This window comes from Sphingomonas sp. PEI4 (assembly GCF_056679955.1).
In genome coordinates, this window is record NZ_CM155258.1 from 1791256 (window position 1) to 1906598 (window position 115343).

The following is a 115343-nucleotide window of genomic DNA, read 5'->3' on the forward strand; positions in this document are numbered from 1 at the left end:
CAGGCGGCAGCGCGCGTGCGATCGGCGGCTCGGTCGAACTGGGGTGGATGCCGACGCGCACGCTCGCGATCGGCGGCCTCGCCCGAACCGGCGGCGGCGTCACCGTTACCGACCTGCCCGCGATCGCCACCGGCAGCGTCGCCGCGGTAGACCTGTTGGTCGGCGCGGACCTGCTCGCCGGGCACGCGCTCGACATCGATTACGCCGCGCACCGTTTCCGCCTGCTCCCGTCGGGACGCCTCCCGTTCAAGGGCGAGACCGCCCCCTTGCGCCTGTCCACCGAGCGCAGCGTCTACGAAAGCGCGGCCATGCTCGGCAACCGCCGGCTGGCGCCGATGATCGTCGATACCGGCGACGGGTCTTCGATCACGGTGACCAAGGACGGCTGGAAGGCGGCGGCGCTGACCGTGCGGTCGACGACGGCGATCTCGTTCGGGCTCGCAGGCCCCGCCGTCAGCGGTCTCGCGATCGCCCCCGATCTCCACGTCGGCGAATTGACAGCGCACGCCGTCGAAGTCCGCATCGAACCGGCAGGCGGCTTTTCGCAATCGATCGGCACCGCGGGTCGGATCGGCTCCGGCTTTCTCCAGAATTACCGCGTCCTGCTCGATCCCGGCGCCCGCCGCATGGTCCTCAAGCCCGGACCCAAGGCCCATACGCCGCCGCTCCGCTCGACCAGCGGCTTGCTCGTCGGCGTCGAGAAGACGCAGCTGAAGGTTCTCCACGTCATGCGCGGCGGCCCCGCCGCCGCGTCCGGCTGGAAGGACGGCGACACGATCTGTACGATCGACGGCACACCCATACCTCCCGATTATGCGACGAGTCCGGTCGCATCATGGTCGGCTGGAGCCCCCGGCCGCATCGTCGCGCTCGGTCTCTGCGACGGCACGACACGCAAGCTCGAACTGACGCATTTTTATTAGGACGATCCATGTTTAGCCTGCGTCACCGATCGGGGCAGGTCATCATCCTGCTTCTCGTTGCCTTCGCACTCCGCAGCCCGTTCTTCGGCAATCCGGTGATCCATAGCGACGAGCAATTCTATCTGCTGGTCGGCGACCGGGTCCTCGACGGGGCATGGCCTTATGTCGATATCTTCGATCGCAAGCCCGTTGGACTGTTCCTCGTCTTCGCGGCAATCCGCGCGGTCGGTGGGGACGGCGTGCTGATGTATCAGCTTGCCGCGACGCTCGTCGCGGCGGCCACGGCGTTCCTGGTCACCCGGATCGTCCGCCGCCTCTCTCCTGACGGCTCAGTCACCGGGGCCAGCCTGGGTGCAGGACTCATCTATCTCGTCTGGATCATCGTGTTCGACGGCGCGGGCGGGCAGTCGGCGATATGGGGCAACGCCTTAATGGCCACCGCGGCGCTGCTCGTGCTCGATACGACGCGTGGCCACCGCCACATCAGCCTGCGCGGCGCCGGTGCGATGCTGCTGATCGGCACGGCGATGCAGATCAAGTACACCGCCATGTTTGAGGGAATGTTCTTCGGCCTGACGCTTTTGTGGGCCGCGCATCATGATGGCCGGTCGATCGGCCGCCTGATGGCCGACGCCGGCCTGTGGATCGGTGCAGCGTTGCTCCCGACCGCGCTCGCCTGGGCCGTCTATGCCGCGGCTGGCCACGGCGACGCCTTCGTCTTCGCCAATTTCATTTCGATCTTCGGACAGCAGGACGACGACACGCTGCGGTCCAACCTTTTGAAACTGATGGGCGGCGTTGGCCTGAGCTTGCCGCTCGCCTGGCTTGCGTGGCGGGGGCGACGGGCGGGAAGCTTCGCGCTCGGCTGGGTCGCGGCTGCGGTGATCGCGATCTTCATCATGCACACGTTCGAACTGCTCTACATGCTGCCCCTCGCGCTACCGCTATCGGTCGCCGCCGGCACGGGACTGAGTGGCACGGGACGGGTGGGCACGACCAGCCGAACCACGGTAATTCGACTGCTCGCCGTGCTGGTCTTCGGCGCGCTTGCAGCGACCATTCTGACGAGTGTCCGCGTCGGACGGCGCGGCAATGCCCACCAGATCGCGCAACTCGTCCAGATGATCGGCCAGCACCCCCGCGGCTGCATGTTCGCCTATGGCAGCGAGCCGATCCTCTACTTCCTCACCCGATCCTGCCTGCCGACACCCTATATCTTCCGTAGCCATCTCGGCCAGACGACCGAATTGCACGGCACGGGGACCGATCCGGTCGTGGAGGTCGCGCGGCTACTCGCGGCACGTCCCGGCGTGATCGTCCTGCGTGCGCCCAAGCCAAGTACGAACCTCGCGACACAGGCGTTGGTACTGCGTGCGATCGCCGCGCGGTATCGGCTGGTCGGCTCGGTCAGGATCGGCGAGTTGCCCCAGAGCGTCTATCGCCTGCGTACCGACGCCCCCCGCTGACGAGGCCCCGTTACCTCAGGTCTTGAACGCCAGCCCAGCCGTCACCGCAAGTCCGATCAACGCCAGCATCTGGACGGTCGGCCGGTCGACCCATCCCACCGAGTCCGGATCGCGCCGTCGTCGCCTGCGCCGCTCACCGAACCCGGCGATGACTGCCAGTGCGACCAGTCCGCCGCTCGCACTCCACAACACCGGCGCCACCATCAGTCCAATCGCTCAGCCAAGCTTCTCGACCTTTTCCTGCAACTGCGCGAGTTCGCTGCGCAGCGCCGCGATCTCGTCGTCCTTGCTGGCGGCGGGGGCGGGCGCGGGCGTGGCCGGCGTCATCGCCTGCGCTGCAACATCGAACATCGCCAGATTGCGCTTTGCGATATCGGCGAACGGCGAATTGGCGAACGCCCCCTCGACCGCGGACTTGAACTGATCGTGATTGCGGCGGAAGCTGTCCATCGAGGCTTCGAGATACCCCGGCACCATCGTCTGCATCGAATCGCCGTACATCGAGATCAGCTGGCGCAGGAAGTTCACCGGCATCATCGTCTCGCCGCGGCTCTCCTCCTCCATGATGATCTGCGTGAGGACGTTGTGTGTGATGTCCTCGTCGGTCTTCGCATCGACCACCTTGAAGTCGCGGCCCTCGCGGGTCATCGTCGCGAGATGATCCAGCGTGATGTAGGATGACGACTCGGTGTTATAGAGCCGCCGATTGGCGTATTTCTTGATGATGACGATTCCGTCGGCAGCCGGTTGCTTCTTCATGGATCCCCCGTCTTATGTTTGAAACAGAGGCTACAGTCTTTGATGACGCACCGCAACACGGCCTGAGCCGGGGGGCGCAGCATGGTCCCCGGCCCTTGCCCCTGTTCCTCAACGTGCTGCGCGGCGAGACCGCAGCATTTCCTGAACGGACAGCCCGCGCGCTAGCGGGATTGCGTGCGTATCAGGAGGCACCGCGAGAGAAACGCCCCGATCCGAAACCAGCGACCCACCGTGCGGGCCGGGTCTCGTTGCGCGATTACGGGGGCGAGGGCCGTCCCGTCGTGTTCGTCCCGTCGCTGATAAATCCGCCCGACATCCTCGATCATTCGCCCGCGTCTTCGCTGGTGCAATGGACCGCCGCGCAGGGGTTTCATGCATGGTTGGTCGACTGGGGATCGCCCGGCAGCGAGGACCGCGACCTGGATCTGGCGGCGCATGTCGAGCGGTTGCTCGTGCCGCTACTCGAGGCGCTGCCCGAGCCGCCGGTGCTGGTCGGCTACTGCCTCGGCGGCACGCTCGCACTCGGCGCCGCTGCGATCACGCCTATAGCCGGAGTCGCGACAATCGCTGCACCGTGGCAGTTCGCGGGTTATGGCGAAGGCCGCCCCGCGCTCGCCGCAACATGGGGTGCCGTGAAACCCGCGGCAGCGATGCTCGGCCTGCTGCCGATGGAAGTGCTCCAGGCCGGCTTCTGGCAACTCGACCCTGCGCGTACGATCGCCAAATATGAAGCGTTTGCCGACCTCGCCCCCGACAGCGATGGGGCGCGCGCGTTCGTCCGGCTCGAGGATTGGGCAAACGCCGGCGCCCCCCTGCCCTACGCCGCCGCCGCGTCGCTGTTCGAGGACTGCATTGCCAACGACCTCCCCGGCAAAGGCCAGTGGACGATCGCCGGCACCCCGGTCGATCCGCTCGCGCTCGCCTGCCCCACCGTAGAGTTCGTATCGCTGAGCGACCGCATCGTCCCTGCCGCTACCGCGATCGGGCTCGCCGACCGCCGCGATCTCGGCGCAGGCCATGTCGGCATGGTCATCGGGCGTTCCGCCCGCGCGCGCCTCTGGGAACCGCTTGCCAACTGGATCGCCGCACTCGGCTGACCTACATGGGGTCCAAACAGAAGAGGATCCCGACATGACCGACCTGAACCCCAACGACGTCGTCATCACCGCCGCCAAGCGCACCCCCGTCGGCAGCTTCCTCGGCGCATTCGCCGCCACCCCGGCGCATGAACTCGGCCGCATCGCGATCGAAGCCGCGCTCGAACAGGCTGGCGTCGCGGGCGAAGACGTCTCCGAAGTCATCCTCGGCCAGGTCCTCACCGCCGCGCAGGGCCAGAACCCCGCCCGCCAGGCCTCGATGGCTGCTGGCGTCCCGAAGGAAATCCCCGCCTGGGGCGTCAACCAAGTCTGCGGCTCGGGCCTGCGCGCAGTCGCACTCGGGTGCCAAGCGATCCAGACCGGCGACGCGACCATCGTCGTCGCGGGCGGCCAGGAGTCAATGTCGCTGTCGGCGCATGCACAATCGATTCGCGGCGGCCAGAAGATGGGCAATCTCAGCCTCGTCGACACGATGGTCAGCGACGGCCTGACCGACGTCTTCAACGGCTATCATATGGGCATCACGGCAGAGAACCTCGCCGAGCAATACCAGGTCACGCGCGGCGAACAGGACGCCTTCTCGGTGGCCTCGCAGAACAAGGCCGAGGCCGCGCGGGGCTCAGGACGCTTCAAGGACGAGATCGCACCGGTCACCATCAAGGGCCGCAAGGGCGACACGGTCGTGGCCGACGACGAATATATCCGCGCCGGCGCGACGATCGAGAGCGTCTCCAGCGTGAAGCCCGCGTTCAAAAAGGACGGTACGGTGACGGCCGCGAACGCCAGTGGCCTCAACGACGGCGCCGCCGCGCTCGTCATGATGCGCCGCGACGAAGCCGAACGCCGCGGCTCGACGATCCTCGCGACGATCAAGAGCTGGGCCTCGGCGGGCGTCGACCCGTCGATCATGGGCATCGGCCCCGTCCCCGCCACCAGGCGCGCGCTGGAGAAAGCCGGCTGGACGCTCGCCGACCTCGACCTGATCGAAGCCAACGAAGCCTTCGCCGCTCAAGCCCTATCAGTCGGCAAGGAACTTGGCTGGGACGCGAGCAAGGTCAACGTCAACGGCGGCGCCATCGCGATCGGCCACCCGATCGGCGCTAGCGGCGCACGCGTCCTGACGACGCTGATCTACGAAATGCAGAAGCGCGATGCGAAGCGCGGATTGGCGACGCTCTGCATCGGCGGCGGCATGGGCATCGCCATGTGCCTAGAACGGTGAAACCGCTGTGTTAGACAATGTGACGGTAATGTCACATTGTCTAACAAAACAGCACGTTAAGGTCGGTTTAGCTGAACCTAAACTTGCACAATCCCTCCATACCCGTTTGTATTCGGCATCAAAGTTACAAACAGGGCAACTTCAACGATGAACATCCATCGCCTTCTGGGCGCCACCGCGCTCGTCAGCGCACTGGCCGGTCTACCTTCCTATGCCACTGCACAGACTGCACAGGATCCTGCAGCGCAGACATCGACCGACGATGCTGCTGCTTCGCGTGATCTCGCTCAGGCTGCGCCCGCTGCGGACACGTCCGCACAGGAAATCACGGTTACCGGTTCGCGCATTTCGAACCCGAACGGCCAGTCGACCGCGCCGATCACGTCGATCAGCGCAGTGGAACTGCAGCAGACCGGCAATATCTCGGTCGGCGATGTCCTGAACAATCTGCCCGCACTCGCCAACACCTTCAGCCAACAGAATTCGACTCGCTTTCTCGGCACCTCCGGCCTGAGCCTGGTCGATCTCTACGGCTTGGGTACGCAGCGTACGCTGGTGCTCGTCAACGGCCGTCGTCACGTCGGCGCAGACATCCTGAACAATGCCGTCTCGCCTGACGTCAACACCTTCCCGACCGACCTCATCGAAAGCGTCGACGTCATCACCGGCGGCAGCTCGGCGATCTACGGGTCGGACGCGATCGCAGGCGTGGTCAACTTCAAGCTGAAGCAGAACTACGAAGGTCTGGCCGCACATGCCCAGGGCGGCATCAGCCAGAAGGGCGACGCCGGCTCCTATTACGGCAGCATCCTGGCCGGTAAGAACTTTGCCGACGGTCGTGGCAACGTAGCGGTCAATCTGGAATATGCCCGGCAGAACAGCTTGTACGCGTCGCAGCGCAAGGATCTGCGGACGGCGAATGGCTTCGTCGTCGTCGACACCGATCCTGCCGGTACGCCGAACGGCAGCGACGGTATCCCCGATCGCGTTTTCTACCGCGACATCCGTCCGGTCACGATTTCGAACTCGGGCACCATCCTGTTCAACGGTCGTGGCGGCACGGGCGCAGGTCGCTGCGGTCGCGATTCGACCAATGCGGCATTCGACTGCCCGTATTTCTTCCAGCCCGATGGCACGCTTATCCAGCAAACCGGTGCACGCGCCGGTCTGGCCCCGAATGGTTCGTTGATCGGCGGCAACGGCGATACGCTGCGTGAAGGCCGGCTCGTCCAGATCCTGCCGCAGCTCGATCGCTACTCGGCAAACCTTATCGCACATTTCGACGTTTCGGATTCATTTGTTCCGTTCATCGAAGCCAAGTACGTTCGGACGAACTCGGTCGGTTCGGGCAGCAGCGGTCCAGCGTTCTTCCAGGGATCGACGCTTGACGCGCTGTACGAGCGTCCACGCTACGACAACCCCTATCTGACCGATCAGGCACGAGGCGTCATTGCCCAGCAATATGCCGCAGCCGGTTTGCCGCTGACTGACGCAACGCGTATCCCACTTCGGCGCAACCTGCTCGACCTCGGCGTACGCACTGAGGAAGCGAAGCGCGAGACCTATCGAATCGTCGGTGGCGTGCGCGGCACGTTTAATGATGACTGGAAGTACGAGCTGTCGGGCAACTATGGTGAGTTCAAGGAGCGCACCAAGGTTCTCGGCAACCTCAACGTCCAGCGCTTCCTGCTGGGCATGGATGCAGTCCGCAACCCCGCCGGCCAGATCGTCTGCGGTTCGCAGCTCGACCCGAGCCGCGCCAATCTTGGCCTGACGGGTGGTCCTGATGCCGGGGGCAATCCTGCTATCCTCGCAGCAGACATCGCCGCTTGCCAGCCGGTCAATCCGTTCGGCCAGGGCAACATCTCGCAGGCTGCCAAGAACTACGTCCTTCAGGATACGGTATCGGTCGGCAAGATCACGCAGCTCGATCTTATCGGCTTCATGTCCGGCGACACCAGCCAGTTCCTGACTCTGCCGGGCGGCCCTGTGCAGTTCTCGGTTGGCGGCGAGTATCGTCGTGACACCGCGTCCTTCGAGGCCGATCCGCTCGTAGCATCGGGCTACACCTTCTATAACGCGATCGCGAACTTCAACCCGACGTCGTTCACCGTGAAGGAAGCCTATGGCGAGCTTCGCGTGCCGTTGCTCAGCGACATCACGCTGATCAAGGAACTGACGCTCAGCGGTGCAGGTCGCGTTTCCGACTATAAGGGCGCAGCCGGCACGAACTACACGTACAATGCCGGTATCGACTACTCGCCGGTTGCCGACCTTCGCTTCCGTGCACAATATGCACGTGCCGTGCGTGCACCCAACCTTCAGGATTTGTACTCGCCACTGGGTCAGAACTTCGCACCAGGGTTCGTCGATCCCTGCGCAGCACGTCAGATCGGTACCGGCTCGTCGACCCGCGCGGCAAATTGTGCTGCTGCCGGGATCCCCACCACGGGCGCTGCAGCATACGACTACATCTATCAGCAGTCGTTGGAGATCCAGAGCGGCGGCAACCCGACCCTGCAAGTCGAGAAGTCCGACTCGTACACCTACGGCGGCGTGTACCAGCCGAGCTACGTACCGGGGCTGACGCTGTCGGTCGATTACTACAACATCCAGGTCAACGACGTGATCACGGCGCCAAGCGCGCAGGCGATCGCCAATGGCTGCTACGACGCAGCAAGCCTCGACAACCAGTTCTGCGGCCTCTTCCAGCGCGTCGCAGCGGGCGCAACCGGCCCGGGTGGTGAAGAAGCTTACCGGATCATCGAGGGTAGCCTGCAGCAGACGACGCTGAACTACGCCAAGCTGAAGGTTCGTGGCCTTAACACCGACATCAACTACACACGTCGTTTCGGCGAGAACAAAAGGGTGACCGCGCACTTCATCTGGACGCATGCGCTTCAGAACGACTCGTTCCTGAACCCGACCGATCCGAATCGTGCAAATCGTTTGCTTGGTGAAGCCGGGCAGCCGAAGGATGCGTTCAACGTCAACTTGAACGCCAGCGCAGGGTCGATCTACGTCGGATATCAGTTCCGGTATCTGTCGCGGATGAACCTCAACACGTATGAGGACGTCAATTCGCTGCAGGGTCGCCCGGCTGAGAACGCGGACTATGCCGACATCCTGTATTACAAGTCGGTCACCTATCACGATCTGCGCCTGGGCCTGAACGTCGAGGGTGGTTCGAACTTCTACTTCGGCGTCGACAACGTCACCAACACGCGTCCACCGCTCAGCTCGACGGGCATCGGTGCCGGCACCGGCATCTACGAGCCGGTCGGTCGTCGCTTCTATGCGGGTTTCACCGCGAAGTTCTGATCGTCCTTCACGATGATCGTCTCGGGGGTCGGCGTTTTCGCCGGCCCCTTTTTTTGGGATGGCACGCATCTATTCCGATAGGATCGCTGCATGAATGGCGAAATGCTCTTGATCGAAGCCGACCGGTTGATTGCCGCCGAGCAGGCGCCGCGCGCGGTGTCGATCGTAACCCACGCTGCAGACCAGGGTGATGTCGACGCGCTGTTCCGACTTGCCAGTTGGAACCTGACCGGAGGTCCGCTGCCCCGCAACCTGACGACCGCGCGCGCCATCCTCCGTCGCGCGGTCGAAATCGGCCATGTCGATGCGGCATTGCTGGAAATCGCGCTGATCGCGAACGGGTCGGGCGCGCCGCCGTCGTGGGAGACGGCAAGAGAACTCCTGGCGATCGCGGCGCGCAACGATCCCGTCGCCGCACAGCACTCGGCATTGCTCGACGCGATGACCTTGACCGCCAATGGCCACCCGGCGTCCCAACCGGCGTCGGTGATGCTCGCCGCCCAGCCTGATATCCGTCATTACCCCGCGCTTCTGACGATCGACGAATGCGCCCATCTCGCCAACGCCGCGAACGATCTGCTTTTGCCCGCGGTCGTCGTCGACCCGCGTACGGGACGCAACGTCCCTCATCCGGTCCGGACGTCCGATGGCGCGGTGATCGGACCGATGCGCGAGAGTCTGGTCGTGCGCGCGATCAATCAGCGGCTCGCTACGATCACCGCGACGGATATCGCCCAGGGTGAGGCGTTGACGATCCTGCGCTACCGTCCCGGGCAACAGTTCCGTCCCCACTTCGACTCGATCGGGCATGCGCGCAACCAGCGCATGAAAACCGTGCTGATCTACCTCAACGAAGGTTTCTCCGGTGGTGAAACGCACTTTCCGAAACTCGGCGTCACGATCCGCCCGAAGGCCGGCGATGCGGTGTCCTTCACCAACACGCTGGCGGACGATACGACCGACCCGCGATCGTTGCACGCCGGACTTCCCGTGGTGCAGGGCGTCAAATGGCTGGCGACGCGGTGGATCCGCAAACGGTCATTCGATGCCTGGGCTGGACCGGAAACACCGGCTTGATCAAGCGTCCGACCATAGCCGATCGAGCCGTCGACCGAGCGCGGTAAGCAGTTCGTACTGCGACATGCCCGAGCGCGCGGCGGCCTTCGGCAAATCGCGATCGAACGCGACCCAGTCGCCCTCGCGAACGTCTGCGCCGTCCTCGACCCGCACCGCTACCAGGTCCATCGAGACTCGACCGATGACCGTGAGTTCGGTCGTGTCGGCAGATGCCGTCCCACGATCCGAAAACCCGCGAAAATAGCCGTCAGCATAGCCCAGGTTGACGATCGCGACTTGGGTGTCGGTGGTCGCGGTCCACGTCGCATTGTACCCTACTGTTTCCCCTATGGAGACGCGACGACGTTGCAGGATTTGAGCTTCGATCAACACGACCGGTCGAATTGCTTCGGTAAGATCGTGCCGGGGGACGCCGCCATACAACGCCAGCCCCGGACGGGTCAGGTCGAACGCATAGCCGTCGAGCGCGATGCCGGCGGAGTTGGCGAGACTCATGCGCTTTGCCGCAGTCCTGCCTGCCAGCGCGGCGAACCGGTCGCGCTGGACCGCGTTCATCGGCACGTCCTCGTCGGCGCATGCCAGATGGCTCATCAGCGTTTCGATCTGGAGACCCTCGAGCAAGCCGCCCGCAATGTCGTCCGCCGAGATGCCGAGGCGGTTCATGCCGGTGTCGACCATGACGTCGCACGCACCGCCGCCTGCGGCTTTCCAGCGCGCGACTTGGCGGGGAGTGTTGAGGACCGGGCGGGCGAAGCCGGCGGCTGCGGCGGGCATGTCCTCTTCGCGGACGCCGTGGAGGACGGACACGGTAAGGCCCAGCGGCGCAAGTTCGGCGGCTTCCTGCCAGTTCGATACGAAGAAATCGCGGCAGCCAACCCCTGCTAAACGGCGCGTGACCTCTACCGCGCCCAGCCCATAGCCGTTCGCCTTGACCGCGGCGCCGCATGCCGCGGTGCCGCTCATGCGGTCGAGCGTGCGCCAGTTCTGGACGAGGGCGTCGCCGTCGAGGCGCAGGCGGAGGGGAGCGGGAATGTCGATCACCCGGCGCGGGATAGTGTGCCCGGCCCGGCGCGTCGACCGTCTATGCCGCGTCGCCACTGAATGAGTCGGCGCGCCCGACCGGCACGAGTAGGCGGCGGTCTCCGTCTTCGAGCGGCGCGACACGGACGCCGAATACGCGGCCAAGCGTGTCGGCGGTCATCACCTCGGCGACGGAGCCGAATGCGACGACCCGGCCATCTGCGATCAGCAGCGCGTCGTCCGCCGCGCGCTGCGCCTGGACGAGGTCGTGGAGCACGATCGCCACCCCTGCCCCGCCGAGCGCATAGCTGCGCAGGCGGGCGAGCAGGTCGATCTGGTGCGAGGGATCGAGGCTCGCGAGCGGCTCGTCGGCAAGCAGCCAGCGCGGTTCGCCCGCCAGCACGCGCGCGAGCAGGACACGCGCCCGCTCGCCGCCGGAGAGTTCGCCGACCGGTCGGTCTGCGAGATGAAGCGTCTCGGTATCGTGCATCGCGCGTTCCACCGCCGTGTGATCGGCGGGCGATGGAGCGGCATGCGCCCCGAGATGCGGGAGGCGGCCGAGCGCGACGACATCGCGGGCGACGATGTTCCAGTGGACCGTCGCGTCCTGCGGGAGATAGCCGATCGCGCGGGCTCGGGCGCGCGGGTCCATCATGGCGACGTCCTGCGTGTCGAGCCGAACGCTGCCGGCGCTGCGGTCGACGAGGGCGGCGGCGGCCTTGACGAGCGTGCTCTTGCCGGCGCCGTTGGGGCCTAGGATCGCAGTGATGCGACCGGGGCGAAGGTGCGCGGACACGTCATCGAGGACGGTCCGCTTGCCGAGCTTCACGCTCAACGCGTCGATAATCAGATCCATGCGCGACCTCGTTCCCTGACCAGCAATCCCAGGAAGAACGGCGCGCCGATCATCGCCATCGCGACGCCGAGCCGGACTTCGCCTGCGCCGGGTGCGAGGCGGACGAGGCTGTCGGCGGCGAGTACGAGCGCGGCTCCTCCGAGCGCCGAAGGGAGCAACAAGGCGCTCGGGCGGTGGCCGAAGATCGGTCGGAGGAGATGCGGTACGACGAGGCCGACGAAGCCGATCACGCCGGTCACCGCGACACCTGCGCCGACCACGAGCCCCGTGCCGACCACCACCAGCAACCGGACGCGGCCCATCCGCGTCCCGAGCGACCGCGCCGCGACCTCGCCCAGCGACAGCGCGTCGAGCGAGCGGCCAGTGAGCAACAGCAACACGCCGCCCACCACCATCGGCGGCAGCGCGAGCGTCACGTCGTCCCAGCCGCGATCGGTCAGCGCGCCCATGATCCAGTCGATCACCTCGGCGACCGCATAGGGATTCGGTGCGATCGAGATCAGGAATGCGGTCAATGCGCCCGCGAGGCTCGACAGCACCGTGCCCGCAAGGATGAAGCTGATCGCGCTCGGCGACCGCCATGTCAGCGCGGCGAGCAACGCGACGGCGCCGCCTGCACCCAGCATCGCGGCGGCGAAGATCGCGGGTCCGGAGCCGAGCCCGAACACGATCGCCGCGACCGCAGCGAGTGCTGCGACCGACGACACGCCCACCACCGCAGGGTCGGCGAGCGGGTTGCGGAGATAGCCCTGCAACACCGCACCCGACAGCCCGAGCGTGGCGCCGAGCGCGAGGCCGAGCACCGCACGCGGTAGGCGCAGTTCGAGGATGATCCACCAGCGCGGGTCGGTCGAGAACCAGGCGTCGAGCGGTACCCAGACTTTCCCGCAGCCGAGCGACAGGCCGAACAGGAGGATCACGAGTAGGCCGAGGACGATGAGTTTGAGCGTCCGGGTCATCACAGGTCCACCGCAAGTATACCGACCACCGCCGCCACCCCGGCGAAGGCCGGGGCCCAATTGGGGGACGATCTCGACGGCGCACGGCCCTCAGTTACTTCGGCCATTCCAATTGGGCCCCGGCCTCCGCCGGGGTGGTGTAGGTGCCGCATCACAGCCCCGCCCTTATCGCGGCGAGCCGTTCCAGCACCGGTGGGATCGTAGGCCCGCCGCAATTGATCAGGACGCGCGGGAAGAGGGCTTGGGGCGTATGCGGCAACAGGCGGTGGCGCAGCGCTGTCCCACGGCTTCCTCGCTCGGAGGCGATCACGACGGCGGGCGGCTGCGTCACGATCGTCTCCGCGGACAGCGTGCCGGTATGCGTCAGGCCGTAGGTCGCGGCAGCGTTGCGGAAGCCGACGCGCGTCATCATGTCGTTCAGCAACGTGCTCCCCCCGGTCGCGAGATCGCCGCTGATATAGAGCAAAGCGCCAGGGGAAGCGCCGTCCTTGCGGCTCCAGCGCGCCACCGCCCGGTCGATCTCGGCATTGATCCGCGCGCCGCCCATCGGTGCTCCGGCGGCGCCGGCGATCTGCGTGACCTGCGCCTGGCTCTCGGCGATCGAATCGGGGATGCCGACCAGCAGCGTTTTCAGTCCGGCCCGCGCATAGGCCGCCTGCGTCGCGGGCGGCGTATAGGTGCTGGCGATGACCAGATCGGGGTGCAGCGCGATCACCTCCTCCGCAGTCCCCGCGATCCCGCGAAACCGGCGCGCGACGGCGATCGGGATCGAGGTCGCGGAGGGATCTTGCGAATAATGGCTGATCGCGGCGATCCGTGCGGGCGGCAGGATGCGAACCAGCACCGAATCCGCACACGGGTTGGTCGAGACGATCCCCCCGCCGCCACTCGCAACCACACCCGGGGGCTTGGCGCAGCCCCCGAGCAGGAGCGCGATAAGGATCGCCGCGCGCTTCACTTCAGGCGCAACCGCACGCCGCCATAGGCCGCACGGCCGTAATTGCCGTAGCCCGCGATCGTCTCGTACCGTGCGTCGGTCAGGTTATCGACCCGCCCATAAACCACGAACCGCTCGCCGATCGGCAGTTCCGCACGCACGCCAGCCAGCGCATAGCCGTCGAGACGCGTGGTGTTGCCGACGTCGTCGAAGCTGTCGCCAACCATCGTCACGGTGCCGCCGACCGACAGGCCGAACGCGAACCGGTAATCGGCGTCGACGCTCGCGGTCTGCTTGGGACGCCGTGCAAGAGCATTGCCGAAATTGTCCCCGACCGAGCGATTCTCGGTATCGATATAGCTGTAGTTGGCGGTCAGCGTCAGCGCGTCGACCGGGCGCAGCGCGAGCGTGAATTCGACGCCGTCCACTTCGGCACGTGCGACGTTGTCGTAGACGCCGAACGGGCGGTTGGCGCAGATCGAACCCGGTGTCGTCAGCTCGGCCGGGCTGCAATCGCGGAAGTCGATCTGGTTGCGCGTGCGGCGATTGAAATAGGTCACGCCAACGCGGCCACGATTGCCGAGGAACGCCTGCTCGACACCGACGTCGAAGTTGCGCGCGGTTTCCGGATCGAGGTCGCGGTTCCCGTAGTCCGAGAAGAGCTGGTACAAGGTCGGCGCCTTGAAGCCCTCGCCGTAGCTCGCGCGGATCGTCGTGCCGGTCCGCAACGCCAGCGCAGCGTTCGCACCGAATGTCGTGTGGCTGCCGAAATCGTCGTGATCGTCGTTGCGGATGCCGCCGGTGATCGTGAGGATGTCGAGCGGCTTGACGATCAACTGGCCGTATACGCTGGTGATGCCGGTATCGGCGAAGGTGAAGCCGTCGTTGAAGCGGCTGTTTTCGCGCTCGACGCCCGCGACGACGCGGACCTGGTCGAGCGGGCGGAAGTCGCCTTGGTATTCATAGCGTTCGCTGCGGCCGCGACCGATGAATGACGGATCATTGCCGAAGCTCGGATCATAGTTGTCGCGGTTGATGTCGGCGATCGTGAACGCCACGCGATTGTTGAACCGACCATCGGCAAAGTTCGCATGCAAGCCGGCATAACCGTATGCCTCGCGCGTCTTCGAATATTCGGGGGTGTCGGCGAACACGTAATCCGGTGCCGGGAAGCCGTCGATCTCGACCTTGCTGTCCGCGAAATAGCCGCGCAGGTCGAGGCCGATCCCCGGCGCGAACTCGACCCCCACTCGCCCGGTCGCACCATATTGGCGATAGCCGTCGCGCTCGGTGCCGCTGGCCGCCGACGAGATACCGTCGGTGCGCAAATATCCGCCGGTCAGCGATCCCGACACCGGACCCGATTTGCCCGAGACGCCCGCGCTCGCGAACACGCTGTCGGCATAGCCATATTCGGCGTTGGCGCGGGCTTGCACGCCTTCGGCCGGCGCGGCGGTGATGATATTGACGACCCCGCCGATCGCCTGGCTGCCCCAGGGCACCGAGTTCGGCCCGCGCAGAATCTCGATCCGCTCGACCGAGCTCGACAGGAGGTTTCCGAAGTTGAAGCCGCCGCCGGTCGACGAGGGATCGTTGACGCGCACGCCGTCGATCACCACCAGCGTCTGGTCCGCCTCGGCGCCGCGGATGCGGACGCTGGTCAGCGCGCCGACCGTGCCGTTGCGCGTCACCGTCACGCCGGGCGTGGTCGCGAGCAGGTCGGATACGACGGTGGTCTGCCGACGCTCGATCTCGGCGCGGTCGATCACGGTCACCGCTTGCCCGATCTCGCTCAGCGGTTGCGCGGCGCGAGTCGCGGTGACGACGACTTCGGGGGCGTCGGAGTCGGGAATGTCCTGCGCATAGGCCGGCAACGCGATCGTTGCGGCGCTCAGGAGGAAGAAGAATTTCGTCATGGGGCACGTCCTGGCAGAACCGCCCGCGACCATTCGCGGGAACGGCAGACGTCTCTCGCTCGAGGAAACCCGGCTGGACCGGAGCACTCGTCCGCGCCGGACACCCGCCCGCGCAGTGGATCGACCGTGAGAGGCAGGTCTCCTGGCTTCCGGGTCGCCGCGCCCACCCCGCCTTCCCAGGTCAAAACCCAGTGGCATATCGGGGTGGCCGCTATCCGGTCACAGTTGCGGGTACAGCGCCGGCTTTGCGGATGGGGTCATGACGACCGGCCCGCGCACCGACTTCCCTTTTTGATCCCGTCGCCGGGAACCCTTCACGAGCGTGCCACTAGTCGCGTGTCCTGCACGGGTCAACGTGGGGACTTATCCTCCCCCGCAAGAGGGAGGTCGCGCCGCTGGGGTAGGCCGGCTGACTAGCCATCGTGCCACCCCGGCGGAGGCCGGGGCTCAAGTGGGGAACGGCAATAACGGAGCGCGGTGCCTCGTTATCTCCACCTTTCCAATTGGGCCCCGGCATTCGCCGGGGTGGTGGTTCTCACGGAACGGCAGCGCCCGCCCAGATTGTTCTCCCGCGAAGGCGGGAGCCCAGACTGGGTCCCCGCCTTCGCGGGGAAACACGCTGTCTTCGTTTCCCAGGCGGGGCAGCGGATTGAATATCAGCGCCCCCCGTAGCGCAGCCCCACCCAGATCGTCCGCGGCGTAGCGCGCTCGACGATGTTCGCCCCGCTGATTCCAGCCTCGACCCGCTCGTCGAACAGGTTCTCCCCGCGCACTTCAGCGACCAGCGAGCGCATGATCGGCAACGCCGCATACGCATCCAGCGTCGTTGCGGCCCCAAGCACACGCGTGTTCTGGTCGTCGTCATACTGCCGCCCGATATGCCGCACCGTCAGCGACACCGCCGCCGCATCGCGCCGCCAGTCGACCGTCCCCGACACCTGATCGCGCGGCGTCTGCGCCGGCCGCAAGCCATCGAGCGCGGCCGTGATCCCCGATCCCTCGACCTTCGAATTGGTGTGCGACCACGACGCCTGCACGCCGAACGGTCCCGGTCGGTACGATGCATCCAGCTCGAACCCATGCGCGCGGATCGCGTCGAGGTTCTGGCGGACGCGGTAGGTTGCGACACCCGGCAACATCTGCGGCGGGTTGGTCGTCGTTACGTTGGCGATCGCGTCTTTCAGCCGGTTATAAAAATACGTCGCAGCGATACTCACCCCCGGCGCCGGCGTCAGCGTCACCCCGCCCTCGACCCCGGTCAGCCGCTCCGGCGATAGGAGCGCGTTCGCCGCGGTCGCGTCGTTGCCGACACGGAACGGCCGGTACAGTTCGTTGAGCGTCGGCAACCGCCACCCGCGATACCCGGCCGCCCGCAGCGTGATCGCCTCGACCGGCTGATACGCCACGCCCGCGCGCCCGGTCGCCTCGCTGCCGTCGCGATCCGCGTACCGAAGATTGGTCAACGCCGCGCCACCCGCCAGCGGCCGCTCCGACAGATAGCCGCCATCGATCGACCACCAGTCCACCCGTCCCCCGAGACTGAACGTAAAGTCCCCCGCGACCACGCTCCCATCGGCGAACACACCAGTCGTCGTCGTGCTCCCCCCAGCCTCGCGCCGCCGCGTTGGCACCGCAGACACGAACGTATAAAGCTCCTGCGTCTTCCCGCTCACATCGCGAACATCCGCCCCCAGTCTCAGCGTGATGCTCTCCCCCAGCGGCGGCAGGATCTCGATCCGCCCGCCTAGCCCGGTCGCTGGCGTATTATACTGGTTCAGCGACTGGATCGCCGTCGTCCGCGCGGCGTTGATGCTGCTGAAGCTGCTCGCGAACGCCCGCGTCTGCAGATACGCCAGCGCCGAATACCCCCAGCGCCCGCGCCCGATCAACCGGACGCTTGCATCCGCCCCCTCGCTCTTGTTGTCGGTAAAGTCGCTGCCCCGGTCGCGCCGATCGGTGAACGCACTGGCATTCATCTGCAATTCGGTCTTCGCGTCGATGCCGACCACCGTCCGCAGCGCGCCCGATGCCTGCTCGTACGGTGCAGGGCGATCGACGATCCCGCGGCTCTCCTCGACCGTCGGCGTAAAGCCATCGCCCCGCGCGTAAGCTCCGGACACAGTTGCAAACCCCGATCCGCGTACCAGCGCCGCTGACCCCTGCGCATCGACCGAATCCCGGCTGCCATACGCAACGCTGCCCTGGAACGGCGCCGCCCGATCCGGCGTCGCACTCTCCAGCTCGACCGTCCCGGCCAGCGCACCCGGCCCCTGATACCCGCTGCCGCCACCGCGCGTCACGCGGATGCGCCCGAGCCGCCCCGTCGCATAGGCCGGAAACGCGACCCACCCGCCGAACGGATCCGCCTGCGGCACGCCATCGAAGATCAGCAGCGCGCGGCTCGACGCGTTGCCACCGATCCCGCGCAGTGAAATGCCCTGGCTGGTCGGGTTGGCACTGCGCGAGTCCGATCGACGAAACTGCTGGAGCCCCGCGACGTCCGCCAGCACGCTCTCCAGCCGATTGCTCGCATTAGCCTGGATCCGGGCGCGATCGATCGTGACGATGTCGTACGCACGATCGCCGGGCGCATCGGCAAGCCCGCGCCCGGTGACGACGATTTCGGCCGGTTGGCCGGCCGGCGCGACGGTCGTTTGTGCGACCGCGCTGCCGGACGAAAGCAACACGAAGACGAGCGTAGAGAGCGAGATACGGATCATTGCCGCCGCATGGCAGCTTTTTCGCTCGCCCGGAATACGCCTCCGACGTCAGGCCGCGCCAAGCTTCGCGGCGTTGCGCGTAATCGCCGCCGCACCCGCCAGAACGGCCGCATCCTCGACGAACCCCGTCGGCGTCTGGCCGTATTTCGACATCGCCGCCATCCGCGCACGCCAGCCGGGATAGGAGGCCGCCACTGCGGTCAGTCCGCCGATCGCGGCACCAATCCATCGCTGCCGTCGCGGGACGAGCGATGCACCCGCGATCGCCGAGGTGACGAACCGCGCGGCAAGGCCGATCGCGACGATCCGGTCGGGCGCGGTCTTCTGCTTGTCCCCCGCCATCTCGCCGATCGCCAGCGCCAGCGCCCCCGCCGCGACGACGGGATGCGCCAGCAGCTTCGGTGCACCATTGTCGGCGGGCAATTCGTCGCGGGCGGCGGCGATGGCGACCGCGGCGAGCGGCGTCATCGCGCGCTGGCCACCGACGAGGCCCATCAGGAAGGATGCGAGCATGATGATCTCCGAAAAAAGTTTCGTGCCATCAACGCGCGCCGAGCCAGACGGGGTCCGCCGTTGGAGCCACGCACAGCCGGAGGACATCGCCGGCGCCATCGCGTTTTTGGCTAGCGCCGACGCGCACTATATAATCGGGGTCAACCTGCCGGTCGACGGCGGCCTGTCCGCCTCGAACGGCCAACCGGCGCTCTCCTGAGCGCGAGAGGATCACCATGACCGACTACAAGAAAACCGACGAGGCGATCGCCAAGCTCACCCCCGAGCAGTTCCACGTCACGCAGCAAAGCGGCACCGAGCGGCCGGGCACCGGCGAGTATCTCAACACGCGCGAGCCCGGTCTGTACGTCGACATCGTCTCGGGCGAGCCGCTGTTCGCGTCCGCCGACAAGTTCGATTCGCATTGCGGCTGGCCGAGCTTCACCAAGCCGATCACGCCCGAGCACGTCGCCGAACTCCACGATCGCAGCCACGGCATGCTCCGTACCGAAATCCGTTCGGCGGGTGCCGACAGCCATCTCGGCCACGTGTTCGAGGATGGCCCGCAGGACAAGGGCGGCCTGCGCTACTGCATCAACTCCGCGTCGCTGCGGTTCGTCCCCCGCGCCGAAATGGAAGCCAACGGCTATGCCGCCTACCTGCCACAGGTAGACGCGGCAGGCTGAATTTATCGCGTGACGGTGTGTCGCACAGGCACGCCGTCACGTCTTGAATGACACGTCCCTTCAACGCCGGGGCGCGAGCTGCGCGCCCAGCGCCGTGACCAACCCGAACACCGCATGGTTCACGCTGTGCATGCCGATCGTCTTCGCATCGACCCGCCATCCGGGGGCTTCACGCCGAGCAACGACCCCGTGATCCAGTGCATCGCCGCATAGAACGCCGCGCCGAACACGAGGCCTGAGCCGATGATCGAAGCGTCCTCCTCGACGGTCGCAGCATAGACCGCACCCGCGCCGCAGACGGCAACAGGTGACCGCCTGCTCGCGCGATGACGGCAGCGCATCCGCAGCCGGCGTGTCGATGCCGCGTTTCTCTGCCGTCTTGCGTTCGAGCGTCACGATCTCAGACGGTTCGCCGCTCTTGCGCCCGCTCGCCATCAACAGCGCAGTGATGCCCAACCCCACACGGTCCGACCGTCCGATCATCTTTTCAAATCATCGGCTTAGCCGCTGGAACAGCAGCCTCCCGAGACTGTTTCGGTACCAGGATCCTTCGCGTCGGCCCCCTCCACCGTTAGCTTCCACCACGGGCCGACGCCCGATCCGACAAGGACCATCATGGCGATCCAAACCACGGACGATCTCGAACTCGCTTATGCCGATACCGGGCCACGCGACGGCCAGCCGGTGCTGTTGATCCACGGCTGGCCCGACGACGCATCGACGTGGGACGACGTCGTTCCCGCGCTCAACGCGGCCGGGTTGCGGACCATCGTGCCCATGTTGCGCGGCTTCGGCGCAACGCGGTTCGTGCGCGATGCACCGCGCACCGGCAACACCGCGATCCTGGCCATGGACATGATCGCGCTGATGGACGGGCTCGGGATCGAGCGGTTCATGGTGGCCGGGCATGACTGGGGATCGGGCACCGCCGAGGCCATGGCGGTCGGCTGGCCCGATCGCGTCGAGCGCATGGCAATGATCGCGTCGCCACCCCGACTGGGCGGCATGGCGACGCCACCCTTCGAACAAGCGCAACTCGACTGGTATCACTGGTTCATGGCGACCGCGCGCGGCGCCGAAGCCGTGCGCAACGACCATAAGGGCTTCGCGCACATCCACTGGGTCAACTGGTCGCCCCCCGGCTGGTTCGACGAAGCGACCTTCGCCCGCGTCGCACGATCGTTCGAGAACCCGGATTGGGCGGACGTCACGCTGCACAGCTACCGCGCGCGCTGGAACGAGGCCGAGCCCGACCCGCGCAGCCGATGGCTTGAAGACAAGGTCAAGGCGACGGAGACCCTCTCGCTGCCAACGATGTATTTCCAGGGCACGGTCGACGGCGTGAACCCGCCGTCCGCGAGCAAGGACGTGCCGAGCAAGTTCACCGGCCCGTTCGCGTTCGTCGGACTCTCGGGCGTCGGCCATTTCATCCAGCGCGAAGCCCCCGATGCGGTCGCGCGCCATCTCATCCAGCTTTTCACCGGCAATCCTGCCGACCTGTCCGACATCACCGACCGGAGCCTCATCATGTCCAAGACCAAGCCTTTCCTTGCCGGTGCCGCCGCCATCGCCGTCGTCGCCGCTGCGATCGGCGTTGCCAGTGCGCGGACCGCCGCCAGCCCCCTCACCCAAGTCGCGCAGTTCGATCATCAGGTGACCGGCGTCGCGGTGACCGCGGATGGCCGCCGCTTCGTCAACTTCCCGCGCTGGACCGACGACGCGCCGATCTCGGTCGCCGAAGTGATGAAGGACGGTTCGCTCAAGGCCTATCCGGACGCCAAGTGGAACAGCTGGCGCAACGCGAAGTCGAACGAGATGCCGGTCGGCGATTACTTCGTCTGCGTGCAGTCGATCGTCCCCGACGGCCACGGCAACCTCTGGGTGCTCGATCCCGGCGCGCCCGGCAACGAGAAGATCCTCGAAGGCGCGCCCAAGCTGGTCAAGGTCGACCTCGCCACCAACCGCGTGACCAAGGTCATCAAGGTCCCGCTCGACGTCGCGTTGCAGGGCACCTACCTCAACGACGTCCGCTTCTCGCCCGACGGCAAGACCGGCTACATCACCGATTCCGGGACACGCGGCGCGATCATCGTCATCGATCTCGAAACCGGCAAGGGCTTCCGCGCGCTCGACGGCCACGGCTCGACGCAGATCGACAAGACCGTGAAGGTGATGACCGACGGCAAGCCGCTCGTCCGCTCCGACGGTCGCCAGCCTGCCTTCGCCGCAGACGGCATCGCGATCTCGAACGACGGCAAGACGCTTTATTACCAGGCACTTACCGGCAAGACGCTCTATTCGATCGACACGGTATTGCTGCGCGAAAGCGTCAGCGAGGCAACGCGGGCCGAGGGCGTAAAGACGGTAGCGCAGACGCACGTCGCCGATGGCCTGTGGATGAGCAGGGCGGGCACGCTGTACCTGACGTCGCCGGTGAACAATGGCATAACCCGGCTGGTCGGCGATCATGTCGAGCCCGTGCTGACCGACGCCCGCCTGCGCTGGCCCGACACGTTCTCGGAAGGCGCGGACGGCCGCATCTACGTCACCGCCAGCCACATCCAAGACACCAACTGGTTCAAGCCCGGCGCGCCGGCTTCGCTGAAGACCGAGCTGTTCTCGTTCGCACCCGTGAACTGAGGCTAGTAACCGGCCGATCGGTTCGGTCATGTGTCCGGTGGCAGATCTATCGGACGCAGTCGAACAAACTGAAGTCCAAGACCGCATCGGCGCCGAATACCGCTGGGATCGACGAGAGACCTGCGGGTCCCGAACAGGGCACCGCTTGCGCTCCAGGCAAATAAAAACCCCGCTAGCCCATGGGACTAGCGGGGTTTTCAATGGTGGGCGTGGCAAGGATTGAACTTGCGACCCCTGCGATGTCAACACAGTGCTCTACCACTGAGCTACACGCCCGCCGGAGGGCTCCACTAGCCGCGGTCTTCGCGGCGTGCAAGCCCTCAATGCATGCCCGTCACATTATCCATCTCGAACAGCCGATCGACTTCGGCGACCAGGTCGCGCAGGTGGAACGGCTTGGACAGGACGCGCGCCTGCGGCATCGCCCGCCCGGCCTTCAACGTCACCGCTGCAAAGCCCGTGATGAACATCACGCGCAGGTCCGCGCACATCTCGCCAGCCTTCTGCGCCAGCTCGATGCCGTCCATCTCGGGCATGACGATATCGGTCAGCAACAGGTCGAACGTCTCGGTTTCGAGCAACGGAATCGCCGCCGTCCCCCGATCGACCGCGGTCACGGCATAGCCCGAGCGTTCGAGCGCCCGAGTCAGATACTCGCGCATGACCTGATCGTCCTCGGCCAGCAGAATTCGCAGCATCGATCTAAAGTCCCGTTTTCACACGCACATCCTGGTCCCGCTCCTAGCCACAAAGTGGTTAACATTTCCAGGTCGATTGCCCGCACCGAACAGGCGCTCTAGCGTGTCGTCATGCATGCATCCCCGTTCGAGCGCCTGGGCGCAATGCCGCCCGTGAGCCCGGTGGTGATGTCCGTGCCGCATGCGGGGCGAGACTATCCGCTAGCGCTGAAGACGGCGTTGCGCGTGCCGCTGTCGGGGTTGCTGCCGCTCGAGGACCGGTTGGTCGATGCCGTCGCGCGCGCGGCGCGTACCGACCAGACGACGATCGTGCAGTCGCGTGCCCGTGCCTGGATCGATCTCAACCGCAGCGAGGACGAGCGTGACCCCCTGCTCGACGAAGGCGCGCGGTCGCTTCCGCCCGCGCAACAATCCGCCAAGCTGCGAAGCGGTCTCGGGCTCGTGCCGCGACGCGCGTCGGGTGCGGGCGATCTCTGGGCACGGCGGTTCACCGACGCCGAGGTCACCGCCCGGATCGCCAACGATCATCGCCCCTATCACGCCGCGCTCGCAGCGGCGCTGGCAGCAGCACAAGCGCGATTTGGCATAGCGGTGCTGCTCGATGTCCATTCGATGCCGCAGCTCGGCCCCGGCGGCACCCGCATCGTGCTCGGCGACCGGTTCGGCCATGCCGCCGCCCCGCGGTTCGTCTCGCGGGTCGAGGACGAATGCATCGCGCGCGGTTTCTCGACCGCGATCAATACGCCCTATGCAGGCGGGCATATCCTCGAACGCCATGCGCGCCCCACTACCGGTATCCATGCGATCCAGCTCGAACTCGACCGCACGCTCTATCTCGACCGCAAGCTGCATGCGCCGGGCGCCGGCTTTCCGCGGGTCGTCGATCTGGTACGATCGATACTGGCCGCGCTCGCCGACGAAGCGCTCTCCACCCCACTTGCAGCCGCCGCAGAATAACCAAGGCCGATCAGCCGCCGCTTACCCGATCACCGCATCCAGCAATTCCTCGATCCGACCCGCGCGTTCGATCGGGTCGGTAATGCCCTCCGCCGCAATCCATCGACCGTTCTTCTCGACGAGATCGCCGAGCGGTTTCACCGCCCCGCGAACCTGCGGCGTAAACGCGATTGCCGCAGGGCCGGCGTCGATCCGTCGAATGCCCGCCGAACGTGCAAGCATGCGTATCCGCGCGGCCTGCAACAGGTTGCGCGCCGCGTCGGGCGTCTTGCCGAACCGGTCGTCGAGTTCGGCCTCGAACAGATCGAGTGCCGCGATATCCTCCAGCCGCGCCAGCCGCCCATACAAGGACAGTCGCATCTCCATTTCCGGAATCCACGTCTCCGGCAGTATCCCGCCCATTTCGAGATGCAACTCGGGCACCCAATGGTCGACGATCTCGCCCCCGTCGCGTTCGACGCGCGCGAGGCGCAGGGCGCGACCGAACAGATGCTGGTACAGGTCGATACCGATCAGCTTCATGTGCCCGGCCTGCGCCTCGCCGACCAGATCGCCCGCCCCCCGCAGGTCGAGATCGCGCGCACTGATCGCAAACCCTGCCCCAAGCCGGTCGAACGCCTGGAGCGTGCGCAACCGCTTCAACGTGGCCTCGGCGATCGTCGCCTCGCCGTCGGTCAGCAGCATCACCTGCCCGCGCCGTCCGCTCCGTCCCACGCGGCCGCGCAACTGGTGAAGCTGCGACAGGCCGAAACGGTCCGCGTGATGCACGATCATCGTGTTCGCGCGCGGCACGTCGAGTCCCGCCTCGATGATGTTGGTCGCGAGCAGCACGTCGCCGTCGCCCGCGGCAAACGCCACCATCGCCTCGTCGATATCGCCCGCGGGCATCTTTCCATGCGCCTGGACGAGACCGAGTTCAGGCACCAGCTTTGCAAGCTTGGCGGCAAGCGGCGCCATGTCGTCGATCCGCGGCACCACGACGAAGCTCTGTCCGCCCCGCGCCCGCTCGCGCCGCAACGCTGCACGCACGGTCGCGTCGTCGAACAGCGCCACCGACGTACGGATCGGCTGGCGGCGAGCAGGCGGCGTCGCGATCACCGACAGCCCCTGCAACCCGATCATCGCGGATTGCAGCGTGCGCGGAATAGGTGTCGCGCTCAGTGTCAGCACGTGACCCACGCCAAGCGCATGCAGCTTTGCCTTGTCGGCCGCACCGAAGCGCTGCTCCTCGTCGACAACGACCAGCGCGAGGTCCTTGTACGCGACCCCCTTCCCGGCGATCGCGCCGGTGCCGATCACGACTCCGATCGAGCCATCCGCGAGCCCCGCCTTCACACGCGTTTTCTCAGCCGCGCTCGACAGTCGGGAGAGTCCGGCAACGACGATACCGGTGCCTTCGAACCGCTTGGCGAACGTTGCGATGTGCTGGCGGACAAGCACCGTGGTCGGCGCGGCGATCGCGACCTGCCGCCCGGCCAGCGCAACGGCGGCGGCTGCGCGCAACGCGACCTCGGTCTTCCCGTAACCGACGTCGCCGATCACGAGCCGGTCCATCGGCTTGCCGCTCGCAAGGTCCGCCAACGTCGCCGCGATCGCTCGCGCCTGATCGGGCGTCTCGGTGAAGGCGAAACCGGCGGTAAAGCGTTCGTAGCGCGCGCGATCCGGCTCGATCGGGTCGGTTTTGCGCGCATCCCGTTCAGCCGCGATTGCAGCCAGGTCTCGCGCGCTCTCGGCGATTGCGGCATCGATCGCGCCGCGGCGCTTCTGCCAGGACGAACCATCGAGCGCATCGAGCGTCACCGCGTCGGCATCCGCACCATAGCGCCAAATGCGATCGGCTTCGAGGACCGGAACGAGGCGACGGCCTTCCTTGGCATATTCGAGGACGATCGCATCGCCTCCCGAGTTCGGCAGCGCTTCCAGGCCACGAACCACGCCGATCCCGAACTCCTCATGGACGACCACGTCGCCGCATTGCAGTTCGCTCGCCAGCCCCGACAAGGCATTCGCGCCACTGCCGGCGATCTCGTCGCCTCGCGCCCGGCCGCCAAGCAGATCCGCGCCCGCAACGACCGTCGTACCGGCCGCGACGAAGCCACGATCGACCGGCGCCACGAGCAGCAGTGCGGTGCCCGGTTTCGCCGCGACCACCTCCGTCCAGCGATCGACCACCGTGAACGCGATCCTGGCAGCGCGCTCCAGCCGCGGTTGCAGGAACCGCAGGTCGCGCGGCGAACCGACGATCAGCAGGCGCCCGTCGGCCAGAACATCCTTGGCAAAGCGGGCGAAGGCGCGGGCGGGATCGCGACGCTCGACAAAGCGCGGTGGCATGTCGTCGAGAATCTCGAACGCCAGCGTCTCCCGTTTCGCCGCTTCGCCATTCCAGGCCTTCTCCTCCACCAGATCGGCAGCGGCCTTGCGACGGGGCAATCCATCCGTGGCGATGGCTAGGAAGCGATTGCGCCGCTTCTCGGCATCGCGGTCGAAGGCGATCGCGGCATCGGGCAGATGCGTCAGGATCGATACGCCCTTCTCGACGACCGGCTCCGTCGCGCGTCCGAGCTCGATCACCTCGACATCGTCGCAGCCAAGCTGTGAAACCGGGTCGTACTCGCGCAACGCGGTGATGCGATCCTCGGCAAACTCGATCCGGACGGGGTTTTCGCGATCGGCGGGAAATACGTCGATGACGCCGCCACGAACCGCGATCTCGCCCGGCTCGTCGACGCGGTCGTCATTCTGATAGCCGATACCCGTCGTGAGGGCCGCAAACGCGTCGACGTCCATCGTATCGCCGACCGCCAGCCGAGGCGGCGCCGCATCGAACATCGCGGGCGGCGGATAGCGTACCGCAGTCGCCTCGGCAGTGGTCACCAGCAGGATCGGGCCGGTGTCATCATCGGACCCGGCCCGCAACCGGCGCAACGCCGCAACCCTGCGCCCGACATTGGCGGGGGACGCCGGCGCATCGTCACCCGGCAACGCATCGCTCGACGGCAGATGCACCACCAACGCGTCCGGCGCGAGCGCGGTCACGACGGCGGCGATCTCAGTCGCGCGCTGGTCGTCGGCCGCGACATAGACAAGATTTCCCTGGGACATCGCCTCGACGATCGCCACCGCGATCGGTGCCGCCGCCACGACCGGCGTCGCGCTGTCATTCTCTACCCGTCGACCGACCTGAAGCACCAATACACATCCTTATTTTTGGGATGAACGTGATCCGGGTGCGGCCGTTCCAGCAATCCTATCCTTAATCAGCTAGTTTGTTGAAGCATCAAGCGTTCGAGAACGCGCTACACCAGCCGATGAGGCAGTACGTTCGCCATTGGTCGACCGGAGCCGTACGAACCGCTCGAAGATCGCCCGACACCGGTAATGGCCGGGCGGGGCTTGCCCCGTAGCTGTCCAGGCAGTCATCAGCGGCTGTTATATTGTCCGACTAATTGTAAGGCATCGGTGCGGCGTATCCGGGGCTGTCGATGCGCTATACGGCTGTGCAATCGATGGCGCGCTTCTCCGCGATCGCCCTATTCTTCACCAATCAGTGTCAGCACGTCGCCGATGATCCGCGTCATCGCGACCTTGGCGGCCGCCGGATCGCGCGCGATGATCGCATCGGCCACTGCGGCATGATCGGCGATATTGGCTGAGCGTCCCTTGATCCGGTTGGTGAAGCGGATCGAGGTGCGCAGCGCAGTCGACACCACCGACTGGAACTGCGCATAGAACGGATTCTTCGACGCACGCATGATCGCCACGTGAAAAGCGATATCGGCCTCCAGCGGATCGGTCAGCCCTGCCTCGCCCGCTTCCATCTGCGCAAGCCCGCTGCGGATCGCCTGGATATCGTCCGCATCGCCGTACCGTGCCGCCAACGCTGCCGCCTCTGGCTCGATGCCCACACGCAACTGGTTGAAATGGCGCAGCAATTCGACCGAGAATTTGCGCTCCAGCGTCCACCGCAGCACATCGGTATCGAACAGGTTCCATGCGCTCGCCGGCTGCACCACGGTTCCCTGTCGAGGACGCGCGCTGACCAAGCCCTTGGCGGTCAGCATCTTGACCGCCTCGCGCGTGACGGAACGGCTGACGCCATGCGTCTTGGCGATCTCCGCCTCGGTCGGAAACGGGCGGCTCTCGTATCGCCCGGTCACGATCGCGCGGCCGAGCGTATCGAGCATCCCGTGCGTCAGGTTACGGCCCACTACGGTCACGACGGGCGCATTGTCACTGTCTGTCATATCGGTCGCCATCGTTCGAAGTTCTGACGCAACATTGCGAGCCTGTCACGCATCTAACAAACTATCGCTACGATCCGTTTACTGGACTTTCGATATTTGTCGTATAAATATCGTAGCGCCGGTCAATGGGAACGATGCGAACCGGGTGGAAGAGGAACGCGCATGAGCCTGTCCGGCATCGATCTGACCGTCGTCATCGTCTACGCGATCGGCATATTCGGCCTCGCGCAATGGGTATCGCGCGACAAGGGCGGCAAGGCGAAGGACAGCGCCGACTATTTCCTCGCGTCCAAATCGCTGCCCTGGTGGGCGATCGGTGCATCGCTGATCGCTGCCAACATCTCTGCCGAACAGATCGTCGGCATGGCCGGCTCGGGCTATGCGATCGGCCTTGCGATCGCGTCGTACGAATGGATGGCGGCGCTCACGCTGCTGATCGTCGGCAAATTCTTCCTGCCGATCTTCCTGCGCAACGAGATCTACACGATGCCGCAGTTCCTCGAACAGCGCTACGGCCCGTCGATCCGCACGCTGATGGCGGTGTTCTGGCTGGGCTTGTACGTCTTCGTGAACCTCACTTCGATCATCTGGCTCGGCTCGATCGCAGTCAATCAGGTCGCCGGGATCAACCAGGATGTCGCACTGATCGGCCTCGGCCTGTTCGCGCTCCTGTATCAGTTGAAGGGCGGGCTGAAGGCGGTCGCGCTCACCGACATCGTCCAGGTGACGCTGCTGGTCGTCGGCGGGCTGATCGTGTCGGCTCTGGCGCTACGCGAACTCGGTGGCGACACCGGGATGATCGGCGGCTTCTACCGTCTGACGAGCCAGGCGCCCGAGCATTTCCACATGATCCTGTCGAAGGATAACGCGTTCTACAAGGATCTGCCGGGCATATCGGTGCTGGTCGGCGGGATGTGGATCGCGAACCTCAGCTACTGGGGCTTCAATCAGTATATCATCCAGCGCGCGCTCGCCGCCAAGTCGCTCGGCGAGGCACAGAAGGGCATCGTGTTCGCCGCGTTCCTGAAGCTGCTGATGCCGCTGGTGATCGTCCTGCCCGGCATCGCCGCGGTGATCCTCGCGCCCGATCTCGCCAAGCCAGACCAAGCCTATCCGACGATGATGCGCCTGCTACCCCCCGGCCTGCTCGGACTGGTGTTTGCAGCACTGATCGCCGCGATCGTCGCGTCGACCGCATCGAAGATCAATTCGATCGCAACGATCTTCACGCTCGATCTCTACGCCAAGCGCCGCGGTGCGACCTCGATCGCCGAGGATGGTTCGACAAAGGTCGCGGATCCCGCGGTCGAGCGCAATCTCGTCAAGGTCGGGCGGATCGCCGCCGCCGTCGCGATTGTGCTGGCGATGGTCACCGCACGACCATTGCTCGGAAAGTCGGACCAGGCGTTCCAGTATATCCAGGAATATACCGGCTTCTTTACGCCCGGCATCGTCGTGATCTTCATGCTCGGCCTGTTCTGGAAGCGTGCGACCGAGGCGGGCGCGCTGATCGCTGCGGTCGCGTCATTCGCGATCTCGCTGCTGCTGAAATACGCCGCGCCGGAAATCCCGTTCCTGAACCGGATGCTGATCGCGTTCGTGATCGCGCTGGTGTTGGCGGTGGTCGCCTCGCTGGTCCGCCCGCAATCGAGCGCGGCCAACCGCATCGTCACGGCCGACGTCGACTATGCCACGACGCGCGGGTTCGATATCGCAGCGGTCGGCGTGGTGATGATCCTCGTCGCGCTGTATGCAACATGGTGGTGAATATGGGTACGTTTATCGCGGTAGACTGGGGCACGACCAACCGACGCGCGTTCCGGATCGAGGACGGCGAGGTCGTTGCGACCGAGCGTGACGATCGCGGCGCGGCCAACGTCGCGGCGGGCGAGTATGAGGCAGACGTCGCCGGCATCCGCGACCGGCTCGGCGACCTGCCGATGCTGCTCGCAGGAATGGTCGGCTCGAACATCGGCTGGCGCAGCGTACCTTATGTCGCCGCCCCGGCGGGTCTTGCCGAAGTTGCCGCCGCGCTCGCCCGGATCGACGACCGTACCGCGATCGTCCCCGGCCTGTCGTACCGCGACGGACTGCACGCGGATGTGATGCGCGGCGAGGAAGTCCAGTTGCTCGGCGCGGTGGCCGCCGACCTGGTGCCGCCCGACGCTTTGCTCTGCCAACCCGGCACGCATTGCAAATGGGCGACCGTCGAGGGCGGCAGGATCGCCCGGTTCACCACCGCGATGACCGGCGAACTCTTCGCCCTGCTCCGCGCGCACGGCGTGCTGTCGCGCCAGCTTGGCCATCCGGTCGAGCCGGGCGCAGCGTTCCTCGAGGGCGTCGCGGAGGGTGCGCGGCGCGATCTCGCCGCCAGCCTCTTCGCGATCAGGGCGCGCGGCGTGCTCGGGATCGCCGACGACGCGCACGCCGCCTCGTTCGCGAGCGGCCTGCTGATCGGCGCGGATACCGCCGCCCGGATCGAACCCGGCGCAACCGTCCACATCCTCGCCGACCCCGCGCTCGGCGCACTCTATGCCAGCGCGATCGATGCGCTCGGCGGCACGTCGCACCATATAGACAGTCAGGCCGCGTTCGTGGCCGGCATCACCCGCATCCAGGATCTCGCCGCATGACCGATCACCGCCAAGCCTTTGACGACGCCTTCGCGAAATGCCCGCTGATCGCGATCCTGCGCGGGGTGAAGCCCGACGAGGTCGAGGCGATCGGCGAAGCGCTGGTCGATGCCGGCTTCACGATCCTCGAAGTGCCGATGAACTCGCCTGACCCGCTCGACAGCATCGCGCGGTTATCCCGCACGCTGAAGGGCCGTGCGGTGGTCGGCGCAGGCACGGTCTTGCGGGTCGAGGACGTCGAGGCAGTCGGCGCGGCCGGCGGCACGCTGATCATCGCCCCCAACGCCAACGTGCGCGTGATCGCCGCGGCGGTGGAGAAGGGCTATGTCGCACTCCCCGGCATCGCGACCCCGACCGAGGCGTTCGCGGCACTCGACGCAGGCGCAGCCGCGCTGAAGCTCTTCCCCGCCGAAGCCGCCGGCCCCACGGTGCTGAAGGCGATGCGTGCGATCCTCCCAAAGGATACGCGCGTGCTGCCGGTCGGCGGGATCGTGCCGGAGGTCATGGCGGACTGGCGCAAGGCAGGGGCAACCGGGTTCGGCCTTGGCTCGGCACTGTACGCGCCAGGGATGACTGCGGCGGATGTCGGCGCACGGGCGCGCGGGTTCATCGCGGCGTTGCAGGCGGGGTAACGCCTCGGTCCATCCGCGCTATCGTCTTCGCCGCGCGTTGCGGTTAGGGCGTCGCGATGATGTTCGCCGATCAGCAACGAGACCTTGCCAAGCTTGCGACGGCGGACCGGTACCGATCGCTCCGGCCGCGCGCGGGTGTGGACTTCGCCTCGAACGATTATCTCGGCCTCGCCTCTTCGCCCCGCCTGCGAACGGCGATGGTCGACGCACTTGGGCGCGGCGTCTCCGTCGGATCGGGCGGCTCTCGACTGCTTCGCGGCAATGCGCCCGAGCATGAGGCGCTGGAGGCGGATGCCGCACGGTTCTTCGGCACCGAAGCTGCGTTGTTCTTTGCCAGCGGGTACATCGCCAACACGATCCTGTTCGCGACATTACCGCAGCGGGGCGACCTGATCGTCCACGATGCACTGATCCACGCTAGCGCCCATGAGGGCATGCGCCTCACGCGGGCGACGTTTACGCGCGCGGCCCATAACGATGCGGGCGCCTTCGAAGACACGATCGTCGCATGGCGCGCAGGCGGTGGCACCGGCCGCGCGTGGATCGCGGTCGAGAGCCTCTACAGCATGGACGGCGACCGCGCACCGCTGACCGCGTTGGCGGAGATCGCCGACCGGCACGACGCGATCCTGCTGATCGACGAGGCGCACGCAACCGGCGTGTTCGGCACCGATGGCTGCGGGTTGGCCGAAGGTCTCGATGGCCGCGAGAACGTCATCAGCTTGCGGACCTGCGGCAAGGCCTTGGGATGCGAGGGTGCGCTGTTGTGCGGACCAGCGGTCATGCGCGAATTCATCGTCAACCGCGGCCGGGGCTTCATCTTCTCGACGGCACCGTCGCCGCTGATGGCGCTTGCGGTCGGTGAGGCATTGCGGATCATCGCCGAAGAATCGGCACGGCGCGACCGGCTGTGGGGCCTGATCGCAGCGGCGGAGCGCGTGCTTGCGCCATTCGGCGTCGCCGCGACGGGATCGCAGATCCTGCCGCTGCTGCTCGGCGATGCGGCACGGACGATGCGCGTCGCCGGCGCGATCCAGGCGGCCGGGTTCGACGTGCGCGGCATACGGCCACCGACCGTACCCGAAGGCGGGTCGCGGTTGCGGATCTCGTTGACGCTGAACGCAACGGTCGCGGATATCGAAGCTTTGGGCAGGGTGATGGAAGAGGCACTGCAATGACCGGAACGATCGTCGTTACCGGGACGGACACCGATATCGGCAAGACGGTGTTCGCCGCCGGACTGACCGCGGCGCTGGGCGCGCGATACTGGAAACCGGTGCAGGCGGGGCTCGCGGACGGCAGCGACGCAACGTCGGTCGTGGCGCTCGGCGTGGCCGCGGACCTCGTCCTGCCCGAAGCATACCGGCTGACGACCCCGTGCTCGCCGCATCTCGCCGCCGAGATCGACGGGGTCACGATCGATCCGGTCCTGCTCGCGCTCCCCATCGTCGAAGGACCGCTGGTGGTCGAGGGTGCAGGCGGGGTGATGGTACCCGTCACGCGCAAACTGATCTTCGCGGACCTCTTTGCACGCTGGGGCAAACCGGTCGTGCTCGTCGCGCGCACCGGGCTCGGCACGATCAACCACAGCCTGCTCTCGATCGAGGCGCTGCGCAGCCGCGGTGTCCCGATCCTCGGTATCGCGTTCGTCGGCGATGCGGTCGAGGACAGCGAGGCGACGATCGCCACGCTCGGCAAGGTCCGCCGACTCGGTCGCCTGCCCCGCCTCGATCCGCTGAACGCCAAGACCCTCGTCGAGGCGTTCGCCGCGAACTTCGACCTGACGTCGTTCCGGTGAGCGACTCCCCCGTCTGGCATCCCTTCACGCAGCACGGCCTGCGCGAACCGATCCCGCTCGTCACGCACGCCGACGGCGCCGCGCTCTACACGTCCGATGGCCGGCGGATCGTCGATGCGATCTCGTCCTGGTGGGTGACGACGCATGGCCACGCCAACCCAAGGATCATGGCGGCGATCGCCGAACAGGCGGGCAAGCTCGACCAGATCATCTTCGCCGGCTGGACGCATCAACCCGCCGAAGACCTCGCGCGCGGCCTCACCGCGATCATGCCGGCCGAACTCACCCGGGTCTTCTTCTCGGACTCAGGCTCGACCAGCGTCGAGTGCGCGCTGAAGATGGCGCTCGGCTATTGGCTCGACCGCGGCGAGGATCGCCACCGCATCCTGGTGCTTGAGCACGGCTATCACGGCGACACGATCGGCGCGATGTCGGTCGGCGCGCGCGGCGTCTTCAACCGCGCCTACGAGCCTTTGCTGTTCGACGTCGGCACGATCCCGTTCCCCGCCGCGGGCCAGGAACAGGTCACACTCGACGCACTGGAGAGGGCCTGCGCCGCGCACCCGGCCGCGTTCATCGTCGAGCCGCTGCTGCTCGGCGCGGGCGGGATGCATATCTATCCGGCGCACATCCTTGCCGAGATGCGGCGGATCTGCGCAACGCACGGCGTCCTGTTCATCGCCGACGAGGTGATGACCGGCTGGGGCCGCACCGGCACGTTGCTCGCGTGCGAACAGGCCGGCGTGGTCCCCGACATCCTGTGCCTGTCGAAGGGGCTTACCGGCGGCGCGATCCCGCTGGCGGTGACGATGGCGACCGAGGCTGTCTACCAGGCGCATTACGGCACCGACCGTGCGCGGATGTTCTTCCACTCGTCGAGCTACACCGCCAACCCGATCGCCTGCGCCGCCGCCAACGCGAACCTGGCCCTATGGCGCGACGAGCCGGTTCGCGATCGGATCGCCGATCTCGCCGCGCGTCAGGCGGCTCGGCTGGAGGCCCTCGCCCGGCATCCGCGTATCGCCAACGCCCGCGCGATCGGCACCATAACGGCGGTCGAACTGCGAGGCGAGGATGGCTATCTATCGCAGATCGGCCCGCGCCTGCTCGCGTTCTTCGGCGACCGCGATCTGTTGCTCCGCCCACTCGGCAACACCGTGTACGTCATGCCGCCCTATTGCATCGACGATACCGATCTCGACCAGATTTATGCGGCGATCGGCGAAGCCTGCGACACGATCCGGCACTGACCCTGACGTTCTTGCTGCACTGCAGCAACAAATAATGTACATGCGGCGTTGAGATAAGATCGCGGCCGAGTACGCTTGCGACGAAAAGGTCCGATTTACGTGAGAAACATCGCCGATACCATTGCTCGCATGGCGCGTGCCGGGACCCCGACACCGCGCGACGCCGCGCCGAGCCGCCTGACGCCGCTGACCGAGTTCGGGACCAATCCGGGCGCGTTGCTCGGCTACAGCTACGTCCCCGCCAACCTGCCGCCGGGCGCGCCACTGGTCGTCGTCCTGCACGGCTGCACGCAGACCGCAGCCGGATATGACCACGGATCAGGCTGGTCGAAGCTTGCGGATCGCGCCGGCTTTGCGCTGGTCTTCCCAGAGCAGACACGCGCGAACAACCCCAATCTCTGCTTCAACTGGTTCGCGTCGGAGGACACCGCGCAGGCGGGCGGCGAGGCGGAATCGATCGCGCAGATGACCGAGACGATGATCGCGCGCCACGCTCTCGACCGCAGCCGCGTGTACGTCACCGGGCTGTCGGCAGGGGGCGCGATGACGATGGCGATGCTCGCAACCCGGCCGGACCTGTTCGCGGGCGGCGCGGTGATCGGCGGGCTGGCCTACGGGACGGCGACCGGCGTGTCGCAGGCGCTCGACCGGATGCGCGGGCACGGCGACACCAGCGATACCGCGCTGGTCGACGCGGTCCGCAGCGGTTCGCGCGGGCATGACGGGCGCTGGCCGACGCTCGCGATCTGGCACGGCGGCGCGGATGCGACGGTGAGCGTGGCGAACGCGGACACGATCGCGCGACAGTGGCGCGGCGTCCACGGCGTCGATGCCAAGTCGATGCGTACGGAGCGGGTAGGAACCGCCGTCCACCGGATCTGGTCGAATGCGGAAGGACGCGACGTTGTCGAGGACTGGACCGTGCCGGGCATGGGTCATGGAACGCCGATCGATCCATTGCGTGGCGAACGACTGGGTGCGGCTGGGCCGTTCATGCTCGACGTCGGTATTTCGAGCACGGCGGTGATCGCCAAGTCCTGGGGCCTGGTTGCGACGGCAAAGGCGGAGACTGCGGCTAAGCCGGCACCGGTCGAACGCGTCGCCAAGATCGCGATCCCGGTCTCGTCGAAACCCGCGCCGAAGCCTCGCGCCGAGGCACCCGCCGGGATCCAGGCCACGATCGAGAACGCCCTCCGCGCTGCCGGGCTGATGCGGTAGCGTTCCGTCGGAGAACTCCGGCTCGTTCAATACAGAACGCTGGATACAGGGTCGCCTCGCCTGCGCCACCGCGCGTATATAGTCGTCGTCCCAGCGAAAGCTGGGGTATCCTACGAGGCAGATGACGCACGCCCCATGATAATATCCCAGCTTTCGCTGGGATGACGGAGTTTGGGAGCAGCGCGCGCATCGAGGATGCGATCGTTCGCCCCGTGAACCAGCGCCCACGAACTAACAAAGTCCCTCTGCCTCGATCCTTCCCTGGCAGGGAGGAATCGACGCAAGTAATCGACTTGGCCGTGAACCCGGCTAAAGCCGACGCATGACGTCCACCCCGTCCCGCCCCTGGCGCACCGAATTCGCCGCCACGCTGAAACTCGCCTGGCCGCTGGTCGCGACGAACCTCGCCCAGGCGCTGGTCGGTGCGACCGACGTCGCGATGCTGGGGCGGCTCGGCTCGGACACGTTGGCGGCGGCGACGCTGGGGCTGAACCTCTACCTCGTGTTCCTCGTCTTCGGCATGGGCCTCACCACCGCCGCTGTCCCGATGATCGCGCGCGAACGCGGTGCGCGGCCGCATGCGGTGCGCGATATCCGGCGGACCGTGCGCCAGACGATCTGGGTCGCCGCCACGCTCTGCCTCCCGTCCTGGATCATCCTCTGGAACGCCGAGGCCATCCTCGTACACCTGCTCGACCAGGACCCGCTGCTCGCGCACGAAGCGGCGCGGTTCGCGCGCGCGGTGATGTGGGGAATGCTGCCGAGTCTCTGCTTCCTCGTGCTGCGCGCGTTCGTCGCCGCGCTCGAGAAACCCGCCTGGTCGCTGGTGGTGATGGTCGGGCTGCTGGTGGTCAACGCCGCGCTCAACTGGCTGCTGATCTTCGGCCATGCCGGCCTCCCCGCGCTCGGCCTGCTCGGCTCGGGCATGGCGAGCAGCATCGCCAACGGTCTCAGCTTCGTCGCGATGGCCGCCGTCATCGTCTACGCCAAGCCGTTCCGCCGCTATCGCCTGCTCGGCCGGTTCTGGCGCGCAGACTGGCCGCGATACCGCGCGGTGTGGACGCTCGGCCTGCCGATCGCGATCACGCTCGGGTTCGAATCCACAGTGTTCATCGCCGCGGTATTCCTGATGGGCCTGCTCGGCACCGTCCCGCTTGCCGCCCACGCAATCGCGATCCAGATCGCCAGCGTCACCTTCATGGTCCCGCTCGGCATCGCACAAGCCGCCACCGTCCGCGTCGGCCTCGCCTCCGGACGCGGCGATCGCGCGGGAATCGGGCGCGCAGGCTGGGCGGCATTCGCGATCGGCGAAGGCTTCATGGTGATCACCGCCGCGTTGCTGATCCTCGCACCGCAGATGCTGATCGGTATCATCCTCGATGTCGACGCGCCCGCGAACGCACCGGTCGTCGCGCTGGCGATCTCGCTACTTGCGGTGGCCGCGGTGTTCCAGGTGGTCGACGGCGCGCAGGTGATCGGCGCGGGCATGTTGCGCGGGTCGGGCGATACGAAGGTGCCGATGATCTTCGCCGCGATCGGCTATTGGGGGATCGGCATCGGCGTCGGCGCATGGCTCGCGTTCGGCCGCGGCTGGGGCGGAGTCGGCATCTGGACTGGCCTCGCGACCGGACTGGCGGTGGTATCCGTGCTGATGATCGCCCGTTGGCAAGCGCGCGAACGAATTGGGCTCGGCTAAGGCTCGCTTGGGCTCTTTATCCGATATTACTGATACATAGACGGTCCAGTGTGTTAACGTAAGTTACACCAACGGAGCCTGACATATGCCTGATCAAGACCGCATCGTCGCGATCGGGTTGCTCACGCAGCGCGACGTTTTCGCGCTCGGCCATGACCTGTCGCGCGTCTATCCGATCGACGAGGTGCCGTGCTTCGGCAGCCTGCTTGGCGCGATCGACGACGCCGACCGCGCGTTCCACCGCGCGCACGATGCACGGCAGCTTGCCATTCCTCCGCAACGTGGCGCAACCTCGCTCGCATAGCGGCGTCGAGACCCGCTGCGCTGCGGAGACCGATCATGACGTTGTCTACCGAACTGCTGCTGCTTGGCTGGTCGACGGTCCTGCTGTTCGCATACATCATGATCCAGGGGCAGACCGCGACGCGCGACCGCGGGCTCGACTGGAACGCCGGCCCGCGCGATGGCGATCAAAAGCCGCTTGGCGAGATGGCCGGCCGCGCCGAGCGGGCACTGAAGAATTGTTCGGCATCCGCTACGTGCGCAGCTTCTGCTGGACGGTGTCGATCCTCGGGCTGCTGCTGATGCTGATCCTCTTCCTCTGAGACTTAGTCGCGAAGGGTGCGAATGATCGCCGAGAAGTCGAGCCCACCCTGCCCGGCCTCGGCGAACGCCTCGTACCGCTCGGCAGCCTTCGCGCCCATCGGCGTATCCGCGCCGGTATCCTTCGCCGCCGCCATTGCGAGCCGCAGATCCTTCAGCATCAACGCCGCCGCGAAGCCGCCCTGATAGTCGTGATCGGCGGGCGTGTCCGGGCCGATCCCAGGTAGCGGCGCGTAGGTCGTCATCGACCAGCTCTGCCCCGACGACACACTGGCGATGTCGTAGAACGCCTGCGCGTCGAGGCCGAGCTTCTCCGCCAGCACGAACGCCTCGCAAGTAGCGATCATCGTTGCGCCGAGGATCATGTTGTTGCAGATCTTCGCCGCCTGTCCCGCGCCGTTCACGCCCGCGTGGATGACCGCCTTGCCCATGTCGGCGAGGATGACCTGAGCCCGGTCGAACGCCTCGGCTGAACCGCCGACCATGAACGTCAGCGTTCCCGCATTCGCCGCGACGATCCCGCCGGAGACGGGTGCGTCGACCGCGACGAGCCCCTTGGCCTGTGCGGCCTCGGCGACCTGCTTTGCGGTGGCGACGTCGATCGTCGAACAGTCGATGAGGATCGCGGAGGGCGACGCGACGCCGAACAGCGCGTCATAGACCTCGGCGACATGCTTGCCGGCGGGGAGCATCGTGACGATCGCCTCGGCGCCGTCTGCGGCTTCGGCAGCAGACGCGACCGGCAGGCATCCCGCGGCCTTCGCCTTGTCCAGCGCATCGGCGTTCAGATCGAACGCGCGGACGTCATGACCCTTCTTGGCGAGGTTCGCCGCCATCCCGCCGCCCATGTTGCCAAGCCCGATGAAACCGATCCGTGCCATTGCCTGCTCCTGTCTCCCCTCCCGTATGCGGGAGGGGCCGGGGGTGGGCGCCCGGCCAATGATGTTGCACCACGTTGCCGACCGGGAGCCCACCCCCCAGCCCCCTCCCGCGCGCGGGAGGGGGAGCAGATTATTTCCCCGTCCAGTTCCCCGGACGCTTCTCCACGAACGCGGCCATGCCTTCGCTCTGGTCCGCCGTCCCGAACAGCCCGTGGAACAGCCGCCGCTCGAACTGGACGCCCATCGCAAGTCCCGTCTCGAACGCCGCGTTGACCATTTCCTTGTTCGCCAGCACCGCCAGCGGTGCCATCGCGGCGATCGTCACGGCGGTCTTCACAGCCTCCTCGACCAAATCCGCGGCGGCCACGATCCGCGACACGAGCCCTGCGCGCTCGGCTTCCTCGGCATCCATCATCCGCCCGGTCAGGCACATCTCCATCGCCTTGGCCTTGCCGACCGCACGCGTGAGGCGCTGCGATCCGCCCATGCCGGGGGACACGGCCAGCTTGATCTCGGGCTGGCCGAACTTGGCGGTATCGGCGGCGAGGATGAAGTCGCACATCATCGCCAACTCGCACCCGCCGCCCAGCGCATAGCCCGCGACCGCCGCGATGACAGGCTTGCGCGTCCGCGTGAAATTCTCCCATCCTGCGAAGAAGTTGCTCGCGTACATGTCCGCGAACCCCTGGCTCTGCATCTCCTTGATGTCAGCCCCCGCCGCGAACGCCTTGGCCGAGCCGGTCAGCACCGCGCAGCCCTGCGACGCATCCGCATCGAACGCGGCAAACGCGGCGATCAGGTCGGCGAGCACCTGCGAATTGAGCGCATTCAGCGCCTGAGGCCGGTTCAGCGTGACGAGTGTCACGCCGCCGCGCTGCTCGACGAGGATCGTTTCGTAGGTCATTCACTTACTCCTTGTATCCCCGCGAAGGCGGGGACCCAGACTGGGCTCCCGCCTTCGCGGGAGAGCAGATAGACGGATTAACCCGGCGTCCACGCCTCATGCTCCGCCAACGGCGCGAAGATCTGGTCGATCACGTGATCGGTCACATCCTCGGGCGTCGCGGGACTCCAGCGCGGCGCGTTGTCCTTGTCGACGATCACCGCGCGTACGCCCTCGATAAAATCATGCCGCTGCACGACATGCGCGCCGACTGCATATTCCTGCCGCATCTCATCCGCGAAACTCGCCATCGCCGCACCCTCGTGGAGCAGCCGGAGCGACACCTTCATCGTCTGCGGCGACTTCGTCTTAAGCGTGGCCAGCGTCTGCGCAGCCCACTCACCACCATCCGCCTCAAGCGCAGCGTAGATATCTTCCAGCACGTCCGACGCGAACAGGCGGTCGATGTCGTCCTTCCGCGCGAGGATCTTCGCTCCGGGCGGCGACGTCGCCAACGAATCCAGCACGCCGGCAATATCCCGCGGCGTCTCCGCAATCCGCGCCTTGGCGATATCAAGCGTATCGCTCGCCAGGAAATGCGTCGCCAACCCGAGCGCCAGACACTCCGCCCCATCGAGCCGGTGGCCGGTCAGCGCGAGATACTGCCCGATCCGCCCCGGTAACCGCGACAGGTACCAGCCGCCGCCGACATCCGGGAACAACCCGATCCCTGTCTCCGGCATAGCGAACTTGGTGTTCTCCGTCGCGATCCGGAACCGGCACGGCAAGGCCAGCCCTACGCCGCCGCCCATCGTGATCCCATCCATGAAGGCGACGATCGGCTTGGCATAGGTGAACAGCCGGTGGTTCATCCGATACTCGGCATGAAAGAACGCCCGCGCCTCGACGCCATCGGTCGCGCCGGACGCGGCGAGCATGCGGATATCCCCGCCCGCGCAGAACCCACGCCCTTCGACATGATCGACAACGATTGCCTCAACCGAAAGATCGCTTCGCCATGTTTTGAGCGCTTCTAGCACGCCTTCGCACATGCCGAGATTGAGCGCGTGCAGCGACTTCGGGCGGTTCAACCGAATACGGCCGACAGGCCCTTCACTCTCGACGATCAGATCATCGGTCACGCGTTCACCTCCCGAATACCATCTCCGCGCCTCTGCGCCTCTGCGCGAACGATATTCTTTTTCGCGCAGAGGCGCGGAGGCGCGGAGCAGAAGAAAGACTTGTAGCTGCGCGGACTCACTGCCGCGTCAGCTCGCGCCCGACGATCATCCGCATCACCTGGTTGGTCCCCTCGAGGATCGAATGCACGCGCAGGTCGCGCCAGAAGCGTTCGATCGGATAGTCCTGCAGATACCCGTACCCGCCGTGCAACTGCAACGCGCGGTCGACCACCGAAGACCCCGTATCCGTCGCGAGCCGCTTCGCCATTGCCGCGAACTTGGTCTTGTCGGGCGCGTTCGCCGTCACCTTGGCCGCCGCAATATAGAGCAGCGCGCGCGCCGCCTCCAACTCGGTCGCCATGTCCGCCAGCATGAACTGCGTATTCTGGAAATCCGCGATGGCCTTGCCGAACTGCTTCCGGTCCTTCGTGTACGCGATCGCCTCGTCGAGACACCGCTGCGCACCGCCGAGCGAACACGCGCCGATGTTCAGCCGCCCGCCGTCGAGCCCCATCATCGCGATCCGGAAACCCTCACCCTCGCCGCCGACCATGTTCGCGCCCGGCACCCGGACGCCGTCGAAGATCACCTGCCGCGTCGGCTGCGAATGCCAACCCAGCTTCTTCTCGTTCGCGCCGAACGACACGCCCGGCATGTCCTTCTCGATCACCAGGCACGAGATACCCTTGGCCCCCTCCTCACCGGTGCGGACCATGGTCACGTACACCTCGTTCTCGCCCGCACCCGAGATGAACTGCTTCGACCCCGTCACGATCCAGTCGTCGCCGTCCCGAACCGCCCGCGTCTTCAAAGCCGCCGCGTCGGACCCCGAGCCCGGCTCGGTCAGGCAATAGCTCGCCAGCCGGTCCATCGTCACCAGATCGGGGAGGTACTTGTCCTTCACCGCGGACGACCCAAACCGGTCGATCATCCACGCCGCCATGTTGTGAATGCTGATGAACGCGCTGGTCGACGGACACCCATACGACATCGCCTCCATGATCAGCGCCGCCTCAAGCCGCCCAAGCGCGATCCCGCCGCTCTCCTCGCTGACATAGATTGCCGCGAAGCCGAGCTCGGCCGCCGCCTTTATCGTTTCGCGCGGAAAAATGTGCTTCTCGTCCCACTCGGCTGCATGCGGCGTGATGCGGTCCGCGGTGAAGCGGCGCGCCAGTTCCTGGATCTCGCGCTGGTCATTGGTGAGGTCGAACTGGTTGGTCACGAAGAAGCTCCATTAGCCTTGGCGTCTGCGGTCAATCCGACCAGATCCCATTTATTGCCATATAGGTCGGCGAACACGACGACCCATCCATAGGGCTCGTCGCGCGGCTCTTCGACGAAATCAACGCCGTTGGCTTTCAGCACTGCGTAAGATGCCCAGAAATCGTCGGTGTTCAGGAAATGGCAAACGCGCCCGCCACCGGCTTTGCCGACCGCCGCGATCTGCTCATCGCCGACCGCCTTCGCGAGCAGCAGCTCCGAACCGCCGCCCGGAGCAGCGACACGCACCCAACGCTTCCCCCCGCCCAGATCCGTATCCTCGACAAGCACGAAGCCCAGCATGCCGACGAAATACGCGATCGCTTCATCATAGTCGCGAACGACGAGCGCGACTGTTCCAAGGCGCACCCGGCTCACCCCATCGTCGGGATGACGAACGCGTCGTTATTCCGCGCCGGGCCGCCATCCTCGGCCATAGCCGGCAATGCAGACCCATCCGGCCAGCGCTGCGTGATCGTCTTGACCTTGGTCCAGAACTTCACGCCCTCCATGCCGTGCTGGTTGGTGTCCCCGAACGCCGAGCGCTTCCAGCCGCCGAACGTATGATACGCCACCGGCACCGGAATCGGCACGTTGATACCAACCATACCGACGTTCACCCGCGCCGCGAACTCGCGCGCCGCGTGGCCGTTGCGCGTGAAGATCGCGACGCCGTTGCCGTATTGATGCTCGCTTGGCAGCCGAACCGCCTCCTCGAAATCGGCAGCGCGAACGATCTGGAGTACCGGGCCGAAGATCTCCTCCTTGTACGCCGACATGTCGGTCGTCACATGATCGAACAGCGACGGGCCGATGAAAAAGCCCTTCTCATGCCCCTGCAACGCAAACCCGCGCCCATCGACGACCAGTTCCGCGCCCTCGTGGACCCCGGTCTGGATCCAGTTCTCGATCCGCGTGCGGTGCGCCGCATTCACGACCGGGCCGTAATGCGCGTCGTTGTCGGTCGACACGCCAACCCGCAAAGCAGCGATCGCCGGGATCAGCTTCTCGCGTAACGCGACCGCCGTCTTCTCGCCGACCGGCACCACCACCGGCAGCGCCATGCACCGCTCGCCCGCGCTCCCGAACGCCGCGCCCGACAGGTCGGCAACGACCTGGTCGAGATCCGCGTCGGGCATAACGATACCGTGGTTCTTCGCGCCGCCCATCGCCTGGACGCGCTTGCCCGCCTCCACGCCCCGGCGGTACACATAGTGCGCGATGTCGGACGATCCGACGAAGCTCACCGCCGAGATCGCCGGATGATCGAGGATCGCGTCGACCATCTCCTTGTCGCCGTGGACGACCTGGAAGATCCCCTCGGGCAACCCTGCCTCGACGAACAATTCGCCCAACCGCACCGGCACCGACGGATCGCGCTCGGACGGCTTGAGGATGAACGCGTTGCCCGTGGCGATCGCGACGCCCGACATCCACAACGGGATCATCGCTGGGAAGTTGAACGGCGTGATCCCCGCGCCGATGCCGAGCGGCTGGCGCATCGAATACACGTCGATCCCCGGCCCGGCGCCCTGCGTGTATTCGCCCTTGAGGATGTGCGGAATGCCGCAGCAGAACTCGATCACCTCAAGCCCGCGCTGGATATCGCCCTTCGAATCCGCGATGACCTTGCCGTGCTCGGACGACAGCAGCCGCGCGAGTTCGTCCATGTTCGCCTCGACGAGCCGCTTGAACTCGAACATCACGCGCGCACGACGCTGCGGGTTAGTGGCGGCCCAGCCCGGTTGCGCCTTCTGTGCAGCGGCGACCGCGCGTTCCAGATCGGCGGCGCCCGACAGCCGAACCCGGGCCTGCACTTCGCCCGAATTCGGGTCGAACACGTCGCCGAAGCGCTCTGCTTTGCTTGCCGCACCGCTCACGAAATTCTCGATCGTCCGCATGGCATCCTCTTCTCGTTAGCCGCACCGTCGGCCATAAGCGTTTCGCAGCCAAGTGGGGCTGTTTGCAGATACACTCTGCAGATGTGCAGCATAGGGCGAGCTGTTCAGGGGCCAAGTTCAATGGATTGGGATGACGTCCGGTATTTCCTGGCTTTGGCGCGTACGCACCGGCTCGGCCCCGCCGCCAAACTGCTCGGGCAGGACGCAACCACCGTGTCGCGACGCCTCCAACGCCTTGAACGCAGACTCCAGACGACATTGTTCGAACAGACCGTCGCCGGATACGCGCTAACCGAACGGGGCGCCGCTCTGCTCGGCCATGCCGAGACGATGGAAGCCTCCGCGCTCGGCATCCAGGAAGCGGTAGGCACGGATGCAGGCGTGCTGGCAGGTCCGATCAGGCTGAGCGTCTCGGAAGGGTTCGGCAGCCGCATTCTTGCACCAAGGCTCGCCGCATTCACCAACCAGCATCCGCGAATAGCCGTGGACCTGATCGCGTCGACCGGTTTCCTCAATCCGTCACGCCGCGAGGCGGACATCGCGGTGATGCTCGCACGCCCAAAGAGCGGACCTCTGGTGACGCGCAAGCTCACCGATTATCACCTCGGGCTATACGCGCACCCCGATCACCTCGCCCGTACAGCTCCGATCGCGACTACCGCAGACCTGATGCGACACCGGCTTATCGGGTACGTCCCGGACATGATCTACGCGCCCGAACTCCGCTATCTGGCGGAGATCGACGGGCGGCTCGATGCATCGATCCGCAGTTCGAGCATCGTCGCACAAGCCGAACTAATCGCGGCGGGCGCAGGGTGCGGGATACTGCCCTGCTTCATCGGCGACCGTGCACCTGGGCTGGTCCGCGTGCTGCCCGAAGCCGTCGATATCCAGCGCTCATTCTGGCTCGTCGTCCACCGCGACGTCCGCCGGATCGCGCGGATCGACCGGTTCATCGCCTGGCTGGACACGACCATCGCCGAACTCAAACCGCTGATGCTGGGTACGATTGGCGCTTCCGGCTGAGGCTCGTATAGGCTCGCACTGCTGCGGCCCTGCCGTTTCCCCTGGAGTAAAGCGTGATCCCCCAATTGTACCATGATGCCATCATCTGGATCGGCGACGGCACGGGACTGCCCGATGCCATCCTGCACATCCATGCCGGCATGGCGTTGTTGATGATCGCGAGACTGGTGACGCGCCGATCGTTCGGGACGTTCATCCCGTGGTGGGTCGTCGTCGCGGGTGAAGCCTTCAACGAGATCATGGACCGGTTGAGCTTCGGCTCATGGCGCTGGGGGGATACCTCGCTGGACACCCTCAATACGCTGTTGTGGCCGACGGTGATCTGTCTCGGCGTGCGGCTTCGACCGATGATCGGGAAGCGCACGCGGTAGTCCATACCGTCTAGCAGCCCCCGTCATCCGGCCCTGCCATCTGGCCGCGTCATCCTGACGAAAGTCAGGATCCAGGGTAACAGGTGCTGTCCTTCGTGACTCTGTATCCTGACTTTCGTCAGGATGACGGGCACTCAGCCCAGCGCGATGTAGCGTTGGAGGTGATGGTCCTCGTCGCCGAGCTGGTGGTCGATCATCACCAGCCGCTTGGCGTAGTGCGACACGGCGTATTCCCACGTCATGCCGATGCCGCCGTGCAACTGGATCGACTCCTCGGCCACCAGAGCCCCCGTCCGCCCGATGGTGTATTTCGCCGCCGCCAGCGCCCGCGCGCGCGCCTTCACGTCGGCGCCGTCGAATGCCGACGCGGCGTTGATCACTGCGGACTGCGCCTGCTCGATCTCGAGCAACACCGTCGCCATGCGGTGCTGCAGCGCCTGGAACTTGCCGATCGGCACGCCGAACTGTTTCCGGTCGCGAAGGTAGCCGAGCGTCGCCTCCTTGACGAACTCCATCGCGCCCACCGCTTCGGCCGACAGCGCGAGCAGCCCTGCACCGACCGCCGCATCGACGATCGCCTGCCCCTGCCCGTCACCACCGACCCGCGCATCCGCACCCAGCGTTACGCCGTCGAACGTCACGTCCCCAGCACCGCCGCCCTCGACGACGTTGTAGCTCCGCACCGAAACCCCGGCCGTATCCGCGGGCACGAGCAACACGAGCGGGTCGTCCTGTTCGACCACCACCACGAACACCGACGCCGCGCCCGCCTGCGGCACGACCGCCTTCGTCCCGCTGAGCGTCCAGCCATCGCCGCTCTTCGTCGCGGTCACCGGCGTCGCACCATCCTCATGCGCAAATGCGGCGATCGTTTCGCCGGAAACGATCCCGGCGAGCGTCTCGTCATGCCCGCCAGCCTTTGCCAGCGCACGCCCCGCCATCAGCGCGCCGAGGAACGGTTCGACCACCAGCGCGCGGCCGAGTGCCTCGAACACCACCATGATGTCGAACCCGCTGCCGCCGAAGCCGCCTGCCGCCTCGTCGAACAGCGCGGAGACGATGCCGAGTTCGGTCAATTGCTGCCAGACCGCCGGGTCGTACCCCGCCTCGCTGTACGCCCCCGCATTGCGCGTATCGATCGCATAGCCGTCACGCAGCGCCCGAACGAGCGTGTCGGCGAGCATGCGGCGGTCGTCGGTGTGTTCGAAGTTCATGTGATCACAGACCCAGGATGGCTTTGGAGATGATGTTCTTCTGGATCTCGTTCGACCCGCCGAAGATCGACAGCTTCCGGTTGTTGAAATAGCTCGGCGCCGCCATCGCCGCGTCCTCCGGGCCGACATCCTCGCCGTTCCACCCGGCCTCCAGAGCTTCGGGTATGTAGGGCGCTGCATACGAGCCATAGGCGCGACGCGTCAGCGAGGTGATCTCCTGGCGGATCTCGGTGCCCTTGATCTTGAGCATCGAGCTTTCCGCCCCCGGCGCACCCCCACCCGCGACCGCCGCGAGCACGCGAAGGTTGGTGGTCTGCATGTTGGCGAGATCGATCTCGACCCGCGCCATCCGTGCCGCGAACAACGGATCGTCCGCCAAGGCCCGCCCGCCCTTCTTCTGCATCTGCGCAACTTCCTTCAGCCGCTCGAACGACGCGATCGAGAAGCCGACGCCGGCGATGTTGGTGCGCTCATAGGTCAGCAGGTATTTGGCGAAGGTCCAGCCGAGGTTTTCCTCGCCGACGAGGTTGGCCACCGGCACCTCGACATCGGTGAAGAACACCTCGTTCACCTCCTGCTCGCCGTCGATCAGCGTGATCGGGCGGACTTCGATGCCGGGCGACTTCATGTCGATCAGCAGGAACGAGATGCCCTCCTGCTTCTTCGCCCCCGGGTCGGTGCGGACGAGGCAGAAGATCATGTCGGCATGCTGGCCAAGCGTCGTCCAGGTCTTCTGGCCGTTGACGACATAGACGTCGGCCCCATCGCGATTGGCGCGGACGGCGGTGGTCTTGAGGCCCGCAAGATCGGAACCCGCGCCCGGTTCCGAATAGCCCTGGCACCACCAGTCGGAACCATCGAGGATCCGCGGCAGCCACTGCGTCTTCTGCTCCTCGGACCCGTATTTGATCAGCACCGGCCCGAGCATGTTGACGCCGAACGGCACCACGCGAGGCGCATGCGCGAGCGCAGACTCGTTGTCGAAGATGAACCGCTGGATCACGCTCCAGCCCGGACCGCCCCACTCCTCGGGCCAATGGTTCGCCAGCCAGCCGCGTTCGTTGAGGATCGCGTGCCATTCCTCCATGTCCGATTTGCGGAGGCGCTTACCTTCGCGGACCAGTGTCGAGAGCCGCGCGGGAAGTTTGTCGCGGAAGAACGCGCGGACTTCGTCGCGGAACGATTCTTCCTCGGGCGTGAAGCTGAGATCCATGGCCATGTGCTCCTGATGTTGGAACCCATGTGCCACAGTCGATCGCAGAATTGAAGGACCGGTATGGTCGAAAGCGGAGAAAACGCTGCGCCGAGCGACGCAGGTTAATCCAGCCGGTATCGCCGCTCGGCTCTATCAGAACCGGTAGTTGATCCACCCCGCAAGGAAGTCGGAGTTCTTATACCCGGCATTGGTCAACGCAGGCCCCGCAATCAGGTGCTCGTACCGCCCGGTGAACGACAGTCGCGAACTGATCGGGTACACCGCCTGAAAGCGCAGCGTATCGGCGATCTTCTTGCCCCCGAAGTTCTGCGTGCCGGCAAAGGCGGACCCGTTCGCACGGTACACCGCATCGCTCGTCGTATCGCGCCACGAACGCTGATATTCCGCGGTCAGTCGCAGCTTGTCGAACACGCTGAACGACACGTTCGGCGCCAGCGCAACCAGGTTGGTCGGCGTCGCGAACAGCTGATAGCTGTAATAGATGTTGTTGCCGAACGGGGCGAGCGAGTTGCGCAACGTACCGGTCCCATAGGCACCACCGCCACTGGCATAATCCGCATGGAAACCGACCCGCGGCGCGGACTTGCCCGCGCCGAGCTTGTAGGTCTGCGCCAACAATATCAGCCACGCCTTGATCGAACGGTTGTCGTACGACCCGCCCTGATAGTTGATCGTCCAATCGAGGTTCACCGGCCCCGCATCGCCCCACACGTGCAGCCCGTAGAAATTGCGGACCTCGCGCGCGTTCTCGGTGCCCCATACCGCCGCACGGTTGCGCAGGCGCCAGAGGAACGGATCGACATACAGCTTCGACCCGCCGAACAGCGTTTCCGGCACGACGATGCCGGTCGAAATGCCCGAGAAGCGCCGACCACCCTCAATGCCTTCGTCGCCGGTGCCGTCATTGCCGTACCGGGTCGGTTTGAAATCGAACACGTCGGCACGGACACCCGCAGCACGTGCCCACGCGCGGAAGCCGTTGAAGCCAAAGAACAGCGTGTTGTTGTCGCGCGGCACGACCAGCAGGTTCGGACCATCGGCGAAGGTCTGGCGCCCATAGCGCACGCCGACATCGACGTCTGCGACCGTGCCGGTCAGATCGACGAACGCCTGCTGCACCGCGAGCTTGTTACGCAGGTTCGGCAGCGCGGTCCCGAGATTTTGCCCTTCCAGCGTGCCGTGCGCCAGTTCGCCGTAGAAGCGGAGATGCTTGCCGACATGCAGGTCGGCGCCACCGAACAGACGGAGTATGTCCTGCCGCTGCGCTTCGGCATCGCGCAAATTGGGGTTGGTGGTCTGGTTGACGCGCAACCGCGCCTCGCCCGACAGCGTCAGATAGACGTCGCCGTCACCGGCGATCGAGATGAACTTCAACTGGTCGACAATGTCCTTGCGCTTGGCCGGGTCACGCAGCTTCGACCAGTCCTCCGCCCAGCGCGACTGGTTGTAGCCACCCGCCGTCGTACCGTCGCCGATCGCGGCATTGGGGTAGCTTTCGGCGATCGGCGAGGCTTCGGCGGTGCTCGACACGTCCTTGGCGCCGGGATTGGCCTGTCGCGACGGCGGCGCCTCGGTCTGAGCAGTGGCGACGTTCGCGAAAGCGAAGATCGAGAGCGCGGACGTGGCAAGTCCGGCCACGTGCCGCAAGCGGCGCATCGTCATCGAGGTCCTATCAAATATCCGGTACAGGACGTGGGACCGGCGAACCGGCCCCGTACGCGTCAGTGGGCGGTAGCAGCGGCGGGGATCGCCGCTGGCACGAACTCGGGAAGCCTGCCCGACAGCGCCGCGTCAAGCTTGTCGCGGTCGAGTGCGCCTTCCCAGCGGGCCACGACGATCGTCGCGACCGCGTTGCCGATGAAGTTGGTGAGACTCCGGCACTCGCTCATGAAGCGATCGACGCCGAGAATCAGCGCCATGCCCGCGATCGGCACCGTCGGCACGATCGACAACGTCGCGGCCAACGTGATGAAGCCCGCGCCGGTAACGCCCGCTGCGCCCTTGGACGAGATCATAGCCACGACCAGCAGCAGCAATTCCTGCCCAAGCGTCAAATGCGTGTTGGTCGCCTGCGCGATGAACAGCGCCGCCAGCGTCATGTAGATGTTGGTACCGTCGAGGTTGAACGAATAGCCGGTCGGCACGACCAGCCCGACGACCGACTTCTCGCAGCCTGCCGCCTCCATCTTCTGGATCAGGTTCGGCAGGGCTGCTTCCGACGACGACGTACCGAGCACCAGCAGCAGTTCGGCCTTCAGATACTTGATAAGCTTGAAGATCGAGAAACCGGTCAGTCGCGCGACCGTGCCGAGGATGACCACCACGAACAGCGCCGCGGTCAGGTAGAAGGTCGCGACCAGCGCGCCGAGATTGGCAAGACTGCCGATCCCGTACTTGCCGATCGTGAACGCGATCGCACCGAACGCGCCGAGCGGGGCCGCACGCATCAGGATGCCGACCAGCTTGAAGACGATCAGGCTGAGCCGCTCGAGGAAGTTCAGCACCGGCTTGGCAGGCTCACCGACCAGGCTCAGCGAGATGCCGAACAGGATCGCGATCAGCAGGATCTGGAGGATGTTACCGTCGGTGAACGCGCTGACCATCGTGTCCGGGATGATGCTCATCAGGAACCCGGTGATCGTCGTCTCGTGCGCCTTCACGGTATAATCCGCGATGCCCTTGGTATCGAGCGTGGCAGCGTCGATGTTCATCCCCGCGCCCGGCTGGACGACGTTGGCGACGATCAGGCCGACGATCAGCGCCAGCGTCGAGAAGAACAGGAAGTACGCGAACGCCTTGCCCGCGACGCGGCCGACCGAGCCCAGTTCCTTCATGCCCGCGATACCGGTGACGAGCGTCAGGAAGATCACCGGTGCGATGATCATCTTCACCAGCTTGATGAATGCGTCGCCGAGCGGCTTCAACGCCGCGCCATAGGTCGGATAGAAATGCCCGAGCGCCGCGCCGAGCGCGATCGCGACCAGCACCTGGATATAGAGCTGGCCGCTCCAGCGCTTCCGCGTCGGCGTTTCCGCGACACCGTATGTCTGGGATGGTAGGGTCAACATCGCCTCCTGAAAACTTTCGTCCACTGCCACGGGACGTTATGGGGACGGTAATGCCGAGCCGAACCCGAGACTACAAGGGCCCGTCATCACACGCATAAGACGTTGTTTTTGCGTCGTTTGCGACCATACCGGGTTTTCAGATGTGTGGGAAATGCCGAATTTGGGCGATAGCGGAGCGCTTCCGTGTGTGATAATCCGCACAAATGGCACGGCTTCGATCCTCTCTTTTCATAATCGCGCTGGCCGTGCTGCTGGCGTTTGCCGCGCTCGGCGTGATCGTGGCAGGAGTCGCTTCGATCTATGGCCCGCGCGCGGTAGCGGACGCTACGGCGTCGGTGCGGATGCGCGCGATCCAGCAGACTCGCAGCAATCTCCGCCTGCTCGAAGCGGAGTTGCAGACGTACCGACTGCTGCCGGTCATGCTCGGTGAATATCCCGATGTCCGTGCGGCGCTCGCTTCGGGCACGGTCGACTCCGCGCTCAACACCAAACTCGCGATGCTGGCCGAGCGCACCGGCGCCCCCGTGATCTATGCGCTTGATACCGGGGGGATGACGATCGCCGCGTCGAACGCCGGGCAGCCCGACAGCTTTCTCGGCCACGACTATCGGTACCGCGAGTATTTCACCAAGGCGATGGCGTCGGGCGCGACCGAGTTCTTCGCGCTCGGCAGCGTCAGCGGGCGACCCGGCCTGTATCTGTCGCGGCGGATCGATCGCGCCGGCCGCCCGCTGGGCGTGGTCGTCGTGAAGGTCGAGTTCGAAAAGATCGCGCGCGCGTGGATCCAGGATCGGATGGCGACCTTCGTCACCGATCCCGACGGCATCATCCTGATCTCCAGCGATCCCCGTCTGCAGTTCCGCACGACGCGCCCGCTTTCGCCGACGCGCCGCGCCGAGCTGATCGCGACCCGACAGTTCGGCGCCTCCCCGCTTGGGCCCGCGCCATTGATACTCGACGCCGATCGCGCGCGCCTTGCGGACGGGACGCCGGCGGTAGAAGTCTCGTTGCCCGTGCCGATCGCGAAATGGCGGCTGGTGCATATGGAGCCGCTCGACGCCGCGCTGCGCACCGCCGCCGCCAGGACCCGCTGGGCGACGGCGATCGCGGCGCTAGTAACGATCGCGGCGATGCTGGCCGCGTGGTGGCTCTACGAACGGCGCAAGCGCAACGCCGGTGCGCGGGCGGAACTGGAAGCGGAAGTCGCCCGCCGCACCGCCGAGCTTCGGGCGACCGCCGACCGCCTCCAGATCGAAGTCGAGCAGCGCGAGGCCTCCGACCAGCGCTTCCGTCAGGCGCGCGAGGAACTGGCGCACGCCAACCGCGTCGGCTCGATCGGCACGATCACCGCCAGCGTCGCGCACGAGATCAACCAGCCGGTCGCCGCGATCCGTACCTTCGCCGACAATGCCGCCGCCTTCCTCGAACGCGGCGAACCGGCGCGCGCGGCGACCAATCTCCAGTCGATCGTCGACCTCACCAGTCGGATCGGCACGATCACCGCGGGGTTGCGGCGCTATGCGCGGCGCGGCGCAGGCTCGATCGGCCCGGTCGCGCTTGACGAAGCGATCGACGGCGTCCGCCTGCTGATCGGCGACCGCTTCCGCGCGAAAAGCGTGACGCTCGACCTCCCCACCGGCGCCGAGGCACGACTGACCGTCATCGCCGGCCGCGTCCGCCTGGAGCAGGTCCTGGTCAACCTCCTCCAGAACGCCCTCGACGCGGTCGCCGACCGGCACGATGCCCGAGTCAGCGTCACCGTCGGCAGGAAAGGCCGCGACGTCGTGCTGACCGTCGCCGACAACGGCCCCGGTATCGATACCGAGATCGCCGACCATCTCTTCACCCCGTTCGCGACGAGCAAGAAGGACGGCCTCGGCCTCGGCCTCGGCATCGCGCGCGACATCATGACCGAGTTCGGCGGCACGCTCGATCTCGTCCCAGCACCTGAAGGCGCCATTTTCAGCATGATCCTGGTGAAGGCATGAGCGAGCAAGCGGTATTGCTCGTCGACGACGACGACGTGTTGCGCGGGGCGCTGGAGCAATCGTTCGAACTCGCCGGTATCGCGGTGATCGCGGAGCGCGATCCGACCGTGGCGCTGGCCCGCGTGACCGCCGGGTTCGAGGGCGCGGTAGTGTCCGACATCCGCATGCCGAAGATGGACGGATTGGAACTCTTCCGCCGGATCGCCGCGATCGACCATGAGATCCCCGTGCTGCTGATGACCGGCCACGGCGATGTCGCGATGGCGGTCGCCGCGCTCAAGAACGGCGCGTTCGACTTCATCCCGAAACCGTTCGCGACGGACCACCTCATCGCCGGGGCGAGGCGTGCGCTCGAAATGCGCCGCCTGGTCCTCGACAACCGCCGCCTCCGCGCCGCTGCCGAGGAAACGATCGGCGCAGAACCCCTGATCGGCGAAACCCCGGTGATGGTCCGCCTGCGCGAGACGATGCGCCAGATTGCGCAGGCCGATATCGACGTGCTGGTCGAAGGCGAGACCGGCACCGGCAAGGAACTTGTCGCTATACTCCTCCACCGCTGGAGCAACCGCCGCTCCCGCCCGTTCGTCGCGGTCAACTGCGCCGCGCTGCCCGAGGCGGTCGCGGAGATCGAGCTGTTCGGCCACGACGGCGACTCCCGCCTGCCCCGCACCGGCCGGATCGAGGCGTCGAACCGCGGCACGCTGTTCCTCGACGAGATCGAGAGCACGCTGCCCGCGTTTCAGGCCAAACTCCTCCGGGTACTGGAGGAGCGCGAGGTCATGCCGGTCGGCGGCGACCTCCCACGCGCGCTCGACCTGCGCGTGATCGCCGCCGCCAAACCCGGCCTGGACCACGCGGTCGAGGAAGGCCGCTTCCGCGCCGACCTCCTGTTCCGCCTCGACGCGGTACGCTTGCGCATCCCGCCCTTACGAGAACGCCGCGACGACATACCGCTGCTGTTCGGCCACCTGCTCCACCAGGCGGCGGAGCGGTTTGGTCGCGAAGTGCCGACAATTGACACCGCGACGCTCGCCTATCTCGCCCAGCACGACTGGCCCGGCAACGTCCGCGAACTCGACAACCTCGCCAAGCGCCTCGTCCTCCGCGTCGAGGCCGAAGACCCCGCCGACGAAGACAGCGACATCCCCCTCCCCGCCCGCGTCGACAAGTTCGAGGAAGCCACGATCCGCGCGACCCTGCAACAGGTCAACGGCGATGTCCGCTCCGCGCTGACCGCACTCGGCATCCCGCGAAAGACGTTCTACGACAAGCTCAAGCGCCACGAGATCGACGTCGAGGCGTATCGCCCGACGAAGGGGTAACGCCCACATCCCCGCTCGACCTAAGGGCGCCACGCCCCACCCGTTCGCTCTGAGGGCAGGTCGCACCCACACCCGTTCATGCTGAGCGAAGTCGAAGCACCTGCGCGCGATACCCACCCTTCGACTTCGCTCAGGGCGAACGGGGGTTGGGGTCGGGCCGTCTGGGATTGTCCTAGGTTGGGATAACCGGCGGCGGCACCCCGCCCTGCCGCGTCGCCACGAACTTCGCGAGCGGCGGCCCGATCGCCAGCACCCCCAGAAACCGCATCACCTGAAGCGCCATCACGAACGGCACATCCACCGGGCTCGACGCCGCAAAAATCGCGACCGAATCCATCCCGCCAGGACTCGTCGCCAGATACGCGGTAACCGGATCGATCCCCCACCAACGCGCCAACGCCGCCGCGATTCCACCGCAGAACGCGATCAGCAGCGCCACCGACAGCAGTATCCGCGGCATCGCCTTTCCCGCCACCCGCAGCGTATCGCGCGTGAACGACAGCCCGATCCGCCACCCGACCACCGCATAGCTGATCGCGAGCAACCACTGCGGCAACACCGGCTGCGCAACGCCGGTAACATTGAGCGCCGCCCCCGCGACCAGCGACCCGAGCAGCGCCCCGGCCGGCAGTTTCAGCACGACGCCAACGCTCGCGCCGATACCGGCGATCGCGATCGTCCGCAGCACTGCAACCGGATCGACCGCCGCGAACCACGTGGCCGCAACGTGATGCCCGCTCCCGCCGCCGACCATCACCGCCGCCAGCACCGACGCGACCACCGCCACGCTCACGACCCGCGTGTAGGTCATCACCGCGACCAGCCGCGAGTCAGCGCCGTACGCCTGCGCCATCAACACCATCGCGCTCGCCGCGCCGGGCGTCGATCCCCACACCGCGACGGTGCCCGGCAACACCTGCCACCGGCTGAGCAGGTATCCGAGCACGCTGCTCGCCGCGAGCGTGACGAAATTGACCATCAGGAACACCGGCCAGTGATCCGCCACCGTCGCGACGATCCCCGTAGTGATCGACCCCGCGATCAGCGTACCCACCGCCGCCTGCGCCCCACGAAAGGCTGACGTGGGCACGGTCAGCGACCATCCCCGCACCGCCAGCATCACTGCGGCAATCATCGGCCCCAGCAGCAATCCCGCCGGCAGCCCGACCAGCTCCAGCACCCCCGCGATCACCGCCGACAGCGCGATCAATACGGCCCACCGCCAGATCATGCCCTGGTAGCGAACCAGATCGTGTGCCGCGCTCCGCCCTTCCGCGTCGCCCGTGCGATCACTTCGTCGACCGCGAAACCCGCTCCGGCAAGTCGGGTAGCGAACGGCTTGCTCGGTGCCGACGACCACACCGCCAGCACGCCACCCGGTCGCAACGCCGCATGTGCCAAAGACAGTCCCCGTGCGCCGTAAAGCCGATCATTACCCGGCCGTGAAATCCCGTCCGGACCATTATCGACGTCGAGCAGGATCGCATCCCACTCGCCCTCGGCAATCGCCGCGGCGACGTCGCCCTCGACGATCCGGGTGCGCGGATCGGTCAGACTGTCACCGTGCAGCGCCGCCATCGACCCGCGCGCCCATTCGATCACCGCCGGCACGATTTCCGCGACGGCGACCTCCGCGTCGGGGCCAAGCCGGGCCAGCGCCGCGCGAAGGGTAAAGCCCATCCCGAGCCCACCGATCAACATCCGAACGCCCGGACGCCCGCCGATCCGGTCGCAAGCCTGCTCCGCCAGCGCCTCTTCCGATCCGCTCAAGCGGCTGTTCATCAACTCGTTCGCGCCGAGCATGATCGAGAACTCCGCGCCCCGCTGAGCAACCGAAGCTCCCCCCCGCCCGGCACCTGCGCCGTCCCCAGCAGAACCCGCGGCACCATCAGGCGGACCACGCCGCGATATCGTCCTGCTCGCCGATCAAGGCCAGCCCATGCGCGATCGAGGTCAGTTCGCCGCCGCTCATGATCGCCGCCTCGCCGAACCGCTCGACGAAGATCCGGCGGATGCGCGGGATCAGCGACGATCCGCCGGTCAGGAACACCCGGTCGATATCCCCGCCGCCGACGTTCGCGACCGCCAGGGCGCGGTCGACCGCCGCCTCGATCCGCACCACGTCGTCGGTGATCCAGCCCTCGAACTGCGCCCGCGTTACGTCCGCCTCGATCTCGAGCCCCGCCCCTGCAAAGTGGAAATGCGCGTCCTCGCCGCTCGACAGCGCCCGCTTCAACGACCCGACCGCATCGTACAGCGGATAGCCGAGTTCATTCTCGATCACCGCGATCATCCGCCCGATCGCGTCGGGGTCGACCGCGGTCTTCTGCAACCGCTCCAACTCGGTCATCGTCTTGCGGTTGCGCATCAGCGCCAGCCGCGACCAGTCCGCGAAATCGGCGAAATACGCGCGCGGAATCTCCAGTTCCTTGCCGAACGACTTGTACGCACCGCCCTTGCCCAGCATCGGCAACACTAGCCGGTCAAGGATCCGGTAATCGAACCGATCCCCCGCGATCCCGACGCCCGCATGCCCGAGCGGCGTACACCGTCGCGCCGCCCCCGGCTCGGCCACGCGCACCACCGAAAAGTCGCTCGTCCCGCCGCCGAAATCCGCCACCAGGATCGTCGCCGGCTCGGTCAGCCGCGTCGCATAGCTGTAGGCGGCGCCAAGCGGTTCGTAGACATAATGGATCTCCGCGCCGAAGCCCTTGAACATCGCGTCATAGCGCGTGCGGGCGAGCGCCTCGTCGGGTCGCGCGCCGGCATATTCGACCGGCCGCCCGACGACGATCCGGTGCGGTCGTGTGTCGAGCTTGCCGCCTGCATGGGAAATCAGCTTTTCGAGGAACAGCTGGCCCATCTCCTCGAAGCGATAGCGCTTGTCGAACACCGAAGCCTGCTCGAACGTCTTCATCGCCGCGACCGATTTGAACGACTGAATGAACCGGCTGTCGAGCGGATATTCCATATATTCCGCGATCGCCCACGGCCCCGCATCCGACGCGAGACCCTTGCCGTCGTCGTCCTGCCAGAAACACAGTGCCGAGCGGAACACCGGGCTAGTCTCGGCAGGCGCCGCGAAGGTCACGAGTTCGGGCGTCCCGCCGCGCGTTCCCAGCGCCACGACGCTGTTGGTCGTGCCGAAATCCAGCCCCAAGGCGGGGCCGCCAGCGTCCATCTGCATCGGCTCGTCCTTGTATGAACGCGCGCCTATGGCGATGCGGGGTGCGGGATGGCAACCCCGTGCGTGCCCTGGCGGCGGTAAAATGCGCCGTGACGCGACCTCAGAGGCGCTTCAGCCGCACCAACGCCGCATCGAGCGCGGAGAGGAAGCTCGACCGGTCGGCCTTCGAAAACGGCGCCGGGCCGCCGATGATGTCGCCGCCCGCGCGCAGGTCCGCCATGATCGCGCGCGTCGCGATCGCGCCGCCGATCGAGCTGGTGGTGAACGGCTTGCCAGTGTTGGCCAGCACCGTCGCACCGGCCTTCACGCAGCGGTCGGCGAGGAGGATGTCGGCGGTGATCACCACCGATTTCGCATCGGCCTGTTCGGCGATCCAGTCGTCGGCCGCGTCGAACCCGTCGCTGACGACGACCCGAGAGATCAGCGGATGGACGGGGATCCGGAAATGGCTGTTCGCGACGATCGTGACGGGGACTTCGTGGCGCCATGCGACCTTGTAGATCTCGTCCTTCACCGGGCACGCATCGGCGTCGACGAGGATGCGGATCGTGCTGGAAGATACGTTCGTCATCGTACACCTCCCGAACCGCCCCACTCACTCCCGTCATCCTGACGAAAGTCAGGATCCAGGATCAAGCAGGGCGGCGTTCGTTACGCTGGATCCGGACTTTCGTCAGGATGACGGAGGTCTTGCGGGCCACGCGCCATTCCCTGACGAGAATGGCGCAAAGGCCCTCAGCTACGCTCGCGATTGCCGCGATACGGCGGCTTGCGCGCAGGCGCCGGACCGCCACGCGGGGCCGCGCGGTGCAGCGTCGAGCGCGGACCGCTCGCATTGCTGCGACCGCCGCCACCGCCATCATGCCGCGCACCGCTCTCCGGCGCGCCCTGCATCGCCTCGATCGCCACGCCGCTCTCTTCCTCACCAGATTGAGCAGTCCGCTGGATCGCCGCCGAAAAGCGCGACGCCACAGCGCGCGGAATCTCGAACGCGGTCTCGTTCGGCCCGATCCGGATCGCACCGATTTCCGACTTGGTGATATGCCCGCGACGGCAGATCAGCGGCAGGATCCAGCGCGGATCGGCATTCTGGCGACGACCGATGTCCATCCGGAACCACACGGTGTCCTCGAAACCCGCCCGCGGCCCCTGCGAACGATCGTCCTGCGTCGGCTGCTTGCTCTGGTCGATCAGGTCCTCGGCCTGCGGCATCGTCGCGCGGTGCATGTGCACCAGCGCCGCGGCGATATCCTCAGGAGTCTTCTCGGCCATCAGGCGGACGGCGAGTGCGCGATCCTCCTCCTCGACCTCGACCGGCTGCAACAGCATGCCGATCAGCCGCTCGTGATCGTTCTTGCGGATGTCCTCCGCGGTCGGGGCGTTGACCCACTCCGCGTTGATCTTCGCACCGCGGAGCATCATCTCGACGCGACGGCGACGCGGGAACGGCACGATCAGGACGGCGGTGCCCTTCTTGCCCGCACGACCGGTACGACCCGAGCGATGCTGGAGCGTCTCGGCATCGCGCGGCAGTTCGACGTGCACGACGAGGCTGAGCGTCGGCAGATCGATACCGCGTGCAGCAACGTCGGTCGCCACGCAGACGCGGGCACGACGGTCGCGCAGAGCCTGCAACGCTGCGTTACGCTCGTTCTGCGAATGCTCGCCGGACAAAGCGACGGCGGCAAAGCCACGCTCGACCAGGCTGGCGTGCAGATGACGCACGTTGTCGCGAGTCGCGCAGAACAGCATCGCCGTCTCCGCCTCGTGAAAGCGCAGCAGGTTGATCACCGCATGCTCGATCTCGGACGGCGAGACCGTGACGGCCTGATACGAGATATCGCCATGACCGCGATCCTCGCCGACGGTCGAAATCCGCAGCGCGTCCTTCTGGTAACGCTTGGCGAGCGCGACGATCGGCCGCGGCATCGTCGCGGAGAACAGCAGCGTGCGGCGGCTCTCTGGCGACGCGTCGAGAATCTGCTCGAGATCCTCGCGGAAGCCCATGTCGAGCATCTCGTCGGCCTCATCGAGCACCGCGACCTTCAGGGCCGACAGGTCGAGCGCGCCACGCTCGAGATGATCGCGCAGACGGCCCGGCGTGCCGACGACGATATGCGCGCCGTGTGCGAGCGAACGACGCTCCTTGGACGCGTCCATCCCGCCGACGCAGGTCGAGATCCGCGCACCGGCCTTGGCATAAAGCCACATCAGCTCGCGGCTGACCTGGAGCGCGAGCTCGCGAGTCGGTGCGATGCACAAGACGAGCGGCTTGTGCGGTGCGGGCAGGCGCTGGACGCCGTCCTCGCCGGCTTCACCGAGCAGTTCGCCGGCCATCGCCAGGCCGAACGCGACGGTCTTGCCCGAGCCGGTCTGCGCCGACACGACGAGATCGCGACCGATCGCATTGTCCTCGATGACGTGCGATTGAACGGGGGTGAGCGCGGTATAGCCGCGCGCTTCGAGCGCTTCGGAAAGAAGCGACGGAATATTTGTAAAAGGCATGTACGTCCTAGTTGGTGGCCGGCTTACGCTACGGCAAGGCGCTGGCGAGGTTGTCCCTACAGGACTTGACCCGCGGCCCACCCGCTCGACCATGCCCATTGGAAGTTGTAGCCGCCGAGCCACCCTGTGACATCGACCGCTTCGCCGACTGCATACAGCATTGGTACGCGTTTGGCTTGCATTGTTTGCGAAGAGAGTTCCGCAGTGCTGATTCCGCCAGCCGTCACCTCGGCCTTGGCATAGCCTTCTGAGCCATTTGGCGTGAATTTCCAATGACTTAGCGCTCGTTCGGCGTCTTGGAGCTTGCGGTCGGTAAGCGTCGAAATCTCGCCGCCCATGCCCAATCGCTCGCTTAAAGTCTCCGCGAGTCGGTCAGGAAGCGTGCCGCCGAGCAGTTTTCGCAGAGTCGCGCGCGGCGTGGTACGCTTGGCGGCGGGAAGCCAGCCGGACTCGCGATCGGGCAAGAAATCGATCCCGACGGGCTGGCCGTGGCGCCAATAGGACGACACCTGCAGGATCGCCGGGCCGGACAGGCCGCGGTGCGTGAACAGCGCGGCTTCACGGAACGCAGTCTTGCCGGCGGTCGCGACAACTTCTGCGGCGACTCCCGACAGTTCACGGAACAGTGTTTCATCGCCGCCCAGCGTCAGCGGGACTAGTGCGGGGCGCGGCTCGACGACCTTCAGCCCGAACTGCCGCGCGAGATCATAGGCAAACCCGGTGGCCCCCATCTTCGGGATCGATGGGCCTCCGGTTGCGATGACCAGCGCGGGCGCGGTGACGGTGCGGCCGTCGAGCGATACCCGGTAGCGGCCATCGGCATGTTCGACCGATGTGACTGCACGGCCGAGTGACAGGTCGACACGGCCTTTGTCGCATTCGTCGAGCAGCATATCGACGATCTGTCGTGCAGAGCCGTCGCAGAAGAGTTGCCCGAGCGTCTTCTCGTGCCACGCAATCCCGTAGGATCCGACGAGCGCGAGGAAGTCCTGCGCGGTGTAGCGGCCGAGCGCGGACTTGGCGAAATGCGGGTTGGCGGAGATGTAGCGATCCGCCGCAGTGTGGACGTTGGTGAAGTTGCACCGCCCGCCCCCGGAGATCAGGATCTTCTTCCCCGCCTGCTCCGCATGATCGACAAGCAGGATCTTCCGCCCACGTTGCCCCGCAACCGCGGCGCACATGAGGCCGGCGGCGCCTGCCCCGAGAATGATGGCGTCGTAGTCGGACAAGTGTAGCTCCGTGCGGCATGCGAGCCACTAATCAAGAATGTTTCCCCGCGAAGGCGGGGACCCAGACTGGGCTCCCGCCTTCGCGGGAGAACAAGTTGGGGTGCGGGCTGTAGCGCGTTCGGGATCGGTCACATAGGTGGTGCCCCACATATCTGCCCGGCCCCTCCAGCACGCCAAGAACAACACCACCCCGGCGAAGGCCGGGCCCAATCTGGGGACAGCAATGACGCAGGTCGCGCGTTGTTACTTGGACCTTTCCAATTGGACCCCGGCTTTCGCCGGGTTGGTGACATAAGGAAGGGCGTGGAGGAGCGGAAGTTTCCGACGGTACAGCGGCCCCAACGCGAGCCCCCTACTGCTCCCTCTCCCCTCCGGGGAGAGGGCCGGGGTGAGGGGCAGCCAAGCAGTGCGCGCCCGGTACAGCCCCTCACCCAACCCTCTCCCCGGAGGGGAGAGGGCTCCTCGCTCCCAAACTACCGCAGCTTAGCGATATTCAGCGAGTCTTCCTTCGCCCGAACCTTCACCGACTCCTCACTCCGAGTCAGCGCCTTGGCGATCGCCTTCAGCGCCATGCCCTTCTTGGCAAGCGTATGCAGCTTCTGGATCTCGTCTTGGGTCCAGGGTTGGCGATGCCTTTCGAATTTCTCAGCAGCCATCAGCCGTCATCCTTGTCGATCGCCAAAACCTCGATCGCATCCGCCTTACCCGCAAACGCAACCTTCTCGCCAACCGCCGCGCCCATCAGCGCGCGCGCCAACGGAGCAGAGAACGCCAGCCGATCCGCACTGGGCTCGGCCTCGTCGCCACCGACGATCGCTATAACCCGTTCTGCACCGTTCATCCGCACGCGAACACGCGAGCCGATCCCGACCTCGTCCTCCTCGGGCGAAGGCGCGATCTCGGCGGTTGTCTGGCGCGTGTGCCAATAGCGCAGGTCGCGCAAAAGCAGTTTGCGCGCCTCCTCGTCGGTCTCCGCCGCAACCGCAGCCTCGATCGCGACGACCCGCTCGCCAATCAACCGCAACCCTCGCGCAGTGACCAAATTCAGCCCCGGCGCGATCGGCTGTTCGAACTTCGGTTCGAGGTGTTCCTCATCGCTCTCACGGCGAAACGCAACGCTCATGCTCTTACTTCAGGCACGCGACGATCCCGGCGATCGCCGCCAGCGTGCCATCGACATTCTTCACCTTCACGACGTCCAGCCCAAGCTGTTCCGCCGGATAATCATTCCCGCCCGGAAAAATCGCGTCGCCGATGAACATCATCTTGTCGAGCGCGATGCCGCTCGCATCGCTGAGCTTCTTCAAGCCATACGCCTTGTCGACACCCTCGCGCGTGATGTCGATCGAGGTCGCACCACCCATGTTGATCGACAGCCCCGGCAGGCGCTGGCGCAGGTCGGCCTGGATCACTTTCCGCTTGGCGAAATCCGGATCCCAGCTGTGCTTGGCATCGATCGGCGCTTCCTGACCCAAGGCAGAGAACGTGATCTGGCTGCCACGATCCTCGATCCGCTCGCCCCAGGTCTGCTCGGGCACGAAGCCGGTCGCTTCCAAGGACTCGTCGAATGCGGTCAAAATCTTCTGCTTCTCGTCCTCCTCGAACAGCTCGGCATACACCGCGCGCCATTCGTCATCGAACCGGTACAGCTTCGTCCCCGTCGTCGGCATCAGCCAAAGCTTCGTCCGATCCGCACGCTCGGGCAGGCGCGAAGCAACCTGCTTTTCGAACTGCGGCCAGTCGCCCCCAGAGATCACGGCGACATGCGCGACGTCGAGCAGGTTCGCCAACGCCTCGCCCATCGGCTCCTGCAAGGGCTGTTTGCTTTCGGCCAGCGTTCCGTCGAGGTCGAAGGCAACGAGGTCTTTCATGCGGAAACTCCGGTAAGGATAAACGTGTCGATCGCGTGGGCTACGCCGTCCGCATCGTTCGCGCTGGTAATCTGGTGGACGACGTCGCGGACATTCTGCGGTGCGTTGCCCATCGCGATCGCGAGCTTCACGCGCTTGAGCATCGCGATGTCGTTGGCCTGATCGCCGATCGCCGCGGTCTCGGTCAGCGAGATACCGAACGCGTCCGCCAGTTCCTCGATGCCGCTACCCTTGTTGCCGGCGACGGGCGTGATGTCGAGATAATAGGTCTGGGATTGAACGATCGTCGCCTGCGCATCGAACTTCGCCGCCACCTTGGCGTGCAGGTCCCGCAACAGGTCTTCGTCGTCGCTGACGAACGTCACCTTGTCCGCCTTGGCGAGCAGGTCGGAAAAGTCGGAGACGATCACCGGATCCTGCGCGGAGGCTTTCCGCTCGCTGCCGACATGCCCGCCCTGATCGGTGCTGGCGTACCAGACGTCGTCCGCGAAGAACCACGTATCGACCGGCGCGTCTCCAATGATCTCCATCGCGCCGCGCACGACATCGACGTCGATCATGTGATGCTCGATCACGGTGCCGTCGCGCTTGAACACGATCCCACCGTTAAAGGCGCCCATCGGCTCGTCGATGCCCAGCAGATCCGCGATCGGCATCATCCCCGACCGCGGCCGTGCGCTGATGATCGTGAAGCCGAGACCCGCCGCCTTCAGCCGCATGACCGCGTCGACGGTCGCGGGCGTGACCTTCTTCTCCTTGTCGACGAGCGTGCCGTCGACATCGGAGACGAGCAGCTTGATACCACTCACTGTGGCATCTCGACGTGACCGCCAAAGCCGAAGCGCATCGCCGACAACAGCTTGTCGCCGAACGTGTGGTCCACCCGGCTGCGATACCGCGCATACAAAGCGGCGGTCAGCACGTTGGCGGGGACCTTCTCCTCCATCGCCGCATCGATCGTCCACTGGCCCTCGCCCGAATCCGCGACGCTGCCGCTATACCCTTCGAGGTTGCCGTCCTTCGCCAGCGCGATCGCCGACAGGTCGAGCAGCCACGACGAGATCACGCTGCCACGCCGCCAGACTTCGGCGACGTCCACCAGGTTGATGTCGAACCGCTGGTCCTCCGCGACATGCTCACCGGACTTGCCCTTGAGGATGTCGAAGCCCTCGGCATAGGCCTGCATCAGGCCATATTCGATGCCGTTATGCACCATCTTGACGAAGTGTCCGGCGCCCGGCGGGCCTGCGTGGATATAGCCCTTCTCCGCTCGCGGATCGGCGACGCCTTCGACGCGGCCCGGCGTGCGGACGATATCGCCCGTGCCCGGTGCCAGCGTGTCGAAGATCGGATCGAGCAGGTCGACGGTGTCCTTGTCGCCGCCGATCATCATGCAATATCCGCGCTCCAGGCCCCACACGCCACCCGACGTACCGACGTCGACATAATGGATGCCCTTCTCGGCGAGCAGCTTCGCGCGGCGGACGTCGTCCTTGTAGAAGCTGTTGCCGCCGTCGATGACGATATCGCCCTCGGACGCCTTGTCGGCGATCGCGGTGATGGTATCCTCGGTCGGGCCGCCGGCGGGGAGCATCACCCACCAGATCGCCGGGCTGTCGAGCTTGCCGCGCATGTCGTCGATAGAATCCGCGGCCGTAGCTCCGTCGGCAGCGAGTTTCTTCACGGCCTCCGCATCGCGGTCGAACGCGACGACCTCATGGCCGTTCCTCATCAACCGGCGCGCGATATTGCCGCCCATCCGGCCGAGGCCGATCAGTCCGATCTTCATGGGGAATTCCTTGCTTACCCCCTCTCCCCGCCGGGGAGAGGGTTGGGGTGAGAGGCAGTTGGGGAGGGCAGCGCTCGCGGCACCCCTCACCCCCCCCTCTCCCCGACGGGGAGAGGGAGCAGAAGGTCAGGCCGTCGCCGGCTGCTTCTTCGCGATCGAGCCGAGCAAATCGTCGAACGCCTTCACGAACGAAGCGACGCCCTCTTCGACCAGCTTGCCGGTCACGCCGTTGAGGTCGAGCCCGAGTCGTTCCGCTTCTGCCAGCACGTGCTTCGCCGCATCGACATCCGCCGTGATCGTCTCCGCCGCGGTACCATGATCGCGGAACGCATCCATCGTCTTCGGCGGCATGGTATTGACCGTATCCTTGCCGATCAGCGTGTCGATATAGAGCGTGTCGGGGTAGCTCGGGTCCTTCACGCCGGTCGACGCCCACAGCAGGCGCTGCGGCTGCGCACCCTTGGCGGCGAGCGCCTGCCAGCGATCCGACTTCAGGAACTCCAGATACCATTGATATGCCATCTTCGCGTTGGCGATTGCGACCTTGCCGCGCACTGCCTTCAGCGCCTCGGCATCGGCATCGCCCTTCTCGACGCGCGCATCGATCTCCTTGTCGATCGACGCATCGATCCGGCTGACGAAGAAGCTGGCGACGCTGGCGATCTTGTCGATCGGCTGCCCCTGGCGAACGCGCTCCTCGAGCCCCATGGCATAAGCCTCGGCGACGCGGATATACGCGTCGAGCGCGAACAGCAGCGTGACGTTGACGTTGATCCCGCTCGCGATCGTCGACGCAATCGCCGGACCGCCCGCAAGCGTCCCCGGAATCTTGATCATCAGGTTCGGCCGGTCGACCATCCCCCAAAGCTTCTTGGCTTCGTCGATCGTCTCGTCGGTATCGTCCGAGATATAGGGCGACACTTCGAGGCTGACATAGCCATCCTTCGCGTCGAGCCTGTCGTACACCGGCTTCAACGTCTCCGCCGCCGCCTTGATGTCCTGGATCGCCAGATGCTCGTAGCGGTCGATCGTCGCCGCGCCGGGATGCTGCTTGTCATATTCGGCCAGCGTCGAGTCATAAGCAACGCCGTGACCCATCGCCTTTTCGAAAATCGACGGATTCGACGTGACGCCGGTCAGGCCATCCTCATCGACCAGCTTCTGGAGACCACCGGCCTCCAGGAACTTCCGATCGACGAAATCGAGCCATACTGCCTGGCCGAAGCCTTCGAGATCGTTGAGCGCGCCCATCACTTTGTCTCCATAACCTGGCGGGCCACCTTGACGACATTGTCGACGGTGAACCCGAACTTGTCCTGCAGCTTGGCGAGCGGTGCCGAAGCCCCGAAGGTCGACATCGTCACAGTCGCGCCGTCGAGCCCGACATAGCGGTCCCAACCGATCGACCCGGCCATCTCGACCGCAACGCGCGCCCGCACTTCGCGCGGCAGCACGCTTTCCTTGTAAGCGGCATCCTGCAGTTCGTAGCGATACCAGCTCGGCATCGACACGACCCGGCTCTTCACGCCGTCCGCCAGCAGCTTTTCATGCGCCTCGATCACTAGCGACAATTCGCTGCCGGTCGCGATCAGGATCACGTCGGGCGTGCCGTCGCTGTCGGCGAGGACGTAGCCGCCCTGCTCGACACCGTCCGCGCTGGCATACTTCGTCCGGTCCAGCGTCGGCAGAGCCTGGCGCGAGAGGATCAGCGCGGCCGGCGTGCTGGCATCCTTCAACACCGCCTTGTACGCAGCGGCGACTTCGTTCGCATCGCCCGGACGGATCGTATCGAGCCCCGGAATGGCGCGCAGCGTGGCGAGATGCTCGATCGGCTGGTGCGTCGGGCCGTCCTCACCGACGCCGATGGAATCATGCGTGAACACCCAGATCGCACCGACTTCCATAATCGCCGACAGGCGCACCGGCGCGCGCATGTAATCGACGAACACCAGGAAGGTGGAGCCGTAGGAGCGCAGGTGCGACAGCGCCATGCCGTTGACGACCGCGCCCATGCCGTGTTCGCGGACGCCGAAGTGGAAGTTCTGGCCGCCATAATTATTGGCTTCGAACGATCCGGCACCCTTGATGTCGGTCTTGGTCGATGGCGCGAGATCGGCGGATCCACCGATCAGCCAGGGAACCTTGCCCGCGATCGCATTCAGCACCTTGCCGCCGGAATCACGGCTGGCGATACCCTTGGGATCTGCGTCGAACACCGGGATATCGGCATCCCAGCCCTCGGGCAGCTTGTCCTTGAGCATCAAGTCGAGCTCGCCCGACAGCTCCGGGTAAGCGTCACGGTACTTGTCGGTCATCGCGACCCACTCGTCGCGCAGCTTGGCGCCACGCTCGGCGATCGCACCGTTGAAATGCTCGACCACGCCGTCCGGCACGTAGAACGACTTGTCCTCGGGCCAGCCATACGCCTTCTTCGTCAGGCGGATATTCTCTTCGCCGAGCGGCTCGCCGTGGGCCTTCTCGCTGCCCGCCTTGGGGCTGCCATAACCGATCACAGAATGCACGACGATGAAGGTCGGCTTGTCATTGGTCGCCTTAAACGTCTCGATCGCCCGCGACAGTGCCGCAGTGTCGTTCGCGTCGTCGATGTGGATGACGTTCCAGCCATACGCATCGAAACGAAGCCCGACATCCTCGTCGAACGCGAGATCGGTCGCGCCTTCGATCGAGATGTGGTTGCTGTCGTAGATCCAGCAGAGGTTCGAGAGCTTGAGGTGACCGGCAAGGCTCGCAGCCTCGGCTGAGACGCCCTCCATCATGTCGCCGTCGCCGCACAGCGTGTAGATGTCGTGGTCGAACAGCGGAAAGCCGTCCTTGTTATAGCGTGCCGCAAGCCAACGCTCGGCGATCGCCATGCCGACGGAGTTGCCGCAACCCTGGCCGAGCGGGCCCGTGGTGGTCTCGACGCCGGTGGTGTGGCGATATTCGGGGTGGCCGGGGGTCTTCGAGGAGAGCTGGCGGAACTGCTCGATATCCTTGAGGCTGACGGCTTCCTTGCCAGTCTTGTTGCCCTCGGCGTCGATCTCTTCGATCTTGGCGAGGTGGATCAGCGAATACAGCAGCATCGACGCATGCCCGACCGACAGCACGAAGCGATCACGGTTGGGCCAGTCGGCGTGCTTGGGATCATAGCGCAGGAACTTCGACCAGAGCGTGTAGCCGACCGGCGCCAGCGCCATCGGCGTACCGGGGTGACCGGAATTGGCTTTCTGCACCGCGTCCATCGACAACGTGCGAATGGTGTCGATCGCGAGGCGTTCGGGCGAACCATCCTCGTGCAGCATGGGGTCCGCCTTGGCGGCGGTGGCGGTTGCGGTATCGGACATGGGAGTAAAAGCCTCGCTCTAGACTGTGACCGAACGCCGCGCATCCGATCTGGTTGCCAAGATAGGGAGCCTTTAGGCCGATGCACCCGCCCGTTCCAGTCGCGTAACGATGCCGTTGGTTGCAATATACGCGGCATCCACCTCGTCAAGGAACAGGCCGTGGCCGAGAATGCCAGGGATCGCGGAAAGGGCGGCAGCGGTTGCTCGGGGGTCTTCGAGCGAAGGACAATGGCAGTCGACGACTAGATTGCCTTGGTCGGTCCGATACTTGTCGCGGATGATGGGGGCAGCACCCATGTCGGTCAGCACGCGCATTACATAGCCACCGGCGAAGGGTATCACCTCGACCGGCAGCTTGGCGGCACCGATCCGCTCGACCCGCTTCGAGCCATCCGCGATCACGACCATCCGTGCCGAGGCTGCGGCGACGATCTTCTCACGCAGCATCGCCCCGCCTGCGCCCTTGATGGCAAAGCAGCGCGAGTCGATCTCGTCTGCGCCGTCTATCGTGAGGTCGACATCGGCAATCTTAGCGAAATCGAGGATTTCGATGCCGAGTTCGCGGGCGAGTTTGCCGGAGGCTTCTGAGGTGACGACCGCTCGGATCGCCAAACCCTCCGCGACACGCTCGCCAAGCGCCTGGATCGCGAACGCCGCGGTGGAGCCGGTGCCAAGGCCAACCAGCATCCCGTCCCGAACTTCCGCCACGGCAGCAACCGCCGCGGCCTTCTTGTCGTCGTCGATCGAAGCCATCAGCGCATCCTTCCGTCATGCCGGGCTCGTTCCGGCAACCACTGCTCAACGCGCCCGCGAGATTTTGGTTTGGAGGTCTCGCGCAACAAGCACCACCCCGGCGAAGGCCGGAGCCCAGTTGGGGGACGTTACTAACGAAGCGCAGTCCCTCGTTACCACGACCTCTCCAATTGGGCCCCGGCCTTCGCCGGGGTGGTGCCGTGGCTTAGGGAACGTGCTGTGGCTGCATGGTGGCTCGTGTGAATGCGGAGCGCACTCTTCCTTGTTCTCCCGCGAAGGCGGGAGCCCAGTCTGGATCCCCGCCTTCGCGGGGAAACACTCTAGTCCACGTTGGCGGACGTCCCCCGCAAAATACCCCAACCGATCAACCAGGTTACTCTTTCTACCCTATTTCTCGCCCCCGCTTTTCAACTGACACACTTCTGGTACATCCGCGTGGTTTAGCCTGGGGCAACACCCGATCGCGAGCGGATACCAAACTTGATAGCCACACGATTTTCTGCGCGGCCGTACACCATCCTGCTGGTGCCCGCACTGGCGCTTGCGGCCTGCTCCGGCGGCGGCGACAAGGCGCAAGGCAAGGCCGGCCGTGGTGGTCAGCCCGGCCAGGGCACCCCGACCGTTGGCTATGTCGTCGTCCAGCCGACCAGCGTCGCGATGACCACCGAACTGAGCGGCCGCACCACCGCGTTCGAAAGCTCGGACGTGCGGCCCCAGGTCACCGGGATCATCCGCCGCCGCTTCTTCACCGAAGGTACGCTCGTCAAGAAGGGCCAGCCGCTCTACGAGATCGACCCGCGCCTCTATCGCGCTGCCGCCAACGAAGCGCAGGCCAACCTGCAGAGCGCGCGCGCCAACCAGCAGGCACAAAACATTCTCGCGCAGCGCTACAAGCCGCTCGCCGAGATGGAGGCGATCAGCCAACAGGACTATACCAACGCGGTCGCCACCTCGCGGCAGGCCACCGCCTCGGTCGCGCAAACGCGTGCAGCGCTCGAAACCGCGCAGATCAACCTCAAGTTCACCACCGTCCCCGCGCCGATTACCGGGCGCATCGGGCGTTCGCTGTTCACCGTCGGCGCGCTCGTCTCCGCGACGCAGACCGATCCACTCGCGCAGATTCAGCGACTCGATCCGATGTTCGTCGACATCCAGCAATCCTCTGGCGACCTGCTCGCGCTCAGGCGTTCGCTCGGCCAGAACGGCATCGTCGCGACCGAGGCACGGGTTCGCCTGACGCTGGAAGACGGCAGCGAATATGGCGCGACCGGCTCCGTCCAGTTCGCCGAGGCGCTGGTCAACACCGAGACCGGCACGGTGACGCTCCGTGCCCGCTTCCCCAATCCGCAGGGCCTGCTGCTCCCCGGCATGTTCGTCCAGGCCAAGTTCGCGCAGGCGATTAACCAGCGCGCGTTCCTCGTGCCGCAGGCGGGCGTCTCGCGCGACGCGAAGGGCAATGCGACGGTCTATGTCGTCGATGCGAACAACAAGGCGGTGCAGAAGAAGATCAAGGCGGACCGCACGCAGGGCGCGTTCTGGGTGGTCACCGGCGGACTGAACCCCGGCGACCGGATCATCACGCAGGGCCTGTCGAAGATTGCGCCGAACCAGGGCGTGAAGCCGGTGCCCGAAAACGCCGCGCAGAAGATCGAAGCGCCCAAGGATGACTCTTCAGGCGGCCAGTCCAGCCAGAAAAAGGCCGGCTAAGCCCTTATGTTGTCCCGTGTCTTCATCGATCGCCCGATCTTCGCCTGGGTGCTCGCGATCATCGTGATGCTCGGCGGCATCGGCGCGATCATGGCGCTGCCGATCGCGCAGTACCCCGACGTTGCGCCGCCACAGGTGACCGTGCGCGCGTCCTTCCCGGGTGCCAACGCGCAGACCATCCAGAACAGCGTCACGCAGGTCGTCGAGCAATCGCTGACGGGCATCGACGGCCTGATCTATTTCAGCTCGTCGTCGTCGTCTCGTGGGTCGGTGAATATAACGGTGACTTTCGAGAAGGGCACCGATCCGGATATCGCGCAGGTCCAGGTCCAGAACCAGGTCCAGCAGACGCTGTCCCGCCTGCCGCAACAGGTGCAGCAGCAGGGCCTCGTGGTGCGCAAGTCGAACCCCGACAACCTGCTGATCGTCGGCGTCTATGACGAGACCGACAAGCTGACCAACCAGGACGTCTCCGACTATCTCGTCTCGAACCTGCAGGACCCGCTCGGCCGTATTCCGGGCATCGGCGACAGCAACGTGTTCGGCGCGCAGTACGCCATGCGGATCTGGCTGAACCCGAACAAGCTCGCCAGCTACCAGCTGATCCCGAGCGACGTGACGACCGCGATCCAGGCGCAGAACACCGAAGTCGCCGCCGGCGAACTCGGCGGCCAGCCCCAGCCCGATACGCAGATGCTCAACGCGACCGTCACCGCACAGTCGCGCCTCCAGACGCCCGAGCAGTTCGCCAACATCATCCTGAAGACCACCAACGACAGTGCCGTGGTCAAGCTGCGCGACGTCGCGCGGATCGAGCTGGGCGCGGAGAACTACAACGCGCGCAGCCGCGTCAACGCGCATCCCGGCGCCGGTATCGCCGTGCTGCTCGCACCGGGCGCCGATGCGCTCAAGACCGCCGAGCTGGTCAAGGCGTTCGTCGAAAAGTCCGCCAAGAGCTTCCCGCCAGGCCTGAAATTCGCCTACGCGAACGACACCACCGACTTCATCAAGCTGTCGATCGACGAGGTCGTCAAGACGCTGATCGAGGCGGTCATCCTCGTCGTCATCGTCATGTTCGTGTTCCTGCAAAGCTGGCGCGCGACGCTGATCCCGACGATCGCGGTGCCGGTCGTACTGCTCGGCACGTTCGGCGTGTTCTATCTCGCCGGCTTCTCGATCAACACGTTGACGCTGTTCGGGCTCGTGCTCGCGATCGGCCTGCTGGTCGACGACGCGATCGTCGTCGTCGAGAACGTCGAGCGCCTGATGGAAGAGAATCCCGAGATGACGCCTCGGGAGGCGACGATCGAGTCGATGAACGAGATCACCGTCGCGCTGGTCGCGATCGCGCTGGTGCTGTCCGCCGTGTTCCTGCCGATGGCGTTCTTCGGCGGCTCGACCGGCGTGATCTATCGCCAGTTCTCGCTGACGATGGTGTCGGCGATGGTCCTGTCGGTGCTGGTCGCGCTGATCCTCTCCCCCGCCCTCACCGCGACGCTGCTCAAGCAGAAGAAGAAGGACGCCGAAGGCAACCAGGAGAAGAGCTGGGGCGAACGCAAATTCCCGAAGGTCGCGCATTTCTTCACGCGGGCGGGCGACAAGTTCAACAGCGGGTTCGAGAAGGGCACGCAGAAATACACCAGTGCGGTCCAGTCGGTGATCGACCGGAAATGGCTGTTCCTGCTGATCTACGCCGGGACCGTGGCGTTGCTGGCCGTGCTGTTCCTGCGGCTGCCGACGGGCTTCCTGCCGACCGAGGATCAGGGATCGGGCATCGTCCAGTTCCAGCTTCCCGCCGGCGCTACGCAGGGCCGCACGTTCGCGCTGCAGAAGCAGATCGAGCACTATTACTTCACGCAGGAAAAGGCGAACGTCCGCACGATGTTCACCGTCAGCGGCGGCGGTGGCGGCGGCGCGAGCGGCCAGAACACGGGCCAGGGCTTCGTTTCGTTCGCGCCGTGGGAAGACCGCCACGGCAAGGAGAACACCGCCGAGGCGATCACCGGTCGCGCCTCGAAGGCGTTTGCCGGCTTCCGTGATGCGCAGGTCTATTCGCTGGTGCCCCCGGCGGTGCGCGGTCTCGGCTCGTCGAACGGCTTCACGATGCAGTTGCAGAACGCCGGTGGCCTGACCCAGACCGAGTTCAACGCCGCGCGTGACAAGTTGCTCGCGCTCGCCCGCGCCGATTCGTCGCTGACCGCGATCCGCCTGACCGAACTGCCCGATGTCGCCACGTTGCGCGTCGACGCCGACCAGCAGAAACTGTCCACGCTCGGCCTGACTCAGGCGAACGTGAACTCGACGTTGTCGACCGCCTGGGGTGGGCAATATGTGAACGACTTCATCGACCGCGGCCGCGTGAAGCGGGTCTATGTCCAGGGCGACGCGCAGTATCGCGCGCAGCCGTCCGACCTGAGCCAGTGGTTCGTGCGCGGATCGAACGGCCAGATGGCGCCGTTCTCGTCGTTTGCGAAGACCAGCTGGGGGCAGGCACCAACGACGCTGTCGCGCTTCAACGGCATCGCCTCGTACGAGATCCAGGGCTCGGGCGCGCCGGGCGTCAGTTCGGGCGACGCGATGAACCGGATCGCCGAGCTTGCGGGCCAAATCCCCGGCACGTCGGTCGCATGGTCGGGCCTGTCGTATCAGGAACGCCTGTCATCGGGTCAGGCACCCTTCCTCTACGGCCTGTCGCTGCTGGTCGTCTTCCTGTGCCTCGCGGCGCTGTACGAGAGCTGGACGATCCCGATCGCGGTGCTGCTCGTCATTCCGCTCGGCCTGGTCGGCGCGATCCTCGCGGTGACTCTGCGCGGGCTGATCAACGACGTCTATCTCCAGATCGGCCTGCTGACGACGATGGGCCTCGCGGCGAAGAACGCGATCCTGATGATCGAGTTCGCCGAGCAGGAGGAGCGCAAGGGCAAGCGAGTCATCGAGGCGGCGCTGTCCGCGGCGAAGATCCGGTTGCGCCCGATCCTGATGACGTCGTTCGCGTTCATCCTCGGCGTGTTGCCGCTGGCGATCTCGACCGGCGCGGGCGCGAACAGCCGCATTGCGATCGGGACCGCGGTGGTCGGCGGCATGCTGACTGCGACGATCCTGGCGATCTTCTACATCCCGTTGTTCTTCGTCCTCGTCCGCCGTGGCGCGCGCGACGGCATCGCCAAGCTGCGGGGGCGCCCGACCGGTCATCAGGGCGGGCATCACGATACCGATGGCGATCACAACGAACATTTGGGCCCGCCCGAACCACAGGGCCCTCACCGGCCGGAGCCCGCATGATGCGCTCGCTAGTCCTGATCCTTGCCGCGTCGACCGCGCTCGCCGGCTGCTCGCTCGCGCCGAAATACGCGCGCACCGAACTCCCGGTGCCGCCGTCGCTGCCGGTCGGCGACGCGTATCTGCGCCAGTCCGAGGCGACGCTGCCCGCGATCACCTACCGCGACGTGTTCCGCGATCCGCGGCTCCAGCAGATCATCGTCCAGGCGCTGGCGAACAACCGCGATCTCCGCGTCGCCGCCGCCAACATCGCCGCGACCCGCGCGCAATACCGCATCCAACGCGCCGACCTGTTGCCGCAGGTCGATGCCAGCGGACGCTACAGCTATTCGGGTGGCGGCAACGGCAGCCGTAACACCGTCACGAGTGGCGGAACTGGCGGTAATACCGGCACCGGCAATACTGGAACTGGAACTGGAACTGGTACCGGCACGGGTGGCGCTGGTACGGGCGGCGTCGGCACCGGCACCGGCACCGGCACCGGGTCGGTCGTCAGTTCGTCCAGCTCGAACAGCGCCTTTTCGGTCGACCTGGGGACCACTGCGTTCGAGCTCGACCTGTTCGGCCGCATCCGCTCGCTCACCAGCGCCGCGCTCGATCGCTATTTCGCGACCGAAGCCGCCGCGCGCGCCACCCGCCTGACGCTCGTCGGCGACATCGCCGATGCGTGGCTGACCTACGCGTCGGACCAGAGCCTCCTCAAGATCGCACAGGACACCGTCGCCAGTTCGCAGCGCAGCGTCACGCTGACCAACGCGCGTCTGCGCGGCGGCGTCGCGCCGCGCACCGATCTCCGCCAGGCGCAGCAGATCCTGTTCACCGCGCAATCCGACCTCGCACAACAGCGCACCGCGCTCGCGCAGGACGTCAACGCGCTGCAATTGCTCGTCGGTGCGCCGGTCGACGCCAGCCTGTTGCCCGCGTCGATCGAGCAGGCTTTGCCGACCGTCGCCACGCTACCGGCCGGGCTCGACAGCAGCATTCTCCTGCGCCGCCCCGACGTCGTCGAGTCGGAATACCAGCTCCGCGCCACCAACGCCGAGATCGGTGCGGCGCGTGCGGAACTGTTCCCGCGTATCTCGCTCACCGGGATCCTGGGGTTCGCCAGCACGTCTCTGACCTCGCTGTTCAGCGGCGGCGCGTTCAATTATTCGGTCGCGCCATCGGTCAGCTACCCGATCTTCCGTGCGGGAGCCGGGATCGCCGGGGTCGCCTATTCCAAGGCGCAACGCGACGCTGCGCTCGCGACCTATGAGCGGACGATCCAGACCGCGTTCCAGGAAACCGCCGACGCGCTGGCCCGGCAAGGCACGATCGCCGACCAGTTGCAGGCGAACCAGAACTTCTCCGAAGCGGCTTTGGATACGTACCGCCTGTCGGACGCGCGCTATCGCGGCGGGATCGACACGTTCCTCAACTCGCTCGACGCTCAGCGGTCGCTCTACACCGCACAACGCAACCTCGTCGCGACGCAACTCGTCGGCGCGAGCAACCGCGTGACGCTGTACCGCGTGCTGGGCGGGGATTCCACGCTCGAAGCAACCGCAGGAGGGCCAAAACCCGTAACCATGAGCGGCGCACCGCGGGCAGAAACGGACTGACGCGTCGCGGGGGACGGATGCGCCAGACGCAAAGTCCGTTCCCTGCGCCGAATAACATACTGGGCGGACGACAAGATCAAGATCGACCAGTCGTTCGTGCGCGGTGCCGCCGAGCCGGGCAACCGCAACGCCGCGATCATCAAGGCGATCGTTACGCTCGCCGACACGCTCGGGATGGAGACGACCGCCGAAGGGGTCGAGGTGCAGGACGAGATCGACCTGATCCGCAACCTCGGGTGCAGCCATATCCAGGGCTATGTCTATGGCCGCCCGGTGCGCGCGGACGAGGCATTGCGGCAATTGGGGGTCGAGAACGGCACCGCCGCCGCCAGTGGCTTCAAGGTGAGCCGCGCGCCGCGTACCAAGATGTTGCGCTCCGCCCGGATTGCGATCGACGGCGTCCGCGGTGACGTGCGCATTCGCGACATCTCGACGTCGGGCGCGATGCTCGACGGGCTCCGGATCGACGGCAATCCCGACGGTGTCGAGATGCAGATCGAACTGGTCGAGGACCAGATGTTCGGCGCCCGCGTCCGCTGGGCCCGCGCCGGCAAGGCGGGCATCGAGTTCCACGAGGCGTTCAACCTGGAGCGGCTGAACCAGGGCCATTCCGCGCGCCTCCGCCGGGCTGGGTGAGTCAGGGCGAAATGACATCACTGCCTCGGCCACGTCTCCTTTCCAGTTCCCCCGCGAAAGCGGGGGCCCAGGACCAAGCCGCGCCACCGCCCGAGACTCCTGGACTCCCGCCTTCGCGGGAGAACGGTAAAGATTCGCCACCTCGGCGAAGGCCAAGGTGGCTGAACGATTGCCGAATCCCCTCGTCTACAACGGCGTGTGCAATGGCCTCGAAGTCCCCCACCGCCGGGAACCAACCGCCGCCTCCCGCCGTCTTTCCCCCCATGGTACATCGTGCCCAGATCAAAGCCCTCGCCTTCGACGTGTTCGGCACCGTGGTCGACTGGCGCTCGGGGATCGCGCGCGATGCCGCGCCGATCCTCGCGCGGCTCGACCGCACCGATATCGACCCACACGCGTTCGCCGATGGCTGGCGCAAACGCTATCAGCCTGCGCTGGAGGAGGTACGCAACGGCCAGCGCCCGTTCGTGATCCTCGACACGCTTCACCGCGAAGCGCTCGAAGACCTGCTCCGCCACCATGGCATCGACTCGGCAGGGCTGGACGAAGCGACGCTCACCGACCTGACGCACGCCTGGCATCGCCTGGACCCGTGGCCCGACTCGGTCGAAGGTCTCACCCGCCTCAAGACCCGCTACCCGATCGTGACGCTGAGCAACGGCAACATCGCGCTCATGCTGGAGATGGCGCGCCGCGCCGGCCTCCCCTGGGACGCGATCCTCGGGGCGGAAGTCAGCCGGGTCTACAAGCCGCTCCCCGAAGCCTACCTCGCCACCGCGCGTTTCCTCGGCATTGCCCCCGACGAGCTTTGTCTCGTCGCTGCGCATCACAGCGACCTCGCCGCCGCACGCGCCGCCGGTCTCCAGACCGCCTATGTCGATCGCCCGCACGAATATGGCGGCCGCCTCGCACCCGATGCGGACGCCGCACAGGACTGGGAGTATAGCGTCGACAGCCTGACGCGGTTGGCCGACGAACTGTGCCGATGACCCGCCGATCTGCCGCTCGCACCGATGGTAACGCGCGGCCGCGCCCCGTATCCACCAATCTCGGACGTGGAATTCGACCCGGCAGGATCTTGAGATGACCACACAGACGGCCGAGGCCGATTTCCTGACCGGCGGCGGCGAGATGGCCGCGATGATCCGCACGCATGACTGGTCGGCCTCGCCGCTGGGGCCGGTCGAGCATTGGCCGCAATCGCTTCGCTCGATCGTCTCGCTGATGCTCGCATCGAAATTCGCGATGTGCATCGCCTGGGGTCCGGAACTCGGCTTCCTGTACAACGATCATTACGCGCGGATCCTGCACGACAAGCATCCCGCGGCACTCGGCGACCGGCTGCCCGACATCTGGGCCGAACTCTGGCCCGACGTCAGTCCGCTCGTGGACAAGGCACTGGCCGGCGAAGCCTCGTTCTTCGAGAATCTTCCGCTCGTCACCAACCGCAAGGGCTATGACGAGCATACCTGGTTCACCTTCTCCTACTCGCCGGTCCGCGACGAGAGCGGCGCGATCGCGGGCATGTTCTGCTCGACCTATGAAAGCACCGGGCAGGTCCAGACCGGACGTGCGCTGCGCGACGAACGCGAACGGATGGGCCAGATGTTTGCGCAGGCGCCGACCTTCATGGCGATGCTGCGGGGACCCGAGCACCGGTTCGAGCTGGCCAACCCTGGTTACAACAAGCTCGTCGGCCACCGGGAGGTACTCGGCCGCACCGTCGCCGAGGCGTTGCCCGACGCGGTCGAACAGGGGTTTCTCGACCTGCTCGACGGCGTGTTCGAGAGCGGCGAGGCGTTCACCGCGAGCGGGATGCTCTTCGCGGTCCAGGCGGAACCCGGCGGCGCGGTCGACGATCGCTACGTCGATTTCGTCTACCAGCCCATTCGCGACGCGACCGGTGCCGTCGTCGGCATCTTCGTCGAGGGTGCAGACGTCACCGATCGCAAGCGGCTCGAACACGACCTGCAATTGCTCAACGCCGACCTCGAACGGCGCGTCCGCGATCGCACGGAAGAACTGATCGAAGCGCAGGAGGCGTTGCGACAGGCGCAGAAGATGGAGGCGGTCGGCCAACTCACCGGCGGCATCGCACATGACTTCAACAACCTGTTGCAGGGCATCACCGGCAGCCTGGAGATCGTCCAGCGGCGCGTGGCGCAGGGCCGTGTCGGCGAACTCGACCGCTTCATTTCGGGCGCTACCGCTGCCGCCAATCGCGCTGCGGCACTCACCCACCGGCTGCTCGCCTTCTCGCGCCGCCAGCCGCTCGACCCGCGCCCGGTGAAGGTCAATCCGCTGGTCGCATCGCTGGAGGACCTGCTTCGGCGCACGACCGGCGAGCAGATCGAACTGGAGATGGTGCTCGCGGCGGGGCTCTGGACGACGCTGTGCGATCCCAACCAGCTCGAGAATTCGCTGCTCAACCTCGCCATCAACGCACGCGACGCGATGCCGCACGGTGGCACGCTGACGATCGAGACCTGCAACGCACAACTCGACGACCATTTCGCCGCGAGCCGGCGCGATGTCCGGCCCGGCCATTACGTCTGCATCTGCATATCCGATACCGGCACGGGCATGTCCGCCGATACGATCGCCAAGGCGTTCGAGCCGTTCTTCACGACCAAGCCGCTGGGTCAGGGCACCGGGCTCGGCCTGTCGATGGTCTATGGCTTCGCGCGCCAGTCCGAAGGCTATGCGAGGATCTACAGCGAGGTCGGCAAGGGCACGACGATCAAGCTGTATCTGCCGCGCCACTACGGCATGGCGGAACAGGACGACGCGCTGCCCGGCCTGACCCAGGAGCACGTCACCGACGCGGGCGAGATCGTGCTGGTGGTCGAGGACGACGTGGTGGTCCGGTCACTGATCGTCGAGGTGCTGGGCGAACTCGGCTATCAGGCGGTCGAGGCGCATGACGGCCCGGCGGGGCTGGAACGGCTGCGCACGATGGAGCGAGTCGACCTGCTCGTCACCGACATCGGCCTGCCGGGCTTGAACGGACGGCAAGTCGCGGACGCGGGGCGCGCGTTGCGTCCCGACCTGCGCGTGCTGTTCATGACGGGATATGCGGAGAATGCCGCGCTGGCGTCGGGATTCCTGGAACCGGGGATGTCGATGATCACCAAGCCGTTCGCGATGGACGCGCTGGCGACGCAGATCCGGGCGATGATCGAGGGCTGAGACACGCGCCGATTCCCACCACCCCGGCGAAGGCCGGGGCCCAGTTGGAAAGGTCGCAGTAACAACACGCCGCGCTCGGTTAGCAACGTCCCCCAACTGGGCCCCGGCCTCCGCCGGGGTGGTGCTCGGATAGGTAAGTAGGAGATGGAGCCGCCCCATCCTGTTCCCCCGCGAAGGCGGGGGTCCAGGAATCAAGCAGGACAACGATCATGGTTCCTGGGCCCCCGCCTTCGCGGGGGAACTAGAAGGGACGGAGGCTCAACGGAAAGTCGAGCCCCGCGCGCCCATACCGTCTCCTCCACAAAGCAACATTTGCCATCTTCCGCCCCGAAATAATTTTTCGTTCCCGCTTCGCCCCCTTGCGCTTCGTGAACCCCGCAGAAGTCCACGCGTCGCGAATCCCCGCTCGTCCAACCCCGCGACGAACGCGACGAACCGAGCCCCGATCCACCTCCACACCCCCTTGCGTCTCTTCGCGCTTTGGCACAATCTCTTGGGGTTGCGTTCGGGGGCGGACCCAATCGCTGGTAGAACAACCCTCGCATGGCTCTGTGCGAACCGATCATATGCGCGCCTTCCACCGCCGCGATGGTCACTTTTTGTTCTCCCGTTAGGGGCCGTCCAATGGTAGCATGGTGACATGACGCCGATTCGAACGAATACGGAACAACAGGAGCGGTTTCGATGGATTTCAGAGACAGCAGCCGGGATAGCGACATGACGACAGACACGATCGACCAGACCATCGAGACCCCGGCCGCCGAGGCCCCCAAGGCCCCGCGCCAGGCGCAGGACAGCCATTCCGTGCGCGCGCAGATCTACCCGGTCGAGGTCGATCACAGCCGCGACGCGCTCCTGACCGAATTCGGCAAGGACACGCTCAAGGATCGCTACCTGCTCCCGGGCGAGAGCTATCAGGACCTGTTCGTCCGCGTCGCCTCCGCCTATGCCGACGACGCCGGCCACGCGCAGCGCCTGTACGATGCGATCTCGAAGCTCTGGTTCATGCCCGCCACGCCCGTTCTGTCGAACGGCGGCACCGGTCGTGGCCTGCCGATCTCGTGCTACCTCAACTCGGTCCCCGACAGCCTCGGCGGCATCGTCGACACCTGGAACGAGAATGTCTGGCTCGCCTCGCGCGGCGGCGGCATCGGCACCTATTGGGGCAACGTCCGCGGCATCGGCGAGCCGGTCGGCCTCAACGGCAAGACCAGCGGCATCATCCCGTTCGTCCGCGTCATGGATTCGCTGACGCTCGCGATCTCGCAGGGCTCGCTGCGCCGCGGGTCGGCGGCGGTGTATCTCGACGTCTCGCACCCCGAGATCGAGGAATTCCTCGAAATCCGCAAACCCTCGGGCGATTTTAACCGCAAGGCGCTGAACCTCCACCACGGCGTGCTGATCACCGACGCGTTCATGGAGGCCGTGCGCAACGGCGAGGAATGGCATCTTCGCTCGCCGAAGGACCAGGCGATCCGCGCCACCGTCGACGCGCGCTCGCTGTTCCAGAAGCTCGTCGAGACCCGCCTCCAGACTGGCGAGCCGTACATCGTCTTCGCCGATCACGTGAACAAGGCGATGCCGAAGCATCACCGCGAACTCGGCCTCAAGGTCTCGACCTCGAACCTCTGCTCGGAGATCACGCTGCCGACCGGCAAGGATCACCTCGGCAACGAGCGTACTGCGGTGTGCTGCCTGTCGTCGCTGAACCTCGAAACCTGGGATCAGTGGAAGGACGAGAAGGGCCTGATCGAGGACGTCATGCGCTTCCTCGACAACGTGCTGCAGGATTACATCGACCGCCACGAACCCGGCATGGAGCGCGCTGCCTATTCCGCGGGCCGTGAGCGCTCGGTGGGCCTCGGCGTGATGGGCTTCCACTCGTTCCTCCAGGCACGCGGCCTGGCGTTCGAGGGCGCGATGGCGAAGTCGTGGAACCTGCGCATGTTCAAGCACATCAGTGCCCAGGCCAACGAAGCCTCGATGCAGCTCGCGATCGAGCGTGGCCCCTGCCCCGACGCCGCCGACGTCGGCGCGATGGAGCGATTCAGCTGCAAGATGGCGATCGCACCGACCGCGTCGATCAGCATCATCTGCGGCGGCACCAGCGCCTGCATCGAGCCGATCCCGGCGAACATCTACACGCACAAGACGCTGTCGGGCAGCTTCTCGGTCAAGAACCCGTATCTCGAAAAGATGCTGAGCGAGAAGTCGAAGAACTCCGACGCGGTGTGGAACTCGATCCTCGAACAGGGCGGCAGCGTCCAGCATCTCGACTTCCTCTCGGTCGAGGAAAAGGACTGCTACAAGACCAGCTTCGAGATCGACCAGCGCTGGCTGCTCGAACTCGCCGCCGATCGCACGCCCTACATCGACCAGGCGCAGTCGCTGAACCTGTTCATCCCCGCCGACGTCGAGAAGTGGGACCTGCTGATGCTCCACTTCCGTGCGTGGGAGCTGGGGATCAAGTCGCTCTATTACCTACGCTCGAAGTCGGTGCAGCGCGCGGGCTTCGCCGGCGGGGTCGAGGCGGACAACACCATCGACCTGCGCCAGATCGACGTCGAGTCGAAGGATTACGATGAGTGCCTTGCCTGCCAGTAAGGCGCCTCGATCGCCCGGCGTGACCCCGGCCCGTGAATCACGGATCGGAGATCACCCGACGCGAAAAACCCCGGCCCGCGCGAAGCGGACCGGGGTTCGAGCAGGCGTGGCGGCGCGTTCGATACGCACCGCAGAGGGTTTATTCCTCTTCTTCGAACGTCACCGCCACGTCGGCGTTGGCGGAAAGCCGGACCTTGCCGTCCTCGATATCCGCAACCAACCCGAGCGAGATGAAGTGATGATGCCCTTCATGGCTGCCCGTGCCCTCGACGACCTGCGGGCCCGAGTCCTTCTTGGTCAGCTTGATGCGGTTGCCTTCGACCTTGTCGACGGTGCCGACATGGACGCCGTCAGCGCCGATGACTTCGGCATGTTCCTGGATCTTGGTTGCATCGACCATGGTCGTTCTCCTGTATTGAGTTCCGGGCTTGAACGCACGCCGTGCGAGTTGGTCGCATGACGTACGGCAGCGCTATCATGTTTGCCGTCGCAGGCGTGCTCGGTCTTGTCGGAATCGCACTTCTTCTGCGCCTCCGCTCGCCCGCCATCACCGAACCGCAGACCTATGCGTTCCGGATGATCGGGATCATGCTGGTCTCGGGCGCGATCGTCCTGGCAATGTCCGCCGCCGCGATGTGGCAATGGAGCACCGAGACATGACGCTGACCATGCCATGAGCCTGAACACACTGGTCCTGATCCTGGCGGTGTTCGCCATCTGCGTGGCGAACGTCATGCTCGGCCGCCACTGGAGCCGCCTCGATCACAATCCCTGGTCGAGATCGTCGTCGGATCGCATGCTCGATATCGATCCCGACGTCGACAGCGAGCCCGTCCCCGGCTGGAACCCCGGCACGATGGACGTGGCCAAGATCCGCCAGCGCGGCCGCCAGTTGATGATCGCCGCACCGATCGCCTCGATCGTCTTCGTGGTCGTCGTCATGATCAGTTCCAGCCGCTTCTAGTTTCCCGTTTTCCCAGTTTCACCCAGTTTTCCCTAATTCCTTCCGGAGCTTCCCGATGTCCCTCCTTCACGCCTCCAAGCAGTATAAGCCCTTCGAATACCCCTGGGCGTTCGAGTTCTGGAAGCGCCAGCAGCAGCTCCACTGGCTCCCCGAGGAAGTGCCCTTGGGCGAGGATTGCCGCGATTGGGCGCAGAAGCTCAGCGATCACGAGCGCAACCTGCTGACCCAGATCTTCCGCTTCTTCACGCAGGCCGACGTCGAGGTGCAGGATTGCTACCACGAGAAATACGGCCGCGTGTTCAAGCCGACCGAGATCAAGATGATGCTGACCTCGTTCAGCAACATGGAAACGGTCCACATCGCCGCCTACAGCCATCTGCTCGACACCATCGGCATGCCCGAGAGCGAATATGGCGCCTTCCTCGACTATGCCGAGATGAAGGAAAAGCATGATTACATGCAGACCTTCGGCGTCGACAACGACGAGGATATCGCCCGCACGCTCGCCATGTTCGGCGGCTTCACCGAGGGCGTCCAGCTGTTCGCGTCGTTCGCGATGCTGATGAACTTCCCGCGCTTCAACAAGATGAAGGGCATGGGCCAGATCGTCACCTGGTCGATCCGCGACGAGAGCCTCCACTGCGAGGGCATCATCAAGATGTTCCACACCTTCTGTCAGGAGCGCCAGTGCCTGACCAAGGCGGTCAAGGACGACATCGCCGACGTCTGCCAGACGACGATCCGCCTCGAGGACAATTTCATCGACCTCGCGTTCGAGATGGGTCCGGTCAACGGCATGACGCCCAAGGAGATCAAGAAGTACATCCGCTTCATCGCCGACTGGCGCATGACTCAGCTCGGCCTGAAGCCGATCTACATGATCGACGAGCACCCGCTGCCCTGGCTCGCCCCGATGCTCAACGGCGTCGAGCACGCCAACTTCTTCGAACAGCGCGCAACGGAATATTCGAAGGCCGCAACCAAGGGCCAGTGGAACGACGTCTGGGACTCGTTCGACAAGCGCCAGACCGCGAAGAAGGGTCCGATCGCGAATGTGGACCTGAGCGAGGTTCGGGATATGTTTTCGCTCGATGGCGTGGCGGCTGAGTAATAATAATGTCGTCATTAAAAGCCTCAGGCCGCTACTCCCCTTATATCAAGAACGTTAAACTTCTTGATGGCGAAGTAATACCTCTAATACCGTCCATTACCTTTGTTGTTGGTCCAAATAACGGGGGAAAGTCGACGTTTCTTGGGGAGCTTATGCTTGACTACAAAGCAAGCAGTGAAGCGAACACAAAGTGGATTTTCGAATCATCCTGGGAATTAGGAGAAAAAGAGGATTTTGATAAGTTTATATCAATCCACTTTAAAGAACATAGCAGCAGCTTTGTAACAAGCCTTAAAACTGGCAACAATGTTCTAAAGGTTTTTACAACAGGTTTTTACCAATCCAACCGGTTAGGTTATTCGGATTATCTGATTAAGATATTAGATGCTCGTGACCGAATAGGCCTCTCGGATAGAGTATCAGCGCCAGACGTAATAGATCGACAAGTTTCTCATCCGTACCATACTTTCTTCTTTGAACCGGACAAAGAACTAGCTTTCTCCGACAAAGTCGAAGAACCCTTCGGAAAGGGACTACGAATTAATCGGACGGGCGCGAATACAATAGCCCATCTCGGCGAACTAACCGACTCGGAGCGATTATCCAGCGATTACGAGGAGCATATATTAAAGAATATGTCTCCAATCGATTTGCTAGGCGACGGGATAAGGTCATACGTTGGGATTTTATTAAATTTTTACGCGGATGCTCGACCTGTCACATTAATCGATGAACCGGAAGCTTTTCTTCACCCTCCTCAAGCCCATCGGCTTGGCAGAGAGCTTGCTACACTTGCGAACGACGAAGGTAGGCAAGCGGTAATTGCAACTCATAGCGCAGATATCATTCGAGGAGCAATTTCGACTGGCGCAGATGTGCAACTGCTATACCTTGATCATCACCGAAGTGAACGACCGTGGCATGTTGTAAACATGGAGCAAGTAAGAAGTTTTAGCACAGAGCCATTTCTCGTACACACAAATGCACTTGACGCCCTTTTTTATGGACAGGCTGTTGTCTGTGAAGCCGAAGCTGATATTATGTTTTTTAAGTGGGCTTTGGAAAGAGCGGGTGAGTCAAGTAAAATCGAAGAGACATTCTGGATACCCAGTTATGGGAAATCAGCAGTACCTTCCATCATAGATAGCTTGAGCCAACTTGGTGTAGAAGCGAAATGTATATTTGACATCGATGTCTTGCTTAATATCAATATTATTGAATCGATTTCAAAGTCGCTAAACATCGAAATATCTCCATACCTCGCAGCTCTTAAAAGACTTCCTTTTGAGATAAAGGTTCCACCCGCCGCGCAAGCCCTCAAAGAAATAGAGGACACTCTTCGCCATACGTCGGATAATGATACTGACGATATTAGGATGAGAGCGATAAGATCGATAAAAAAATCTGCGGAAGGATTAAGTAGATCGTGGTCATTGAAGGCTGCCGGTTTACGCTTGCTACCTAAAGGTGAATCCCAGAAGGTTATTCGCGATTTTATAAACCACATGAATGATCACGGCGTTATGATTTTACAGGAAGGCGAACTAGAGAACTATGTTCCCGACGTCGGGGGCCACGGTAAAGGTTGGGTACGGCAAGCCATAGAAGAGAACAATTTTAACACAGGATTGGAATCATCTCTGCTGGAGCAACTTAAGAAACTTATTGATTAAGTTTTATCTGCACCAGGGCGAGCGCTTGCCCCCACCGTACCGCCGCGCGAGTCCGTGGCGGACCAGGACCGCGCCCAGCGACTCCCCGCCCCTCTCGACGATCCGCAGCTTCCGGCCGTAGCGGTCGACGTCGCGCTTGATCGGGGTCAGCGTAAAGGGGCCGGCGTTGAGCAGCGCCTGCATCTTCAGCGTTGCCGCCTGCCCCAGCCGTGCTTCGCGGGCGCAGCGGGGCGGGTGGGTTTCGGGGGTGTCGATGTCGGCGATGCGGATCTTGGTGCCGGCCATCCAGAAGGTGTCGCCGTCGACCATGCAGTCGATCCGCTTGGCGTGGCCGCAGATCGTGAAGCGCGCGGATACGGGCTTGCCGCCCGATAGCGCGGATGCGGCGGCAGCGGCGGTCGACGCCGCGCTGGCGACACCCACTGCGGTGGCCAAGGCCCCTGTGGCGGCGGCGGCGCCGGTGGTGGCGGCGGCGGTGGTGGCGGCGGCGGTGGTAGCGGCGGCGGTGGTAGCGGCGGCGGTGGTAGCGGCGGCACCACCCCCATTCGTCGCGGTTCCGGCGACGGCCGGTGCAGCGGACGGCGCTTCCGGCTTGGCCGCGTCCGCACCCCAGCCCCAGCCTCCCGGCACGCGCAGATGCCCGGCGGGCCAGGCGATGCCGAACCCGGTCGGCCATTCGATCTTCAATCCGGGCGGCACCAGCTCCGACCAGTCGATCTGGCGGATCACCGGCATCATCAGCCCGAGCAGCACGCCGTAGAACACCAGGCGGAGTTGCAGCAGGACTCCCGGCTTGGCGCCGCGCCCAGCACCTCCGCGCGGAGTACCCCCGCGCCCACGCGCGGCGCCAGCGCGATTGCCGCCCAGCAACCGCATGAAATCAAACACATACTCCATCGTCCCTCGCGCGTACGCGCGCGCGCGAGGATGTCACCCTTGTCGGCACCGGCCTTGCGGCGAGCGGAGTCGGAAACGAGGCGAACGCATCGTGAACATTGTTCACCCGACCCAAGCTGGCCAAAGTCGGTTCCGTATTATCGATCCGATGCCGCTGTTCGCCCTGTGTCGGATGGGAGGACGACCATGAGACGACTAGTGCGTAGGTCCCAAAAACATCAGAGACGCACACCGACGCGGCAGTCATACCGGTCGGGTAGTCCGCCCACGTGTCCACACACCGGGCAATATGATCTCGATCGGACCGCCAAACCAACGCTTGCGAGCCTGCCGCAGGTCGCTGCCCGACAGGATCGGCACGGCTGGAGACGGCGCCGTCCTACACGCGTCGGCCGTGCCCGGATCGGCGCATGTCATCGTTCCCGCACGTCCCCGTCGACACCGCGCTTGAAATCGCGCCTGCCATCGAACCCGCCATGACGCCCACCGATGCTCGGGATCGCGCGATCGTTACCTTGCTCGCTCGTGACGCCCCGAACCCCAGACGCACGAAGGGCGGGAAATGGCTTTAGCCACTCCCCGCCCCCGTTACGCGTCCAGCTTTTCCCTCTTGCGAGGCAAAGGCTTAGAAGTGCGTGATGATGCCGAGCATCGGGCGGAAGCTCTGCGCGTCGCCGAAGGTGTTGACCTCGGCGCGGATGCGGAAGCCTGCGTTGCCGGTGATGCCCTTCAGGCCGATGCTCTGCGGACCGACTTCTGCGCCGATGCCGTAGGTGATCGCGCTGTAGTCACGACCGGTGTCGCCGCCGTTGGTCGAGCGTGCCGAGAAATGGTCGAAGTTGACCCACTGGTAGCCGACCTTGCCGTAGATCAGGCCGCTGTCGCCAGCGCGGAAGCCGAAGCGGCCTGCTGCGCCGTATTCCCAATCGATGTTGCCATCGATGCCCTTGATCACGTTGCCTTCTGCGCCGACGAAGACCGGGCCGAGCGGCACGTTCACGCCGATGACGCCCTGGACCAGCGAGCCCGATGGCTTGTAGCCGCGACGGGTCGTGCCGTCAGCGTTCAGCGCCTGCGGGATGCCGTGGCCGCGCTCGTTGTCGAACTGCTCCCAACCGCCCATGATGCCGACATACGGCTCGATACCGAATGCCTTCGAACCGTCTGGTGCCGACGCTTCGCCGAGCTGTGCGCTGTTGTCGGTGGGAGCCGGTGCCGACATGTCCTGCGCGAAGGCGGGAACTGCGACCGTTGCGGCGGCGAGGGCGATTGCCAGGGAAAGCTTACGCATGAGTTTGACCTTATACCGATGTTGCGTGGATCCCCGACTGCACGGTGCGTCGGTTCGGTCCAGGCAAGCCAAACCGGCCGGCGCGCACATGGTTGCACAAAAAACGTCACATTCAGGGAACACTTCCGCTGTGTTGCGTTACAGCAACGGTTCCTGTCATTTACATGAACGAAGTGTGGCGTCGGCGGCATGGTATAGGCAGAAATACAGCCGAAAAGCGGCAGAAAGCAGTCGGCTGGCATAGTGGCGCCGTCTGTTTACCGGCTGGTGACCATCGGTGTGCGATGCAGCATCGATGGGGTTCTCACGCTTGTTCCGCAGCCGCTGGGCGGCTCTATTCTGGTCGGCGGGGATCCTGTGGACGGCCTATGACGTGGCCAGCGACGCACCGGAACCAGCTACGAAGCCGCATCGGGCAACGTCGTGGAGCAGCCTGTGGACGCCACCGGCGCTACGTTCGATGCGGACGATCTTGCAATTCTGGCCAACGCCGCGGGCTGAAGGCGACGCGCCCGATACAGGCGCGTCGCGGATCGTTCAGGGCTTCAAAGCGACGTCGTCGGCGTCCTTGAGGTCTTCATCGTCGTCGATCGTGTCGTCGTCGAGTTCGTCCTGGACGTCGTCCTCGTCCATGTCGGCCTCGTCCATCGTGACGGACGCATCCGTCTCGCCGACCTCTTCGGAGTCCATCTTGGTCTCGTCGATCGACTCGTCGTCGGTGTCGTCCTCGCCCAGGTCGGGATCGAGATCAGTCAGGATGATGCCGTCGGACGGGCCGTTGCGCGTGGCCTCGAGGATTTCGGCGCGCTGGCTCTCGTCATAGCCCTCTTCGTCATAGCCGTCGTCGCCCGAACCGGCACTCGGCACCTGATGTCCGCCCATGTCACACTCCCTCGTTCCAGGATGCCCGCACGTTGCGGGCCTACCGGATGCGAACGGTGGACGTGCGCGGTGGTTCCTTCAAGCGCGCGTGGGTGCGGTGGATGCAGGCCGGAACAAGCGACCCCGCTCGGTGACCAGGATGGAAACGAGCGCGGCGAGACCCGCCAACAGGAACCCGGCGACCAGCGGCACGGTGGTGCCATTGAAAGCCTGCCCGATCAGCGCACCGAACACTGCGCCGACGGTGACGCTCAGGAACCCCTGCACGCTCGACGCGGTGCCGGCGATCCGCCCCATATTCTCCATCGCCATCGCCGAGAAGTTCGACGTCGCCAGCCCGAAACAGCCGAGCGTCAGCGCCTGGAATATCGCGAAGCTAACCAGCGTCTCGAACCCGATCTCGATCGCGAACAAATGGACCAGCGACACCAGGATCAACACCGACAACGCGCCGTGGCTGATAAGCCGAGTCCCCAGCCGCATGACGATCCGCGAGTTGAGCAGATTGCACGCCGCCATCGTCACCGCCGTCGTCGCAAAGACCAGCGCGAGCAGGGTGGGCTTGTGGAACACGTCCGCCATGATCTGCTGGATCGAATTGAGATAACCGTACAGCGCGCCCATCAACGCGGTCGAGGCGAGCGTGTAGCCGAGCGAATTGCGGTCGGCGAGCGTCTGGCGCCAGTCGCCGAGGATCCGCCCCGGCGTGATCGGCAGGACGTTCTCGGGCGCGAGCGTCTCGGGCATCCGCAGGTAGAACCAGATCAGCACGCCGAGCGTCAGCACCGCGACCGTCCAGAAGATCGCGCGCCAGTCGCCGAACTGGAGCACCGTCCAACCGAACGTCGGCGCCAGGATCGGCACGATCATGAACACCATGAACGCGATCGACATGACCCGAGCCATCGCGCGCCCGTGATAGCAGTCTCGGACCAGCGCGATCGTCGCTACCCGAGCCGCGGCGATCACCGCGCCGCCGAACGCGCGCGCGGCCAGCAGCAGCGTGAAGCTGCCCGCGGTGGCGCAGGCGACGTTGGCGATGATGTACAGGACGAGCGACCAGAGCAGCACCGTCCGCCGCCCGAACCGATCGGCAAGCGGCCCGTGGACGAGCTGCGCGACGCCAAACCCGATGACGAACGCAGTCACCACGAACTGCCGCCCGTTCTCAGTCGCGACGCCGAGCGAGTCGCCGATCGCCGGCAGCGCGGGCAGCATCGAATCGATGCCGAGCGCGGTCAGCGACATCAACGAGGCAACAAGTGCGACGAACTCGACGAAGCCGATCGGCGCGCCGCGCATCGCCGGCGCGTCGGACTGGGGATCCTGGGTCTGCATGATGCAAGCGCCTTTACCCGCTCGGCTGGTCTTGCGAAACCCGCTAACCGGCGCGGGTTCAAGATGATTGCGCGATACGCCGTTGCGCCCTATCTGTGTTGTAGAAACAATACACTCCGGAGACAGCCATGATCCGCCCGCTCCTGCTCACCGCCGTCGGTCTTGCGTGCGTGTCGACCCTCTCAGCCTGCGACCGCTCGAACGAGGGCACATCGATCTCGATCAACGCCGATGGCGGTAACGTCCTCGGCGCGATCAACGGTGAGACCGGCGAGATGAAGATCGACGTCCCGGGATTCCAGGGATCGGTGAAGCTGCCGAAGATCAAGATCGACACGAGCAACTTCGATCTCAACGGCGTGCGCCTGTATCCGGGGTCGTCGATCAAGACGCTGAACATCGTCGGCGACGACAAGGCGGGCGGGTTGCGTGTCGCCTTCGCCAGCCCGGCAACGCCCGCGATCGTCCGCGACTGGTTTGCACAGCGGCTCGGCAAGGTGGGCTATCAGGTCCATCCCGAAGGTGCGAACCTGATCGGGACGACGGACGAGAACAAACCCTTCCGCCTGGAACTGGCTCCTGATGGCAAGGACAAGGCGACCGGCACGATCGTCATAAGCGGGTAAGGCTCCCCTTCCGTCATGCCGGGCTTGTTCCGGCATCCACCGTTCCGCAAACCCGAAAGACGTGATGGCGCGGAACCGTGGACCCCGGAACAAGTCCGGGGTGACGGAGTGGCGGCCCTAGTATCCTCCCCCGCCAGGGGGAGGTGGCTGGCGCTTGCCAGACGGAGGGGGGGAAACAGCGACGCCTGTTTCGCGTCCTCCCCCTCCGTTACCTTCGGCGCCCACCCGCAGAGGGAGGGTCGTCCAAAATGTGAACGCAGCCTAACCCAGGCATTTGGCACCGCCCCCCCGATCCCCTATATCGGGCGTCCCCCAATCCGGACACGCAACCCATGCTCGATACCCCCGCCGCCCAGGTCCCGACCCTCAGCCTCGCCACGCAGGACACCGATCCCGACGGTTTCGCCGCCGCGTTCGGCGAATCGTTCGAGCGGTACGGCTTCGCGATCGTCGCCGATCACGGCATCCCCGCCGACCTGATCGAGCGCGCCTGGGCAGAGACCAAGCTCCTGTTCGACCTGCCCGAGGACGAGAAGCGCGGCTATCACATCCCCGGCGGCGGCGGCGCGCGCGGCTACACGCCGTTCAAGACCGAGATCGCCAAGGACGCCAAGGTCGTCGACCTCAAGGAATTCTGGCACGTCGGCCGCGAACTGCCCGAGGGTCATCGCTATGCGGACACGATGGCCCCGAACGTCTGGCCGACCCGGCCCGAAGGCTTCAAGCCCGTCTTCCTCGAACTCTTCGCCGCGTTCGACCGCGCCGGCGACAAGCTCCTGTCCGCGATCGCGCGCCACCTGAAGCTCAAGCCCGACTGGTTCGATCCTGCGGTGAAGGACGGTAACAGCATCCTTCGTCTGCTGCATTACCCCCCGATCCCTGCCGATGCCGAAGGCGTCCGCGCCGGCGCGCATGAGGACATCAACCTCATCACCCTACTGCTCGGTGCCGAGGAAGCGGGTCTAGAGTTGCTCGACCGCGCCAACGGCCGCTGGCTGTCGATCAAGCCGCCCGAGGGCGCGATGGTCGTCAACGTTGGCGACATGCTCCAGCGCCTGACCAACAACGTGCTGCCTTCCACCACGCACCGCGTCGTAAACCCGCCGCCCGAGCGTCGCGGCCACTCGCGTTATTCGATGCCGTTCTTCCTGCATCCGGCGCCGGACTTCCTGATCGAGACGCTGCCGGGGACGATCACGCCGGACAATGCGAACCGCTATCCGAACCCGATCACTGCGCATGATTATCTGTACGAGCGGCTGGTCGAGATCGGGCTGATCAAGAAGTAAGGGCGCCCTTCCTCGGGGCGCCCCATTTAAGCGCCACCCCGGCGAAGGCCGGGGCCCAGTTGGAAAGGTTCCGGTAACGACGCACACCGCTTCGTTATCGCCGTCCCCCAACTGGGCCCCGGCCTCCGCCGGGGTGGCGTTGGCGGGTGGCGCAGAGGGGCCAGGTGCTCCCCCAACACTTTTCCCCGCACCTGATACCCAACAACCACGCTTCCGCCATTGGTCCCCGCGCCCGCATCCGCTAGACCGCGCGCGATGCCCCATCTCTATCTCGTCGACGGCTCCGGCTATATCTTCCGCGCCTATCATCGGCTGCCGCCGCTCACCAACAAGCATGGCGAGCCGGTCGGCGCGGTGTACGGCTACACCACGATGCTGTGGAAGCTCGCGGACGAGGTTCACGCAGCCGACGGCCCAACCCACATGGCCGTGATCCTAGACAAATCATCGAAGACCTTCCGCAACGATCTCTACGACAAGTACAAGGCGCAGCGTCCCCCTCCGCCCGAGGACCTCGTCCCGCAGTTCCCGATGATCCGCGACGCCACGCGCGCCTTCTCGCTGCCGTGCATCGAGACCGAGGGACTCGAGGCGGACGACATCATCGCGTGTTACTCGAAGGCAGCACTCGCGCAGGGCTGGGAAGTCACGATCGTGTCGTCCGACAAGGATCTGATGCAGCTGATCGAGCCCGGCCTCGACATGTACGACACGATGAACAACCGCCGGCTCGGCGCGGAGCACGTCGCGGAGAAGTTCCACGGCGTCTCCCCCGCGCAACTCGGCGACGTGCTCGCGCTGATGGGCGACAGCGTCGACAACGTCCCCGGCGTGCCCGGCGTCGGCCCCAAGACCGCGGCAAAGCTGATCCTCGAACACGGCGATCTCGAATCCGTGCTCGCCGCCGCCGACGGCATGAAGACGGGCAAGCTGCGCGACAATCTGATCGAGCATGCCGAGATGGCGCGGCTGTCGAAGGTGCTCGTCACGCTGAAATGCGACGTCGTGCTGCCCGAGCCGCTGGAAGACCTCGAACTCAAGGGCATCCCCGACGCGCCGCTGCGTGCGTTCCTGGAGCATCACGGCTTCAAGTCGCTGATCGCCAAGCTCTCCGCGGTCGCCGAAGCGCCCGTCGAGACACCCACGAGCACGGCCGATCTCGACGAGGACGAGCCCTGCAAGCACGACGATTACGAAACCGTCGTCGACGAGGCCGCACTGGATCGCTGGATCATGATCGCCAAGCATCAGGGCTGGATCGCGATCGACACCGAGACGACCGGCATCGACGCCACGCGCGCCGATCTGGTCGGCGTGAGCATGGCGCTGCATCCGAACCTCGCCTGCTACGTCCCGATCGCGCATGGCGGCACCGATTTGCTCGCGGAAAACCCGGTCCAGCTCGACCGCGCGCTCGTGCTCGCAAAACTGAAGCCGTTGCTGGAGGATCCGAGCGTCCTCAAGATCGGGCACAACCTCAAATACGACATGATCGTCCTCGGCCGCGCCTATGCCGCGACCGGTGGGGTGCAGATCGCGCCGTTCGACGACACGATCGTGATGAGCTTCGATCTCGACGCCGGCCTGCACGGCCACGGCATGGACGAACTCGCCGCCACGCATCTCTCGCACACCTGCATCGCGTTCAAGGACGTCGTCGGCACCGGCAAGACACAGCGGACCTTCAACGAAATCGACCTCAAGACGGCGACCCGTTACGCAGCCGAGGACGCCGACGTGACGCTCCGCCTCTGGCGCCGGTTCAAGCGCCGCCTCCCCGCAGAAGGCTCGACGCGGGTATATGAGATGGTCGACCGCCCACTTGTCCCTGTCATCGCGCAGATGGAGATGCACGGCATCAAGGTCGACGCGGCGAAACTGTCGAAACTCTCGACCGAGTTCGCCGGCCAGATGGCAAGCCTCGAAACCGAAATCCACGCGCTCGCCGGCGGACCATTCACGATCGGCAGCCCCAAGCAATTGGGCGACGTGCTGTTCGAGAAGATGGGCATCAAGGGCGGCCGTAAGGGCAAGTCGGGCGTCTATTCGACCGACGTCACCGAACTGGAGCGGATCGCTGCCGACAAGGACTCGCCGGGTGCAGTGATCGCGCGGAAGGTGCTCGACTGGCGCCAGTTGTCGAAGCTGAAATCCACCTACACCGACGCGTTGCAGGCGCAGATCAACCCGGCGACGGGCCGCGTCCACACCTCGTACAGCCTGACCGGTGCGCAGACCGGCCGCCTGTCGTCGACGGATCCCAACCTCCAGAACATCCCGATCCGCACGGAGATCGGCCGCCAGATCCGCGACGCGTTCGTGGCCGAGCCCGGCAACGTCATCCTCGCCGCCGATTATTCACAGATCGAGCTGCGGCTGGCCGCGCACATGGCCAACGTCCCCGCGCTGAAGGCCGCGTTCGCGAACGGTGACGACATCCACAGCCTCACCGCGCAGGAACTGTTCGGCGAGGTCAACCGCGACACCCGCGGCCGTGCGAAGACGATCAACTTCGCGATCCTCTACGGCATCTCGCGCTGGGGTCTCGCCGGTCGGCTCGACGTGAGCGCGGACGAGGCGCAGGCGATGATCGAACGCTATTTCGATCGCTTCCCCGGCATCTCGACCTACATCGTCGAGACCACCGAAAGCGTCCGTGCGAGCGGCTTCACGACCACCCTGTTCGGCCGAAAGACGCACTTCCCGCGCATTCGCTCGAAGATCCAGCACGAACGCCAGGGTGCCGAGCGCGCCGCGATCAACGCCCCGATCCAGGGCACCAGCGCCGACATCATCAAGCGCGCCATGGTCCGCATGGGGCCGGCGTTGCTCGAAGCGGGGCTGCCGAACGTCCGCATGCTCCTCCAGGTCCACGACGAACTCGTGTTCGAATTGCCGGAGGGTGACGTGGAAGCAGCCAAGCCCGTGATCGAGCGTGTCATGGCAACGGCGGCGCAACCCGCGGTGACGCTGGACGTGCCGCTCGGCATCGAGATCGGAACCGGCCTGAGCTGGGGCGCGGCGCATTGAGCCAGTCTTCTCCGTCATGCCGGGCCCTTCGGCTACGCTCAGGAGAGCCTCGTTCCGGCATCCACCGTTCCGCGTACTCGTCGATCGTTGGCTGTGCGGAACCGTGGACCCCGGAACAAGCCCGGGGTGACGGAGGCTGTTGGCAGTGACCGAGGCCACGCAGGATATCGACACGCTCGCGAAGGGCGGTCGCACCAACATCGCCGGCTTCGTCCTCCGCCTTGCCGCGCGGATCCCGTTCCTGTTCATCGCCGGCCGCATCTACGGCCCCGACCTCGTCGGACGGTTCGCGATCGCGGTCGTGGTCGTCGAACTCGCCGCGCTCCTCGCCACGCTCGGCCTGAAGCGCGGTCTCGCCCAAGCGCTCAGCAGCACGGATCGCCCGCACGCGTGCGTCGTGTGGGACGCGATGGCGGTCGCGTTCGTCGCATCGCTCATCGCCAGTGTGGTGCTCTGCACCTTCCCACAGATCATGTACCCGAACAGCGCGATCACCGGGCTCGACCGGTTCCTGCCGCTGATCATCGTCGCGATCGCCTGGTCCGACGTCAGCCTCGCCGCGCTCGCCTATCGCCTAAACGTCAAGGCTGCGGTGACTGCTCGCGCGGTCGTCGAGCCGTGGACGATCTCGATCGCCGCCTGGGCATTCTCGTATTTCACGATTCGCGACGGCCTCGTGCTCAGCTACGTCGCGTCGATGACCGCGGCGCTGATCGCGAGCCTCGTGCCGTTCCTGCGCAGCTACGGCGTGCCGCGCGGCTGGTCGCCGCACCTCCGCCCGCTCTACGCGCTCGCCCGCGCCAACGTGCCGCTCGCCGGCGCCGACATCCTCGAATGGGGCAGCCGCAACGTCGACCGCTTCATCCTCGGCGTGATGTTCGAACCCAAAATTGTCGGTATCTATTACATGGCGCAACAGGTCGCGAGCCTGCCGCAGAAGCTCAAGACCAGCTTCGACCCGATCCTCGGCCCCGTCATCACGCACAGCCTCGCGATCAACGACCGCGCGGCGATCGCCAACCAGGTGCGGCAGGTCGCGTTCTGGATCATGGCGGCACAAGGCGGCCTCGCGCTGATGGGCTCGATCCCCGGCGAAGCGGTGATGGGCGTGGTCGGGCCGCAATTCGTCGCCGGCACCGCCGCGCTCGCGTTCCTGCTGACCGCCGAAGTGCTCGCCTCGACCGGCGCCGTCAGCGAATCGGCGCTGGTCTACATCGCGCGCCACCGCAATCTGATGATCTCCGCGGCGATGCTCGCGTTCCAGGTCGGCCTGAGCTTCACGTTGATCTTCACGATTCGAGCGATGGGCTATCCCGTCAATTACCAGGCGGCCGGCCCGGCGATCGCGCTCATGCTGTCGGTAGGGCTGACCTCGATCATCAAGTCGAAGCTGCTCGGCCATCTCCTCGGCGCCAACGTGTCGCCGTGGCGCTGGCCGTTGATCTGGGCCGCGCTCGCCGCGATCGTCGTCGGCGGCGCGTTCACGGCATTGCCCAAACGCTACGAATGGGTCGAGCTCGCGATCGGCGAACCCGCGATCGCGGCCACCTATCTCTACATCCTGTGGAAATACGCTTTCGGGCCTGCGGACCGCGCGCTGTTCGGCAAATCGGCCCCTGTCAGCGAGGCTACGCTACCGAATGCCGGATCACCGATCCGCTAAGGCGATCAGTATGCGCGAGCGACCGCGAACTCGACGGCTTCGACCATCGCATCCTTGGCAGCGCCATTGGGAAAGCCACCGATCGAATCGATCGCGCGCTGGCCGTAATGCCGAGCCCTGGCGAAGGTGTCGTCGATCGCGCGAGTCGAGCGGATCAGGCGGATCGCGTGCTGCAAATCGGCTTCGCTGTCACGGCGACCTTCGACCGCATCCTTCCAGAACGCACGATCCTCGGCCGATCCGCGCGCATAGGCGAGGATAACCGGGAGCGTCATTTTCCCCTCGCGGAAGTCATCGCCCGCGTCCTTGCCCATCGTGTCCGCGTCCGAGACGTAATCGATCGCGTCGTCGACCAGCTGAAACGCGATGCCGAGGTTGCGACCATAGGCGTCGAGCGCGGCTTCCTCGGCTTCGGGCCGCTCCGCGACGACCGCCGAAATCCGGCAGGCGGCGGCAAACAACGCTGCGGTCTTCGCACCGATGATGTCGAGATAACGCTCTTCGCCGAGATCGACGCGCCGCGCCGCGGTGAGCTGGTTGACCTCGCCTTCCGCGATGACCGCGCTGGTCGAGGACAAGATCTTCAGCGCCTTGAGACTGCCGGCCTCGACCATCAGCTCGAAACTGCGGCTGAACAGGAAATCGCCGACCAATACGCTGGCGGGGTTGCCCCAGATGATGTTGGCGGTGCGTTTTCCCCGGCGCAGGTCCGAGCCGTCGACGACGTCGTCGTGCAGCAGCGTGGCCGTGTGGATGAACTCGACCGCGGCGGCGAGCAGGTGATGCTGCGTACCCGAATACCCGATCAGCTGGGCGCTCGCGAGCGTCAGCATCGGCCGCATCCGCTTGCCGCCGCCCGCGATCAGGTGACCGGCGAGTTCGGGGATCAGCGGGATTTCCGACTGCATCCGGCCGCGGATCACCGCATTGACCTGGTCCATGTCGCCGGAGACGAGTTTGACCATCGGGTCCAGCGACGGCTGGGGCTCCGAATTGGGACGTACGGATTCGAGGCGGTGGACGGTGGCGCTCATCTCTCCGAGCCTCTGACGCCTATGCCCCTGCAAAGCAACCCTTGCCGGGCCCCGTCGAGCCTTGCCGGGCCTTGCGGAGTAGGACGCATCCCCGCAAAAGGCCGCCCGAACCAATCTGGAAGGGTGCGCGATGGCTGACGACCTGTTGAACGGATATCGCCAGAGCATCGACAATATCGATGCGGCGCTGATCCACATGCTCGCCGAGCGTTTCAAGGTCACGCAGGCGGTCGGCAGGCACAAGGCGACGCACGGCCTGCCGCCCGCCGACCCCGGCCGCGAGGAACGCCAGATCGCGCGGCTCCGGCAACTCGCGGCGGACGCGCAGCTCGATCCTGAATTCTCGGAAAAATTCCTGCGCTTCATCATCGACGAAGTGATCCGCCACCATGAGCGGTTGGCGCACGAAGGCTGAGCGATCGGGGCGATCGCACGGCTCCGGTATTTCGGCGGACCGCTGTTCACCGATGTGTCGACGCACAAGCCGTCCGGGTGCGCCCTTTCCGCCGTCGCCGCCTGCGCAAGGACAAGGAGAAGTCCCGGCCGAACTGGACGCCGCGCTACACCGCATCGCCGGGCGTCCCGTAGTCGCGCGGGGTTATTGCGCGGGCTGATCGATTTGCGGACTTTGGTGAGCCGGTCAGGCTTGCTAGGGCGCTCCCATGAGCTTTCTCCTGGCAATCGAAGGCGCCGACGGCGCGGGCAAGGCCACCGCCTCGGCGTTGGTGGTCGAGCAACTGCGCGCCGCCGGCCGCACCGCCGCGGTCGTGTCGTTCCCGCGCTATACCGAGACGGTCGGCGGCTGGGCGCTGGGCGCGATGCTGGCGGGCACCCTTCCGCGCGGCACGTCGCCCAAGGCGGCGGCGGTGCTGTATGCGCTCGACCGGATGGAATCGCGGGATCACCTGATGGCGACGGTGGCGGCGAATGACGTGGTGGTGTTCGACCGCTATATCGCATCGAACATGGCGTATCAGGCGGCGCAGGTTCCTCCACCCGAGGCGGATGCGATGATGGCGTGGATCGCCGACCTGGAGACGGGATCGTTCGCGCTGCCGAAGCCCGATCTGTCGGTGTATCTCGACACACCCGCCGACATCGCGCGCGGGCTGATCCTGAAGAAGCGCAAGCGGTCGTACACCGACGATGCGTTCGACGCGTACGAGGCGGATACCGGGCTGCAGGACCGGGTGCGCACGAATTATGCCGCGATGGCGAAGGCTCAGTTGCTGGGGCGCTGGGCTACGGTGCCGACGGTGGCTGACGGAGCGTCGCGGTTGCCCGCGGAGATTGCCGCGGAAATCGTAGCTCTTCTCGCCTAACGCCTCCCCACTCCACCCCGGCGAACGACATGCGACGCCCGCCAAGCGTCGTCCCCCAATTGGGCCCCGGCCTTCGCCGGGGTGGTATGCGCGTCGATTCGAACACGCGGACACGCCCGTTCCGCGACTCCTCCGGCTCGGCGTTCACGGTCATCGATGGCTATACGATCGTCAACGGCAGCATCGGCTTCCGCTCGAAACGGGGCTGGGAACTCGCCGTGTTCCAGGCGCAACTCCGGGCTGATCCTCGCCACGCCGAGCGACCCGCGCACGATCGGGCTTACCTTCCGCATCAAGCAGTGAGTATGACGCGGGGATGACGGACCCCGCCCTCCACGCCACGATCCTGCTCGCCAAAGACCAGGCCGGTCGCGTCGGCGCCAACCGGATCGCACTGCTCCGCGCGATCCGCGACGGTGGCTCGATCACCAGTGCGGCGAAGGCCGTCGGGTTGAGCTACAAGGCGGCGTGGGATGCGGTGCAGGTGATGAACAATCTGTTCGACCGCCCGCTCGTGCTCCCAGTCGCGGGCGGCAAGGACGGCGGCGCGAGCCCGATCACGGAGGCGGGCGTGGCCGTGCTCGACGGTTACGCGGTCGCCGAAGCCGAACTTGCCAGCGCGATGGCGCGGATCGAGGCGAGCGTGTCGAACGGACTGTCGCTGAAGCCTTTGCTATGGGGAATCGGGATGAAGACGAGCGCACGCAACGTGTTGCGCGGCACGGTGTCGCGCGTAACGCCGGGGACGATCGATGCCGAGGTTACGCTGGCCGTCGCCGAAGGGGTCGAGATCGTCGCGACGATCACGCGCGGCAGTGCAGAGGATCTCGGGCTGGTGCCGGGCGCGACCGCGCTCGCGCTGATCAAGTCGAGCTTCGTGATCCTCGCGCGCGGTGACGAGAGCTTGCGGACGTCGGCACGCAACACGCTGGCGGGGACGGTGATCGCGCGGGAGGACGGCGCGATCTCCAGCGAAGTGACGCTGGAACTGACGGTCGGCAAGACGCTGACCGCGACGTTGACGAAGGAGAGTGCGGAGGCACTCGACTTGCAGGTGGGGACGCGCGCATTGGCGTTGATCAAGGCGAGCCATGTGATCCTGGCGGTCGAGTAGGGGCCACCACGCACCCGTCATCCTGATGAAAGTCAGGATGACGGGCGGTTTCGACTATCCCGCTCCTTCGGCCACGGGCGGCGCAGCATGGCCAAGTTCAAGCTCTCCCTAACTTTTCCGTCATGAACCGATTCCGCATTGCAGCATAAGCAAACGTCATTACTTAGCACGCTAATGACATCCCCTCGCGCCGTCCTCGAATCATCCTACGCCCGCACCCTCTTGCCGCTTGCGAGAATGTGGCGGCGGGCGGCGGATCGTGCGCTGAGCGACATGAACGTCTCCGCGTCGACCGGCTGGGCGCTCGTCCAGGTTGGGCGGCTCGGCGAAGACGTCCGCCAGACCGATCTCGCCAGCGAACTCGACGTCACCCAGGCGTCGCTGGTCCGCTCGATCGACCAGATGGCCGCCGCCAACCTCGTCGAGCGCCAGCGCGATCCGCAGGACGCGCGCGTCAGCCGCATCCGCCTGACCGATCACGGCCGCGCGCTCGTGACCACGATCGAGGCGAAATTCGCGAGCTTGCGGGCGGCGATGCTGGACGACGTGTCCGACGACGACCTCGCCACCGCGCTGCGCGTTGCCGAACGGCTCGGTGCGCGGTTCGCGGCGGATCACAGGCGATGATCCTTGCAAAATTCGGCGCAAAGGAAGCGCTCTTCTCGGTCAAATGCCTGATCGCGGCGTTGCTCGCCTATTACATTGCGCTCAGGATCGGGCTGACGCGGCCGTATTGGGCGGTGACGACGTCGTACATCGTTGCCCAGCCATTGGCGGGCGCGGTGCTGTCGAAAGCGGTGTTTCGGGTCGCGGGCACGGTGCTCGGCGCAATAGCCGCGGTCGTGCTAGTGCCGAACCTGGTCAACGCGCCCGAACTCCTGTCGCTGGGGCTCGCCTTGTGGCTCGGCGTGTGCCTGTACATCTCGCTGCTCGATCGCACCCCCCGCGCGTACGTCTTCCTGCTGGCCGGCTATACCGCGAGCATCATCGGCTTCCCATCGGTGGCGGCACCGGGCGCGATCTTCACGACCGCGGCGTTGCGCGTGCAGGAGATCACGATCGGGATCCTCTGCGGCAGCCTGATCCACGGCTTCGTCTTCCCGCAGACGGTGACCGCGGCGTTGCTCGGACGGATCGACGCGATCCTGGCGGATGCCGAACGCTGGTCGCGCGATTCGCTTGCCGGCGCGTCCGATACCAAGCTCGACCGCGACCGGCGCCGGCTCGCGCTGGATATCAACGAACTGCATCAGCTCTCCATCCACCTGCCGTTCGATACCGCACGGCTTCTTCCACGCGTCAGGACCTTGCGCGCCCTGCAAGCGGAACTGTCGATGCTGCTGCCGCTGGCGAGCGCGGTCGACGACCGGATCGTCGAGCTGACCCGCGGCGCCGACGCCCCCCGCCCCGAGGCACTCGCACTGATCGAGGACGTGCGCGAATGGCTGCGCGATCCGCCTGCAGTCGAGCGACGGGGCGCGACCGCCGATGCACTCATCGCCCGCGCAAAGGCGCTCGAGCCGCCGGTCGCTACTACGCTTATCTGGCGCGACGCGCTGCGCCTGAGCCTGCTCGCACGCCTGGGCGAACTGGTCGACGCGCACCGCAACGCGCGCGACCTGCGCGATCAGATGCGCTCGCCGTCGCGAACCGCGATAACCCCGGCGGTCGCCCGGCTGCTGGCCCGGACCGCGCGGCGACCGCTCCACCGTGACCGCGGCATCGCGCTGCGGGCGGCGGCGGGCACCGTCACGACAATCCTGCTCGGCTGCGCGTTCTGGATCGGCACCGGCTGGAGCGACGGTGCGGGCGCGGTGCTGATCGCGGGCGTGTGCTGCGCGCTGTTCGGCAACAGCGACAACCCCGCGCCGGCGATCATGGCATTCTTCTACGGCACCATCATCGGCCTCGTCATCTCGGCCGTGTACGCCTTCACGATCCTGCCGCGAGTGACCGATTTCGTGACGTTGGCCGCCGTGCTCGCGCCGCCGATGCTGATCGGGGGCATGTTCCTCGCGCGCCCTTCGACCTTGCTGGTGACGCTCGGCGCGTTGCTCGGCGGCCTGAACACGGTCGGGTTGAACGACCGCTATGGCGGCGGGTTCGATACGTTCCTGAACGGCGGCATCTCGCAATTGGTCGGCACGTTGTTCGCAGTCGTCACGGTCGGCCTGTTCCAGACGATCGGCGCGGACACCAGCGCGCGGCGGCTGATCCGCGCGGGGTGGCGCGAACTGGCGGCGCGGAGCGACTCGCCGGGCCGTCCCGACGCCGCAGGCTGGATTGCCCGCATGCTCGACCGGATCGGCCTGCTCGCGCCGCGGCTCGCAGCACAGGGAGAGGATCCGGGCAAGCCGCTGCTCGATGCGCTGACCGACCTGCGTGTCGGGGTCGCGGTCGGCGAGCTGCGGCAGATGCGGCTGGACGGCACGGCCGACGAGGCCATGATGATCACGCCTGTACTGCGCGGCATCGGCGCGCATTACCGTGCGCTGCGTCCCAACGAGCCCGCGCCGCCCGAGCCCGACCTGCTTGCCGGGATCGACGCGGCGATGACCCGCTTCGCCGAGAGCACGCCCGAGCGTCACCGTACGGGCGTGCTCGCGTTGACCTCGCTGCGTCGCAACCTCTTTCCTTCGGCACCAGCATATGGGCCCGTTTCCGGAGTGGCGGCATGACCGGCGAAATCTCGATCGGCGGCGTGTATCTGCCCAGCATCCTGCTGCTCGCGGTCGCCGCCGTGCTTCTCACCGGCGTCGCCACACGGCTGCTCGCCTTCGCCGGTGCCTACCGCCTGGTGACGTATCGGCCGCTCGTCGACCTCGCATTGTTCTTCCTAATCCTCGGGCTGCTCGCCCTGCTGACCGGACCTTCCGCATGACGTCTTCCCGTTTCAAATCGCTGTTCGCCCCGCTGGGTCGGTCGGCCGTCACGATCGTCATCGTCGCGCTCGCGGTGCTGGTCGCGCTGTGGTTGTGGAAGCGGTACGAGACCGATCCGTGGACGCGCGACGGGCATATCCGCGCCGATATCGTCCGCGTGACGCCCGACGTCGCTGGCCTGGTGACGCGGGTCGCGGTGCATGACAACCAGGCGGTGAAGCCCGGCGACGTCCTGTTCGTCGTCGATCGCCCACGCTTCCAGCTGACGCTGGCGCAGTCGGATGCGTCGATCGCGAGCGCGCGCGCGACGCTGTTGCAGGCGCGGCGAGAGGCGCAGCGCGATCTGGCGCTTGGCGATCTGGTCGCGAAGGAGACGCACGAGCAGAACGTCGCGCGCGTCGCCACCGCGTCGGCGGCGCTCGCGCAGGCGCAGAGCGCACGCTCGACCGCGGCGCTGAACCTCGCGCGGACGACGGTGCGCGCGACGGTGCATGGGATCGTCACCAACCTCGATCTCCACCCCGGCGACTATATCGCGACGGGCGCGCAGGCGATGGCGCTGGTCGACACCGATTCGCTCCGCGTCGAGGGATATTTCGAGGAGACCAAGCTCGGCAGCATCCATCTCGGCGATCCGGTGATCGTCCACCTGATGGGCGAACCGCAGGCGCTGCACGGTCGCGTCGACAGCATCGCCGCGGGGATCAACGACAGCGAGCGGACCAACACGACCAATTTGCTGCCCAATGTGAATCCGACCTTCAACTGGGTGCGGCTGGCGCAGCGTATTCCGGTGCGGGTGAAGCTGACCAGCGTGCCTAAGGGAGTGCAACTGATCGTCGGCCGGACTGCGACGGTGACGATTGAGCCGCGGGTCGCACCGGGGACGACGGCATGATGCGCGCCTCCATCCGCCCCACCCCCCGCCGTCATCCTGACGAAAGTCAGGACCCAGGGTTACAAGCGACGTCCTACGTGGCTCTGGGTCCTGACTTTCGTCAGGATGATGGAAGAGTGGGCACTGCTCGCGTCGGTCGCCGCGGTATCGCAACGGTCATCGCCTCGCTTGCCCTCGCCGCGTGCACGACCGCCGGCCCGAACTACGCCCTCCCTGAGTCGGCCGTCGTCAACCGCCCCTCCGCCCAAGGCTCATTCGACAGCGGCAACGAGAAGGCGTTCGCTGACACCCCCCTCCCCGATCACTGGTGGCAACTCTACGGCGACCCCCGCCTCGACGGCTTCGTCACCGAGGCGCTCGCCGCCAACACCGACCTGCGCGCCGCCGACGCGAACCTGCGCCGCGCCGACGCAGTCGTCGCCGAAGTCGCCGCGGGACGCACGCTGTCCACGGCGCTGGGCGGCGGGACGTCGCTCGATCGGCCCTACACGACCGGCGGCAACCTGCCGGGTACGCTCGACTACAACCTTGGCATCACGCTCGCCTACCCGCTCGACCTGTCCGGCCGCATCCGCCGCGCGATCGAAGCCGCACAGGGCGATGCCGAGGCGGTCGCCGCCGCGCGCGACAATGTCCGCGTGACCGTCGCCGCGGAGACCGCGCGCAGCTACGCCACCGCCTGCACCGCCAACTCCGTGCTGGCTGCGAACAACCGTATCCTCGCGCTGCAACGCCAGACGCTGACCGTCACGCAGCGCCTGCAACGCGGCGGTCGCGGCACCGCGTTCGACGTTACCCGGGCGAGGACGGCAGTCGACCAGAGCGAAGCGTTGATCCCGTCGCAGATCGCGACGCGCACTGCCGCGCTATACCGCCTCGCAACGCTGATGGGCCGCACACCCGCCGATTATCCGCGGGACGTCGCGACGTGCGCGAAGCCACCAGCACTCACCCGCCCGTTGCCGATCGGCGACGGCAGCGCCTTGATCCTCCGTCGCCCGGATATTCGCGCCGCCGAACGCACGCTCGCCGCCGCGACCGCACGGATCGGCGTCGCGACCGCCAACCTCTATCCGCAGGTCAGCCTTGGCGGGTCGGCGGGGTTGACCGGCCCGGTATCCTCGCTCGGTTCGAGCAATGCGTTCCACTTGGGGCTTGGGCCATTGATCAGCTGGAGCTTCCCCAACCGCCCGGTCATCCGCGCACAGATCGCGCAAGCGGGCGCGGCGGCGGACCAGGCGCTCGCGCAGTTCGATTCGACGACGCTGGAAGCCTTGCGCCAGACCGAGACCGCGCTCTCTGCCTATGCGCGTGAAGGCGACCGGAACGCCGCGCTCCGCCGTGCCCAGTCCAGCGCCGCGCGCGCCGCAGATCAGGCCGGGACGCTGTACCGGTTCGGCCGCACCGATTTCCTGTCGCTGCTGACCGCACAGGCCGCGCTGACCACCGCGCAAGCCAACCTCGCCACATCCGACGCGCTGCTGGTCGATCGCCAGGTCGACGTCTTCAGGGCGCTTGGTGGGGGGTGGCAGACGTGAGGCTGCGTCGCCGCGGGCTGGCGTCGATCAACAGCGAAATCCGCGACGGCATCATGCCCGCCGCCGACACCATCGCGAGAGTAGCCAAAGATGCGAACGCGCCAGTTCACACACCGAGCAACTACCGCGTCACTGCGCTGATCATCGCCTGCGCACTGTTCATGGAACAGATGGACTCGACCGTGCTCGCAACCGCGCTGCCGACGATGGCGCGCGATTTCGGCGTGCCGGCGACGAGCATGAGTTCGGCGCTGACCTCGTACCTGCTGGCGCTCGCGATCTTCATCCCGGCCAGCGGACGGCTCGCGGACCGGTTCGGCTCGCGCACGATCTTCCGCGCGGCGATCATTATCTTCGTCGGCGGATCGATGCTGTGCGGCCGGGCGACCAGCCTGCCGTTCATGATGTTCGCGCGCTTCCTGCAAGGGCTGGGCGGCGCGATGATGATCCCGATCGGCCGCCTCGTCCTGCTCCGCAGCGTCGCCAAGGAGGACATGGTCCAGGCGATGTCGTGGCTGATCATGCCCGCGCTGATCGGCCCGATCCTAGGGCCGCCGGTCGGCGGGGCGATCGTCACCTATCTCGACTGGCGCTGGATCTTCTACCTGAACGTCCCGATCGGGCTGCTCGGCGTCGTGCTGGTAACGCGCTACATCGGCGAGGTGCGCGAAGACAAACCCGCCAAGTTCGACGTGCCGGGCTTCATCCTGTCGGGCGTGTCGCTCGGTTGCCTGTTGTTCGGGTTCGAGATGACCAGCCGGACAGGCGAATTGTCGCGGGCGATCGGGCTGATCGTCGTCGGGCTGATCGCAGGCGGGTTCTACATCCGCCATGCCAAGCATCGCAGCGATCCGATCCTCGACCTGTCGTTGATGCGGATCCCGACCTTCCGGCTGTCGGTGATCGGCGGATCGCTGACCCGCATCACGCAGGGCGCGCAACCGTTCCTGTTGCCGATGATGCTCCAATTGGGCTTCGGGATGACCGCGGCGGCGAGCGGCGCGATCACGATTGCCGGCGCGATCGGGTCGTTGATGATGAAGAGCCTCGCACCGCGCGTGCTGCGCCGCTTCGGGTTCCGCAACAGCCTGATCGTCGGTGGCCTCTGCGCGAGTTCGGGTTATGCGGTGGCCGGACTGTTCCGCCCCGACTGGCCGATCCCGGTGATCTTCGGCGTGTTGATGATCTCGGGATTCTTCATGTCGTTCCAGTTCTCGGCCTACAACACGATCGCGTATGACGAGATCCCGTCGTCGCGGATGAGCAGCGCTACGAGCTTCTACGCGACGTTCCAGCAGTTGATGCTGTCGCTCGGCATCTGCGTGGGGGCGGCGTCGCTGCATGTCGGGATGCTGGGCACGGGGGCGACGCGGCCGGCGCTGGCGGACTTCACGCTCGCGTTCCTGGTGGTGACCGTGGTGTCGGCGTCGGCGACGATCTGGAACCGACGGTTCGCGGTGGATGCCGGCGCGGAGCTGAGCGGGCACCGGGCGTAATCCGTCACCCCGGACCTGTTCCGGGGTCCACCGTTCCGCACGTTCGCCAACTATTGAGAACGCGGAACCGTGGATGCCGGAACGAGCCCGGCATGACGGGGCACGTTGGGCTAGCCGCTATGCGCCGGCAGCGACGGTCGCGAGAGCACGGACACATGCTCGCCGGGCTCGACGAACATGCCGTGCGACAGCGCCCACCGCCCCGCCTTCTCGCTCGCGGTCAGCATGGTCAGGAACGGACTGAGCAGCAGCCCCAGAGTCACCGGCGCGAGCCACGCTGCGGTGATCGGCGCGAACGGCGTCACCAGCAACAGTGCCACCCCCACCCCGACATGCCAGCGATACCGCGGCATCACGTCCGCGAGGGACAGTTCATGTGCGTCCCGGTTCTGCGGTGCCCATCCGGACTTCCGCCCCATCAGGATCCCGGCGAGGTCGATCGTCTGCGTCAGCGCGATCACCGGCGCTGACAGCATCGAGAACGGTACGTCGATCAGTACCGACCGCACGATCCCGCGCCGCCCGCCGAACCCCGCGCGTCGTTCGGCATTCGAGACCGCCCAGATCACGCTCAACAGCTTCGGCCCGAACAAGAGCAACAACGTGACAACCAGCACTTCGAGAGACGTCTGCGCTTCGACGATGTTGCGCTCGCCGATCAGCGCCTGCACGACGCTCGTGACGATCATCAGCAGCCACACCGGCGAGGTGATGAACGCCGACGCCCCCATCAGCAGTTGCAGCCGGCTGACCCAGTGGAATCCCGACGATCCGAGCAGGCTCAGATGCTGGATATTTCCCTGCGCCCAACGCCGATCGCGCACCGCCGCGTCGATCAGAGTCGGCGGATATTCCTCGAACGTCTCCTCGGTCATCAGCATGTGCACGCGCCAGCCGCGTCGGCGCAGCAGCGCCGCCTCGACCATGTCGTGGCTCATGATGACGCCGCCGAACGGCGCGCGGCCCGGAAGGTCGGGCAAACCGCAACTGCTCGCGAACGCCTCGATCCGGATCAGCGCATTGTGGCCCCAGAAGGTCGCCTCCGAGCCAGACCACCAGACGAGGCCCGCGGTCGAGATCGGGCCGTAGAGGCGGCTGGCGAACTGCATCCAGCGCTGGAAGAACGTCACGCCGTTGATCACCGCAGGCACCGTCTGGAGCAGCGCCACCGCGGGCCGCCGTTCGAGCACCTGCGCCATGCCGATGATCGTGTTGCCGCCCATCAGGCTGTCCGCGTCGAGCATCAGCATGTAGCGATAGCCGCCGCCGAACCGCCGGATCCATTCCGCGACGTTGCCCGGCTTGCGGCCTACGTTTACGGTCCGGCGGCGGTAATAGAGCGCGCAGTCGAGCGTCGGCGCGAGGGCCTGCCACGCCGCGACCTCGGTCGCTTCCGCCGCTTCGCCCGAATCGCTCAGGATGAAGATATCGAAGCGGTCGGCGACCCCGGCCGCGGCGATCGCGCGCGCCATCCAGGCGATCCGCTCGAACACCGCGTCGATGTCTTCGTTATGGACCGGCATCAGGATCGCAGTGCGGCCTTCGAGCGGTTCGGACTGGCGCGGCGTGGGGACGAACCCCGGATGGCCGCCGGTCATCAGCAGCACGAAGCCGATTGCCGCGTTCATGAAGCCGAACGCGATCCACGCGAACAGCGGGAAGAACAGCATCAACAGCAACGCGTCCCACAGGCTCAGCCCGTCGGCCATCAGCGATTCCTGTACCGCCGACGACGCGGCGGTCGCGAGAAGGCCGGTCATCAGCACCAGGATGATCCGGCGCGCGAGCATGTCGTCCGACGACACCGCCTGGCCCGGCCCCGGTTCCGGCGCGGACCACGGCGGCGGGGGGCCATCGAACCGCTGAGCCGGCATCGCGATCGGCGTCTCGCCGGGCATCATGGCGGGGAGCAGCGGCATCAGAAGATCGACGTCAGGACGGTCTCGCTGAGTGCGCGACCGCCGCGCGTGAGGAACAACCGGACGTCGGCAGGGCCCCGAACCTCGGGTTCGACGTCGGCGGTGACACGCCAGCGGTTCTTCTGGCCGACGACCGGATAGGCCGCGTTCGCGAGCACCTTGCCGCGGACGACGTCGATCTTGGCGGTGACGCCGCTCTGCCGGTCGAGTCCGGCCAGACCTTCACCGACGAAATCCACGACCAGTTTCCGCGCGCCCTTCACCGGCTCCGCGCCAGGTCGGCCAGCAACGCCCTGCCAGCAATCGACAACATGCGCCGCGCTGGCGACCGCAGTCGGATCGGTCGATTTCCACGACAAGGTATAGTCGAACTGCAACCGCTGGCCAGCCTTGGCCGGCGCGGCGGGGGTCCAGAACGAGACGACATTGTCGACAGTCTCGCTGTTGGTCGGGAAGGCATACAGCATCACCGCGCCTTTGCCCCAATCGCCCTGCGGCTGGATCCACAGGTTGGGCCGGCGATCGTAGAACGCGCCGTCATCCTGGTAGTGATCGAAATTCCGATCGCGCTGGATCAGCCCGAAGCCCTTCGGTGCCTGGTCCGCGAAGCTGTCCAGCGTGTCATGCGGCGGATTGTTGAGCGGGCGCCAGATGCGTTCGCCCGCACCGGTGAGCAGCGCGAGGCCGTCCGAGTCGTGGATCTCGGGGCGCCAGTCGACCGCAGCGGCGCGATTGCCTTCGCCGTACCAGAACATGCTGGTCGCAGGCGCAACGCCGAGCCGTTCGATATCGCGGCGGATATTCAGGACGGACGATACCTGCTGTTCGACGCCCGCGCCCGCGACATGCCACGACTGGAAGCGGTACGCGCCGGTGACGCTGGCGCCGTCCATCAGCGCGTAGATCGTGTACGCGTCGGTGCCGGTCCGCTCGATCCAGAATTCGGTGAAGTCGGGGAATTCCTCGCGGCCCGGCAGCCCGGTGTTGATCGCGAGACCGCGCGCGGACAGGCCGTATTGGTCCTGCGCGCCGGCGGTGCGGAAATAGGACGCGCCCTGGAACGCCATCCAGTCGCTGGTCCCGCCCGGCGCCATCGCGCGGAACCCGGCGATGCCGAGCGCGGCGGCATGGCCCTCTTCCGCCTCGAACAGGTCGCGCGAGAAGTCGATGCGGCGCGCTTGCCCGCCCTCGACGACGTTGATCGCGACCGGCATCGGCGCATAGCGACCGAGCGGGAACAGGCGGATGCCGCCGGCCAGCGTCTTGTCCGCACGGAAGCGGATGCTGCCGACCTTGTCGTAATCGATCGCGGCGGCTGCGGCGACCTTGGCGGGCGCGCTATACGGCTTGGTTGCGAGCGTCGCGGCACGTTGCTGGAGCGCCTCCCACGAGAAGGGCACGGCCTTGCCGGGTTGCGTGCGCATCGCGGCAGCCGCCTGCGGGAGGACACCCAACAGACCTAGCGCGGTCAGTACTTCGCGTCGACCGATCATGCAGAGCGCTCCCTCGTCATCATGCTGCAATGCGGTAGCATAGTGACTTGGTCTGCGCGCGTCGACAGGTCCCGCCGCGGGCGCGGCCTATCGCGCGGCGCGTTGCCAGCGGGCGCTGATCCTGACCGGGTCGTGGATATGGTGGCCGACGATCACCAGCATCGCGCCGGCACTCGCACCGAGGAAGCCGATCGTGGCGAGCAGGAATGCGAGCGCGCCGGTTGGGGGGTGGAGGCGAGCGAGCGTGTGGATCGCGGTGACCGCGATTGCGAGCGACAGGATGCCGCTTACGCGGAGGCTGAGGTCGGTGCGGAGGCGGCTGGGGTCGGTCATGCGACCTTCGAGGTATCGCCTGCCGCATAGGCGTTCGAGATTGGTTTTAGGGGGGAGCCATAGCGTTTGCGTAGTACGCAACCCCGTCATCCCGGCGAAAGCCGGGACCTCGCGCGGCAGGGGGACGCTGGCTGGAGTGACGGTTTGGCGCGAAAATTGTGAGCGTACCGCCCGCTTCCTTGTTCTTCCGCGAAGGCGGGCGCCCAGTCTGGATCCCCGCCTTTGGGGAAACATACTGTCTTCTCCGCTCAGGCCTCGACGAGCAGCCGGTAACCGATGCCGAGTTCGTTCGCGATGACCGTGCCGACGCCCCCCGTCCCTTCCAGCTTCTGGCGGAGGTTACGGACGACAATGCGGAGATATTCGATGCGGCGGTCGTGGTCGGTCGGCCATGCCGCTTCGAGAATGCGCTGGTGAGTCACGACGCGGCCGGGGTGCGCCGCGAGCGCCGATAGCACGTCGAACTCTTTCCGCGTCAGATGCGCCTCCTCGTTGCCGCGACGGACGAGGCGGTGTTCGAAGTCGATCTCTACCCCGTGCGCGCGCAAGATCGTCGGCTTGGAGGTCGCCTCGCCGCGGCCGCGCAGCGCGACCCGGAGGCGTGCGAGCAGTTCCTCGGTATCGAACGGCTTGGTCACATAATCCTCGGCCCCGAGGTCTAGCGCGGCGACTTTCTGATCGGTCGCCTCGCGCGCCGAGACGACGAGGATGATCGGATCGCCGAGCTTCTTCAGCAGCGGCACCAGTTCCAGCCCGTCGCGGTCCGGCAAGCCGAGATCGAGCAGCACCGCGGTCAGCGGCCGGCTCCCCGCGATCCGCAGCGCCTCGCGCGCGTCGACCGCCTCCTCGACACCGTAGCCCGCACGTTCGAGGGTGTTCTTCAACAGGCGGCGGATGTGCAGTTCGTCGTCCACGATCAGGACCGTCTGTCCGCTCATAGGTTCGCTCCATCGGTGTCGCGGACGAGCAGGGCCACGGGGAAGCACAGGCTGAACCGTGCGCCCGTCAGGTCTTCGCGGTTGCTGGCTTCGACGCTCATCCCCATCGCTTCGGCGAACGCCTTGACGATCGCAAGCCCTAGGCCGGTGCCCCCGATCGCGCGGTCGGAGCCTTCGAGGCGGCGGAACGTCTCGAACACTTCCTTCTCGCGACCGGGTGGCAGTCCGGGTCCCTGGTCGATCACCGACAGCCGGAGCATCCCGAAGCGGTGCTCCGCGCGCACCACGATCGGCGTTCCGGGGTCAGCATAGCGCCCCGCATTGTCGAGCAGGTTGAGCAGGCAATGGTGGAGTAGTTGCGGATCGACGCGGACAAGTGGCAGGTTGGGCGCGACGTCCAATTCGATCGCATGGCCTTCGAGCACGCGCTTGGTATCGTGGACCGCGCCGGCGACCGCATCGGTGAGGTCGGTCGGTTCCAGACGCAACCGGAGCGCGCCTGCCTCGACCCGCGCCATGTCGAGGAGGTTGCCGACGAACCGGTTGAGCCGGGCTGCCTCAGTTTCGATCGTGTCGATAAGCTCGGGCGTGACGCCGCGGTGGAGTTCCGCTGCCGCCGCCATCACCGAGGTCAGCGGCGTGCGCAGGTCGTGGCTTACCGACGACAGCAGCGCCTGTCGCAACCGATCGCGTTCACGCACTGCATCGACATCGCGCATCTCGACTTCCAGCCGCGCGCGTTCCAGCACCAGCGACGCCTGATCGACGAGACTCATCAGCAACGGCAACTGGTCCGACCGCACCGGATCGCCGCCGGCCTCACGCGCGAGCCCGAGCACCGCCAGCGTCCGCTCGCCCGAGCGCAGCGGCTGGAAGAACCACCCCGACGCCGCCAGCGTGCTCGACCCGCGACCCGCAGGCGCGCCGCTGTCATAGGCCCATTGCGCGGCGGCCATCTCCATCGTCTCGAGCCGGTAATCCGTGCCGTTCGCCGCCTGAACCACGAGGCCAGGGTCCTCCGCGACGAGGATGACAGCGCGCACGTCGAACAGCCGTCCGACTTCCTCGCAGATCGCCCGCGCCAGCGCGACCGGATCGTTCAGCGAGGTCAGCTGGCGGAGGAACCCGGCGAGCGCCGCGTTTGTGCGGGCGCTGGCCGCCGCGATATCGGCCTGCGCGCGGACCCGCGAGGTGAGCTGGCTCGTCACGAAGGCGATGCCGAGCAGGACGAGGATCGAGATCACGTTCTCGGGATTGGCGATCGTCAGCGTGCCGGTCGGCGGCAAGAAGAAGAAATTGTACGCGAACGACGAGGCGATCCCGGCGAACAGCCCGGTGCGCAGGCCGAACAGGCTCGCCGCGGTCATCACGGGGAGCAGAAAGAGCAAGGCGACGTTGCCGAGGTTGAGGATGTGGAACAGCGCGCTCGCCACGCCGGTGACGCCCGCGATCATCGCCGCCGTCCAGGCGTAACCAGCCTTGCTGCCCCATCCGCCAGTGTGCGTGCGTTTGCCGCGCGGGGAGGTGGGCGGGTCCATCGGCATGACGTGGACGGCGATCCCTGGCGTCTCGCGGACCATCTGGTCGACGACCGAGCCGTGGCAAAGTTCGAACCAGCGCGAGCGGGTGGACTTACCGACTACGAGCTGCGTCGCGCGCGCTTCGGCGGTGAAGGTCTTGAGGCCATCGACCACCGACGTCGCAGGGACGGTCGCGACGTCGCCGCCGAGTTGCGTCGCGAGGTTGAAGACCTCGGCGAGTCGGCGGTGCTCGGCCTCGCCGAAGGTCTGCGCGCGCGGTGTCTCGATATACACCGCGGTCCAGGGCGCGTGCATCGCGTCGGCGATCCGCTTGGTGGCGCGGACGAGGCCGAGCGCGCCGGGCAGTTCGCTGATCGCGACGACGATCCGCTCGCCGCCCGCCCAAGTGCCGCCGACGCCGAGCGCGCGGACGTGTTCGAGCATCTGCGCGTCGACCGCCTGCGCCGCACGACGGAGCGCGAGTTCGCGCAGGGCGGAAAGGTTCGACTTGGAGAAGAAGTGCGCGAGGGCTCGCGTCGCCTCGTGGGGGAGATAGACCTTGCCCGCCTTCAGCCGCTCGATCAGTTCGTCGGGCGGGATGTCGACGACTTCGATCTCGGCGGCCTCGACGATGCTGTCGGGGACGGTCTCACGCACGCGGACGCGCGTGAACGAGGCGACGACGTCGTTGAGGCTCTCGATGTGCTGGATGTTGATCGTCGAATAGACGTCGATGCCCGCAGCGAGCAGTTCCTCGACGTCCTGATAGCGTTTTGGGTGACGGCTGCCGGGGGCGTTGGTGTGGGCGAGTTCGTCGACAAGGACGAGTGTGGGGGCGCGTTCGAGGATCGCGTCGAGGTCCATTTCGTCGAGCGTGCGGCCCTCATAGGGGATCGCCTTCCGGGGGACGATCTCGTGGCCTCTCGTCAGCGCTTCGGTTTCAACGCGGCCGTGCGTCTCGACCACGCCGATGACGATGTCGACGCCTGCGCGGCGACGTTCCGCGCCTTCGGAGAGCATCTCGTAGGTTTTGCCGACACCGGGGGCGGCGCCGAGGAAGATCTTCAGACGGCCGCGACCCTCCTGCGACGCCTGTCGCAGAAGGGCCTCGGGTGATGGTCGTGTGTCGTCGTTCAACGTGCGCCCGTTGCGTCCAGGGCTCGGTTGAGGGCGAAGACATTAACGCGCGGTTCGCCGAGAATGCCGAGCAGCGGGCCGTCGACGTTGGCGGTGACGAGCGCGCGGACGCGGTCTGCGGAGAGGCCGCGGGTGCGGGCGACGCGGGCGACCTGCGCGTAAGCCGAGGCTGGCGACAGATCAGGGTCGAGACCCGAACCCGATGCGGTGGCAAGATCGGCCGAGAGTGGCCCAGTCACGCCTTCCGCATGGCGCTTGGCCACATCGGCCTTGGTGCGATCGACGAGCGCCTGGCTGGTCGGCCCGAGGTTCGAGCCCGACGAGGCGAGGCCGTCATAGCCCTTGCCGGCGGCCGAGGGGCGCGTCTGGAAATAGCGATCGGTGGTGAAGGCCTGCCCGACCACGGTCGAGCCGATCGCCTTGCCGTTCGCCATGACGAGGCTGCCGTTCGCTTGCGACGGGAAGATGGCTTGTCCGATCCCGGTCATCGCGAGCGGATAGACGATCCCGAGCAGCAACGCGAACAGGATCGTCATGACGAACGCGGGGCGAAGGGCGGAGGTAAAATCGGAGTTCATTGGATGCTTCCTTCTGCCGTAACGCCCGCGTCTGCCGTCACCCCAGCGAAAGCTGGGGTATCGTGCCGCGCACGGCGCACTTCGGGGAGGGAGACCCCAGCTTTCGCTGGGGTGACGGGGGTAGGGTGAGTGGCGGCGCCCCATTCATCTCCGTCATGCCGGGCTCGTTCCGGCATCCACCGTTCCGCAAAACCAAGGGCCGACGAGTGTGCGGGACGGTGGACCCCGGAACAGGTCCGGGGTGACGGAGGGGGTTGGGTCGACGGGATAGCTGGAGTCATCATGCCAGCCCCAGTGCACCGACCAGAAGGTCGATGAGCTTGATCCCGACGAACGGCGCGATCAGGCCGCCCAGGCCGTACACCGCGAGGTTGCGGGCCAGCAGCGGGCCCGCCGCCATCGGCTTGTACGCGACGCCCTTGAGCGCGAGCGGCACCAGCATCGGGATGATGATCGCGTTGAAGATGATCGCCGACAGGATCGCGCTTTCGGGCGAGCCCAGCCGCATCACGTTCAGCACGCCCAGCCCCGGATAGAGCGCGACGAACATCG

At 65.9% G+C, this 115343-nt stretch carries 98 protein-coding genes, 1 tRNA gene, 1 pseudogene and 1 riboswitch (2 of these 101 only partly in view); of the genes and pseudogenes, 49 read left to right on the top strand and 51 right to left on the bottom strand.

The features are described from left to right. Both AC1MLZ_RS08195 and AC1MLZ_RS08200 read left to right on the top strand, forming a co-directional pair. Window positions 1-923, top strand: partial view of a hypothetical protein gene (locus tag AC1MLZ_RS08195; protein WP_480961206.1) — the 3' portion only. 298 nt of this gene lie to the left of the window's left edge; the window shows 923 of its 1221 coding nt (coding positions 299-1221); its start codon lies off the left edge, out of view; its stop codon occupies window positions 921-923. A gap of 8 nt (window positions 924-931) precedes the next feature. Further along, a complete protein-coding gene (locus AC1MLZ_RS08200; RefSeq protein WP_480961207.1) occupies window positions 932-2389 on the top strand; it encodes a hypothetical protein in 1458 nt (485 codons plus the stop codon). Window positions 2390-2404: 15 nt separating this feature from the next. Here the strand turns inward: AC1MLZ_RS08200 and AC1MLZ_RS08205 are convergent, their stop codons facing one another. Together AC1MLZ_RS08205 and phaR are read right to left on the bottom strand one after the other, a co-directional pair. Then, window positions 2405-2593 carry a hypothetical protein gene (locus AC1MLZ_RS08205; RefSeq protein WP_480961208.1) on the bottom strand — a complete coding sequence of 63 codons (189 nt, stop codon included), beginning with the start codon at window positions 2591-2593 and terminating at the stop codon, window positions 2405-2407. 12 nt (window positions 2594-2605) lie between these two features. Continuing rightward, window positions 2606-3148, bottom strand: a complete 543-nt coding sequence (gene phaR, locus AC1MLZ_RS08210) for a polyhydroxyalkanoate synthesis repressor PhaR (protein ID WP_480961209.1) — start codon at window positions 3146-3148, stop codon at window positions 2606-2608. Between the two features lie 95 nt (window positions 3149-3243). Between phaR and AC1MLZ_RS08215 the strand changes: the two genes are divergently transcribed. The 4 genes from AC1MLZ_RS08215 to AC1MLZ_RS08230 all read left to right on the top strand — a co-directional run bounded on the left by AC1MLZ_RS08215 (window position 3244) and on the right by AC1MLZ_RS08230 (window position 9865). Further along, the gene (locus tag AC1MLZ_RS08215; RefSeq protein ID WP_480961210.1) at window positions 3244-4245 is read left to right on the top strand and encodes an alpha/beta fold hydrolase; all 1002 of its coding nucleotides are present in this window, start codon (window positions 3244-3246) and stop codon (window positions 4243-4245) included. A gap of 34 nt (window positions 4246-4279) precedes the next feature. Beyond that, window positions 4280-5467: an acetyl-CoA C-acetyltransferase gene (locus AC1MLZ_RS08220; RefSeq protein WP_480961211.1), complete on the top strand. Its 1188-nt coding sequence runs from the start codon at window positions 4280-4282 to the stop codon at window positions 5465-5467. A gap of 147 nt (window positions 5468-5614) precedes the next feature. After that, complete coding sequence (locus tag AC1MLZ_RS08225) at window positions 5615-8788, top strand: TonB-dependent receptor domain-containing protein (protein WP_480961212.1); 3174 nt, start codon at window positions 5615-5617, stop codon at window positions 8786-8788. A 90-nt stretch (window positions 8789-8878) separates the two neighbouring features. Continuing rightward, the gene (locus AC1MLZ_RS08230; protein ID WP_480961213.1) at window positions 8879-9865 is read left to right on the top strand and encodes a 2OG-Fe(II) oxygenase; all 987 of its coding nucleotides are present in this window, start codon (window positions 8879-8881) and stop codon (window positions 9863-9865) included. Here the strand turns inward: AC1MLZ_RS08230 and alr are convergent, their stop codons facing one another. The 7 genes from alr to AC1MLZ_RS08265 all read right to left on the bottom strand — a co-directional run bounded on the left by alr (window position 9866) and on the right by AC1MLZ_RS08265 (window position 18786). After that, window positions 9866-10897, bottom strand: a complete 1032-nt coding sequence (gene alr, locus AC1MLZ_RS08235) for an alanine racemase (RefSeq protein ID WP_480961500.1) — start codon at window positions 10895-10897, stop codon at window positions 9866-9868. It abuts the gene before it with no gap. Window positions 10898-10946: 49 nt separating this feature from the next. Then, window positions 10947-11741, bottom strand: a complete 795-nt coding sequence (locus tag AC1MLZ_RS08240) for an ABC transporter ATP-binding protein (protein WP_480961214.1) — start codon at window positions 11739-11741, stop codon at window positions 10947-10949. Further along, window positions 11732-12700 carry a FecCD family ABC transporter permease gene (locus AC1MLZ_RS08245; protein ID WP_480961215.1) on the bottom strand — a complete coding sequence of 323 codons (969 nt, stop codon included), beginning with the start codon at window positions 12698-12700 and terminating at the stop codon, window positions 11732-11734. The genes AC1MLZ_RS08240 and AC1MLZ_RS08245 overlap by 10 nt, the downstream gene beginning before the upstream one ends. A gap of 151 nt (window positions 12701-12851) precedes the next feature. Then, entirely contained in the window at window positions 12852-13658 is an 807-nt protein-coding gene (locus AC1MLZ_RS08250) for an ABC transporter substrate-binding protein (RefSeq protein ID WP_480961216.1), read from the bottom strand. Then, on the bottom strand, window positions 13655-15553 hold the full coding sequence (locus tag AC1MLZ_RS08255; protein ID WP_480961217.1) for a TonB-dependent receptor plug domain-containing protein: 1899 nt from the start codon (window positions 15551-15553) through the stop codon (window positions 13655-13657). The genes AC1MLZ_RS08250 and AC1MLZ_RS08255 overlap by 4 nt, the downstream gene beginning before the upstream one ends. Window positions 15554-15668: 115 nt before the next feature. Continuing rightward, window positions 15669-15883: riboswitch (cobalamin riboswitch) on the bottom strand. A gap of 326 nt (window positions 15884-16209) precedes the next feature. Further along, entirely contained in the window at window positions 16210-18273 is a 2064-nt protein-coding gene (locus AC1MLZ_RS08260; RefSeq protein ID WP_480961218.1) for a TonB-dependent receptor, read from the bottom strand. 48 nt (window positions 18274-18321) lie between these two features. Continuing rightward, a complete protein-coding gene (locus AC1MLZ_RS08265; protein ID WP_480961219.1) occupies window positions 18322-18786 on the bottom strand; it encodes a DUF4126 domain-containing protein in 465 nt (154 codons plus the stop codon). 1 nt (window position 18787) lies between these two features. Here AC1MLZ_RS08265 and AC1MLZ_RS08270 point away from each other — a divergent pair, with 1 nt between their 5' ends. Both AC1MLZ_RS08270 and msrB read left to right on the top strand, forming a co-directional pair. Further along, window positions 18788-18985, top strand: a complete 198-nt coding sequence (locus AC1MLZ_RS08270) for an SDR family oxidoreductase (RefSeq protein WP_480961501.1) — start codon at window positions 18788-18790, stop codon at window positions 18983-18985. A 16-nt stretch (window positions 18986-19001) separates the two neighbouring features. Continuing rightward, window positions 19002-19451: a peptide-methionine (R)-S-oxide reductase MsrB gene (msrB, locus tag AC1MLZ_RS08275; protein WP_480961220.1), complete on the top strand. Its 450-nt coding sequence runs from the start codon at window positions 19002-19004 to the stop codon at window positions 19449-19451. 60 nt (window positions 19452-19511) lie between these two features. Here the strand turns inward: msrB and AC1MLZ_RS08280 are convergent, their stop codons facing one another. Next, the gene (locus AC1MLZ_RS08280) at window positions 19512-19934 is read right to left on the bottom strand and encodes a hypothetical protein (protein ID WP_480961221.1); all 423 of its coding nucleotides are present in this window, start codon (window positions 19932-19934) and stop codon (window positions 19512-19514) included. Between the two features lie 132 nt (window positions 19935-20066). Here AC1MLZ_RS08280 and AC1MLZ_RS08285 point away from each other — a divergent pair, with 132 nt between their 5' ends. Then, complete coding sequence (locus tag AC1MLZ_RS08285) at window positions 20067-22091, top strand: L-dopachrome tautomerase-related protein (protein ID WP_480961222.1); 2025 nt, start codon at window positions 20067-20069, stop codon at window positions 22089-22091. 201 nt (window positions 22092-22292) lie between these two features. Here the strand turns inward: AC1MLZ_RS08285 and AC1MLZ_RS08290 are convergent. Both AC1MLZ_RS08290 and cpdR read right to left on the bottom strand, forming a co-directional pair. Next, window positions 22293-22367, bottom strand: a tRNA-Val gene (locus tag AC1MLZ_RS08290). 44 nt (window positions 22368-22411) lie between these two features. After that, window positions 22412-22789 (bottom strand): cell cycle two-component system response regulator CpdR, encoded by a 378-nt coding sequence (cpdR, locus tag AC1MLZ_RS08295; protein ID WP_056065257.1) that lies wholly within the window; start codon window positions 22787-22789, stop codon window positions 22412-22414. A gap of 111 nt (window positions 22790-22900) precedes the next feature. On the opposite strand from cpdR, the gene AC1MLZ_RS08300 reads away from it, so the two are divergent. Next, a complete protein-coding gene (locus AC1MLZ_RS08300) occupies window positions 22901-23746 on the top strand; it encodes an N-formylglutamate amidohydrolase (protein ID WP_480961223.1) in 846 nt (281 codons plus the stop codon). Window positions 23747-23767: 21 nt separating this feature from the next. Here AC1MLZ_RS08300 and AC1MLZ_RS08305 read toward each other — a convergent pair whose 3' ends face one another. Then, window positions 23768-26935, bottom strand: coding sequence for a TRCF domain-containing protein (locus tag AC1MLZ_RS08305; RefSeq protein ID WP_480961224.1), 3168 nt, complete (start codon window positions 26933-26935; stop codon window positions 23768-23770). Window positions 26936-27276: 341 nt separating this feature from the next. Then, window positions 27277-27990 carry a FadR/GntR family transcriptional regulator gene (locus AC1MLZ_RS08310; protein WP_480961225.1) on the bottom strand — a complete coding sequence of 238 codons (714 nt, stop codon included), beginning with the start codon at window positions 27988-27990 and terminating at the stop codon, window positions 27277-27279. 162 nt (window positions 27991-28152) lie between these two features. On the opposite strand from AC1MLZ_RS08310, the gene AC1MLZ_RS08315 reads away from it, so the two are divergent. From AC1MLZ_RS08315 to AC1MLZ_RS08360, 10 genes are all read left to right on the top strand, one after another. Continuing rightward, complete coding sequence (locus tag AC1MLZ_RS08315) at window positions 28153-29757, top strand: sodium/sugar symporter (protein WP_480961226.1); 1605 nt, start codon at window positions 28153-28155, stop codon at window positions 29755-29757. Window positions 29758-29759: 2 nt separating this feature from the next. Next, on the top strand, window positions 29760-30623 hold the full coding sequence (locus tag AC1MLZ_RS08320; RefSeq protein ID WP_480961227.1) for a 2-dehydro-3-deoxygalactonokinase: 864 nt from the start codon (window positions 29760-29762) through the stop codon (window positions 30621-30623). Next, window positions 30620-31255: a 2-dehydro-3-deoxy-6-phosphogalactonate aldolase gene (locus AC1MLZ_RS08325; protein ID WP_480961228.1), complete on the top strand. Its 636-nt coding sequence runs from the start codon at window positions 30620-30622 to the stop codon at window positions 31253-31255. Before AC1MLZ_RS08320 ends, AC1MLZ_RS08325 begins: the two co-directional genes overlap by 4 nt. Before the next feature lie 56 nt (window positions 31256-31311). Further along, a complete protein-coding gene (locus AC1MLZ_RS08330; protein ID WP_480961229.1) occupies window positions 31312-32433 on the top strand; it encodes an 8-amino-7-oxononanoate synthase in 1122 nt (373 codons plus the stop codon). Then, window positions 32430-33053: a dethiobiotin synthase gene (bioD, locus tag AC1MLZ_RS08335; protein ID WP_480961230.1), complete on the top strand. Its 624-nt coding sequence runs from the start codon at window positions 32430-32432 to the stop codon at window positions 33051-33053. Before AC1MLZ_RS08330 ends, bioD begins: the two co-directional genes overlap by 4 nt. Continuing rightward, window positions 33050-34303: an adenosylmethionine--8-amino-7-oxononanoate transaminase gene (locus AC1MLZ_RS08340; RefSeq protein ID WP_480961231.1), complete on the top strand. Its 1254-nt coding sequence runs from the start codon at window positions 33050-33052 to the stop codon at window positions 34301-34303. Before bioD ends, AC1MLZ_RS08340 begins: the two co-directional genes overlap by 4 nt. A 129-nt stretch (window positions 34304-34432) precedes the next feature. Continuing rightward, window positions 34433-35521 (top strand): extracellular catalytic domain type 1 short-chain-length polyhydroxyalkanoate depolymerase, encoded by a 1089-nt coding sequence (locus tag AC1MLZ_RS08345; RefSeq protein ID WP_480961232.1) that lies wholly within the window; start codon window positions 34433-34435, stop codon window positions 35519-35521. Window positions 35522-35843: 322 nt separating this feature from the next. Beyond that, entirely contained in the window at window positions 35844-37217 is a 1374-nt protein-coding gene (locus AC1MLZ_RS08350) for an MATE family efflux transporter (protein WP_480961233.1), read from the top strand. Between the two features lie 85 nt (window positions 37218-37302). Further along, window positions 37303-37521 carry a hypothetical protein gene (locus AC1MLZ_RS08355; RefSeq protein WP_480961234.1) on the top strand — a complete coding sequence of 73 codons (219 nt, stop codon included), beginning with the start codon at window positions 37303-37305 and terminating at the stop codon, window positions 37519-37521. 35 nt (window positions 37522-37556) lie between these two features. Next, window positions 37557-37802 carry an MAPEG family protein gene (locus tag AC1MLZ_RS08360; protein WP_480961235.1) on the top strand — a complete coding sequence of 82 codons (246 nt, stop codon included), beginning with the start codon at window positions 37557-37559 and terminating at the stop codon, window positions 37800-37802. Between the two features lie 23 nt (window positions 37803-37825). Here AC1MLZ_RS08360 and mmsB read toward each other — a convergent pair whose 3' ends face one another. From mmsB to AC1MLZ_RS08390, 6 genes are all read right to left on the bottom strand, one after another. Further along, the gene (gene mmsB / locus AC1MLZ_RS08365) at window positions 37826-38701 is read right to left on the bottom strand and encodes a 3-hydroxyisobutyrate dehydrogenase (protein WP_480961236.1); all 876 of its coding nucleotides are present in this window, start codon (window positions 38699-38701) and stop codon (window positions 37826-37828) included. Between the two features lie 130 nt (window positions 38702-38831). Then, a complete protein-coding gene (locus AC1MLZ_RS08370; protein ID WP_480961237.1) occupies window positions 38832-39605 on the bottom strand; it encodes an enoyl-CoA hydratase in 774 nt (257 codons plus the stop codon). A 77-nt stretch (window positions 39606-39682) separates the two neighbouring features. Continuing rightward, window positions 39683-40726 (bottom strand): enoyl-CoA hydratase/isomerase family protein, encoded by a 1044-nt coding sequence (locus tag AC1MLZ_RS08375; protein WP_480961238.1) that lies wholly within the window; start codon window positions 40724-40726, stop codon window positions 39683-39685. Between the two features lie 115 nt (window positions 40727-40841). Continuing rightward, complete coding sequence (locus AC1MLZ_RS08380) at window positions 40842-41987, bottom strand: acyl-CoA dehydrogenase family protein (RefSeq protein WP_480961239.1); 1146 nt, start codon at window positions 41985-41987, stop codon at window positions 40842-40844. Further along, entirely contained in the window at window positions 41984-42394 is a 411-nt protein-coding gene (locus AC1MLZ_RS08385) for a VOC family protein (RefSeq protein WP_480961240.1), read from the bottom strand. The genes AC1MLZ_RS08380 and AC1MLZ_RS08385 overlap by 4 nt, the downstream gene beginning before the upstream one ends. Before the next feature lie 5 nt (window positions 42395-42399). Next, complete coding sequence (locus AC1MLZ_RS08390; RefSeq protein ID WP_480961241.1) at window positions 42400-43926, bottom strand: CoA-acylating methylmalonate-semialdehyde dehydrogenase; 1527 nt, start codon at window positions 43924-43926, stop codon at window positions 42400-42402. A 120-nt stretch (window positions 43927-44046) separates the two neighbouring features. On the opposite strand from AC1MLZ_RS08390, the gene AC1MLZ_RS08395 reads away from it, so the two are divergent. Further along, window positions 44047-44952: a LysR family transcriptional regulator gene (locus AC1MLZ_RS08395; RefSeq protein WP_480961242.1), complete on the top strand. Its 906-nt coding sequence runs from the start codon at window positions 44047-44049 to the stop codon at window positions 44950-44952. Window positions 44953-45005: 53 nt separating this feature from the next. Then, window positions 45006-45323, top strand: coding sequence for a hypothetical protein (locus AC1MLZ_RS08400; protein ID WP_480961243.1), 318 nt, complete (start codon window positions 45006-45008; stop codon window positions 45321-45323). Between the two features lie 134 nt (window positions 45324-45457). On the opposite strand, the gene AC1MLZ_RS08405 is transcribed toward AC1MLZ_RS08400, so the two are convergent. The 4 genes from AC1MLZ_RS08405 to AC1MLZ_RS08420 all read right to left on the bottom strand — a co-directional run bounded on the left by AC1MLZ_RS08405 (window position 45458) and on the right by AC1MLZ_RS08420 (window position 50821). Further along, the gene (locus AC1MLZ_RS08405) at window positions 45458-46537 is read right to left on the bottom strand and encodes an acyl-CoA dehydrogenase family protein (RefSeq protein ID WP_480961244.1); all 1080 of its coding nucleotides are present in this window, start codon (window positions 46535-46537) and stop codon (window positions 45458-45460) included. A gap of 4 nt (window positions 46538-46541) precedes the next feature. Continuing rightward, on the bottom strand, window positions 46542-47750 hold the full coding sequence (locus tag AC1MLZ_RS08410) for an acyl-CoA dehydrogenase family protein (RefSeq protein WP_480961502.1): 1209 nt from the start codon (window positions 47748-47750) through the stop codon (window positions 46542-46544). A gap of 135 nt (window positions 47751-47885) precedes the next feature. After that, window positions 47886-49415 (bottom strand): alginate export family protein, encoded by a 1530-nt coding sequence (locus AC1MLZ_RS08415; protein ID WP_480961245.1) that lies wholly within the window; start codon window positions 49413-49415, stop codon window positions 47886-47888. Between the two features lie 59 nt (window positions 49416-49474). Further along, complete coding sequence (locus AC1MLZ_RS08420) at window positions 49475-50821, bottom strand: dicarboxylate/amino acid:cation symporter (RefSeq protein ID WP_480961246.1); 1347 nt, start codon at window positions 50819-50821, stop codon at window positions 49475-49477. Window positions 50822-51024: 203 nt separating this feature from the next. Here AC1MLZ_RS08420 and AC1MLZ_RS08425 point away from each other — a divergent pair, with 203 nt between their 5' ends. Together AC1MLZ_RS08425 and AC1MLZ_RS08430 are read left to right on the top strand one after the other, a co-directional pair. Then, the gene (locus AC1MLZ_RS08425; protein ID WP_480961247.1) at window positions 51025-52809 is read left to right on the top strand and encodes a sensor histidine kinase; all 1785 of its coding nucleotides are present in this window, start codon (window positions 51025-51027) and stop codon (window positions 52807-52809) included. After that, the gene (locus AC1MLZ_RS08430) at window positions 52806-54131 is read left to right on the top strand and encodes a sigma-54-dependent transcriptional regulator (RefSeq protein ID WP_480961248.1); all 1326 of its coding nucleotides are present in this window, start codon (window positions 52806-52808) and stop codon (window positions 54129-54131) included. The genes AC1MLZ_RS08425 and AC1MLZ_RS08430 overlap by 4 nt, the downstream gene beginning before the upstream one ends. A 172-nt stretch (window positions 54132-54303) precedes the next feature. Here AC1MLZ_RS08430 and AC1MLZ_RS08435 read toward each other — a convergent pair whose 3' ends face one another. The 14 genes and pseudogenes from AC1MLZ_RS08435 to rpiA all read right to left on the bottom strand — a co-directional run bounded on the left by AC1MLZ_RS08435 (window position 54304) and on the right by rpiA (window position 68809). Next, window positions 54304-55362, bottom strand: a complete 1059-nt coding sequence (locus AC1MLZ_RS08435; RefSeq protein ID WP_480961249.1) for an AbrB family transcriptional regulator — start codon at window positions 55360-55362, stop codon at window positions 54304-54306. Beyond that, window positions 55359-56020 (bottom strand): annotated as a pseudogene (locus AC1MLZ_RS08440) (spermidine synthase). The gene AC1MLZ_RS08435 and the pseudogene AC1MLZ_RS08440 overlap by 4 nt, the downstream one beginning before the upstream one ends. After that, entirely contained in the window at window positions 56020-57312 is a 1293-nt protein-coding gene (locus tag AC1MLZ_RS08445) for an Hsp70 family protein (protein WP_480961503.1), read from the bottom strand. The pseudogene AC1MLZ_RS08440 and the gene AC1MLZ_RS08445 overlap by 1 nt, the downstream one beginning before the upstream one ends. Window positions 57313-57418: 106 nt before the next feature. Further along, on the bottom strand, window positions 57419-57889 hold the full coding sequence (locus tag AC1MLZ_RS08450) for a YaiI/YqxD family protein (RefSeq protein ID WP_332742451.1): 471 nt from the start codon (window positions 57887-57889) through the stop codon (window positions 57419-57421). Between the two features lie 164 nt (window positions 57890-58053). Next, a complete protein-coding gene (locus tag AC1MLZ_RS08455; protein ID WP_480961250.1) occupies window positions 58054-59823 on the bottom strand; it encodes a DEAD/DEAH box helicase in 1770 nt (589 codons plus the stop codon). Between the two features lie 56 nt (window positions 59824-59879). Next, on the bottom strand, window positions 59880-61004 hold the full coding sequence (locus tag AC1MLZ_RS08460) for a BaiN/RdsA family NAD(P)/FAD-dependent oxidoreductase (RefSeq protein WP_480961504.1): 1125 nt from the start codon (window positions 61002-61004) through the stop codon (window positions 59880-59882). A 521-nt stretch (window positions 61005-61525) separates the two neighbouring features. Beyond that, entirely contained in the window at window positions 61526-61708 is a 183-nt protein-coding gene (locus tag AC1MLZ_RS08465; RefSeq protein WP_480961251.1) for a hypothetical protein, read from the bottom strand. Then, on the bottom strand, window positions 61708-62175 hold the full coding sequence (locus tag AC1MLZ_RS08470; protein WP_480961252.1) for a GreA/GreB family elongation factor: 468 nt from the start codon (window positions 62173-62175) through the stop codon (window positions 61708-61710). The genes AC1MLZ_RS08465 and AC1MLZ_RS08470 overlap by 1 nt, the downstream gene beginning before the upstream one ends. 4 nt (window positions 62176-62179) lie before the next feature. Further along, on the bottom strand, window positions 62180-62923 hold the full coding sequence (locus AC1MLZ_RS08475; RefSeq protein ID WP_480961253.1) for an HAD-IIB family hydrolase: 744 nt from the start codon (window positions 62921-62923) through the stop codon (window positions 62180-62182). Beyond that, a complete protein-coding gene (locus tag AC1MLZ_RS08480; RefSeq protein WP_480961254.1) occupies window positions 62920-63732 on the bottom strand; it encodes a Cof-type HAD-IIB family hydrolase in 813 nt (270 codons plus the stop codon). Before AC1MLZ_RS08480 ends, AC1MLZ_RS08475 begins: the two co-directional genes overlap by 4 nt. Further along, window positions 63729-64712 carry a phosphogluconate dehydrogenase (NAD(+)-dependent, decarboxylating) gene (gene gnd / locus AC1MLZ_RS08485; RefSeq protein ID WP_480961255.1) on the bottom strand — a complete coding sequence of 328 codons (984 nt, stop codon included), beginning with the start codon at window positions 64710-64712 and terminating at the stop codon, window positions 63729-63731. Before gnd ends, AC1MLZ_RS08480 begins: the two co-directional genes overlap by 4 nt. Before the next feature lie 126 nt (window positions 64713-64838). Next, entirely contained in the window at window positions 64839-65963 is a 1125-nt protein-coding gene (gene tal, locus AC1MLZ_RS08490) for a transaldolase (RefSeq protein ID WP_480961256.1), read from the bottom strand. Further along, window positions 65963-68056 (bottom strand): transketolase, encoded by a 2094-nt coding sequence (gene tkt, locus AC1MLZ_RS08495; RefSeq protein ID WP_480961257.1) that lies wholly within the window; start codon window positions 68054-68056, stop codon window positions 65963-65965. Before tkt ends, tal begins: the two co-directional genes overlap by 1 nt. Window positions 68057-68128: 72 nt before the next feature. Beyond that, entirely contained in the window at window positions 68129-68809 is a 681-nt protein-coding gene (rpiA, locus tag AC1MLZ_RS08500) for a ribose-5-phosphate isomerase RpiA (protein WP_480961258.1), read from the bottom strand. A gap of 483 nt (window positions 68810-69292) precedes the next feature. On the opposite strand from rpiA, the gene AC1MLZ_RS08505 reads away from it, so the two are divergent. The 7 genes from AC1MLZ_RS08505 to AC1MLZ_RS08535 all read left to right on the top strand — a co-directional run bounded on the left by AC1MLZ_RS08505 (window position 69293) and on the right by AC1MLZ_RS08535 (window position 81825). Beyond that, window positions 69293-70516, top strand: coding sequence for an efflux RND transporter periplasmic adaptor subunit (locus AC1MLZ_RS08505; protein WP_480961505.1), 1224 nt, complete (start codon window positions 69293-69295; stop codon window positions 70514-70516). A gap of 6 nt (window positions 70517-70522) precedes the next feature. Continuing rightward, window positions 70523-73798, top strand: a complete 3276-nt coding sequence (locus AC1MLZ_RS08510) for a multidrug efflux RND transporter permease subunit (RefSeq protein WP_480961259.1) — start codon at window positions 70523-70525, stop codon at window positions 73796-73798. Then, the gene (locus AC1MLZ_RS08515; protein WP_480961260.1) at window positions 73795-75396 is read left to right on the top strand and encodes an efflux transporter outer membrane subunit; all 1602 of its coding nucleotides are present in this window, start codon (window positions 73795-73797) and stop codon (window positions 75394-75396) included. The genes AC1MLZ_RS08510 and AC1MLZ_RS08515 overlap by 4 nt, the downstream gene beginning before the upstream one ends. Window positions 75397-75492: 96 nt before the next feature. After that, window positions 75493-76032, top strand: a complete 540-nt coding sequence (locus tag AC1MLZ_RS08520) for a PilZ domain-containing protein (protein ID WP_480961261.1) — start codon at window positions 75493-75495, stop codon at window positions 76030-76032. Between the two features lie 263 nt (window positions 76033-76295). Then, complete coding sequence (locus tag AC1MLZ_RS08525) at window positions 76296-77021, top strand: haloacid dehalogenase type II (protein WP_480961262.1); 726 nt, start codon at window positions 76296-76298, stop codon at window positions 77019-77021. Window positions 77022-77115: 94 nt separating this feature from the next. Further along, entirely contained in the window at window positions 77116-79221 is a 2106-nt protein-coding gene (locus AC1MLZ_RS08530; protein ID WP_480961263.1) for a PAS domain-containing protein, read from the top strand. 717 nt (window positions 79222-79938) lie between these two features. After that, a complete protein-coding gene (locus AC1MLZ_RS08535) occupies window positions 79939-81825 on the top strand; it encodes a ribonucleoside-diphosphate reductase subunit alpha (protein ID WP_480961264.1) in 1887 nt (628 codons plus the stop codon). A gap of 139 nt (window positions 81826-81964) precedes the next feature. On the opposite strand, the gene AC1MLZ_RS08540 is transcribed toward AC1MLZ_RS08535, so the two are convergent. Further along, on the bottom strand, window positions 81965-82225 hold the full coding sequence (locus AC1MLZ_RS08540; RefSeq protein WP_353441032.1) for a DUF2171 domain-containing protein: 261 nt from the start codon (window positions 82223-82225) through the stop codon (window positions 81965-81967). Between the two features lie 56 nt (window positions 82226-82281). On the opposite strand from AC1MLZ_RS08540, the gene AC1MLZ_RS08545 reads away from it, so the two are divergent. From AC1MLZ_RS08545 to AC1MLZ_RS08560, 4 genes are read left to right on the top strand one after another with little or no spacing between them, the layout of a single operon-like run. Then, the gene (locus AC1MLZ_RS08545) at window positions 82282-82485 is read left to right on the top strand and encodes a hypothetical protein (RefSeq protein ID WP_480961265.1); all 204 of its coding nucleotides are present in this window, start codon (window positions 82282-82284) and stop codon (window positions 82483-82485) included. Window positions 82486-82498: 13 nt separating this feature from the next. After that, a complete protein-coding gene (locus AC1MLZ_RS08550; protein WP_480961266.1) occupies window positions 82499-82789 on the top strand; it encodes a hypothetical protein in 291 nt (96 codons plus the stop codon). A 55-nt stretch (window positions 82790-82844) separates the two neighbouring features. Continuing rightward, a complete protein-coding gene (locus AC1MLZ_RS08555) occupies window positions 82845-83900 on the top strand; it encodes a ribonucleotide-diphosphate reductase subunit beta (protein ID WP_480961267.1) in 1056 nt (351 codons plus the stop codon). Window positions 83901-83905: 5 nt separating this feature from the next. Continuing rightward, a complete protein-coding gene (locus AC1MLZ_RS08560; RefSeq protein WP_480961268.1) occupies window positions 83906-85573 on the top strand; it encodes an ATP-dependent nuclease in 1668 nt (555 codons plus the stop codon). 3 nt (window positions 85574-85576) lie between these two features. On the opposite strand, the gene AC1MLZ_RS08565 is transcribed toward AC1MLZ_RS08560, so the two are convergent. The 4 genes from AC1MLZ_RS08565 to AC1MLZ_RS08580 form a co-directional block, all read right to left on the bottom strand. Beyond that, window positions 85577-86470: a thermonuclease family protein gene (locus AC1MLZ_RS08565; RefSeq protein ID WP_480961269.1), complete on the bottom strand. Its 894-nt coding sequence runs from the start codon at window positions 86468-86470 to the stop codon at window positions 85577-85579. A gap of 625 nt (window positions 86471-87095) precedes the next feature. Then, window positions 87096-87761, bottom strand: coding sequence for an outer membrane protein (locus AC1MLZ_RS08570; RefSeq protein ID WP_480961270.1), 666 nt, complete (start codon window positions 87759-87761; stop codon window positions 87096-87098). A 537-nt stretch (window positions 87762-88298) separates the two neighbouring features. Next, window positions 88299-88643, bottom strand: a complete 345-nt coding sequence (locus tag AC1MLZ_RS08575; protein WP_480961271.1) for a DNA primase — start codon at window positions 88641-88643, stop codon at window positions 88299-88301. Between the two features lie 78 nt (window positions 88644-88721). After that, on the bottom strand, window positions 88722-89981 hold the full coding sequence (locus AC1MLZ_RS08580) for a multidrug effflux MFS transporter (protein WP_480961272.1): 1260 nt from the start codon (window positions 89979-89981) through the stop codon (window positions 88722-88724). Window positions 89982-90109: 128 nt separating this feature from the next. Here AC1MLZ_RS08580 and AC1MLZ_RS08585 point away from each other — a divergent pair, with 128 nt between their 5' ends. The 4 genes from AC1MLZ_RS08585 to AC1MLZ_RS08600 all read left to right on the top strand — a co-directional run bounded on the left by AC1MLZ_RS08585 (window position 90110) and on the right by AC1MLZ_RS08600 (window position 96589). Next, complete coding sequence (locus tag AC1MLZ_RS08585; protein WP_480961273.1) at window positions 90110-90607, top strand: hypothetical protein; 498 nt, start codon at window positions 90110-90112, stop codon at window positions 90605-90607. Window positions 90608-90939: 332 nt separating this feature from the next. Beyond that, window positions 90940-91896, top strand: coding sequence for an isopenicillin N synthase family dioxygenase (locus tag AC1MLZ_RS08590; RefSeq protein WP_056055084.1), 957 nt, complete (start codon window positions 90940-90942; stop codon window positions 91894-91896). A gap of 255 nt (window positions 91897-92151) precedes the next feature. Next, window positions 92152-94926, top strand: coding sequence for a DNA polymerase I (polA, locus tag AC1MLZ_RS08595; protein ID WP_480961274.1), 2775 nt, complete (start codon window positions 92152-92154; stop codon window positions 94924-94926). 145 nt (window positions 94927-95071) lie between these two features. After that, on the top strand, window positions 95072-96589 hold the full coding sequence (locus tag AC1MLZ_RS08600; protein WP_480961506.1) for a lipopolysaccharide biosynthesis protein: 1518 nt from the start codon (window positions 95072-95074) through the stop codon (window positions 96587-96589). 5 nt (window positions 96590-96594) lie between these two features. Here the strand turns inward: AC1MLZ_RS08600 and AC1MLZ_RS08605 are convergent, their stop codons facing one another. After that, window positions 96595-97623, bottom strand: a complete 1029-nt coding sequence (locus AC1MLZ_RS08605) for a polyprenyl synthetase family protein (protein ID WP_480961275.1) — start codon at window positions 97621-97623, stop codon at window positions 96595-96597. A gap of 130 nt (window positions 97624-97753) precedes the next feature. Between AC1MLZ_RS08605 and AC1MLZ_RS08610 the strand changes: the two genes are divergently transcribed. The 10 genes from AC1MLZ_RS08610 (at window position 97754) to AC1MLZ_RS08655 (ending at window position 106873) form a co-directional block, all read left to right on the top strand. Next, complete coding sequence (locus AC1MLZ_RS08610; RefSeq protein WP_480961276.1) at window positions 97754-98038, top strand: chorismate mutase; 285 nt, start codon at window positions 97754-97756, stop codon at window positions 98036-98038. Window positions 98039-98285: 247 nt separating this feature from the next. Next, entirely contained in the window at window positions 98286-98945 is a 660-nt protein-coding gene (locus AC1MLZ_RS08615) for a dTMP kinase (protein ID WP_480961277.1), read from the top strand. A gap of 86 nt (window positions 98946-99031) precedes the next feature. Beyond that, entirely contained in the window at window positions 99032-99265 is a 234-nt protein-coding gene (locus tag AC1MLZ_RS08620; RefSeq protein WP_480961278.1) for a hypothetical protein, read from the top strand. Then, a complete protein-coding gene (locus AC1MLZ_RS08625) occupies window positions 99262-100059 on the top strand; it encodes a TOBE domain-containing protein (protein ID WP_480961279.1) in 798 nt (265 codons plus the stop codon). The genes AC1MLZ_RS08620 and AC1MLZ_RS08625 overlap by 4 nt, the downstream gene beginning before the upstream one ends. Before the next feature lie 174 nt (window positions 100060-100233). Continuing rightward, window positions 100234-100686 carry a MarR family winged helix-turn-helix transcriptional regulator gene (locus AC1MLZ_RS08630; RefSeq protein ID WP_480961280.1) on the top strand — a complete coding sequence of 151 codons (453 nt, stop codon included), beginning with the start codon at window positions 100234-100236 and terminating at the stop codon, window positions 100684-100686. Then, window positions 100683-102737 carry an FUSC family protein gene (locus AC1MLZ_RS08635; RefSeq protein WP_480961281.1) on the top strand — a complete coding sequence of 685 codons (2055 nt, stop codon included), beginning with the start codon at window positions 100683-100685 and terminating at the stop codon, window positions 102735-102737. Before AC1MLZ_RS08630 ends, AC1MLZ_RS08635 begins: the two co-directional genes overlap by 4 nt. Further along, window positions 102734-102940, top strand: a complete 207-nt coding sequence (locus AC1MLZ_RS08640; protein WP_480961282.1) for a DUF1656 domain-containing protein — start codon at window positions 102734-102736, stop codon at window positions 102938-102940. The genes AC1MLZ_RS08635 and AC1MLZ_RS08640 overlap by 4 nt, the downstream gene beginning before the upstream one ends. Next, complete coding sequence (locus AC1MLZ_RS08645) at window positions 102937-103839, top strand: efflux RND transporter periplasmic adaptor subunit (protein WP_480961283.1); 903 nt, start codon at window positions 102937-102939, stop codon at window positions 103837-103839. Before AC1MLZ_RS08640 ends, AC1MLZ_RS08645 begins: the two co-directional genes overlap by 4 nt. A gap of 116 nt (window positions 103840-103955) precedes the next feature. Then, window positions 103956-105377 carry an efflux transporter outer membrane subunit gene (locus tag AC1MLZ_RS08650; RefSeq protein WP_480961284.1) on the top strand — a complete coding sequence of 474 codons (1422 nt, stop codon included), beginning with the start codon at window positions 103956-103958 and terminating at the stop codon, window positions 105375-105377. Further along, window positions 105374-106873: a DHA2 family efflux MFS transporter permease subunit gene (locus AC1MLZ_RS08655; protein WP_480961507.1), complete on the top strand. Its 1500-nt coding sequence runs from the start codon at window positions 105374-105376 to the stop codon at window positions 106871-106873. The genes AC1MLZ_RS08650 and AC1MLZ_RS08655 overlap by 4 nt, the downstream gene beginning before the upstream one ends. Window positions 106874-106983: 110 nt before the next feature. Here the strand turns inward: AC1MLZ_RS08655 and mdoH are convergent, their stop codons facing one another. The 7 genes from mdoH to kdpB all read right to left on the bottom strand — a co-directional run. After that, window positions 106984-108792 carry a glucans biosynthesis glucosyltransferase MdoH gene (gene mdoH / locus AC1MLZ_RS08660; RefSeq protein ID WP_480961285.1) on the bottom strand — a complete coding sequence of 603 codons (1809 nt, stop codon included), beginning with the start codon at window positions 108790-108792 and terminating at the stop codon, window positions 106984-106986. After that, window positions 108792-110285, bottom strand: a complete 1494-nt coding sequence (locus AC1MLZ_RS08665) for an OpgD/OpgG family glucan biosynthesis protein (RefSeq protein WP_480961286.1) — start codon at window positions 110283-110285, stop codon at window positions 108792-108794. Before AC1MLZ_RS08665 ends, mdoH begins: the two co-directional genes overlap by 1 nt. Before the next feature lie 87 nt (window positions 110286-110372). Then, on the bottom strand, window positions 110373-110618 hold the full coding sequence (locus AC1MLZ_RS08670; RefSeq protein WP_480961287.1) for a hypothetical protein: 246 nt from the start codon (window positions 110616-110618) through the stop codon (window positions 110373-110375). A gap of 248 nt (window positions 110619-110866) precedes the next feature. Further along, window positions 110867-111556: a response regulator transcription factor gene (locus tag AC1MLZ_RS08675; protein WP_480961288.1), complete on the bottom strand. Its 690-nt coding sequence runs from the start codon at window positions 111554-111556 to the stop codon at window positions 110867-110869. Next, on the bottom strand, window positions 111553-114213 hold the full coding sequence (locus AC1MLZ_RS08680) for a DUF4118 domain-containing protein (protein WP_480961289.1): 2661 nt from the start codon (window positions 114211-114213) through the stop codon (window positions 111553-111555). Before AC1MLZ_RS08680 ends, AC1MLZ_RS08675 begins: the two co-directional genes overlap by 4 nt. After that, a complete protein-coding gene (kdpC, locus tag AC1MLZ_RS08685) occupies window positions 114210-114791 on the bottom strand; it encodes a potassium-transporting ATPase subunit KdpC (RefSeq protein ID WP_480961290.1) in 582 nt (193 codons plus the stop codon). Before kdpC ends, AC1MLZ_RS08680 begins: the two co-directional genes overlap by 4 nt. A gap of 280 nt (window positions 114792-115071) precedes the next feature. Next, window positions 115072-115343 carry the end of a potassium-transporting ATPase subunit KdpB gene (gene kdpB, locus AC1MLZ_RS08690; protein WP_480961291.1) on the bottom strand. The gene runs 1759 nt beyond the window's last position, so the window shows 272 of its 2031 coding nt (coding positions 1760-2031); its start codon lies beyond the right edge, outside the window; its stop codon occupies window positions 115072-115074.

Coding starts and splice junctions, on each gene's coding strand:
- AC1MLZ_RS08200 (WP_480961207.1), top strand. CDS start 932: ATGTTTAGCCTGCGTCACCGATCGGGGCAGGTCATCATCCTGCTTCTC.
- AC1MLZ_RS08205 (WP_480961208.1), bottom strand. CDS start 2,593: ATGGTGGCGCCGGTGTTGTGGAGTGCGAGCGGCGGACTGGTCGCACTG.
- phaR (WP_480961209.1), bottom strand. CDS start 3,148: ATGAAGAAGCAACCGGCTGCCGACGGAATCGTCATCATCAAGAAATAC.
- AC1MLZ_RS08220 (WP_480961211.1), top strand. CDS start 4,280: ATGACCGACCTGAACCCCAACGACGTCGTCATCACCGCCGCCAAGCGC.
- AC1MLZ_RS08225 (WP_480961212.1), top strand. CDS start 5,615: ATGAACATCCATCGCCTTCTGGGCGCCACCGCGCTCGTCAGCGCACTG.
- AC1MLZ_RS08230 (WP_480961213.1), top strand. CDS start 8,879: ATGAATGGCGAAATGCTCTTGATCGAAGCCGACCGGTTGATTGCCGCC.
- AC1MLZ_RS08240 (WP_480961214.1), bottom strand. CDS start 11,741: ATGGATCTGATTATCGACGCGTTGAGCGTGAAGCTCGGCAAGCGGACC.
- AC1MLZ_RS08245 (WP_480961215.1), bottom strand. CDS start 12,700: ATGACCCGGACGCTCAAACTCATCGTCCTCGGCCTACTCGTGATCCTC.
- AC1MLZ_RS08255 (WP_480961217.1), bottom strand. CDS start 15,553: ATGACGAAATTCTTCTTCCTCCTGAGCGCCGCAACGATCGCGTTGCCG.
- AC1MLZ_RS08260 (WP_480961218.1), bottom strand. CDS start 18,273: ATGATCCGTATCTCGCTCTCTACGCTCGTCTTCGTGTTGCTTTCGTCC.
- AC1MLZ_RS08265 (WP_480961219.1), bottom strand. CDS start 18,786: ATGCTCGCATCCTTCCTGATGGGCCTCGTCGGTGGCCAGCGCGCGATG.
- AC1MLZ_RS08270 (WP_480961501.1), top strand. CDS start 18,788: ATGATCTCCGAAAAAAGTTTCGTGCCATCAACGCGCGCCGAGCCAGAC.
- msrB (WP_480961220.1), top strand. CDS start 19,002: ATGACCGACTACAAGAAAACCGACGAGGCGATCGCCAAGCTCACCCCC.
- AC1MLZ_RS08280 (WP_480961221.1), bottom strand. CDS start 19,934: ATGATCGGACGGTCGGACCGTGTGGGGTTGGGCATCACTGCGCTGTTG.
- AC1MLZ_RS08285 (WP_480961222.1), top strand. CDS start 20,067: ATGGCGATCCAAACCACGGACGATCTCGAACTCGCTTATGCCGATACC.
- cpdR (WP_056065257.1), bottom strand. CDS start 22,789: ATGCTGCGAATTCTGCTGGCCGAGGACGATCAGGTCATGCGCGAGTAT.
- AC1MLZ_RS08300 (WP_480961223.1), top strand. CDS start 22,901: ATGCATGCATCCCCGTTCGAGCGCCTGGGCGCAATGCCGCCCGTGAGC.
- AC1MLZ_RS08310 (WP_480961225.1), bottom strand. CDS start 27,990: ATGACAGACAGTGACAATGCGCCCGTCGTGACCGTAGTGGGCCGTAAC.
- AC1MLZ_RS08315 (WP_480961226.1), top strand. CDS start 28,153: ATGAGCCTGTCCGGCATCGATCTGACCGTCGTCATCGTCTACGCGATC.
- AC1MLZ_RS08320 (WP_480961227.1), top strand. CDS start 29,760: ATGGGTACGTTTATCGCGGTAGACTGGGGCACGACCAACCGACGCGCG.
- AC1MLZ_RS08325 (WP_480961228.1), top strand. CDS start 30,620: ATGACCGATCACCGCCAAGCCTTTGACGACGCCTTCGCGAAATGCCCG.
- AC1MLZ_RS08330 (WP_480961229.1), top strand. CDS start 31,312: ATGATGTTCGCCGATCAGCAACGAGACCTTGCCAAGCTTGCGACGGCG.
- bioD (WP_480961230.1), top strand. CDS start 32,430: ATGACCGGAACGATCGTCGTTACCGGGACGGACACCGATATCGGCAAG.
- AC1MLZ_RS08345 (WP_480961232.1), top strand. CDS start 34,433: ATGGCGCGTGCCGGGACCCCGACACCGCGCGACGCCGCGCCGAGCCGC.
- AC1MLZ_RS08350 (WP_480961233.1), top strand. CDS start 35,844: ATGACGTCCACCCCGTCCCGCCCCTGGCGCACCGAATTCGCCGCCACG.
- AC1MLZ_RS08355 (WP_480961234.1), top strand. CDS start 37,303: ATGCCTGATCAAGACCGCATCGTCGCGATCGGGTTGCTCACGCAGCGC.
- AC1MLZ_RS08360 (WP_480961235.1), top strand. CDS start 37,557: ATGACGTTGTCTACCGAACTGCTGCTGCTTGGCTGGTCGACGGTCCTG.
- mmsB (WP_480961236.1), bottom strand. CDS start 38,701: ATGGCACGGATCGGTTTCATCGGGCTTGGCAACATGGGCGGCGGGATG.
- AC1MLZ_RS08370 (WP_480961237.1), bottom strand. CDS start 39,605: ATGACCTACGAAACGATCCTCGTCGAGCAGCGCGGCGGCGTGACACTC.
- AC1MLZ_RS08390 (WP_480961241.1), bottom strand. CDS start 43,926: ATGCGGACGATCGAGAATTTCGTGAGCGGTGCGGCAAGCAAAGCAGAG.
- AC1MLZ_RS08395 (WP_480961242.1), top strand. CDS start 44,047: ATGGATTGGGATGACGTCCGGTATTTCCTGGCTTTGGCGCGTACGCAC.
- AC1MLZ_RS08405 (WP_480961244.1), bottom strand. CDS start 46,537: ATGAACTTCGAACACACCGACGACCGCCGCATGCTCGCCGACACGCTC.
- AC1MLZ_RS08410 (WP_480961502.1), bottom strand. CDS start 47,750: ATGGATCTCAGCTTCACGCCCGAGGAAGAATCGTTCCGCGACGAAGTC.
- AC1MLZ_RS08415 (WP_480961245.1), bottom strand. CDS start 49,415: ATGACGATGCGCCGCTTGCGGCACGTGGCCGGACTTGCCACGTCCGCG.
- AC1MLZ_RS08420 (WP_480961246.1), bottom strand. CDS start 50,821: ATGTTGACCCTACCATCCCAGACATACGGTGTCGCGGAAACGCCGACG.
- AC1MLZ_RS08425 (WP_480961247.1), top strand. CDS start 51,025: ATGGCACGGCTTCGATCCTCTCTTTTCATAATCGCGCTGGCCGTGCTG.
- AC1MLZ_RS08430 (WP_480961248.1), top strand. CDS start 52,806: ATGAGCGAGCAAGCGGTATTGCTCGTCGACGACGACGACGTGTTGCGC.
- AC1MLZ_RS08435 (WP_480961249.1), bottom strand. CDS start 55,362: ATGATCTGGCGGTGGGCCGTATTGATCGCGCTGTCGGCGGTGATCGCG.
- AC1MLZ_RS08445 (WP_480961503.1), bottom strand. CDS start 57,312: ATGGACGCTGGCGGCCCCGCCTTGGGGCTGGATTTCGGCACGACCAAC.
- AC1MLZ_RS08450 (WP_332742451.1), bottom strand. CDS start 57,889: ATGACGAACGTATCTTCCAGCACGATCCGCATCCTCGTCGACGCCGAT.
- AC1MLZ_RS08455 (WP_480961250.1), bottom strand. CDS start 59,823: ATGCCTTTTACAAATATTCCGTCGCTTCTTTCCGAAGCGCTCGAAGCG.
- AC1MLZ_RS08460 (WP_480961504.1), bottom strand. CDS start 61,004: ATGTGCGCCGCGGTTGCGGGGCAACGTGGGCGGAAGATCCTGCTTGTC.
- AC1MLZ_RS08465 (WP_480961251.1), bottom strand. CDS start 61,708: ATGGCTGCTGAGAAATTCGAAAGGCATCGCCAACCCTGGACCCAAGAC.
- AC1MLZ_RS08470 (WP_480961252.1), bottom strand. CDS start 62,175: ATGAGCGTTGCGTTTCGCCGTGAGAGCGATGAGGAACACCTCGAACCG.
- AC1MLZ_RS08475 (WP_480961253.1), bottom strand. CDS start 62,923: ATGAAAGACCTCGTTGCCTTCGACCTCGACGGAACGCTGGCCGAAAGC.
- gnd (WP_480961255.1), bottom strand. CDS start 64,712: ATGAAGATCGGACTGATCGGCCTCGGCCGGATGGGCGGCAATATCGCG.
- tal (WP_480961256.1), bottom strand. CDS start 65,963: ATGGGCGCGCTCAACGATCTCGAAGGCTTCGGCCAGGCAGTATGGCTC.
- tkt (WP_480961257.1), bottom strand. CDS start 68,056: ATGTCCGATACCGCAACCGCCACCGCCGCCAAGGCGGACCCCATGCTG.
- rpiA (WP_480961258.1), bottom strand. CDS start 68,809: ATGGCTTCGATCGACGACGACAAGAAGGCCGCGGCGGTTGCTGCCGTG.
- AC1MLZ_RS08510 (WP_480961259.1), top strand. CDS start 70,523: ATGTTGTCCCGTGTCTTCATCGATCGCCCGATCTTCGCCTGGGTGCTC.
- AC1MLZ_RS08515 (WP_480961260.1), top strand. CDS start 73,795: ATGATGCGCTCGCTAGTCCTGATCCTTGCCGCGTCGACCGCGCTCGCC.
- AC1MLZ_RS08525 (WP_480961262.1), top strand. CDS start 76,296: ATGGTACATCGTGCCCAGATCAAAGCCCTCGCCTTCGACGTGTTCGGC.
- AC1MLZ_RS08530 (WP_480961263.1), top strand. CDS start 77,116: ATGACCACACAGACGGCCGAGGCCGATTTCCTGACCGGCGGCGGCGAG.
- AC1MLZ_RS08535 (WP_480961264.1), top strand. CDS start 79,939: ATGACGACAGACACGATCGACCAGACCATCGAGACCCCGGCCGCCGAG.
- AC1MLZ_RS08540 (WP_353441032.1), bottom strand. CDS start 82,225: ATGGTCGATGCAACCAAGATCCAGGAACATGCCGAAGTCATCGGCGCT.
- AC1MLZ_RS08545 (WP_480961265.1), top strand. CDS start 82,282: ATGACGTACGGCAGCGCTATCATGTTTGCCGTCGCAGGCGTGCTCGGT.
- AC1MLZ_RS08550 (WP_480961266.1), top strand. CDS start 82,499: ATGAGCCTGAACACACTGGTCCTGATCCTGGCGGTGTTCGCCATCTGC.
- AC1MLZ_RS08555 (WP_480961267.1), top strand. CDS start 82,845: ATGTCCCTCCTTCACGCCTCCAAGCAGTATAAGCCCTTCGAATACCCC.
- AC1MLZ_RS08560 (WP_480961268.1), top strand. CDS start 83,906: ATGTCGTCATTAAAAGCCTCAGGCCGCTACTCCCCTTATATCAAGAAC.
- AC1MLZ_RS08565 (WP_480961269.1), bottom strand. CDS start 86,470: ATGGAGTATGTGTTTGATTTCATGCGGTTGCTGGGCGGCAATCGCGCT.
- AC1MLZ_RS08570 (WP_480961270.1), bottom strand. CDS start 87,761: ATGCGTAAGCTTTCCCTGGCAATCGCCCTCGCCGCCGCAACGGTCGCA.
- AC1MLZ_RS08575 (WP_480961271.1), bottom strand. CDS start 88,643: ATGGGCGGACATCAGGTGCCGAGTGCCGGTTCGGGCGACGACGGCTAT.
- AC1MLZ_RS08580 (WP_480961272.1), bottom strand. CDS start 89,981: ATGCAGACCCAGGATCCCCAGTCCGACGCGCCGGCGATGCGCGGCGCG.
- AC1MLZ_RS08585 (WP_480961273.1), top strand. CDS start 90,110: ATGATCCGCCCGCTCCTGCTCACCGCCGTCGGTCTTGCGTGCGTGTCG.
- AC1MLZ_RS08590 (WP_056055084.1), top strand. CDS start 90,940: ATGCTCGATACCCCCGCCGCCCAGGTCCCGACCCTCAGCCTCGCCACG.
- polA (WP_480961274.1), top strand. CDS start 92,152: ATGCCCCATCTCTATCTCGTCGACGGCTCCGGCTATATCTTCCGCGCC.
- AC1MLZ_RS08605 (WP_480961275.1), bottom strand. CDS start 97,623: ATGAGCGCCACCGTCCACCGCCTCGAATCCGTACGTCCCAATTCGGAG.
- AC1MLZ_RS08610 (WP_480961276.1), top strand. CDS start 97,754: ATGGCTGACGACCTGTTGAACGGATATCGCCAGAGCATCGACAATATC.
- AC1MLZ_RS08615 (WP_480961277.1), top strand. CDS start 98,286: ATGAGCTTTCTCCTGGCAATCGAAGGCGCCGACGGCGCGGGCAAGGCC.
- AC1MLZ_RS08620 (WP_480961278.1), top strand. CDS start 99,032: ATGCGCGTCGATTCGAACACGCGGACACGCCCGTTCCGCGACTCCTCC.
- AC1MLZ_RS08625 (WP_480961279.1), top strand. CDS start 99,262: ATGACGGACCCCGCCCTCCACGCCACGATCCTGCTCGCCAAAGACCAG.
- AC1MLZ_RS08630 (WP_480961280.1), top strand. CDS start 100,234: ATGACATCCCCTCGCGCCGTCCTCGAATCATCCTACGCCCGCACCCTC.
- AC1MLZ_RS08635 (WP_480961281.1), top strand. CDS start 100,683: ATGATCCTTGCAAAATTCGGCGCAAAGGAAGCGCTCTTCTCGGTCAAA.
- AC1MLZ_RS08640 (WP_480961282.1), top strand. CDS start 102,734: ATGACCGGCGAAATCTCGATCGGCGGCGTGTATCTGCCCAGCATCCTG.
- AC1MLZ_RS08645 (WP_480961283.1), top strand. CDS start 102,937: ATGACGTCTTCCCGTTTCAAATCGCTGTTCGCCCCGCTGGGTCGGTCG.
- mdoH (WP_480961285.1), bottom strand. CDS start 108,792: ATGCCGCTGCTCCCCGCCATGATGCCCGGCGAGACGCCGATCGCGATG.
- AC1MLZ_RS08665 (WP_480961286.1), bottom strand. CDS start 110,285: ATGATCGGTCGACGCGAAGTACTGACCGCGCTAGGTCTGTTGGGTGTC.
- AC1MLZ_RS08670 (WP_480961287.1), bottom strand. CDS start 110,618: ATGACCGACCCCAGCCGCCTCCGCACCGACCTCAGCCTCCGCGTAAGC.
- AC1MLZ_RS08675 (WP_480961288.1), bottom strand. CDS start 111,556: ATGAGCGGACAGACGGTCCTGATCGTGGACGACGAACTGCACATCCGC.
- kdpC (WP_480961290.1), bottom strand. CDS start 114,791: ATGAACTCCGATTTTACCTCCGCCCTTCGCCCCGCGTTCGTCATGACG.